Origin of the sequence: Methylobacterium sp. DB0501 (assembly GCF_011043735.1) — a bacterium.
Classification (GTDB): domain Bacteria; phylum Pseudomonadota; class Alphaproteobacteria; order Rhizobiales; family Beijerinckiaceae; genus Methylobacterium; species Methylobacterium alsaeris.
In genome coordinates this window covers 52,705-162,702 of record NZ_JAAKGV010000008.1, presented here as the reverse complement: position 1 = coordinate 162,702, position 109,998 = coordinate 52,705, and the positions used below count along the sequence as shown (strand labels likewise).

The following is a 109,998-nucleotide window of genomic DNA, read 5'->3' as shown; positions in this document are numbered from 1 at the left end:
TCGGGTCCCATGATGCGGAAGTTGCGGGCCTCCGCATTGAGGACCAGCGTCTCGCGCAGGTAGGCGCCGAGGGCGCGCGTCGCCTCGGCCGTGACGCGGCCCGGCGCCGGCACGTCGACCGCCAGCGGCGCCAGCTCCGGCAGGCGCAGCGGCCGCGACCCGTGCCCGTTGGCGTGCGGGTTGGCCGAGAGGCGCCGCGGTCCCTCCGGCGGCAGGGCCGCGAGGTCCGGTGCCGGGGCACCGTCCGCCGTGAACAGCTCCTCCGGCCGGTAGGAGCGCATCCAGCATTCCAGGATCGCGAGGTGCTCCGGGTTCTCGCGCACCGACGCGACCGGGACCTGATGCGACCGCCACGTTCCCTCGACGGGCTTGCCGTCGACCGTCCTCGGCCCGGTCCAGCCCTTCGGGCTGCGCAGCACGATCATCGGCCAGCGCGGGCGCCCCGTCGCGCCGCGCCGCGCCCGCTCCCGGATCGCCGCGATGGAATCGAAGACCGCCTCGAGGGCGCCCGCCATCGCCTGGTGCATCGGGCCGGGCTCGTGACCCTCGACGAAGACGGGGGCGTAGCCGTAGCCGACGAGCAGGCTCTCCAGTTCGTCCCGCTCCAGGCGGGCGAGCAGCGTCGGGTTGGCGATCTTGTAGCCGTTGAGGTGCAGGATCGGCAGGACCGTACCGTCGCGCAAGGGATCGAGGAACTTGTTCGAATGCCAGGAGGCGGCGAGCGGGCCGGTCTCCGCCTCGCCGTCGCCGACCACGCAGGCGACGGTCAGGCCCGGTGCGTCGAGGGCGGCCCCGAAGGCGTGGGCGAGCGCGTAGCCGAGTTCGCCGCCCTCGTGGATCGAGCCCGGCAGATCCGGCGAGGCGTGGCTCGGGATGCCGCCCGGAAACGAGAACTGCCGGAACAGGCGCGCCATCCCGTCGGCGTCGCGCGGCACGTCCGGATAGACCTCGCCGTAGGTGCCTTCGAGCCAGGCATTCGCGACGAGGCCGGGAGCGCCGTGGCCGGGGCCCCAGACCGCGATCATGTCGAGGTCGCGCTGGCGGATGACCCGGTTCAGGTGAGCGTAGATGAAGTTCAGACCCGGCGTGGTGCCCCAATGCCCGAGCAGCCGAGGCTTGACGTCCTGCGGGGCGAGCGGCCGGCGCAGCAGCGGGTTGTCCATCAGGTAGATCTGCCCGACCGACAGGTAGTTGGCGGCACGCCAGTAGGCGTCGATCTCGCCGAGGGCCTGCGGTCCGAGCGGACCGGGCACGAAGGCGAGGCCGGGCTCCCGGTTCCGCTCGCCGCCGGTCCGCGCCGCGCCCGTGTTCGTCTCCCGCATGTCGGCCTCCCGATACCGCAGATCCCGGGCGAGCCTGCCGGCGGAGCGGCCCGTCGGCCTTGAGGTGCATCAAGGCTCCGAGCGAGGGCACGCGGGAGACTGGTCCCGGCGGGGCGACACGCCCCGGCAGCGGAGACGGTCATGACGCTCACGTCCATCATGGTGTCCGTCGATCTCGGGGCGCCTTGCGCGGATCGCGTCCAGCTCGCGGCCGAGCTCGCCGCGTCTCACGCGGCACGGCTCGTCGGCGTCGCCGCCTGCCCGGTTCCCGTCGTCGTGCCGGCCCGCGACGGGATCGCGGCCGAGCGGCTCTACGACGCCGAGGAGGAGCGGGCCCGCGAGCGGCTGGACACCGCCCGGGCCCTGTTCGAGCGCGAGGCCGGCCCGGCCGCGAAGCGCGCCTGGTGCGCCGGCCTGGCCTCGCCCCTGGCCTATGCTGCCGAGCAGGCCCGCGCCGCGGACCTCGTGGTCGTCGGGCGGCACGGGCCCGGCGACGGGGATCCGGGCCCGATGGGCGTCGCCCCGGGTGCCCTGCTGATGGAGGCCGGCCGTCCCGTCCTGGTGGCGCCGCCGGGCCTGGAACGGCTCGCGCCCAAGCGGGTGGTCGTCGCCTGGAAGGACACGCGCGAGGCCCGCCGCGCCGTCCACGACGCCCTGCCGCTCCTCGTCGGCGCCGAGCGGGTCTGCGTCGTGGCGGTGGGGCCCGACGCCCATCACGGGGGAGCGGAGGCGACGGCGCGCTACCTGTCCGGGCACGGCCTCACCGCCACCACCCACCTGCTGCCGGGCCCGGTCCTGTCGGTGGCCGACGAGCTGCTGCGCTTCTGCGAGCGCGAGGGGGCTGACCTGCTGGCGACGGGCGCCTATGGCCACTCGCGCCTGCGCGAATGGGTGTTCGGCGGCGTCACCCGCGACCTCCTGCGCACGACACCCCTCTGCTGCCTGATGAGCCACTGATGCGCATCCGCCTCCCCCTCGCGGCGGGCGCCGCCGCGCTCCTGGCCCTGGCCGCGTCCCTGCCGGCGCGGGCCTGGGACCGGCAGGTCGAGCAGGGCCGGACGCTGGCGCGTGCCCACTGCGTCCGCTGCCACGCCGTCGGGCGCGCGGACGTCAGCGCGCTCTCCGCCGCGCCGCCGTTCCGCGAACTCCACACCCGCTACCCCGTCGAGGACCTGGCGGAGGCGCTGGCCGAGGGCATCCGCACCGGCCATCCGAGCATGCCCGAGTTCCGGTTCGACCCGGACCAGGCGCAATCCCTCATCGCCTACCTCAAGTCCCTCGAACCCAAGCCCCCCGATTCCAAGTCCTCCGAAACCAAGTCCTCCGAAACCAAGTCCTCCGAAACCAAGTCCCCCGAACCATAGCCGGAGGATCCTCCGATGTTCCTGCGCTGCCTCCTCGTCCCGACCGCTCCCGGCCTCGACCCGACCCGCCGGCTCGACGCCGCCCTGCGCCTCGGCCGGCGCCTGCACGCCCATATCGGCGTCGGCTTCATCGCTCCGGGTCCGGAGAACGTGCTCGCGGCCCTGGCCGGCACGGCGCCGGTCAGCAGCGTCACCGTCGCGGCGATCAAGGAGGGCATGCGCGCCGCCGCCGCCGAGGGCCGGGCGGCGCTCCAGGCCTGGTGCGCGCGCGAGGGCGTGCCGTTCATGCCCGAGGTCGAGCGTCTGGACGCCACCTTCGCCACCTGGACCGAGTGGTCCGGCGAGGTCGAGCGCGTGCTGACGCTGGCCGGCCGGGTCGCCGACCTCGTCGTCGTCGACCGGCCCGACCCCGCGCAGGCCTTCACCGGCCGCGCCCTCGACACCGCCCTGTTCTCGGTCGGGCGGCCCGCCCTGATGGTCGGGGAGGCGGTCCCGCACGATCTCCTGGAGCATGTGGTGATCGCCTGGAACGGCAGCCTGGAGGGGACGCGCCTGGTCGGCCAGTCGATCGCGCTCCTGCACGCGGCGAGCCGGGTCACCGTGGTGCAGGCGCGCACGGAGCGCGTCGAGGAGGCGAGGGCCGCGGACCTGTGCGCCTACCTGCGCTGGCACGGCATCGTGGCGCAGGCCCGCACCTTGGCGGTCGGGGAGGGCACGTCCGTGGGCGCCGCCATCCTCGATGCCGCCGAGAGCTGGGACGCCACCCTGCTGGCGATGGGCGCCTACACCCACAGCCGGGTGCGCGAGTTCCTGCTCGGCGGCGTCACGCGCCACGTGATCGAGACCGCGCGCATGCCGGTGCTGATGGCCCATTGATACCGACGGTCGTCGGAAACGACCTTCGGTTCCGGTCTCGAATGCTCGCCAGGCCCGAGGCCCCGGACGTCCGGGCTCGGCGCCGAAAATTCGAGACGGGTCGACGGCCCCGTCGATCTCGGGTCTGCCCGGGATCGCATCGATGCGCCGGCATCCTGGGCCGATGGCATGAGAGGCTTCCCGACCGGTGGCAGCAGCGTCGCGAGAGACGTTTCGATCCCGCTCGCGACCTCAGGATGGGGGTGCGGGTGGGACGAGGCATCGCGTCCAGCCGACAGGCTCCGGGTCGCACGACGACGGCGTCACGGGACCGGCGGCCGCGGGTCATCCGGGGGTCAGCGGGCGCAGAGATGCCGCTGGATCTCGCTCACCGTGGTCTTCGTCAGATCCTGGTCGATCTCCGCCACGACGACGCGCCGGAGCCGCTCGGGCAGGGCGAGGCGCAGGGCGGCGAGGATGCGCGGCGGGGCGACGACGACCAGGGCCGAGACCGGCCCGGCGACGCGCTCGAGCCCGGCCGCGACCTCGGCGGCGAAACGCTGCTCGGCCTGCTCGTGCCGGTCCGTCTGCTCGATGGCGCTGCGGCGCTCGTCGACCCGGACCCGAGGCGGCCGGTCGGTGCCCTGCTCGCGGGCCGGCGGGTTGGGCGGCGCCTCGATCGCGTGCCGGACCTGGAGGTCCGGGTTGAGCGGGTATCCCTCGTTGCGCAGCACCAGGGCCTTCCGGCCGTCGGCGACGAGGACGCATCCGCGATGCGGGATCAGGAGGGGAGGCTTCGCGATCATCCGGTCGCTCCCGCACATCTCTACAGCGACATCTCTGCCAACCTCGGGCTTCAGTGGCTCATCAGGCAGCAGACCGGGCTGCCGGCCATGAGGTCCCGGGTGACCCCGCCGAAGGCCCATTCGCGCAGGCGCGAATGGCCGTAGGCCCCCGCGACGACGAGGTCGGCGCCGTGCTCGGCGGCGGCGTCCGTGAGCGCCTCGGCGACCGTGGTGCCGGTCGCGTCCGGCGCCACGGCCTGCGTCGCGATGCCGTGGGCCCGCAGCAGATCGATGAGATCCTGCGGGTCGGCCGCCCCGAACCCGTCATCGACCGAGGCGATCACGACCTGGGAGGCCCGTGTCAGGAACGGCATGGCGTCCCTCACCGCCCTGCGGGCCTCGCGGGTGTACTTCCACCCGATCAGGACGCGCCTGGCCTCGAGGCGGTCGATGCCCGGCGGCACGATCAGGACCGGCCCTCCGAGCTGCATCGCGAGATCGCCCGGGTCGATCGCGAAGGATGACGACGCCTCCCGCCGGCCGACGACGACGAGGTCGGCCGCGGCCGCCTGCGCGAGCAGGAAGGGAAGCGAGGGGCCGAGATTCGATCGCCATTCGCCGCGCCGCCCCCGGCCGATCTCCGCCTCGAAGACCGCGTGCGCCCGCGTGAGGTCGTTCATGACGATCTCGCTCGCGGCCGCCAGCGCGTAGGTGCCCCCGAGCGTCGGGCCGACCGGGGGAACCCCGAAGGGCGGCTCGTCCGCCGCGACGCCGATCAGGCCGGCCCCGAACTCATCGGCGAGATGGCCGGCGAGGCGCAGGCGCTCGCGCGCCGCGGCCTTGAGGTCGACGGCCACCAGGATGCTGGCGAGTGTCATGCGGGCGCTCCGATCGATCTGCCCTGGGTCGCGGCTCGGGACGGCAGCCCGCCCGCACCGCGGCCCAGGCGCGGGGTTCAGGCGCGGGGTTCAGGCGCGGGGTTCAGGCGACGGTCAGCCGGTCCACGACGGCGCGGACGCCGGGGGCGGACCACGCCGCGCTCTCCGCCAGCTTGAGCTCGTGCCAGGCATGCACCTTGCCCTCGAGCGTCACCTGCGCATCCTTGACCGTCACCCGGATCGCGTCGGCTTCGACCTCGGCGCTGCGCTTGAGCGCCGCCTCGATCTTCCTGCGCACGTCGGCCGCGTCCGCGCGCGGGGTCACGTCGATCATGTTGACGATGCCGGCGACGCCCGTCAGCCGCTTCAGCGCGGCGCGCGCCTCCTCCTTCTGGTACTGCCACTCGACCTCGCCGGTCAGCGTCACCCAGCCGTCCTGCACCTTCACCTGCACGGCGTTCTTCGGCACGGTCACGGCCCAGTCGAGCATCTGCACCGCCCGGTGGGCCAAGTCCTCGTCGCGCGGCGGCGCGTCGCCGGCGAAACGGACCTTGATCTCCTCGACGACGCCGCGCACGCCGCGCACCTTGCGGGTGGCCTTCTCGGCGGCCACGCGCTCGGTGTAGCTCGCGACGTGCCCGCTGAGCGTGACGATGCCGTCCTCGACCGCGACGCCGATCCCGGCGGCGTCGATGCTCGGATCGAAATCGAGTTCGTCGATGACGTTCTGGCGGATCGTCCTGTCACTCATCAGTGCCTCCATGATCCCGTCCGGGTCGGGGCCGATCGAGATCCCGACACGGCCCGGGGTGAAGCTCGGCGGGGTTGCCTGGCGCAGCTCTGCCTTGCTCGTTGCTCTGCATCATTGCCGTCGCCGAACCGGCGACCGCGTCGGGGAACGATGCTGAGGCCCGGCAGGCGGCCGGACATTGATCCAGCGCAAGGGCGCCGCCGGCCGGCCGCCGGTCCGCCATCGGGCAGGCCGGCCCGTCCCGCCGCGCGCCCGGACCCGCACGGCAGGCGGCGACGGTCCGGATCATCTCGCCCGCCCCGAAGAGGCGGTCGAGGAGGGGCACGTCTTCGAAGGCCCGGGGGACCCGCGCCGTCCCGGCGATCAGGGCGAAGGGGATGCCGCGCCGCCGCAGCGCGCAGGCGAGCGGGAAGCCGGAGCCCCGGTTCAGGTCCGCGCTGACCACGGCGAAGTCGGGGGGCGCCGCATCCAGGCTCGCCAGGGCGTCGGCGCAGGTGCCGTAGGGGCCGCTGACCGCGCAGCCCGCATCGGCCAGCACGTCCTCCAGCCACAGGCCCGGCAGGGCCTGCGGCTCGGCCACCAGCACGACCGGCGCGGATGTCGTCGTCAGCATCGTCTGATCTCTCCTGGTCCGGGTTCCCTGCCCCCGTGCAGCCGCGCCCGGGATGGAGGGGCGGGCGCGCGTCGCGCGGGATCGAGACCTGCACGTTCGAGGAGGCGGGCGCCGCGAGGCTGCAGCCCCCCGTCTCAAACCCTCGCAGAGGCGGCGGCGTCCGACAGGATCCCGCGTGCCACCTTCAGGGCGGCGTCGAGGTCGTTGCGATCCGTGCCGTAACGCCGGCGCAGCGACTCGAGCCAGGGCGCGGATCCGTCATCCGCCGCCGGGATCTCGGAGAACGGCACGTGGTACATCCCGTCGAGCGCTTCGATTCCGTAGGCCGTCACGGCCCATTGCCGCCCCTGCCAGGTGACGGGTTCGCCGAGGTCGTGGTTCATCGCGGCCTCCTCATGCGGCCCGTTCGGTCACGACCGTGACCTCGCAACCGTCCGCCCGCAGACGCCAGTCGACGACGCCGGCGGTCTCGCAGAACAGGGTCTTGGCCATGGCGAGGGCCGAGACCGGACAGGGGGCGGTGACCACGGCCTGCTGCTGGACGACGCGGCGGTCGTGGCCGGTATCGTCCGAGACGAGCTTGTGGAAGGTCACGAGGTATTCGCGCAGCATCGTCCATCTCCGTCTGCCGGATGCGGGATCGTCGGCGCAGCCGGGAGCCGTGACCTTGATCCCGCGCAAGGTCGCGGCATGGTTCAAGGCTCCGCCGAGGGTGAGAAGGTGGCGGCCCGGCCCGGCTCCGCCGCCTCGCGGCCGCCTCGCCCCGGGGCCTTCCGCGCGGACCTCCTGCCGTGCAGCGGCCAGTAGCGCTCCATCGCCAGGTAGGTGAAGGAGGCGGACCATCCGATCAGCAGCAGGCCGTTGAGCGCCTCGACCCCGGTCAGGAGCCGGGCATGGCCGAGGGGGGCGTGATCGCCGTAGCCGAGCGAGGTGTAGGCGACGACGGAGACGAACAGGCAATCCTCGAAGGTCTCGACGGGCACGCCCGAGAACGCGCCGAGACCGAGCCGGAGCACCAGCAGCCAATAGGCGCCGGCATAGATCCAGACGGCCATCGTGTGCCCGACGAAGGCGGCAAGCACCACGACGATGATCCGCGTGCGGGGCGGCACCGGCAGCTCGGCGAGGTGCTCCGAGGTCAGCCGCAGGGTCTCGTAGAGCGCCAGGATGGTGACGGCGACGAGGACGACGCTGGCGCACAGCACGACGAGCATGGTTCGGCCCCTCTTGCGGAACGCCGCCGCACCGTCGGCGGCGCCGCGCGCCTCGTCCCGCCGTCTCCTTGTCGAGCGTCAGAGGACGACCCGGAAAAGCACCGTCACCAGGAGGGACGCGGCGACGGCGATGAGGAGCGCGTGGGCGCTCCCGATCGTCCGGTACCGGTACCCGTCCTCGACCGTCCCGGCGGCGTCCTGCATCGGCGGCGGCCGGACGCGGCCCCTCGGCACCGGCACCGTGCGCGGGCGCAGCGTTTGGGTTGGGTTCATGGCCGGCATCGTCGTCGCCTCCCGTGTTGGACACGGCGGCCATGGTGGCGAGACGGGCGGCGGCGGCCTTGATCCAGCGCAAACGGCGTTCGGCGAAGCGACGTCCGGTGAGCGCGAGGGCCACTGCGCTCCGGGTCCCGCAGCGCGCAGCCGGATCCCGACGTCGGTATCCCGGGATCAGTCCTGGACCGGACGGTCGCCGATCAGCTCGACGGCGGGCCCTGTTTCGGGCGGCGGATCCATCCGTCCGCGCACCACCGCGCCGCACAGGTTCACCAGGCAGACCAGCACCAGCCCGAGCACGAGGGTGACGTCGTCGGGTCGATGCCGGAAGGCACGGATGATCGCGCAGCCGGCCGTGAAGGCTGCCGCGAGAAGAAGGGTGAGAGGATCGGTCATCATGGCGACATGCAATGGGAGGAGGCCGTCCCGACGGTGCCGGGCGATCAGGTCGGATCGGCGCGCGACATCGTCCGCAGGCGCCAGAGCCCGGCGAGAGCCGCGACGATGAGGGCGAACCCGAAGCCGAGATGGGCCAGGAGGGGAAGGGGAGCGTGCCGGAACCCGAGCAGCCAAGGGGCGGCGCAGGTCCAGAGGCCGACGAGGGCGAGGCCGGACTCGCCGCGATCGGTGGTCCGCCTCAGGGAGAGTGCCGCCAGGGCGGCGGCAAGACCTGCGCACGCCCAGAGATTCAGGGTCGGACGCGCCTCCGCCAGGAAGCCGAGGAGCCAAGGGGTCGACGCCATCCCGGCCGCCAGCAGCATGGTCCAGACGACCAGGAAGATATCTTCCGCGGCATTGTCGGTGGCGTCCATGATACGCCGATCTGCTGCATGAAGGCAGTCTGCCGATCGTGAGACTGGGGCAGATGCTCGCGAACGTGTTGACATGCATCAATCGTGGAGGCGGTCGGGCTCCTCGTCGGGCCGGTCGAGGAATCCGGACGCGACTTCGGCCGGTCGGGCGGCCCGGCAGGGGGCGCGGCCCGGGCACGGGCAAGCCAAAGCGAGGTTCCGGTCGAGCCCGTCGGCAGCGCGATGCCGCCGAAACCCACTGATGCCTGGGGCGCGATGCACGGTGCGGCCGGGTATCGAGGATCGGGTGGCGCCCGTCTCGATGCATTCGATTGACAGCCGCTCCGAACGGGCGAAGCATCGCCGCGCTCGGAGCCGGAGCGGCGTCGCCCCGCAGGACAGGCGTTCCGCTCGTCCGGCCATCCGGCCGGGTCGCCGCAAGGAACACGATCTGAGGCGTGCAGGTCATGGTCACGCTCGCGGCCGATCCGCGCCGCTCGCTCTTCGCGAAATACTGCGTCGTGCTCTTCACGGCGGTGGCGCTGCCCCTGTTCGCGAATGCCGGCCTGGAGGCGTGGTTCGGCTACCGCGACCGGCGCGACCAGCTCCACGCGCTGCTCGGCCTGGAGGCGCGCGACGCCGCCTTGCGCATCCAGGGTTTCCTCGACACGATCCGCGAGCAGCTCGGCTGGATGGTGCAGCTGCCCTGGAACCCGGCCGCGGAGGAGCGCCAGCGGCTCGACGCCCTGCGCCTGCTGCGGCAGGTGCCGGCGATCGCGCAGCTCACCCTCGTCGACGGGGAGGGGCGCGAGCGCCTGCAGGTCTCCCGCGTCAGCCTCAACCGCGCCGGACCGGGCACCGACCGCGCGGGGGACCCGGCCGTGGCCGGGGCGCGGGCCGCCCGGGTCTGGTACGGGCCGGTGACCTATCATCGCGGCTCGGAGCCCTTCATGACGATGGCGGTGGCGGGCAACCGGGCCTCCGTCGGCGTGGCCCTGGCGGAGATCAACCTCAAGCTGATCCGGGACGTGATCTTCGGGATCCGCGTCGGCGAGACCGGGCAGGCCTACGTGCTCGACCGTCCCGGCCGGCTCGTCGCCCATCCCGACCTCAGCCTCGTCCTGCGCGGTGACGACGACCCGGCGGCCCGCGCCCTCACGACCCTGCGCGAGGTCGTGCGCGCCGCCGGCGGCGCTGCGCCGGGCCTGGACGCCGCCGGGCGCAGCGTGATCGCGGCGGCGGCGTCCATCCCGGGCGTCGACTGGACGGTGGTGGTGATGCAGCCGGCCGCGGAGGCGTTCGGGCCGATCGTGCGGGCGCTCCTGCGCACCGGCGCGCTGATCCTCCTCGGTCTCCTGTTCGCCGCTGCCCTCGCCTACGGGCTGGCCCGCCGCATGACCGGCCCGATCCGGCTGCTCGAGCACGGCACGGAGCGGATCGGCGCGGGGGATTTCGCGCACCGCATCGCCATCGCCTCGGCGGACGAGCTCGGCCGGCTCGCCGCGCGGTTCAACGTCATGGCGGGCGAACTGGCGCTGTCGCAGGAGCGCCAGGAGCGCATCGCGCGGCTGCGGCGCTTCCTCGCTCCCCAGGTCGCCGAGCTGGTCGAGAGCTCCGGCGACGACGGCGTTCTCCAGGGGCGGCGCGTCGAGGTCGCGGTGGTCTTCGGGGACCTGCGCGGCTTCACGGCCTTCTCGGCCGGCTCGCCGCCCGAGACGGTGATGGCGGTCCTGGGCGACACCTTCGAGGCCCTCGGCGGCGCGATCACCGCCCACGGCGCCACCCTGGTCACGTTCACGGGCGACGGCCTGATGGCCCTGGTGGGCGCGCCCGTGCCGGTTCCGGATCCGGGTCCGGCCGCGGTGCGGCTCGCGGTCGCCATGCAGGAGGCGGTCCGGCCGCTCGCCCGGGCCTGGGAGACCAGAGGCTTCCGCCTCGGCTTCGGGGTCGGCGCCGCGATGGGGCCGGCGACCGTCGGGCGGATCGGCTGCGAGGGACGCTCCGACTACACGGCGATCGGGCCGGTGGTGAACCTCGCCGCCCGGCTCTGCGCCACCGCGGCGGATGGGCAGATCCTGATCGATATCGGCCTCGCCGAGGCCGCGCGCGGGCACTGCGCCGTCACGCCGCTCGGCGCGCGGCCGCTGAAGGGCCTCGCCGGCGAGGTGCCGGTCTTCGGTGTCGCGCCGCCCCGGCTCACTCGATGACCGTGTCGGCGGAGCTGAGGAGCGCGGGCGGGACGGTCACGCCGAGGCCGGCGGCGGCCTTGAGGTTCACGAACAGCTCGACCTTCGTGACGAGCTGCACCGGCAGGTCGGCGGGCCGCTCGCCCCGGAGGATCCGGCCGGCATAGAGGCCGGCCAGCCGGTGCGTCTGCGTGAAGTCGCCGCCATAGCTCATCAGCCCGCCCGCCAGGGGGAAGTCCCGGGTCTGCGTGACCGCCGGCAGGGCGTAGCGGAGCGCGAGGTCGGCGAGCAGCCGGCTGCGCAGGGCGAAATAGGGATCGGAGGTGAAGACGAGCCCCCCGGGCCGCCGCGCGGCCGCGGCCGCGACGATCGGCTCGAAATCCGCCTCGCCGCCGACCGGCGAGGCGCGCAACTGCACGCCCAGGGTCTCGGCGGCCTCGTGCAGGGACCGCAGCTGCGCGGGCGCGGTCGGGCTCGCCGGATTGAACGCCACCGCGAAGGTCGTGGCGGCCGGGACGGCTTCGTGCAGGAATTCCAGCCGCTTGCGCGAGACCTCGACGCTCAGGCTGGACACGCCCGTGACGTTGCCGCGCGGGCGCGCGAGATCCTGGACGATCCCGAGCGCGACCGGGTCCCCGCCCATCTCGAAGACGACCGGGATCGTCGCGGTGGCGGCCATCGTGGCAGTGGCGGCCTTGGCGGCGAGCGCGACGGGTGCGCCACCGGGCGCGGCCAGGACCGCGACCCGGCGCTCGACCAGCTCCCGCGCGAGCCCGGGCAGCCGCTCGTAGTGCCCCTCGGCCCAGCGGAACGCGATCGCGACGTCGCGCCCCTCGACGAGCCCCGCCTCGGCCAGGCCCTCCCGGAAGGCGGCGAGCCGGCTGGCGAAGGGCTCGGGCGATTCGGGACCGAGATAGCCGATGACCGGCAGGGCCGGGCTCGGCTGCGCCCACGCCCGGCGCGGTGCGAGCAGGCCGCTACCGAGCCAGGCGAGAACCTCGCGCCGCCGCGTTCGCGGGGCGGCGCGTGGATCCCCGGCGCACCGGCGCAGCGTGGTCATCCCAGCTCGTCCGAGACATCTCGATACGGCTGCGACTATGAGGGCACGCGGCCGGCGCCGAATTCAGAATTGACACTCGCCCGGCCCCGATCCCTGGCCGCAGGCTCGCGACGTCCGGGGATCCGGCACCCGGGAGCACGCCATACGGCGTCCGATCGATGGCTTCGAAATCCGGACTTCGTATCACTCCTTCGCCAGCGCGTCGGCGAAGGCCGCGATCCGGTTGCGGGCGTAGGTCGGCAGGCCGGCGCTGATCGAGGTGCCGGTGTTGAACGAGGAATTGCCCGTCAGCACCTGGGCCGGCAGCAGGTTGCGCAGCACCGGCACCCGCTCGTACTCCTTCTTGCGGTCGAGCACGTCGGCCTTGATGCCGAGCGTCATGTAGGCGGTCACCACCGTCTTGTCCGGGTCGTTGGCTGCCGGTTGCAGCACCGCCAGGAACTTGCCGAAGCGCAGGATCTGGTTGACCCAGAAGATGTTCTGCTCCATCGCACCGGCCACTGGCGCCTCGATCTTGGTGAGCTGGACGAGCTTGGCCCCCTCGTCGGGCGGCAGCACCCGCAATTCGCTCTGGAACGAAACGAACTCGGCGATCTTCTTGCCCCCGTCCTCCAGCTTGTTGGCGAGCTTGACCCCGAGCGGCAGCTTGCCCTCGAGGTCGTAGCGCGACTCGATGCAGGTGGTGTCGGGCGCCTCGCACCACGGCCGGTCGGGCCGGCGGGCGAAGGCGGCGGCCGGGTCCTTGGTCGGGGTGGCGTCGGCGGGGCTCAGGGCCTTGTGCTTGATCGCCGGGTCCATCCGCGACACGAACGGGATCGTGGCGAAGCGCTTCAGGTCGATGCGGTCCGCACTCCTGGGCACGATGAACCGCGCCTCGGCGACGTAGACCTTCAGCGCCTCGTGCCGAGGCTTCGCCACGCCGTTGACGGTCTGGACGTAATCCGGCTCGGCGTAGGCCGGGTGAGGGGAGAGCAGGGCCTTCTGGGCCGGGCTGCGCTTGCCCCATTCGGTGAAGGGCACGAGCCCGCTCTCCGGGCTCGCCGGGTTGTCGCGGTGGTCGGTGAACGCGATGCTGTTCGGGGCGATCCCGGCCGGGTCGAGGCCGGTCACCGCCGGCACGTCCTTGGTGCGGTACTCGGCGAGAGCGGGGGAAACGGCGAGCGTCGAGGCCGCGAGGGTCGCGGCGAGCACGAGCGAGGTGAGGCGCGGGCGCGCCGTCAGGCTGTCACGCACGGAAAAGGTGTCCTGTCTCGAGGTCAGTAGGTCGGGTCGTCGCCGAACGGATAGTCCGGGTCGCGCCGGCGCGGCCGGCGGATGTATTCGTCGTCGTCGCCGAAGGGCGAGCGGCTGCGCGCACCCGGCCAGACCGGCTCGGGCGGCTGGACCGGCTGGGACCGGCGGGCATAGGGGCGCGGCTCCGGCCGGCCGAACAGCGATCCGAACGGGTCGAAGCGGTCGGCATCCGGCGCCGTGTCGGGGGCGGGCATGCCGGGATTCTCGCCCTCCAGGGCGTCGCCGTCCTGCTCGCTGTCGGGCCGCATGGCGTAGATCTGCTCCTGCGGCACCAGGCGGAAGCGGGTGTCGGCGAGGCGGCCGTCGACCGAGAGGCGGAAATGCTCCATCAAGCCGCCGCCCGCGACCCGGCTGCCGGAGCGCAGGTCGATCGGCGCGTCGGCGATCAGGCGCTTGGCCTCCGGGCTCGGGCCGGAGAGCGGCGTCTTGGCCACACCGTTGGCCCAGGCGGCCTGGAGCACCTGCGAGAAGATCGGCACCGAGAGGTGGCCGCCGGTCTGGCCGCGGCCCAGCGTCCGGCGCTTGCCGTCGGCATTGTCGTAGCCGACCCAGGCGACGATGGTGATCTCGTTGGTGAAGCCGGCGAACCAGGCGTCGTTCTCGTCCTCCGACGTGCCGGTCTTGCCGGCGACGTAGGGCGAGAAGCGCGCCAGGGCGGCGGCCGTGCCGCGCTGGGTCACGCCCTGGAGCAGGCTCTTCAACTGGTAGAACGCCACACGGTCGGCCGAGCCGATGCGGGCGAGCGGCCGGTCGGCATGCTGGTAGAGCACCTTGTCGCCCTGCGTCACGCTCTCGAGACCGTAGGGCGACGGCCGCTCGCCCTCGTTGGCGACAGCCGCGTAGAAGGTGGCGAGGTCGATCATCCGCACCGGCTGGGCGCCGAGCACGAAGGGATAGTAGCGCTCGCACTCGGCGTAGAGCTGGGCCTCCAGCGCGATGTCGCAGACCTTCGTCAGGCTCGCCGGCGCCTTCTCGGCGATGCCGCCCTTCAGGAGCTGGGCGGTGACGAGATTCTTCGAGTGTTCGAGGCCGCGGCGCAGGGTGGTGGGGCCGGAGCCGCCGCCCTCGTAGTTCTTCGGCGACCATGAATCGCCCACACCGCCGATCGGCGGCAGCGTGACGCGCGCGTCCATCACCAGGGTGTTGGGCTGGAGGCCGGCATTGAGCGCGGCGAGGTAGGTCAGGGGCTTCAACGTCGAGCCGGGCTGGCGCACGCTCTGGGTCACCCGGTTGAGCTGGCTCAACGGATAGGAGAAGCCGCCCGCCATGGCGAGGATGCGCCCGGTGCGGTTCTCCAGCACCAGCGCCGCGCCCTGGACCTGCGGCCGGATGCGCAACTCGGCCCGGGGGCCGCCCTTGGCTTCCGACAGCTTCACCCGCACCACGTCGTAGGGAGAGAGCCGCCCGCGGGCGGCGCCCGGGTTCAGGCTCGCCACCCGCCCGTCGGGCAAGCCGACCCGCGCGCCGCCCTGGCCACCGGTCGAGAGCACGATCGCGGCCGGCCAGTGCACGTCGTAGAGCGGCAGGCGCGCGGTCTCGAGCGCCCGCTGCCAGGCGGGCTTCGGGCCGGCGGGCTTGCCCGCCTTCGCCTGCTTCTGGCCCTTCTTCCCCTTCGGCGAGGGCTCGGGAGCGGGGACGGGCGCCGGCTCGGGCGCCGGGGCGGCGGCCTCGATGCGGCGCACGGCATCGGCGAGGTTCGCCTCGGGCCCCTCGTAGCGGGCACGGCCGGTCGAGGCCTCGTAGCGCGACAGGCTCTCCTGCAGGATGCCCTCGGTCGCCTCCTGGAGTCCGGCATTGAGGGTCGAGCGCACCGTGTAGGCGCCGGCGGTCAGCGAATCGAGGCCGGCGAGCGTGCGCGCCTCGCGGGTGAGATGGTCGACGAAGTGGAAGCCGGCATCCTGGCGCAGGCGCTCCAGCGGCGCGAGGCCCAGGGGAGCGGCCAGCGCCGCGTTCATCTCGGCTTCCGTGATCGCGCCCTCCTCCTTCATGCGGGTGAGGACGTAGGCGCGCCGCTCCCGCGCCCGGTCGGGGTAGCGGTCGGGATTGTAGAAGTTCGGGCCCTTCGGCATCCCGCCGAGGAGGGCCGCCTCGGCGATGGTCAGGTCCTTGACCGACTTGCCGAAATAGCTGCGCGCCGCCATCTCGACGCCGTAGGCGCTGCGGCCGAGATAGATGCCGTTGAGGTAGAGGCCGAGGATCTCGGGCTTCGTCATCACCCGCTCGGCCCGGGCCGCGACGATCATCTCGCGGATCTTGCGCTCGTAGGTGACGTCGTCGCCGACGGACAGGTTCTTCACCACCTGCTGGGTGATGGTCGAGCCGCCCTGCGGCCGGCCGGGCGAGGCGAGGTTGCCGATGAAGGCGCGGATCACCCCGCGCTCGTCGATGCCGTGATGGGTGAGGAAGCGCTTGTCCTCGGCCGCGATGAAGGCGTTCTGGACCAGGGCCGGGATCTCGCCGATCGGCACCGCGACGCGCCGGCCGTTCGGCTCGAAGGTCTCGGAGAAGCGCAGCCCTCGCCCGTCGAGGATCGTGGTCGCGCCGGGCAGCCGCAGGGTCTTGAGGGCGTTGGCGTCCGGCAGGTCGGCGACCGCCTTGTTGTAGAACTCGATCACGTCCTGCGCCACGAAGGGCGAGTTCGCCGGGTTCTCGCCCTTGCAGAACTGCTTGTAGCTCGTGTTGAGCTCGCCGATATCGAGGCCGTGCAGCAGCTTCGACTCGCCGGCGACCGCCTTCGGGTCATCCATCGCGGTCGAGATCAGGTCGTCGAGGTTGATGTCCTCGATGTCGAAGGCCTTGCGCATGTGGGCGCAGCCGTCGCGCAGGAGCTGCACCACCACGGGGGCGTCCTTCGCCGGATCGAACTGCGTCCGGATCGCCTCCGGGCGGGTGGTGACCTGGCTCAGCGTCAGGGCCGTGGCAAACAGCTTGATGAGGATCGCGTTCATCGATGACCAGAGGGCCGGAAGGCGCCCGAGGGAAGAGGCGCCCGGCGGCCTGAACGGAGCCTGGACAACGCGGCTGTTTTAAGGACGCGGCGGGGCCGCCGCGGAGGAGGGCGGGCTCTCCACAGCGTCACCGCGCAGGCGACGCAAGGCGAAGGCGACGAACACGCCGACGAGGCACAGGGCGAGGCCGAACCACGTGAAGGCATATTGCAGGTGATTGTTCGGTAGGTCGACCCGGAGCTGCCCGCCCTTCGGCCAGCCGCCGGGATTCGCCGTCGCGTCGGCCTCGATCAGGTAGGGGGCGACGTTCGCCAGCCCCTTGGCGGCGGCGATGCCCGGGACGTCGCGGTTGAACCACTCGCCGGTCTGCGGGTTCGGCGCCGGCACGAACATCGCCCGCACCTCGCTCTGGCGCAGCATGCCGGTAACGGTGGTCTCGCCCTCGACCTGGCCGGCGGCGCGGCGGGCCGGATCCTTCAGCTCGGTCGGCACGAAGCCGCGATTGACCAGCACGGTGCGGCCGTCGTCGAGCCGCAGCGGCGTCACGACGTAGTAGCCCTGGAGCGCCCGGCCCGGCGTGTCGCCCGGTGCCAGTCCGTGGACCAGGGTCTCCTTGTCGTTCTGCAACCGGCCGGCGGCACGCACCCGCTCGAACTCGTCGCGGGCCGGATCGAACGCATCGAAGGCCGGCAGCGGCGCCGGCGGGTCGATCCGCGAGCGGGCGACGATCCGGTCGATCAGCGCCTCCTTCCAGGCCTTGCGCTCGAGCTGCCACACGCCGAGCCCGATCAGGATGGCGAGGCAGACGAGGGTGGCGAGGGCGGGGGCCAGGAGGTCGCGCAGGGCCGCCCGCCGCTCCGGTGCGATGCTCACCGGAAACGCCCCTGCGCGGCCTTGTTGGAATATTGCAACGCCGCCATCATGCCCTTGAGCGGGCGGACCAGGAGCAGGCTCAGCACGATCGAGAGCGGCGCCCAGAGCGCGGCGTGGACCCACATCGGCGGCTCGTAGGCGAACTCCACCCACATCGCCAGCGCCACCACCACGATACCGACGATCGACATCACGAAGAAGGCCGGGCCGTCGGCCGAGTCGATGAAGCGGAAATCGAGGCCGCAGACCTCGCAGGACGGGCGGAAGCTGAGGAAGCCCTTGAACAGGTGCCCCTCGCCGCAGCGCGGGCAGCGGCCGCGCAGGCCCACGCTCGCCGGCGAGTCGACGGTGCGGTTGGTGTCCATGGGCTCAACTCCTGAACGCGGGGGTTCCAGCGCGATCTGGGGGGCGTCTCGTCATAAGAAAAGGGCGGCTTGCGCCGCCCTCTCGTGATCCTGATGCGGCGGCGCGGTCAGTGCGCGGCGGCGTGGCCGACGCCCGAGCCCCAGACGTAGATGGCGGCGAAGAGGAACAGCCACACCACGTCGACGAAGTGCCAGTACCAGGCCGCGAACTCGAAGCCGAGATGCTGGCGCGGGGTGAACTGGCCGAGATAGGCCCGGTACAGGCAGATCGCCAGGAAAATCGTGCCGATGATGACGTGGGCGCCGTGGAAGCCGGTCGCCATGAAGAAGGTCGCCGAGTAGATGCTGCCCGAGAAGCCGAAATGGGCGTGGCCGTACTCGTAGGCCTGGACGAAGGAGAACAGCACGCCGAGCGCGATGGTCAGCCAGAGGCCGTACTTCATGCCCTTGCGGTCGTTATTCAGCAGCGCGTGGTGCGCCCAGGTGATCGTGGTGCCCGAGGTGAGCAGGATCAGGGTGTTGAGCAGCGGCAGGTGCCAGGGATCGAACGCCTCGACGCCCTTCGGCGGCCACAGGCCCCCGGTGAACTCGACCCGCGACGCCTGGATCGGGTCGCCGGTATAGAGCGCCGCCTCGAAGTAGGCCCAGAACCAGGCGACGAAGAACATCACCTCGGAGGCGATGAACATGATCATGCCGTAGCGGTGCGACAGCTGCACCACCCGGGTGTGGTCGCCGGTATTGGCCTCGTGCGCGACGTCCCGCCACCAGCTGAGCATGGTGTAGAGCACGCCGATCACGCCGGCGAAGAAGACGTAGGGCCCGAGCGCCATGTTGGCGATCGTCAGGCTCTTCATCCACAGGACGGCGCCCGACGTCATCACGAAGCCGCTCATCGAGCCGACGAGCGGCCACGGGCTCGGATTGACGAGGTGGTAGTCGTGGTGCTTCCCGTGCGCCTCGGCCATCGTGTCGGGTCTCCTGCCTGGTCCTGGGACCGGTCGCGCCCCGCGCCGGCCGTGGATTTTAGGTTCGCGGGGCGGCTCGTTCCCGCGGCGCCGCGGCGTTTCCCGCCCCCGGCATTCCACGGTCACGCTTTAATGCCGCCCCGCCGGGGTTGTCACCTCGTCAATTCGCCTTGGTCCCCGCCGGCGTCGCGAGGGCCGCCTGCGGCTGGCCGTTCTTCGACGCGAAGTAGGTGTAGGATAGGGTCATCTCGGAGAGGTCGCGCGTGTTCGGGTCGTCCTTGATGCCGGGTTCGACGTAGAACACGACCGGGAAATCCATGGTCTCGCCGGGCTTGAGCGTCTGCTCGTTGAAGCAGAAGCACTGCACCTTGACGAAGTAGCCGCCGGTCAACCCCGGTTGGACGTTGAACGTCGCGATGCCGGTGCTCGGCACCGTGCCGGTATTGGTGACGCGGAAGAACACCGTCTGGGTCGCGCCGAGCTGGGCCTCGACCTGCGGCGTCTCCGCCACGAAGCGCCAGGGCAGGCCGGGCGCGACGTTGGTGTCGAAATGCACCACCATCTTGTCCTGGCTCACCGTACGGGAGGCGGCGCCGCGCAGCGGCGTACCGTCATAGCCGGTCGCCTTGCAGAACAGGTCGTAGAGCGGCACGAAGGCGAAGGCGAGCGCCGTCATGCCGACCACGATGCCCAGGCAGGCGAGCGCCGTATGGCGGGCCTTCTTCTGCATCCGAGTCCGTGGATCGGTCATGACGGGGTCGCCTCGCGGATCGTCACAGCGGCCGGTTGAGGACCTGGGGGCCGAGCTTGGCGATCGTCAGCACGTAGAAGATCAGGACCAGCGCGGCGAGCACCATCGCGATCGCGATGGAGCGCTTGCGCCGGCGCTGGATCTCGTCGGGGGTGAGTTGCTGGGGCACCGGACTCATCGCTGCATCACCGAGGGGAGGGCGGTTCAGCCGAGGACAGGCCGGAACAGCCCGAGGCCCTGTTCCGCCAGGAGGGCGGAGAAGAGCAGGAACAGGTAGAGGATCGAGAAGCCGAACAGGCTCATCGCCGCCTTGTTGGCCGCCTCGCCCTCGCGCCGGCGCAGCACCTGGACGCTGAGCGCCACCATGGCGAGCCCGCCGACGAGGCCGACGAGGCCGTAGATCATCCCGCCGAAGCCGAGGAAGACCGGGGCGAGGCCGAGCGGGGCCAGCAGCACCGAATAGGCGAGGATCTGGCGGCGGGTCGAATCGGGACCCGCCGTGTTCGGCATCATCGGGATGCCGGCGCGGGCGTATTCGCCGGCCTTGACCAGGGCGAGCGCCCAGAAATGCGGCGGCGTCCAGATGAAGATGATCAGGAACAGGACCGTGCCCTCGACCCCGATCGAGCCGGTGACCACCGCCTGGCCGATCATCGGCGGCAGGGCGCCGGCAGCGCCCCCGATCACGATGTTCTGCGCCGTCGAGCGCTTCAGCCACATCGAGTAGATCACGGCGTAGAACACGATGGTGAAGGCGAGCAGCCCCGCCGACAGCCAGTTCGCCGCGAGCCCGAGCACCAGCACCGAGCCGACCGAGAGCGTCAGGCCGAAGGACAGGGCCTCGCCCGGCTGGATCCGGCCGGCCGGGATCGGCCGGGTGCGGGTGCGGGTCATCACCGCGTCGACATCGGCGTCCCACCACATGTTGAGGCAGCCCGAGGCGCCGGCCCCGACCGCGATCATCAGGAGCGAGATCGCCCCGATCACCGGGTTCACGTGCGACGGCGTCACCGTCATCCCGACGAGCGCGGTGAAGATCACCAGGGCCATCACCCGGGGCTTCAGGAGCGCGAAGTAATCCGCGACCTCGCCGCCGGAGGTGGTCGCCTCGACGAAGGGACGGTCGGAGATCGCAGAATTCGACAGGGTGGTCATGCTGGGTGTCGCGGCCATCGTCTCGGGGTTTCGGGTGTCGCGCTCCTCGCCGGAACGCCCGCGCGGGCGCTCGGGGGAAGAGCGAGGACCGCCGTTCGGCGGTCCTCCGTCAGACCTGCTCCGGATTTCGGGGCCTGTCTGCTCGCTATGTTGGTCCGCCGCGGGATTTCGCGGCGAACCGGGTCTCGCGCTCAGTGGGCGTGGGACGGCTCGTCCACGATCACCGGCAGGGTCTCGTACTGGTGGAAGGGCGGGGGCGACGACAGGGTCCACTCGAGGGTGGTGGCACCCTCGCCCCACGGGTTGTCCGCGGCCCGCTCCTTGGAGCGGAAGGCGAGGACGACGCCGATCACGAACACGACCATGCCGAGGGCGAAGATGTGCCCGCCCATGGTGGCGACGTAGTGCCAGCCCGCGAAGGCCTCCGGATAGTCGGCATAGCGACGCGGCATGCCGGCGAGACCCAGGAAGTGCATCGGGAAGAACAGCACGTTGGCGCCGATGAAGGCGAGCCAGAAGTGCAGCTTGCCGGCCCACTCGGGGATGATGCGGCCGGTCATCTTCGGGAACCAGTAGTAGACGCCGGCGAAGATGATGAACACCGCGCCGAGCGACAGCACGTAGTGGAAGTGCGCGACGACGTAGTACGTGTCGTGCAGGTAGCGGTCGACGGCGGCGTTGGCCAGGATCACGCCGGTGACGCCGCCGACGGTGAACAGGAACACGAAGCCGACGGCCCAGTGCATGGCGGCGGTGAAGCGGATCGAGCCGCCCCACATCGTGGCGATCCAGGAGAAGATCTTCACGCCGGTGGGGACCGCGATCACCATCGTGGCGAACACGAAGTAGGACTGGGTCTGGAGGGTCAGGCCGACCGTGTACATGTGGTGGGCCCACACCACGAAGCCGACGACGCCGATCGCCACCATCGCGTAGGCCATCGCCAGGTAGCCGAAGACCGGCTTGCGCGAGAAGGTCGAGATGATGTGCGAGACGATGCCGAAGGCCGGCAGGATCATGATGTAGACTTCGGGGTGGCCGAAGAACCAGAACAGGTGCTGGTACAGGATCGGGTCACCGCCGCCAGCCGGGTCGAAGAAGGTCGTGCCGAAGTTGCGGTCGGTCAGCAGCATGGTGATCGCGCCGGCGAGAACCGGGAGCGACAGCAGCAGCAGGAAGGCGGTGACGAGCATCGACCAGGCGAACAGCGGCATCTTGTGCAGGGTCATCCCCGGCGCGCGCATGTTCAGGATGGTGGTAATGAAGTTGATGGCGCCGAGGATCGAACCGGCGCCCGACAGGTGCAGGGCGAAGATCGCGAAGTCGACGGCCGGGCCGGGATGGCCGGCGGTGGAGAGCGGCGGGTACACGGTCCAGCCGGTGCCGGCGCCGACCGCGCCCGGGGCGCCCTCGACGAACAGCGAGCAGACCAGGCTCATGAAGCCCGCGACCGTCAGCCAGAACGAGATGTTGTTCATGCGCGGGAACGCCATGTCCGGCGCGCCGATCATCAGCGGCACGAACCAGTTGCCGAACCCGCCGATCAGGGCCGGCATCACCATGAAGAACACCATGATGAGGCCGTGCCCGGTCACGAACACGTTGTAGGTCTGCGGGTTGGAGAAGTACTGCAGGCCGGGGGCCTCCATCTCCATCCGGATGCCGAAGGACAGGAACGCGCCGACGATGCCCGCCGAGAAGGCGAACAGCAGGTAGAGCGTGCCGATGTCCTTGTGGTTGGTCGAGTTGAACCAGCGCTGGAAGAACGGTGGCGTGTGGTCGTGGGCGTGGTCGTGCCCTGCCGCAACGGCTTGAGCCATGGGGTCAGCCTTCTTCGGGGAATGTCTCAGTCGGTCGGTCTGTCTGGGGGGCGGGGGGCGCGTGCCGCGCCGCCCCGCATCATGAAATCAGTCGGCGTTCGCGAAGCGGATTACTTCGCTGGCGCGAACGGCCTTATTGCGCTTGCGCGAACTTGGCGCCGCCGTCGGTGCGGGCGAACTTGGTCTTGGCCTCGGCGGTCCAGGCCTGGAAGGCCTGCTCGCTCACCACCTTCACGGTGATCGGCATGTAGGCGTGGCGCTGGCCGCACAGCTCGGAGCACTGGCCGTGATAGACGCCCTCGCGGTCGGCCTTGAACCAGAACTGGTTGAGGCGGCCGGGGATCGCGTCGATCTTGAAGCCGAAGGACGGCATCGCCCAGGAATGCATCACGTCGGCGGCGGTGACCTGGATCTTCACGATCTTGTTCACCGGCACCACCATCTCGTTGTCGGTGGCGAGGAGCTTGGGCTGGCCGGACTTCACCTGGTCCTCGCCCTCGAGCAGGTTGGCGTCGAACTTGAAGCCGCCGACGGATTCCGGGTACTCGTAGGACCAGTACCAGGCGTGGCCGATGACCTTGACCATCAGGTCGGCCTTCGGGTCCGAGAGCTGCGTGCGCAGCACCCGGAACGACGGGATCGCGATCGCCACCAGGATCAGCACCGGAACGATCGTCCAGGCGACCTCCAGCATCGTGTTGTGGGTGGTGCGCGACGGGGTCGGGTTCTTCGTCTCGTTGAACTTGACCACCACCGCGATCAGCAGGGCGAGCACGAACAGGACGACGACGAGCATGATCCAGTTCAGCAGGTGGTGGAAATTGTAGATTTCCGTCGCCACCGCGGTGACCGGCACCTGCAGGTCCATCTGCCACGGCACCGGCTGGCCCACGCCCGCCGCGTTCGCCACGGTGACGCTGCCGAGGAGCCCGGTCGTCGCCAGCGCCGCGGCGCCTCCCCAGAAGCCCCGGCCCGTCGACCGTTCTTGCGCCCTCGCCATCCCCATGGTGCCCTCGATGCTCCCCAACAGGCTGTCTGCCGGCAACGGCTGCCCGCGCGGCGGGAGCGCCGTCCTGTCTCGGCCGTCGATTGCCGGCCCGCCGCCCTGCGGCCGTAAGCCGGCCGAGACCCGGTCGGCGTCTCTCACCACACTGGCGCCGCAAGCGCAACGGCGTTGGCGTCGCATCGGCGGGTGGAATTCGCCTGTGGGCACTGGACATTCGTCGTGAGCCTCGAATGATTCCGCGTTGTCGGGCGCGATTGCGCGCTCCCTTCCGGGCAGTCCGACGGGCCTGTCGATCCTTCATGAGTCCTCGATGATCGAGCGCCTCGAATTCATCCTGGCGCTGGCCCGCGAGCAGCATTTCGGCCGCGCCGCCCAGGCCTGCGGGGTGTCGCAGCAGACCCTGTCGGCGGGGGTGAAGCAGCTCGAGGAGCGGCTGGGTGTGCTTCTCGTGCAACGCGGCTCGCGCTTCCAGGGGTTCACCCCGGAGGGCGAGCGGGTGCTCGAATGGGCGCGGCGCATCGTCGGCGACGCCCGCGCCATGCGCCAGGAGGTGGCGGCCCTGCGCCGCGGCCTCTCGGGCACGCTCCGGATGGCGGCGGTGCCGACCGCGACCCCGATGGTGGCGGCGCTCACCACGCCGTTCCGGGCCCGCCACCCGGCGGTGCGCTTCTCGGTGCAATCGGCGACCTCGCACGAGATCATCCGGCAGATCGCCAATCTCGAGCTCGATGCCGGCCTCACCTACATCGAGGACGAGCCCCTCGGCCGCGTCACCGCGCTGCCGCTCTACCGCGAGCACTACCGTCTGCTCACCGCCGCCGACGGGATCTATGGCGGGCGCGAGAGCGTGACCTGGGCCGAGGTCGGGCGCATCCCGCTCTGCCTGCTGACACCGGCGATGCAGAACCGGCGCATCATCGACCGTCACCTGCGCGCCGCCGGGGCCGAGCCGGCGCCGCTCCTCGAATCGAACTCGATGATCGTGCTCGTCACCCACGTCCGCACCGCCAAGTGGGCGAGCATCATGCCGGCGGCCCTCGCCGAGACCTTCCGCCTGACCGAGCGGGTGCGGGCGGTGCCGATCACCGATCCGGACGTGAGCCACATGATCGGGCTCGTCGTGCCCGAGCGCGACCCGATGACGCCGCTGGTCGCCGCCTTCCTGGCCGAGGCGCGGGTGATCGCACCCGACCTCGCGGCGGAGGTGGCAGCTCTCTGACGCAGGGAGAGGTCGGGCCGTCACTGTTGCGAGCGGTCCACCGTCGAACTTTCGTCGCAGGGCCGCGCGCTTGTTCGATCTTTCTCCCGCGAGCAGGCCGGTTTCAACAAAAATTCCTTGTCGTACCACCGAACCGCGCGATTGATCTGACGGCCCAGACCGAGGAGGGTGCAGCCTAGAACGATAACGATCTGGGCTGGAAAACATGCCGAGCCACGAAACTGGTCGAGGCGCGGGCCGGGAGCCCTGGGACGCCGTGCGGGCGGCGGGGATCATCGCCGAGCACGCCCATCGCGAGGGCGCCACGCTTCCGATCCTGCACGCGCTCCAGGAGACCTTCGGCTACGTCGACGGAGAGGCGGTACCGCTGATCGCCGACGCGCTGAACCTGTCGCGGGCCGAGGTCCACGGCTGCATCACCTTCTACCACGATTTCCGCAAGGAGCCGGCGGGGCGCCACACCGTGAAGCTGTGCCGGGCCGAGGCCTGCCAGGCGATGGGGGCCGATACGCTGCACGAGGACGTCCTGCGCCGCTACGACGTCGCCTGGCACGGCACGAGCCGCGACGGGCGGGTGACGGTGGAGCCGGTCTTCTGCCTCGGGCTGTGCGCCTGCGGCCCCGCCGCCCTGGTCGACGGCGAGCCGGTCGGCCGCCTCGACCTCGACACCCTGGCGGATGCCCTGACGGAGCGCGCCACGTGAGCATCACCCTCTACCTGCCCAAGGATGCCGCGAGCCTCGCTCTCGGCGCCGACCGCGTCGCGAAGGCGCTGATCCGCGCGGCCGAGGCCCGCGGCCTCGACATCACCCTCGTGCGGACCGGCTCCCGCGGCATGCTGTGGCTGGAGCCGCTCCTCGAGGTGGCGACGCCGGAGGGGCGCATCGCCTACGGGCCGGTGCGGCCGGGCGACGTCGAAGCGCTGCTCGATGCCGGGCTGGCGGAGGGCGGCGCCCATTCCCTGCGCATCGGCCGGCCCGAGGAGCATCCCTACCTCGCGCGCCAGCAGCGCCTGACCTTCGGCCGGTGCGGCATCGTCGATCCGGCCACGGTCGAGGCCTACCGGGCCCATGGCGGCTATCGCGGCCTCGAAGCGGCCCTGGCGGCCGGTCCCGCCGGGACCGTCGAGGCGGTGAAGGCCTCGGGCCTGCGCGGCCGCGGTGGCGCCGGCTTCCCGACCGGCATCAAGTGGAACACGGTGATGCTGGCGCAAGCGCCGCAGAAATACGTGGTCTGCAACGCCGACGAGGGTGATTCCGGCACCTTCGCCGACCGGATGCTGATGGAGGGCGATCCGCTCACGCTGATCGAGGGCATGACGATCGCTGCCGTCGCGGTCGGCGCCACGCGCGGCTACATCTATTGCCGCTCCGAGTACCCGCACGCCTTCGCGGCGCTCGAGACCGCCATCGCGGCGGCCGAGCGCGCCGGCACTCTCGGCGCGAACGTGCTGGGGTCGGGCCACGCCTTCCACCTCGAAGTGCGGCTCGGGGCCGGCGCCTATATCTGCGGCGAGGAGACCTCGCTGCTGGAAAGCCTGGAGGGCAAGCGCGGCCTCGTGCGGGCCAAGCCCCCGATCCCGGCGCTCAAGGGGCTGTTCGGGCAGCCGACGCTCGTCAACAACGTGCTCTCCTTCGCGGCGGTGCCGTGGATCATGGAGCACGGCGGCCCGGCTTACGCCGCCTACGGCATGGGCCGCTCGCTGGGCACCCTGCCGATCCAGCTCGCCGGCAACGTCGCGCGCGGCGGCCTGATCGAGACCGCCTTCGGCCTGACGTTGCGCGAGGTGATCGAGGATTTCGGCGGCGGCACCGCCTCCGGCCGGCCCCTGCGCGCGGTGCAGGTCGGCGGGCCGCTCGGGGCCTATTTCCCCGACACGCTCCTCGACACGCCGCTCGATTACGAGGCGTTCGCGGCCAAGAAGGGCCTTCTGGGTCACGGCGGAATCGTGGTGTTCGACGACACCGTCGATCTGGCCCGCCAGGCCCGCTTCGCCTTCGAGTTCTGTGCCGCCGAGTCGTGCGGCAAGTGCACGCCGTGCCGGATCGGCGCGGTGCGCGGCATGGAGACGATCGACAAGGTGCTCGCCGGCGAGTCGCCCCGCGAGAACCTCGCCCTCGTCACCGACCTCTGCGAGGTCATGACCGACGGTTCGCTCTGCGCCATGGGCGGGCTCACGCCCGTCCCGGTGATGAGCGCGCTCACCCATTTCCCGGAAGACTTCTCCGGCCGCGGCGCCAAGCTGCCGCTGGCGGCGGAGTGAGGAGGCATCCGATGGCCCTCATCAAGGAAATCGACTACGGCACCCCGATCCGCGTCTCCGACCAGACGGTGACGCTGACGATCGACGGACAGAGCGTGACGGTGCCCGCCGGCACTTCGGTGATGGCGGCGGCGATGCATGCCGGGACGCAGATCCCGAAGCTGTGCGCCACCGATTCGCTCGAGCCGTTCGGCTCCTGCCGCCTCTGCCTCGTCGAGATCGACGGGCGGCGCGGCACGCCGGCCTCCTGCACCACCCCAGCCGAGAACGGCATGGTGGTGCATACCCAGTCGGACAAGCTCGCGCGCCTGCGTAAAGGCGTGATGGAGCTCTACATCTCCGACCACCCCCTCGACTGCCTGACCTGCTCGGCCAACGGCGATTGCGAGTTGCAGACGCAGGCCGGCACGGTCGGCCTGCGCGAGGTGCGCTACGGCTATGACGGGGCGAACCACGTCTCGAAGAATTCCGAGCTTTACCTGCCGAAGGACGAGTCAAACCCGTACTTCGCCTACGACCCGTCGAAGTGCATCGTCTGCAATCGCTGCGTCCGGGCCTGCGAGGAGGTGCAGGGCACCTTCGCGCTGACCATCGCCGGCCGCGGCTTCGATTCGCGGGTGGCGGCCGGGCCGACCGACTTCTTCAACTCCGAGTGCGTCTCCTGCGGCGCCTGCGTGCAGGCCTGCCCGACGGCGACGCTCCAGGAGAAGTCGGTCATCGCCATGGGCCAGCCGGAGCATTCGGCGGTCACGACCTGCGCCTATTGCGGCGTCGGCTGCGCCTTCAAGGCCGAGATGCAGGGCGACCGGATCGTCCGCATGGTGCCCTACAAGGACGGCAAGGCCAACGAGGGCCATTCCTGCGTCAAGGGCCGCTTCGCCTACGGCTACGCCACCCACCAGGACCGCATCACCAAGCCGATGGTGCGCGACAAGATCACCGATCCCTGGCGCGAAGTGTCCTGGGAGGAGGCGATCCAGCACGCGGCCACCGCCTTCAAGCGCATCCAGGCCAAATACGGCAAGGATTCGATCGGCGGCATCACCTCGTCGCGCTGCACCAACGAGGAGGCCTACCTCGTCCAGAAGCTGGTCCGCGCCGGCTTCGGCAACAACAACGTCGATACCTGCGCCCGGGTCTGCCACTCGCCGACCGGCTACGGCCTGATGTCGACGCTGGGCACCTCGGCCGGCACCCAGGACTTCAAGTCGGTCGAGGATTCCGACGTGATCCTGGTGATCGGCGCCAACCCGACCGACGGCCACCCGGTCTTCGGCTCGCGGATGAAGAAGCGCCTGCGCCAGGGCGCCAAGCTGATCGTGATCGACCCGCGCCGGATCGACCTCGTCAAGTCGCCCCATATCCGGGCGACGCACCACCTGCCGGTCAAGCCCGGCGCCAACGTGGCGATGATCAACGCGCTCGCCCACGTCATCGTGACGGAGGGACTCGTCGACGAGGCTTACGTCCGCGAGCGCTGCGATCTCAAGGATTTCGAGATCTGGGCCCGCTTCATCGCCGACGAGCGCCATGCTCCGGAAGCGGTGCAGGAGCTGACCGGCTGCGACCCGGCCGAGGTGCGGGCGGCTGCCCGGCTCTACGCCAAGGGCGGAGCCGCGGCGATCTATTACGGGCTGGGCGTCACCGAGCACAGCCAGGGCTCGACCATGGTGATGGGCATGGCGAACATTGCCATGGCCACCGGCAATATCGGCAAGCCGGGTGCCGGCGTGAACCCGCTGCGGGGCCAGAACAACGTCCAGGGCTCCTGCGACATGGGCTCGTTCCCGCACGAGCTGACCGGCTACCGCCACGTCTCGGACGACGCCACCCGCGAGACCTTCGAGGCCCTGTGGGGCGCCGCCCTGTCGCCCGATCCCGGCCTGCGCATCACCAACATGCTGGACGAGGCCGTCGCCGGCACGTTCAAGGGCCTGTACATCCAGGGCGAGGACATCGCCCAGTCCGATCCCGACACGCACCACGTCACCGCCGGCCTGCGGGCGATGGAGTGCATCGTCATCCAGGACCTGTTCCTGAACGAGACGGCGAAATACGCCCACGTCTTCCTGCCGGGCGCCTCGTTCCTGGAGAAGGACGGCACCTTCACCAATGCCGAGCGGCGGATCAGCCGGGTGCGCCAGGTGATGGCGCCGATGGGCGGCTACGGCGACTGGGAGGGCACGATGCTGCTCTCCAACGCGCTCGGCTACCCGATGCACTACACGCATCCGTCCGAGATCATGGACGAGATCGCCCGGCTGACCCCGAGCTTCGCCGGCGTGTCCTACGCCAAGCTGGAGGAACTCGGCTCGATCCAGTGGCCCTGCAACGACAAGGCGCCGCAGGGCACGCCGATGATGCATGTGGACCGCTTCGTGCGGGGCCTCGGCCGGTTCATGCTCACCGAGTTCGTCGCTTCCGACGAGCGCACGACCCGCAAGTTCCCGCTGGTCCTGACCACCGGCCGGATCCTGTCGCAGTACAATGTCGGCGCGCAGACGCGGCGCACCGCCAACTCGCTGTGGCATCCGGAGGACGTACTGGAGATCCATCCCTTCGATGCCGAGAGCCGCGGCATCGTTGACGGCGACCTCGTCAGCCTGGAGAGCCGGTCGGGCGATATCGCCCTCAAGGCCCGGGTCACCGAGCGGATGCAGCCGGGGGTGGTCTACACCACCTTCCACCACGCCAAGACCGGCGCCAACGTCATCACCACCGATTATTCGGACTGGGCGACCAACTGCCCCGAGTACAAGGTGACGGCGGTGCAGGTTCGGCGTACCAACCGGCCCTCCGATTGGCAGGCCCGGTTCTATGAGGAAGACATCTCCCTCACCCGCATCGCCCAGACCCTCGATGCCGCCGAGTAGCGGCGTCGCGACGTGCCATCCCGCCCCGACCCTCACCGTCGCCTACGGGCGCGGGGAGGGGCGGGAGGGGGAGCGCTCGCTCGCCGTCGAGATGCCGGTGAACGTGATCTACGGCGACGTGCCCTACGCCGTCATGATGACGACGCCGGCGGACCTCGCCGACTTCGCCTACGGCTTCAGCCTGACGGAAGGGATCGTGGCGGGCGCGGACGAGATCCGCGGCGTGCGCGTCGAGACCGGGGAGGGGGGCATGCGCCTCGTCGTCGACCTGGTGCCGGGGCGCCTGCGCGAGCACCTCGCCCGCAAGCGGGCGTTGTCGGGCCGCACCGGCTGCGGCGTCTGCGGCATCGACGACCTGAAGGACATCCCGAAAGCCGAGCGGCGGGCCGCGCCGGGCGTCACGGTGTCCCTCTCGGCCGTCGAGCGCGCGGTGAGGGCACTCGACGACCTCCAGGTGCTCGGCCGCGAGACACGCGCGGTCCACGCCGCCGGTTGGGCCGGCCGCGACGGCCAGGTGCTGGCGGTGCGCGAGGACGTCGGGCGCCACAACGCCCTCGACAAGCTGATCGGCGCGCTCCTGCGCGCCGGCGCCCGACCCGAGGACGGGTTCCTCCTCATCACCAGCCGTTGCTCGTTCGAGATGGTCGAGAAGGCCGCGAGCTTCGGCGCCGCCGTGCTGGTGGCGATCTCGGCCCCGACCTCGCTCGCCGTCGAGCGCGCGGCCCTGCACGGCCTGACCCTCGCGGCGATCGCCCGCCACGACACCGTCACCCTGTTCACCGCGCCCGAGCGGCTGACCGTTCCGTGAGTTCCTTGCCGTGAGTGTTTCGCAATGAGCGCCGTCGATCCCCGCGAGAAGCTCGTCCGCATGGCGAACCAGATCGCCGCCTTCTTCCGCTCCTATCCGGAGGATGAGGCCGTCGCGGGCATCCACAAGCACATCGTGGCGTTCTGGACCCCGCGTATGCGCGACCAACTCGTCGCCTATTGCGGCGAGGCCGATCACGGCCTCGATCCGCTGGCCCTCACCGCCTTGCAGATCACCCCGAAGGCGCGCAGCCCGATTCCCGATGCGGTGACGCATCCGCACGAGCAGGGGTTGGGCGCGAGCGACGCGGGGTGAGACGAGGCGCGTCAGGCCGATGCCGCGCCATCGTCGAGGAAGCGGGCCAGGACGGAGTTGAAGGCCTCCGGCGCCTCCAGGAACGGGAAGTGCGCCCCGCCCTCGGCCTCCTCGACGATCACGAGTTCCGATCCGGCCACCTGGGCGTGGATCCATTCCTGCGAGCGTGGGTTCACGTGGCTGACGCGGCCACCGATCACGAGCGTGGGGCGGTCGATGCGGTGGAAGATGTCCCGCCAGTCGATCGCGCAGTGGTTGACGAACAGGGACGCGACGTCGTGCGGGTCGGCGCGCAGGTTCTCGGCGAGCATGAAAGCGCGCAACGCGCGCGGGATGCCCTTGGTGATCATTCCGTCGAGAAAAGCCTCCCGGGTGGCCGCGCCTTCCGGTCCCATGATCTGCGCCGCGATGGTCGTCATGGTCGCTGCGTCGAACAGGGCGCCCGCCTCGACGGCTTCCTCGTCCGTCATGCCGGGCTGGCGCATCACCGAGGCCGGCTCGTCCACGAAGACGAGGCGATCGAGGCGGGCGGTGCCGTAGAGGTCGATATAGGCCCACAGGACCGAGTTGCCCATCGAGGAGCCGAGGACGCTGGCCCGTGCGACCGCGGCGTGGTCCATCAGCTCGGCGAGGTCGACGGCGAAGCGATGGATGCGGTAGCCGCCCTCGGCCTTCGGTGAGGCGCCGTGGCCGCGGAAATCCAGCGCGATCACCCGGCGCGTCCGCGAGAATGTCTCGACCTGATGCCGGAACATCGCTGCTGACTGCGACCAGCCGTGCAGCAGGATCAGAACATCGCTCCCGTTCCCTCCGGCATCGATATAGTTCAGCACCGCGCCGTCCGAGGCGACGAAGGATCTGAGCATCGCGGCTCCCTCCCGGTGCCGCGCGGGTGGTTGAGGAATGGCGCCGCGTCGGCAGCCGAGCCTACCCTGAGGTCACCGGCAGATCCACTCCACGGCGGATGCCGTCACCGCAACTCCCCGGTGCCGTTCGGCAACCGGATCGCGAAGGTCGATCCCGCCTCGCCCGCATGGCTCTCGGCGGTCGCCCGTCCGCCATGCAGCTCGGCGATCCGCTTGACGATCGACAGCCCGAGTCCCGTCGAGCCCTCGCCGGCGGTGGGCTTGGCCGAGAGGCGCTGGAAGCGGCCGAACAGGCGGCCGATATCCTCCGGCGACAGGCCCGGCCCGTGGTCGTGCACGGCGTAGACCGTCTCGGACCCGTCCTGCTCCACCGTGACGACGATCTCGGCGCCGGCCGGCGAATACTTGATGGCGTTGGAGATCAGGTTGTCCATCGCCTCGCGCAGGCGCTCGGCGTCGCCGTGCAGCGTCAGCTGGCCGGGGATCTCGGAGCGCAGGCTCTGGCCCTTGGTCTCGGCCAAGGGCGCGTTGGCCTGCGAGACCTCCCGGGCGAGGCCCGCGAAATCGACCGGCTCGCGCCGGACCACGATGTCGAGGGCGTCGTTCATCGCATCGGCGATCAGCGTCTCGATCATGCCGGTGAGGCGGCGCGCGGTCTCGCGGATATGGCCGATCTGGGCGTGCATCGCTTCCGCCGGCTGCGGCCGCGCCTCGATCATGTCGCCCAGCATCTCGGCCCGGCCGAGGATCACGGCGAGCGGGTTCTTCAGGTCGTGGGCGACCGTGCCGAGGATCTCGGTCTTGAGCTGGTTGGCGCGGCGCAGGTCCGAGCGCTGCATGGCGAGCCGGCGATTGGCGCGCATCAATTCGCCGGTGCGCTCCACCACCCGCTGCTCCAGGCCGATATTCGCCCGCTGCAATTGCTCGTAGAGGATCACGTTGTCGAAGGCGACCGACAGGCGCGAGGTGAACAGGGCGATCAGCCCGCGGTCGGTCTCGGAGAGCGAGCGGTCCGCCTTCAGGAGGGCGACGATCTCGCTGCCGCTGGCGGTGTGGACGTAGAGCGTCGACCATTGCTCGCCGAAGGTGTGGCGCCGCTCGGCGAAGGCCTGGGCGACGATGCCCCGCACGTCCGCGTCGAGGGGCTCCTGCCCGTCCCCCCCGGCGAGGTGCTGGTAGCAGCCCGAGCCGGCGAGCACGCTGACCGCGTCCTGCGGGCCGGTATGGTCGCGCAGCACCAGGATGCCTTCGCAGGCGACGTTGAGGAGCGAGCCGACCTGGGTCAACACCCCTTCCGCCAGCCGCTGCATCGACTTGTAGTCGAGCAGCATCGGCGCGGCGTCGATGATGATCTCGAGCCCGCGCCGCGTCTCTGCCAAGCGCTTGAGCTGCTGATAGGCACGCAGGGCCGCGGTGAGGCTGGTGAACAGCTTGTCGGCGGTAAGCTCGGTCTTCGCCTTGTAGTCGTTGATGTCGTAATCGACGATGACACGCCGCTCCGGCGCCTGCCCGGGCTGGCCGGTGCGCAGGATGATGCGCACCGTATCGTCCTTCAATTCCCGCCGGACGAAGTCGACGAGCCGCAGGCCCGCATCGTCGGTCTCCATCACCACGTCGAGCAGGATCACCGCCATGCCGCCCCGGCGCGCCAGCAGGGTCCGGGCCTCCGCTGCCGAGTAGGCCGAGACCAGCTCGAGTCCGGCCCCGTCGAGGCTGTAACCGGCCAGTGCGAAGCGGGTGCCCTCGTGCACGGCGGGATCGTCGTCGACCACCATCACCGGCCAGGCGGCGGCGGGCATGCCCTCGCCGGGCTCGTCGTCCGGCAGGAAGAGGATGTCGTCGTCGCTCATCGACCGTCCGTCGGGGCCTCGCCGTCCCGGCGACCGCGGACCGTTCCGCAAGGCGTCGGGCCGCCATCCTGGCCGGGCGGGCCGGCCGGGACAAGGTCGCGACAGACGAAGTACCCCGCTTCCTTCGATTCCCCCCGTCGCGACCGATCGGCGGACGAGCTGCAACTTGGGAACGACCAGGAGGATGACGGCAGCGTCCGACATCGGACAGTCGCGACTTGTGCGCGGGAGCACATCGTCGCAGGCGAAGATCGTGGCGCAATGATCGTGCAACAGAAGCCGCCTACAAGCGCCGCGCTTGCAGAGACGCTTGTCGAGAATCTTGCAGCGAACGGAGGCACGCCATGCTTCACGTGGTCCCGGTACAAGTCGGCGCGACCGCCGCAACTCTGCCGGAGGACGCTCCCTCCTGGCGCCAGGATCTCGACGCGCTGAAGGCGCTGCTGCAGGATTCGCGCTCGCGCGGTCCGAGCATCGCCCAGATCGCCGCTCTGATCGAGGCCGAGGCGCCCGGCGCGCTCCCGGCCGAGTCGCGGGTCCGGATCGCCCAGCGGCTCGCCCATACCCTCGCGTGATGCCGGCGGCTCTGCCGGAACGAGGGAACGGATGTCGCGCGCCGCTGCCCGGCCCTGCGGCGACATCCGAGACGATACTTGCTACGACGCATCCTTGATACGACACGTGGACGCAGAGCATCCGGCACGGCATTGTCCGGTCGACGGCGCCGCGATGGCGGGGGCCGCTCCGGCACGGGGGGCGGACGAGGGGGGCGGACATGAAGGCGCGGCGCGGATCGCGGTGGGCGGCACGATGACGGGGCCGGTGCCGCACGTCGTCGTGGTGGACGACGAGCCCGATGCCCGCGCCATGGTGGGCGACTACCTGCGGATGCACGGTTTCGAGGTCAGCCTGTGCGACGGCGGCGGTGCCTTGCGCCGGCGGCTCGCCGAGGTCACGCCGGACCTGATCGTCCTCGACCTCAACATGCCGGAGGAGGATGGCTTATCGATCGTGCGCGACCTCAAGGGCCGTTCGACGATTTCCATCATCATGCTCACCGCCACCGCGAGCCCGATCGACCGGGTGGTCGGCCTCGAGCTCGGCGCCGACGATTACCTGCCCAAGCCCTGCGAGCTGCGCGAGCTCGTCGCCCGCATCCGCTCCGTCCTGCGCCGGGCGGCGCAGGCCCGCGGCCCCGCGCCCGGGCCGGCGCCGCCGGAGGCCGGCATCCGCTTCGGCCGGATGCTCGTCGACACCGAGACCCTGCGCCTGCGCGACGAGGCCGGCACCGAGCAGATCCTGACCCGCTCCGAATTCGCCCTGCTCAAGGCCTTCCTCGACAACCCCAAGCGCGTGCTGACCCGCGAGCGCCTGCTGGACCTGGCCGATGCCCGCGACCCGGAGGCGTTCGACCGGGCGATCGACGTGCGGATCAACCGCATCCGCAAGAAGGTCGAGCCAGATCCCGGCAACCCGCGCTTCATCAAGACCGTGCGCGGCATGGGATACGTGTTCCGTCCCGACGGCGATTGAACCCTGCCCCGCGCCCCGGGGGCTTGATGAACCGGGGCCGCCTCTCCACGCTATGGAGAGTGAATTCCGTCGCGCATCCGCGCGGCCGGTGGAGTTTCGTTCGCCAGCCGCCGCCGCCGAGGAGAAGGCCGTTGTCGTCCAGCCCCGCTCCCACCCATCCCGGCCCCGATCCGGTCGCCGGGACCGTCGATCCGGTCTGGCGGCGGTTGCGCCAGGAGGCCGAGGCCGTGATGCGCGACGAGCCGCGCCTGGCCTCGTTCCTGTTCGCCAGCGTCCTCAACCACGCCACCCTCGAATCGGCGGTGGCGCATCGGGTCGCCTCGCGGCTCGGCCATCCGGCGCTCACCGCCGACCTGATCGCCCAGAGCTTCGGCGAGGCGGTGGCCGACGATCCCGGCATCGGCCAGGCCTTCCGGGCCGATATCGGGGCGGTGATCGACCGCGACCCGGCCGCCGGCCGGGCGATCGAGCCGGTCCTGTACTTCAAGGGTTTCCACGCCATCCAGGCGCACCGCCTCGGCCACTGGCTGTGGACGCGCGGCCGGCGCGACCTCGCGCTCTACCTCCAGAGCCGCTCCTCCGAGGTGTTCCAGACCGATATCCACCCGGCGGCGCGGATCGGCCGCGGCATCTTCCTCGACCACGCCACCGGCCTCGTCGTCGGCTCGACGGCGGTGATCGAGGACGAGGTCTCGATGCTGCACGACGTCACCCTCGGCGGGACCGGCAAGCATGGCGGCGACCGCCACCCGAAGATCCGCCAGGGCGTGATGATCGGCGCCGGCGCCAAGATCCTCGGCAACATCGAGGTCGGGGCCCGCGCCCGGGTCGCCGCCGGCTCGGTGGTGCTGCAGGCGGTGCCGCCCTGCACCACGGTGGTGGGCGTGCCGGCCCGGGTGGTCGGCTCGGCCGGCTGCTCCGATCCGGCCCGGGCCATGGACCAGTTCATCCACCTGATGGACGGGATCTGAGGCCCCGGGATCTGAGGCCCATCGCCCCGAGGCCGCTGTGCCGCAGCCGACTTTACCGAAGCCGACTTTGCTCAAGCCGCCTTGCCGGCCCGGCCCCGCCGTGGCAAGGCGGGGGCCTCAAAGCCGCCCCTGGAGAGCCCCCGCGGCACGCCCGGCGGGGGAGGGGCGTCGTCGCATCCCGTGCCCGCGGCGCGGGGTCCTCGTTGAAAGCGGCACGCGCCCGCGCCGGATCGCTCCGGAGCCGGGCACCGCCAAGCGCGTGAAGAGGCCAGCGTGAACAAGACCGAGATGACGAAGGTGGAAGGCTACCTTCGCCGCACTTTCGCGAACCACAACATCCGGCTCGTCGCCCGTCCCAAGAAGACGGACTCGGCCGAGGTCTATATCGGCGAGGAATTCCTCGGGGTTCTGTCGGTCGACGACGAGGACGGCGACCGCTCGTTCAACTTCTCGATGGCGATCCTCGATACCGATCTCGACGAGTAGCCGGTCTACGGGCTGGGTGCGAACAGCCGCTCCAGCCCGGCGAGGCCGGCATTCCAGGCCGGCAGCCGCTCGGCCGAGAAGCGCAGGCGGAGCGAGAGCGTGCCGATCCTCACCTCGCTCTGGCAGGCGGCATCCGGCTCGGGGATGCGGCCCGTGGCGCAGCGCGCCGCGAACCGTCGTCCCTCGCCCTCCGCCAGATACAGGTCTTCGCCCTCGAACGGCGTGCCGGCCCGGAAGCGCCGGCGCATCAGGCCCTCGGGCAGCGGCTGCGCCTCGGCGGTGAGGAAGCGGGCGTAGCGCCGGACCGGGGTCAACGGCGCCTCGGTCTCGGGCGCGCGGGTGGCGGTTACCCGCATCAGGCCGGGCAGGACGGTGCCGGTCAGCTCGGTCCAGGGAATCGCCAAGTCTATCCTGTTGCCGGAGTCTATCCTGTTGCGAGCGTCGACCCGGTCGGGCGAGGCCTCGGCGGCGCCGGGCCGCACGATCCAGGCCGCCGGCAGGACCAGGGGCTGGGCGGTGAGGGCGCTGACCACCACCGGGCCCGACGGCACCGGCGGGCGGGCGAGCCAGGTGGCGACGAGCCCCGTCAGGCCGAGCGAGCCGGCGAGCCCGAGCGCCGCCGCCAGCATCAGGCGCCGGTCGGCCGGCTGGAACGCCGGCCCGGGCGGTGTCACGTCCGGCAGACCCGACGGATTTTTGGTCGGAAATCCGGCGGCATAGGGAGGGGCGTGCGGCCGGCCGATCCGGACCGAGCGCAGGACATCCCGTTCCAGTTGCGCCGCGCTGGCGCTCAGTGCAGGCCCCATGGCGCCCGCCTCCGATTCGTTCGATGCAATGCCCGAGAACGGGCATGTCCCGAACGTTCGGCTCCGACCGTTAACGGCTCCTTACCAGATCGCCGGGAGGCGACGGATTTGCCAGGGATTTGCGTTGGATCGCTCCCGCGCCGGCCCACGCCGCAGAGGGGAAGTCCCGCAATGGCACCGGCTGCAAAGATCTGTGGATAACGAAAAATTAACCATAATCAAAAATCGCGACTGGCGCAGGGTGGGACAGCCGCGGCCCCAGGAGTTTAATCTCCCATGAACCTCTCGCATTCCGCCCTCGAACATCTGCAGACGCTGGTCCTCGGCCTCGCCTTCGCCGGGCTCCTGGCGAGCGCCTTCGAATGGGCGACGGCGCGGCGCGCGAGCTTCGGCCTCCTGTCGGGCGGCGGGCTTCTGGCGCTGGTCTCCCTGCCGCTCCTGGCTTTCGGGGCGCCGTTCATCATCCTGCGCAACACCGTGCGCGGCCGGCGCATCGAGGGGCGGCCGATCCCGTTCGTGATGCTGGCGACCATCCTCGCCTGCGGCTGGAGCCTGGTCTCGGGCCGGGTGGTGCTCGACCTGGCCCATCTGGTCTCGGGGGCGTGAGGCTCGACGCCTCCCGGATCATTCTGACGGCCCTCACAGTCTCCGCGACATTCCGGGTCCGCGACGCGGAGCCCTGACTGTCGCGGAGGTCGGCATGTCCCGTCGATCCATCGACAGAGCCAATCACCCGCTCACGGCGCCGGCAGCGGCGCCCGCGCCTCCTGCTCCACCGCCTCCTGCCGCCAGGTCGAGGGCTGGTCCGACGACCCCGTGCCCAGCGGGCACTGCACCATCACGCTGTCGGCCCAGCGTCCGTAACGGTAGGCGACGGCCGGCAGGTGGCCGACCCTGGTGAAGCCGCAGGCCTCGTGCAGGCGCAAGCTGGCCTCGTTCTCGGCGTCGATGTAGCCGATCATCTGGCGGTAGCCGCCCGCCGCGCAGGCCTCGATCAGGGCCGGCAGCAGGCGCCGGCCGATGCCGGCATGCAGGTGGCCGGCATGAACGTAGATCGAGTGCTTGAGCGTGTAGCGGTAGGCCGGCCGCTTGCGGAACGGCACGGCGTAGGCGTAGCCGGCCACCATTCCGTGGCGCTCGGCCACGAGATGGGGCAGGCGCTTCGAGCGCATGTTCTTGCGCCGGCGCTTGAGGTCGTCCGGCCGGAGCCGGTCTTCCTCGAAGTCGCCGGTATCGCCGACGCCGTGGCGGATGTGGTGCTCGTAGATCTCGATCATCGCCGCCACGTCGGCATCCGTCGACGGGCGGATCACGATCCCGGGCTGCGTGAGCACGGAATCCATCAGCGCCCCTCCCGCAGCACGTAGGTGTAGAAGCGGATGCGCCCGTCGGGCTCGACCTGGCGGTAGACGCCCTGGATCTCGGCCTCGAAGCCCGGGAACAGGTTGGCGGCGGCCTCGAACATCTTGAAGTAGTCGAGCATGGGCTTTGCCCGCTCGTCCAGCCGCTCGCCCGGCAGCACCGTGCCGATGCCGGGCGGATAGACCAGCATCAGGGTGGTGGCGACGCGCCCCTCGGCCTCGGCGATCGGCACGAAGTCGACGTTGTTGCGGGTCAGCATCTGCGCGGCGGCCTTCGGCGGCATCACCATCTCGGGCAGGTGCTCGGGCATGAACTGCTTGCGCTGGAGGCCCGATGTGCCGGCCTGGCGGTGGAAGGCGTGGTAATCGGCGCAGAGGTCGCGCAGGCGCACGCCGCCGTAGCGCTGCGGCCGGCGCCGGACGAATTCCGGCATCGCCTCTTCGAGCTGCACGTTGTCGTCGTGCAGGCGCTTGAAGGCGACCAGACCCGAGATCAGCGTGCCGGCCTTCGAGGATTCGACGCCCGGCGTCAGCAGGAAGAGCAGCGAGTTGAGGTCGTTCTTCTCCGGGACGATGCGGTTCTCGCGCAGGTACTGGGCGACGATCGGGGCCGGCACGCCGTGCTCGGTGTACTCGCCCGTCCGCCGGTCGAAGCCGGGGGTCAGCACCGTGAGCTTGTTCGGGTCGGTCATGGCGTAGCCCGGCGCCACGTGGGTGAAGCCGTGCCAGCCGGCCCCGGGCTTCAGCTCCCAGTGACGGGGGTTGGAGGCGAGCTCGTCGGTCGGCAGGCTCTCCCACGGCACCTCCGTCCCGCCTGTCGTCGTCGCCAGGTCGGGCACGAAGGGATCGAAGAACCAGCGGCGCTTCGGGTCGCGCTCGTTCTCCTCGAACTCCTTGCGGATCGCCCGCACCTTCTTGCGCCACTCGATGCCGAGCCGGATCGTGTCGTCCCACAGGATCATGCCGGAGCGCCCCTTCATCATCTGGGCGCCGACGTCGAGGGAGGCGAAGAGGGGGTAGAACGGCGAGGTCGAGGCGTGGACGAGGAAGCTCTCGTTGAGGCGCCGGTGCTCCACCCGGCGGGTCTGGCCGCGGATATGGCCGTCCTTGGTGTGGATCTGCGACGCCTGGGAGAAGCTCGCGAGCTGCTTGTGGGTCGATTGCGTGGCGATGATGCCGGGCGAGGTCTCGTCGAGTCCCGTCAGCCCCATGGCGTAGCGGCCCTGGAACAGGGGATGGAACTTCATGAAGCCGGCCCAGGCCTCGTCGAACAGGATGTAGTCGCAAAGGTGGCCGATCCTGGCGACGATCTCGCGGGCGTCGTAGATCGTGCCGTCATAGGTGCATTGCTCAATGACGGCGACGCGGAACGGGCGCTCGCGGCGCCATGCCTCCTTGTCCTTGACCAGCGGGTTGTCGCGGATCTTCTGGCGGATCTTGTCCTCGTCCAGGGCCTCGTGGAAGATCGGGCCGATCAGCCCGTAGGCGTTGCGGTCGGTCTCCAGGAAGATCGGGATGCCGCCGCCGAGGAACAGCGCGCCGTGATGCGCCGCCTTGTGGTTGTTGCGGTCGAACAGCACCAGGTCGTCCTCGGCGACGAGGGATGACAGCACGATCTTGTTCGAGGCCGAGGTGCCGTTGAGCACGAAGTAGGTCTTTTCGGCCCCGAAGATCTGGGCCGCCTCCTTCTGCGCCTTGAGGGCCGGGCCCTCGTGGGTCAGCAGGTCACCGAGATCGAGGACCGAGTTGTCGAGGTCATCGCGAAAGATCGCCTCGCCGAGATGCTCGACGAAGATGCGGCCGATCGGCGAACGGTTGTAGAAGATGCCGCCATTGTGGCCCGGGCAGGTCCAGAGCTGGTTGCCCTTCTCGGCGTAGTCGACGAGCGCGCCGAAGAACGGGGTCTTCAGGGTCTCGGCATATTGGGTCACGCGGCTGACGAGGCCGCGGGCGATGAATTCGGGGGTTTCTTCCGCGAGGAAGATGTAGCCGTCGATGAAGTCGAGCAGCTCGACCGGGATGTCCTCCAGGCGCTTGCGCCGGACCATGATGACGATCGGCATCTCGAGGCCGCGCTTGCGCATCATGTCGATGAGCGCCGCCGCCTTGCCGTCGAGGCCGCGCTTGCCCCAGTCGACCACCAGGCAGCCGACCGCCGCGTCGGTCTGCACCGCGATCGCCGCGTCCTCGACCCGCCGCGCCCGCACCACCTCGAAGCCGCGATGCTCGACCGCAGCCACGATCTGGTTGACCCGCGCGCCCTCCAGGTCGTCCGGGTCGAAGGCCGGCGTGCACATCAGCACGGTGAAGCGGCGGTGGAAATCCATCGGGCGGGGCTCCTGTCCCTTGCGGAATGGCCTGCGTGTCGGATGCTCTCATGACGATCCGATGACAGGCGCCGACGATTCAGCCGCCCCGCACGAGGTCCGCGAGGGCGCCACTCAGGGCGGCGTAGCCGTGCGCGTTCAGATGGAGCCGGTCGGCGTCGAGGCCAGGGGTGGGATCGGGACCGAGTGCCGCGTCGCCGTCGAGGAGCCGCAGGGCTCGGGCCCGCGCGAGGTCGGCGATGGCGGCGTTGAGCGCGAGGCGGTCGGCCTCGCTGCGCCCGGGCGGGCTCTCGCGCCACGGCACGGTGGCGAGCAGAATCACCGGCGGCGCCCAGGCAGCCCGCAGTTCCGTCACGAGGGCGTCGAGGCCGGCGGCGATCGTCCCGGGGGCGTCGCCATCCGCGAAGCTGTTGGTACCGACCATCAGGAGCGCGAGGCGGGGCCGGATCGCGAAGGCGGCCATCGCGGCGAGGCGCCAGCGGGTGGTCTGCACCCGGTCGCCGGGCAGGCCGAGATTGAGCGCGACGAGGCCGGTCGCGGCCGAAAGATCGGTCTCGTGCCAGCCGGCGACGAGCGAATCGCCGAGCGCCACCGCCTCCGGCGTGAAGCCGGCGGCGAGGCGGCCCAGGAGGGCGCGGTGGCGCTTGAGGCCGGAGGCCTTGGCCGGTGGGGCAGGGAGGCGGGCCCGGCTCACCGGGCGGTGGCCCGCCGCAGCCCCAGCCGTTCCAGCACCTGGCGGCCGATCAGCGGCGTGTAGTGCAGGTTGTCGAGCCAGGCGGGGGTCGAGCCCCTGGCGGGGTCGAACGGGTAGGGCGCCCCGAGGCCGGTGAGGTCGAGGACCGGCCGCCCGCGGGCGGCGCAGGCCCGCATCACCGCCGCGCGCCAGCGCTCGAAGTCGCCGGTCAGGTCGAGGTCGGCGAGCACCCGCCTCTGCGCATCGCTCACCGGCGAGAGGTAGACGGCCAGGTCGACGCCCGAGAGCCGGTCGAGGGCGAGGTCGAGGCCCGCCAGGGTCTCGGGCCGGAACGGCGCGGTGGTGCGCCGGCGCGTGGCGTCGTTCTCGAGGGTCAGGGCCGCCGGCAGGGGCGGGGTGATGCGATAGCCCTCCCGGGTCCAGGCGCCCGGATCGTCGCCGCCCTCGACCGCGGAAAGCCAGCTGTCGGCGAGCGCGTAGCGGCCGAGCACGCTGCCCATCAGCGCGGCGAGCCGGCCGCTCGGGGTCGCCAGCGCCTCGTCGAGATGCACCGGCACGCTCGGGCGCGAGAACATGTAGTAGTCGAGCCCCAGCGTCGCCCGGGCCGGCGCCCGCGAGGCCACCACCGCGGCGATCATCGGCAGTTCCGTGGCGATGATCGCCGAGATGCCGGCATTGAAGACGCGGGCCGGGGCCACGGCGGTGACGTCGGCGGGATCGAGGCCATGATAGACCGTCGAACTGCCGATCAGGGCGAGGTCGTAGCGGCGCGTCAGGGCCTGCAGCACCTTCGCCCGGCGGGTCTGGCGGTCGAGGAGGCGGCTGTTGCCCCCGGTCGCCTGCCGCCAGGGCGGGTCGTCGCGAAAGATCCAGTAGGCGTCGAACCCGATCACCCGGCCCGCCACCCCGGCGACGAGGACGGCGAGGAAGGCCGCCGTCAGGGCGAGGTAGCGGCGGGACGCGGCCTCAGAAGCGGGCATAGATGAAGGCCTGGTTGGCGTCGTTGCCGACCTGGAGCAGGATCGCCGCGAGCACCAGGGCGGTCGCCGCGGCGGCCCAGGCCCGCGGCACCAGGCGCTCCACCGCCTCGCGGGCGGTGGGGCCGAGGATCGCCAGGGCGGCGGCGCCGGCGGCGAGGGGCCAGAATCCTGCGGAGGAGCCCGCCGCGTCGGTGCCGAGGCCGAGAAGGCCGCGATAGACCGCGAGCGCGGTGGCGAAATCCGGCGCCCGGAACAGCACCCAGGCGAGGCAGACGAAGGCGAGCGTCACGAGGAGGCCCGCCGCCTCCGGCAGGGAGAGGCCGGCCCGGCGCCAGAGCACGTGCAGACCGAGCGCGATTCCGTGCGCCGCCCCCCAGGCGACGAAGGTCAGCCCCGCCCCGTGCCACAGCCCGCCGAGCGCCATGGTGGCGAACAGGGCCAGGAGCTGGCGCGCCAGCCCGTGCCGGCTGCCGCCGAACGGGATGTAGAGGTAGTCGCGCAGGAAGAGCGACAGGGTGATGTGCCAGCGCCGCCAGAAATCCTGGATCGACGCCGCCCGGTACGGCGCCCGGAAGTTGTCCGGCAGGACGATGCCGAACAGGAGCGCGAGGCCGAGCGCCATGTCGGTATAGCCCGAGAAGTCGAAATAGAGCTGGAGCGCGTAGCCGATCGTCGCCTGAAGCGCGGCCGCGCCATCCGGCTGCCCGCCCGCGGCCGCGGCGGCCCAGACCGGATCGACGAAGCTGCCGAGCCCGTCGCCGAGGAACACCTTCTTGGCGAGGCCGACGGTCAGCAGCATCAGCCCGCGGGCGGAGCGGTCGGCGCAAGGCCGCTCCGGCCCCCGCAGCTGGCCCAGGATCTCGGCCGGCCGCACGAGGGGACCGGCGATCACCCGGGGGAAGAAGGCGACGTAGACCGCGTATTCGGCGAGTGTCATCCGCTCGGCGAGGCCGCGCCGCAGGTCGACCAGGTAGGCGACGTGCTGGAAGGTGAAGAACGAGATGCCGAGCGGCAGCGCCAGCGACACCCGCGGCACCTCCGCGCCCGTGACCGCGTCGACGAGCCCGGCGAAGAAGCCGAGATACTTGAACAGGCCGAGAAGCCCGAGATCGAGGACGATCGCGGCCGCGAGGGCGCTCCCGCGGCCGCTGCGGCGCCAGACCTCGCCGGCGAGCCAGTTGAGCGTCACGGAGCCCGCGAGCAGCGGCACGAAACGCCAGTCCCACCAGCCGTAGAAGACGAAGGACAGGCCGGCGAGCCAGACGACGCGCGATTGCGGCCGCCGGGCGACGCAGAGCGCGTGCAGCCCGAGTGCCGCCGGCAGGAACAGCAGCAGGAACGGCAGGGAGTTGAAGGGCATGGCGGCACTCGCCGGTCGGGCCTCGGGGTTAGTGCAAGTCCGGGGCCGGGGGAAGGGCGGCGGAGCGAATTTGGCGCCGTGATCCGTCGTCGCCTGAGCGCTTTGCGTTCATTTCGCCGCGCGTGATGCCGCGATGCGATCTTGATCTCAGAGTTGGCTGTCGATGAGCCCCGGGCGGCGCAAGGCTTGGGCGAATCTCCGGGGCCCGCATGAAGCCGTTGCGCGACGGGAAGCTTGCGCCATTATCAAAAGCATCTGTGGGAAATTCAGGGCTGACGTCGCGACGGTGGGTTGAAACCGTAGCCAGATGCCCGATATCTGGCCTATGCCCGTCTACCGGGTGCGTGAATTAGGATGATTATCCGTGTCGCAAGAAGATCTGGTCCAGGAGGTCGATTTCGTCGCCCTCGCCGCCGACGTCGTATCCGCCTACGTCGCCAACAACTCCGTTCCCGCCGCCGACCTGGCCGCCCTGATCGGAACCGTGCACAGCGCGTTCGTCTCCCTCGGCCAGCCGGCCGTCAAGGAGGCCGAGAAGCCGGTGCCGCTGATGCCTATCAAGAAGACGGTGACCCCGGACTACCTGATCAGCCTCGAGGACGGGAAGCAGTACAAGTCGCTGAAGCGCCACCTGTCGACCCGCGGGCTCACCCCCGAGGAGTATCGCCGCAAGTGGGGCCTGCCGCACGACTACCCGATGGTCGCCGCCAACTACGCCGCCCAGCGCTCCGAACTCGCCAAGAGCATCGGGCTGGGCCGGGGCCGCAACGTCGCTGCGGCGGCCAAGCGCGCGACCTCCGACGCGGTGGTGAAGGCGCCGGCCGAGACGAGCGGCGCCAAGCGCGGCCGCCCGCGCAAGGCGTGAGTCGCGGCCGCCCGCGCAAGGCCTGAGGCCTTCGGGAATCGCCGCCGGGCCGGTTGGTCCGGGGCGTTCTGGAACGATCGCATGACGATCAGGTGCGGCGCAGCCGGCGGGGGCCGGCCGCCGCGCTCAGATCAACTCGCCGTGCCAGGCCGTGAAGCCGAGCGGCGTCGTCTCGCCCAAGGGGCCGCGCCGCTCGGCCCGGGCGCGCAGGCTGCGCCGGTACTCTCCGAGCCGCACGCCGTATGTCCCCTCGGTCCAGGGGCGCTGCGGCCGGGTGAGGTCGAACGGTGCGGCGCTGCCGGCCTCGACCCGACGGACCGCATCCGGCACCTCCAGCATCATGCTGCCGTCGAGCACGAGGTGGAGGGTGATATGGTCGAAGCCGTCGCGGGCCACCCGGCGGGGGCTGCGCCCATGCGCCACTCCGGCGAGGCGACGGTCTGAGATCAGCATCCGCGGCAGCCGGTGAGCGACGCCTTCGGTCCGCAGGGGACGCCCAACCGCTCCACGTCGGTACCGCCGCTGCAGACCGCGCGACAGGCCTCGAAGGCGGCGTCGGCGAGGGGGCGGTCGAGGGTGATCGTGTCCATGGCTCCCGCGAGCCCGTCAGCGCCCGGCGCACGCGTGCTTTTCCCCGGCGGCCAATGTTACTTGAGGCGTCATGGTTCCCTGCAATGGCATGACGTGGCGCGGCCGGAGCAGAAGGGCAACGAGATCCGTCGCGCAGGCACCGACGCTGGTCGCCAGCAGCGCCTCGCCGAGGCAGGCTTCGCGGAAGACCCGGTCGGCTGGAGCATTTTCCGACGAAGTGGATATCGGTTCGTTTCAGAGAATGCGGCAAAATCAGAGATCGAGAGCGGCGTTTCTTGCAACGCGCACTGTACACGACACAGCGGGCTTGCCAGCATGGCCGGGCTGCGCTCTTGTCGCGGCGGGTGGCGCGGGCCGAGGGCACGCCGGGCGCGCCGCGGCCTTGGCGCCGAGCCCCCCGAGTGCCGCGCCCACAGGCCCATGCGCCGCGCGGGCCCCCATCTCCGGAGCCTTCCATGGATCAAGCCAAGCTCGCGGCCCTGCGGGCCCGCTACCTCGACGCGACCGGCGGCGACATCGACGATCCGGATTTCGCGAAGGCGGCCAAGCAGCAATTCAGCGAGAGCGACCGGCGCAAGTGGCCCTTCGCCGATCCGGCGACCTTCCTCGACCTACCGTTCCGCCCGGACGTCGCGACGCTGCCGGATTTCGGCGGCCTCGACGTGGCGCTGATCGGCGTGCCGATGGATCTCGGGGTCACCAACCGGGCCGGTGCCCGCCTCGGCCCGCGGGCGGTGCGGGCGGTCGAGCGGATCGGCCCCTACGAGCACGTGCTGCGGATGACGCCGGCGGCGGAACTGACGGCGGCCGATATCGGCGACGTGCCGTTCCGCAGCCGCTTCTCCCTCGAGAGCTGCCACGAGGACATCGAGGAATTCTTCTCCGCCGTGGTCAAGGCCGGCGTGGTGCCGCTGGCAGTGGGCGGCGACCACTCGATCAGCCGTGCGACCCTGCGGGCGGTGGGCGCGTCGCGCCCGGTCGGCATGATCCACATCGACGCCCATTGCGACACCGGCGGCGTCTACGAGGGCTCGAAGTTCCATCATGGCGGCCCGTTCCGCCAGGCGGTGCTCGACGGTGTGCTCGATCCCGCACGCACGATCCAGATCGGCATCCGCGGCGGCGCCGAGTACCTATGGGAGTTCTCCTATGTCTCCGGCATGACGGTGATCCACGCCGAGGAGGTGCCGCGGCTCGGGCTTCCCGCGGTGATCGCCCGGGCCCGCGAGGTGGCGGGCGAGGGCCCGACCTACGTCTCCTTCGATGTCGACAGCCTCGATCCCGGCTTCGCCCCCGGCACGGGCACGCCGGAGATGGGCGGGCTCACCCCCCGCGAGGTGCTGGACCTGCTGCGCGGGCTCGCCGGCCTGAACGTGGTCGGCGGCGACGTCGTCGAGGTGGCGCCGCAATACGATCCCACCAGCAACACGGCGCAATGCGCCGCGCAGGTGCTGTTCGAGCTCATGTGCCTGGTGGCGGCGGGGCGGCGCGGGTAAGGCGCCGCCCTCCAATCCCAACGGTCCGGTGCCTCAGCATCCCGGGCCGTCGGCATGAGGCCGCGCTCTGCCGTGGCCTCACCCCCCGGCCACGCCCTGCGCCTCGACATAGACCGCGTAGAGCGACTGGCTCGCCGCCATGAACAGCCGGTTGCGGTGGCGGCCGCCGAAGCAGAGGTTGGCGCAGCGCTCCGGCAGGCGGATGCGGCCGATCAGGATTCCCTCCGGGTTGTAGACCATCACCCCGTCGAGGGCGTCGTCGCCCATGCCCCAGCCGCACCAGAGATTGCCGTCGGTGTCGCAGCGGAAGCCGTCCGGCGTGCCGGGGCCGGCATCGATGTGGACACGCCGGTTCGTCAGGCGCCCGTCCGCGACGTCGAAGGCGAGGATGCGGCGGTTCGGCTGCGCCCGCGACTCGACGAGGTAGAGGATCGACTCGTCGGGCGAGAAGCACAGGCCGTTCGGCCCGGCGAGGTCGGTCGCTGCGGCCTCCAGCACGCCGGTGACGGGATCGAGGCGGTAGACGTTCTGGGGCAGCTCGGGTTCGGCCCGCACGCCCTCGTAATTGCCGAGGATGCCGAAGGGCGGATCGGTGAACCAGACCGCGCCGTCGCGAGCCACCACCACGTCGTTCGGCGAGTTGAGGCGCTTGCCCTGATAGGAATCGGCCAGCACCGTGATGCTGCCGTCATAGTCTGTGCGCGTCACCCGCCGTCCGCCATGCTCGCAGGTGACGAGGCGGCCCTGCCGGTCGCGGGTGTTGCCGTTGGCGAAGTTCGACGGCTTGCGGAAGGCCGAGACCGCGCCGGTCTCCTCGTCGAAGCGCAGGATGCGGTTGTTGGGGATGTCGCTCCACAGCAGGTAGCGTCCGTCGCCGAACCAGACCGGGCCTTCGCTCCAGCGGCAGCCGGTGGCGAGGCGCTCGACCCCGGCGCTGAACACCCTGTAGCGGGCGAAGGACGGGTCGATGACCTCGATGGCGGGGTCGGGATACCGGATCGTCGGCGTCCACACGGGCGATGTCCTCCTGGCTCGTCTCGACGGGCGGCGGACCTTCGCCGCCCGCGCCGCGGGAGGCAAGCCGCGTCGTCGCGCGATCGGCCATCGACCCCCGATCGGCCCTTGAACCCGATTCCGTCCTCGACCCCAATTCCGGCCTTGACCCCGATTCTGTCCTTGACCCTATGCCGACGCATCACGACGACGGGGTGCGACGCGCCCGCCCGGGCGCCGCCAACGAGGACGGGGAGGGACGCATGAGCGAGGCCGCGGGAATCAGGGTCGCCCTGTCGGGGGCGGGCGGGCAGATCGGGGCGGTGCTGCGGCCGCGGCTGCTCGCGGCCGGCCACACCTTGCGCTCCGGCGGGGGCCCGACGGCGCTGACGCCGCTCTCCGACGCCGAGACCGTGACGACCGGCGACCTGCGCGACGCCGAGGCCGTCGACCGGCTGCTCCAAGGCACCGACGTCCTGGTCCACATGGCCGGCACCAGCGTCGAGAAGCCCTTGCCGGAGGTGATCGAGAACAACCTCGTTGCCCTGCGGGCGGTGTACGAGGGCGCGCGCCGCCACGGTCTGCGCCGGGTGGTGTTCGCCAGCTCCAACCACGCCTTCGGCATGCATGCGGTGGACGACCGGCTCGCGATCGAAGCACCTTTCCGGCCGGACGGGTTCTACGGCCTGAGCAAGGCCTGGGGCGAGCTGATGGGCCGGATGTACTGGGACCGGCACGGCATCGAGGGCGTGGCCCTGCGCATCGGCAGTGCCCTGCCGCGCCCGACCGAGTTCCGCCACCTCTCGACCTGGCTCGGCCACGACGACCTCGGCCAGCTCGTGTTGCGCAGCATCGCGGCGCCGATCCCCGGCTACGTCGCGGTGTGGGGCGCCTCGAACAACCCGCGCAGCTACTGGGACAACCAGGCGGCGGCGGCGGTGATCGGCTACCGGCCGACCCAGTCGGCAGAGGATTGGGCCGAGGAGATCCTGGCCCAGGAGAACCCCCTCGACCCGATCGCCCGCACCCTCCAGGGCGGCAGCTTCACGACGATCGACTACACGCCGCAGGCCGAGCGGCCGAATCGGGGCGGGTAACCTCCCCGAACAGTCCCCCATGGAACTCGGGCTTGCCCGAGTTCCCCACCGGCACGCTCGAATCGGGCTTGCCCGAGTTCCCCACCGGCATGTTCGACTCGGGCTTGCCCGAGTTCCGCCGAGGGCGGGTTTCCCGCGCTGCCACGATCGGCCGCCTACATCCCCATCCGCTCTGCCCCCGGCTCCGGCAGCCCGAGGAGCCGGGCCAGATCCGGCGCCGCCCCGCCCGCCAGCAGGTCGGCCAGGGTGTAGCGGTCGAGCACCGCCAGGAAGGCGGCCAGCGCCTCGGCCAGGGCGACACGCAGGCGGCAGGCCGGGGTGATGGCGCAGGCGCCGTCGCCGAAGCACGCGACCAGGGCCAGGTCTTCCTCCGTCTGCCGCACCACCGCGCCGACCACGATCCTGTCCGGCGCCACCGCGAGGCGCAGGCCGCCGCCGCGGCCGCGGATCGTGCGTACCAGGCCGAGCCGACCGAGCTGATGCACCACCTTCGTCAGGTGGTTCTCGGAGATCCCGTAGGCCCGGGCGATCTCGCCGATCGAACTCTGCCGCGGCTCGCCGGTGCCGAGATCCTGCGCGCCGAGATACAGCAGCGTGCGCAGGGCGTAGTCGGTGTATCGCGTCAGGCGCATGGGAGCCGAGCCCGCCTCATAACCTGTAAAGCCTATGCACCTTCAGGCCGCCGTTTTAAAAGATGCATATTGAATGCACCTTTGATCGCAACGAACCGTCGAGCCGCGCCATGCCGTCCCCGCTGAGCCCCGCCACCACCGCCCTCGTCAAGGCCACGATCCCCGCCCTGGAGGCGCACGGCCTCGCGATCACCCGCCGGATGTACGAGCGCCTGTTCACCGATCCGGCGATCCGCGACCTGTTCAACCAGTCACATCACGGCGAGACCGGCTCCCAGCCGAAAGCCCTGGCCGCCGCGGTGCTGGCCTATGCCCGCCACATCGACGATCTCGACGCCCTCGCCGGCGCGGTCGAGCGCATCGCCCAGAAGCACGTCACCCTGGCGATCCTGCCGGAGCATTACCGCGCCGTCGCCGAGGCGCTGCTCGGGGCGATCCGCGACGTGCTGGCCGAGGCCGCCACGCCCGAGATCTGCGCCGCCTGGGGCGAGGCCTACTGGTTCCTGGCCGACATCCTGATCGCCCGCGAGGCCGCGCTCTACCGCGACCATGCGGGCCGGCCCGGCGGCTGGACCGGCTGGCGCGAGTTCCGGATCGAGAGCGTGCGCCCGGAGAGCGCGACGATCCGCTCCTTCATGCTCGTCCCGGTCGATGGCGGGCCGGTGCTGCGCCACGTACCCGGGCAGTATCTCGGGCTGCGGTTCGACCTGCCCGGTCACGGCGTACTGGTGCGCAACTACTCGGTCTCCTGCGCGCCGAACGACCGGGCCTACCGCATCACGGTGAAGCGCGAGGCGGCACCGGGCCGCCCGGCCGGGACCGTCTCGTCCTGGCTGCACGACGAGGCGGGCCCCGGCACCGTGCTGAAGGCCGCGGCGCCCGCCGGCGATTTCGTGCTCGACCGGGCGGCGACCGCCCCGGTGGTGCTGGTGAGCGGCGGCGTCGGCCTCACCCCGATGATGAGCATGCTGGAGACGATCCGGGCCGAGACGCCGGAGCGGCCGACCTGGTACGTGCACGGTGCCCTGTGCGGCCGCGTCCACGCCATGGCCGGGCACGCGCGAAGCCTCGCCGCCGCCTGCCCGGCGATCCGCCTCCATACCGTCTACGAGGTGCCCGAGGCCGAGGACCGGCTCGGGATCGATCACGACGCGGTCGGCCGGATCACCGCCGACTGGCTCGTCGCCCACACCCCGGCGGTGGACGCGACCTATTACCTCTGCGGTCCCAAGTCCTTCCTCGCCAGCCTCGTCCACGGCCTCGCCCGTCTCGGCGTACCGGCCGAGCGGATCCGCCACGAGTTCTTCGGGCCGGCGGACGAGCTGCCGGAGGAAGCGCCGCGCGTGGCGGCGTGAGGGGAAGCGGGGAAAAGCCGTCACCGTGGCCGCCATCCCGCCACTGCCGACCTCAGGGCGAGGCGGCGGATGGGATGACCGTGGTTCGGCCCGTGCCGAGATGTGGGCAAGCCCGGCCCGGCCCCCTGGGGGGATTGATCGGCGCGCGTCGCGATCGCCATCATCGTCCCGGGCCGCGCCGCTGGCGTGAGCGCCCGGAACGGCGCCGGTGCCGGTTTGCGACAGGCGGCGCCCGATCTCCGCCTCGGTTTCAACGATCGGCGGCGAGAGAGCCGAGACAGCCTGGACGACCTCATGCCGAACCACTGGCTCATCGCCGCCGCCTTCGCCGGCCTCCTCGTGCCGCTCTCCGCCGCGACGGCCCAGGACCGGCCGACCTCCGCACCCCTGCACCTCGTCCTCGCCACCGCAACGCCGGGCGGCGGTTTCCCGGCCTATGGCGAGGCGCTGGCGGCGGCGATCCGGGAGGTGAGCCCGGACATCACCCTGGAGCTGCGCGCCAGCAAGGGCTCGACCGAGAACCTGATCCTCCTGCGCGAGGGCAAGGTCGATCTCGGCCTCGTCCAGGGCGAATACGCCTACGAGGCCCTGGCGGGGCAGGGGGTGGGCAAGGGGGCGGAGCAGCCGATCGCCGTGGTCGCCCCGGTCTACGCGGCGCCGGGCCTGTTCGTGGTCCGGGCCGACAGCCCGGTGCGCCGCATCGACGATTTGCGCGGGCGGCCGGTGGCCCTCGGCACGCGCGCCTCCGGTCTCACTGCCATGGGCCGGACGGTCCTGCGGGGCGCGGGCCTCGACCCCGAGCACGACATCCGGCCGATCCTCCTCGACCATGCCGGCGACGGCCCGGCGATGGTGGCGGACGGGCGGGCCGCCGCCCTGTTCGGGGGCGGCACCGGCTGGCCGGGTTTCCGGGCCGTCGCCGAGGCGCCGGGGGGCGCCCGCTTCCTCGGGCCTTCCGCGGCCGCGATCGACGCGATCCTGGCGGCGAGCCCCTCCCTGCGGCGCATGACCGTCCCGGCCAAAACCTTCCCGGGCCAGGACGAAGCGGTCGAGACCGTGGGGTCGTGGAGCCTTACGCTCGGCAAGCCCGGTCTCGACCCGGCAGCGGTCGCCCGCCTCGTCGCGGCGATCGACAGGGCCAAGCCGGCGCTGGCGCGGCGCCTGCCGCACGAGCGGCCGAGCGACCCGCGCGACCTCGACGCGGCCGTTCCGGCCGCGTGGCTGCACCCGGCCACGGCGGCGTTCCTGCGCGGCCGGTAGCCCGACGGTGTGCCGCCGCGGCCACAGGCGTCGGTAACACTATTACATTGCGTTTCCGGTCTGTTGCTCTCCGTAGGGCAACCTGCCATGGATGGAACTGCCAAGGTGCCCCGGGCGCGAGCCCGGGGCGAAGAGGGAATCCGGTGCGCTCGACCGAGCGAAGCCGGGGCTGCCCCCGCAACTGTGAGCGGAGAGCTCCCGCCGCCGGCGGCCACTGGTGCCCTGCACCGGGAAGGCCAGGCGGGAGCGACGATCCGCGAGCCAGGAGACCTGCCTTGGCCCGCGCCCCGACGGGCGCGGTCACATCCCGCGGGCGGTGCGGCCCGGGGGAGCGCTCGGGCTGCCGCGCGATCCGCGCGGCGCGCCCTGCCGCTCGCCCGGACCGTGCCCTGCGGCAACCTCGAGTGTGTGTCGTGAATCGCCGTCCGCCGCTCCGCAGCAACCGTTCCACCGGCCTCCGCCGCAATGCCGTCGCGGCGACCGCCCTGGCCCTCGGCCTCGGCGCTCCCGCGGCCTCGGCGGAGGAGGCCATCGCCCTCGACGAGGTCGTGGTCGAGGGCCCCCGGAACCCGGCGCCCGGTCTCCCGACGTTCCCGACGACGGCCGCCGGCACGATCGGGCTGATCGGCCCGACCCCGGGCTTCCGGGCCGACCGTGCGGTGAGCAGCACGAAGACCGATACGCCCCAGCGCGACGTGCCGCAGGCCGTCACCGTCGCCCCGCGCGAGGTCATCACCGATCTTGCCGCCACCCGGGTCGACCGTGTGCTGACCTACACGCCCGGCGTGGCGCAGCAGAACAATTTCGGCGGCCTGACCATCTTCAGCTACGCCATCCGCGGCGTGACCACCTCCGAGATCTACAAGAACGGCTTTCCGCTCAACCGTGGCTTCCCGCCGCCGCCCGACACCCAGAACGTCGAGCGGATCGAGGTGCTGAAGGGGCCCGGCGGCGGCCTGTTCGGCCGCAGCGATCCGGGCGGCCTCGTCAACATCATCACCAAGCAGCCGACGCGGGAGCGCTTCGTCGAGATGGGCGGGCTGTGGGGCTCGTTCGAGGAGTTCCGCGGCACGGTCGATTCCGGCGGCGCCCTCAACGACGAGGGCACGCTGCTCTACCGCTTCAACATCGCCGCCGGGCGCCAGAACAGCTTTCGCGATTTCGTCGACGGCGACCGGCTGTTCGTCGCACCGGTCGTGAGCTGGCAGATCACGCCGGACACGAAAGTCACCGTCGAGACCGAGTTCCTGCGTAACCGCACGGTGTTCGACCGCGGCGTCATCGCGATCAACAACCGGCTCGGGGCCTTGCCGATCTCGCGCTTCCTCGGCGAGCCGGGCCAGAGCATTCATCAGTCGAGCGATTCGATGCAGATCCGCGTCGACCACCGCTTCGACGCCGACTGGCAGCTGCGGCTCGCGACCTACCTCAACTCCAACTCGCTCGTCGGCGAGGCGGTGGAGGTGCGGCGCCTGGCGGCCGACAACCGCACGGTCCTGCGCGACCGCAACTTCCGCAATTACACCGCCGACGTGGCGATCGGCCAGGCCGAGCTGGTCGGGCGCTTCGACACCGCCGGGATCGGCCATACCCTGCTGCTGGGCTTCGAGCGCGAGAGCACCGACGGCCGCTACCAGCAGATCCGCTCCCGCTTCCAGCAGAACCCGTATCCCCTCGACGTCTACAATCCGGTCTACGGCCGGCCGGCGCCTCCTTTCGCGTTCCAGACCAACGGCTTCGAGCGGGTGACCAACACCGCGCTCTACGCCCAGGACCAGATCGCGCTCTCGCCCGAATGGAAGGCGCTGGTCGGCACGCGCTTCGACTTCTTCGAGCAGTCGTTCAAGGAACGGACCACCGGCCGTCAGACCGACCAGACCGACTTCGCCGCGACGCCGCGGGCCGGGCTCGTCTATCAGCCGCTGCCGCAGCTCGCGCTCTACGCCAATGTCGGAACCAGCTTCCGACCCAATATCGGGCCCGACGCCGCCGCATCGTCGTCAGGCAACCCGTTCGCGCCGGAGACCGGGCTCGGCTACGAGGTCGGCACCAGGCTCGACCTGTTCGGGGGGGCTTTGAGCCTCACCGGTGCCGCCTTCCGGGTCGAGAGGCAGAACGTGCTCACGCCGGATCCCAACAACACCGCCGTCTCGATCGCCGCCGGCGCGGTGCGCAGCCAGGGCGTCGAGTTCACGGCGGCCGGCCAGCTCTCGCCGGAGGTCAAGATCCTGGCCGGCTACGTCTTCGCCGATGCCGTCGTCACCAAGGACAACGTGCTGCCGGTCGGCGCGCCGCTGATCAACGTGCCGCGCCACAGCGGCAGCCTGCTCGCCGTCCACGAGGCGCAGGAGGGCCCCTGGAAGGGCTTCGGGATCGGCGGCGGCGTGCGCGCCGTGGGCGAGCGGGCGGGCGACGCCAATGGCGGCGCCTTCCGGCTTCCGGGCTACATCGCCGTCGATGCGCTCGCCTATTACCGCTGGGAGAATTTCCGGTTCGGCCTCAACGTCGAGAACGTCTTCGACACCACCTATTACGCCTCGTCGCTGAGCACCCTGCGGGTCTTCCCCGGTTCCCCGCGCCGGTTCACCGGCACCCTGTCGGTGCGGTTCTGATGCCGAGTGCCGTCCGCCAAGACGACAGCCTCCAGGACGAAAGCGGCCAAGACGAACGCCGCAAGGACGAGGGGCGCAAGGGCGATGCCGGCCGCGACGCGGCGGCGGCCCGTGCCCGGCGCTACCGCCAGGCCCTCGCCCCGGTCCTGGCCGCCATCACCGGGGAGGCGGGCGCGACGCCGGAGGGCATCGCCGCGTCGCTGACCCGCCGGGGCGTGCCGAAGCCCCGGGGCGGCCGGGTCTGGACCCCGCCGGACGTGCGCCGGCTGCTCTCGCGGCTCGCCGTGGAGACGACGTCGTGACGCTGTCGAATCCCGCCCGACCCGCTGCCCGCATCGGCTCGATCGATGCCTTGCGCGGCTTCGTCATGCTGCTGATGCTCGTGGATCACGTCCGCGAGTTCTTCTACCTGCACGCCCAGGTCCGCGACCCGATCGACCTTGCGGTCACCGGCCAGGCCCTCGCGGCGACGCGGCTGACGGCGCATCTCTGCGCGCCGGTCTTCCTCCTGCTCACCGGCCTCTCGGCCTGCCTCTATGCGGGCAAGCACGGGCGAGGTGCGGCGTCGCGCTTCCTTCTCACCCGCGGGCTGTTCCTGATTCTGCTCGAACTGACCCTGGTGAACCTCGCCTGGACCGGCACGCTCCTGCCGCCGGTCCTCTACCTGCAGGTGATCTGGGCGATCGGCCTCGCGATGATCGTCCTCGCCGGGCTGATCCTCTTGCCCCGTCCCGCCCTGGCGGCTTTCGCCCTCATCATCATGCTGGGCCACAACTGCCTCGACGGGATCGCGCTGGCGCCCGACCAGGCCGGCTACACCCTGTGGTCGATCCTGCACCAGCGCGGCTTCCTCGGCCTGCCCTGGGGCGTCGCCCGCACCTCCTATCCGGTGCTGCCCTGGATCGGCGTCGCGGCGGCGGGCTACGCGCTCGGGCCGTGGTTCGCGCTGGATCGTCGCGAGCGCCGCCGCCGGCTCCTCCCCCTCGGCGCGGCGGCGCTCGCCGGATTCCTGGCCTTACGCGGGCTCAACGGCTACGGCGATCCGACGCCGTGGCAGCTCGGCGCGACGCTCGGGGGGACGGTCCTGTCGTTCCTCAACGTCACCAAGTATCCGCCCTCGGCCGACTTCCTGCTCCTCACCCTGGGGCTCGGGCTCTGGCTCCTCGCCCTGTTCGAGGCGCTGCCGGCCACCCGCCTCGGCTGGCTGCGGGTGTTCGGCGGCGCGCCGTTGTTCTTCTACCTGCTGCATCTCTGGCTGCTGCGCGGGCTCTACGACCTCATGCTCGCCCTCGGACTCGGACTCGGCAGTTCGGGCCGGGTCGAGGCCGGCGGGCCGGCGCAGCTCTGGCTGATCGCGGCCCTCCTCAGCGTACCGCTCTACGGGGCGTGCCGGTGGATGGTGGGGTTGAAGCGCAGGGCGAAGCATCCGGTGCTGAGCTACCTGTAGGATGGCAGACCGGCTCGTTGGTGACGTTCGCACGCCGATGGGCTTCATCCCCTCCCGTCATTCCGGGGCCGCGCAGCGGAGCCCGGAATCGAGAACCGCGGATGCTTCAGGGCAAAGCAGTCAGCGTTCCGCTTTGTCTGTCATCACCTGCGGTTCTGGATCCCGGGCTTCCCGCCTTCGGCGAGCCCTTGGGGTGACCCTGTATGGTGGATGTCGGACGTGCGGAGTCTTCGCGCCGGGACCGCCCGATCTACTGGCGCACCGACAAATTCAGCGACACGATGTGATCCATCCCGACCCGCGCAGCCGGCGCGTTCACCGTCTGGTTGATGTAGCCGATCTCGAGCGTCGATCGGCCGGCGAGCGGCAGCGACAGCCCGACGAAGGTGCGCACGCGGTCGAACCCGGCCCGTGCGCCCCAATCGGTGTCGTTGAGCGCCACGAAGGCCTCGGTCCAGGCGACCGCGGCGATGCCGTCCTTCGCCTCGGTCAGCGGCAGGGAGGCGCGCAGCATCTGGCGCAGGCGAAAGCCCGTGTCGCGCCCGTTGGTCTGGAAGCGCTGCTCGAATCGCGTGCGGGACGACAGCGCCACGCGGTCGAAGGTGCCGATCTCCCAGCCGAGCTGCTGGAAGCTGCGGTCCTCCGAGAAGGAGCGCGCCCCGGCGGGGGTGTTCTCCACCCGCGCATAGCCCTGGTAGAGGGTGACGGCCTCGCCGATCTTCCAGCCGACGGCAGGCCGCACGATGAGCTGGTCGAGCCGCGAGATGCCGTCGCCGAAGCGCGGCTGCACCTCGGCGAAATAGGCGAACGAACCGATGCCGCCGAAAGTTGTGGCATTGATCCAGAGCTGCGCGTCGTGCTCGACCTGCGCCGTTGCCGGCAGGACCGAGGCCGCGAGCCAGACGGCCGACAGCAGGGAAAGCGGGCGTCCGGCCGGAACCATGCAGCATCCATCGGGAACGGCGCCGCGACGGGCGGACCGGTCGCGCGCATCATTCCCTTGAGGAAGCGGGCCGTCGAGTCCCTCGAAGGCCGGCAGGCGGAAGGTCCTGCCGCTGTGGCGCCCCGGTCACGGCAGGGCGGCGGCCCCGCGCCCGGAGGCTCAGCGCAGGGCGACGATCTCGCTCTCGCGGACCGCGCGCTCGCCCTTGATCGACTTGATGCGATAGGCGGCCTCGCCGGTGCGGTCCTCCGGCATCAGCCGCACCACCTCGAACACGTCGATGTCGCTCGCCAGCGCATCGGCCGATCCGGACCGGACCATCTGGACCTGCTGGTGGACCTTGAACTTGTGCAACATCGAACGATCCTATGCGGGAGTGAAGAACGGCGCGTCGAATCGAACGACTTCCGATCGATTGCTCGGCGATTGCTGCGTCATCGCGTTCGCTACGCGGAAGTCGGCTTCGCTCAAGCGTGCGAAGCGTCCGGCTCCACCGCGCGGGCTGGTGATACGAAGTTCGGAACGGGATATCGTCCGGACTTCGTATCAGCCGCGCTGGCGGGCCTTGCGCGCCGCGTAGCGGGCATCGCGCGCGGCCTTCTGGTCGGCGAGCCGGGTCTCGGCGGCCTGCACGGCTTCGGCCGCGCGCTCCGTCGCCTCGGCGGCGGCGATCTCGTCCTGGCGGGCCTGTTCGGCCTTCGCTTCGGACTCTCGTGCAAGCCGCACGGCTTCCTGCGCGGCCCGCTCGGCCTCGCGCTCGGCGAGCCGGACGGTCCGCGCCGCGGCGACGGCCTCGCGTTCGGCGCGCCGGGCGAGGAGGGCCGGATCGTTCGTGGTGTCGCGGGCCTGGAACCGGCCCAGCATGGCCTGGCGGGCGGCCGCGGCGGAGCCAAGCCGGTCGCCGAGGGGGGCTTCCTTGAACTTGCCCATCCGATCAGACCCGGTTCAGGGCGAGCGAGCGGACCGGGCGCGCGAACCGGTCCGCGAGGTGCCAATGCAGCTCACGGATCGAGTGATAGCGGTAGGTGCGGTCGATCAGATGGCTGACATCGCGGTGCTGGTCGTCGACCTGCTGCCAGATCTTGGCGACCTGGAATGTCGGCGGCTCGACCGCCGGTGTAGAGGGAGAAGACTGCGAACTGAAAGTAAAATTCACTCAAATCATCCATTGGAGAAAAACCTGCGCGCCCGGCACGGAACGAGGCTTGCGCAGGGCAGGAGATGCGGATGATCACACCCGCATCTCGATATCGTCAGCTTACGCGGCGCGCAGATCGCCAGCGGACTGCTTGCCGCTGCGGCGATCGGTTTCCATCTCATAGGAAACCTTCTGGCCTTCGGCCAGGGTCTGCATGCCGGCCCGCTCGACGGCGGAGATATGCACGAACACGTCCTTGCCGCCGTCATCCGGCTGAATGAACCCGAAGCCCTTCTGGACGTTGAACCACTTCACGGTACCGATGCTCATCGTCGTATCCATCGTCTGCAAGCGTCTGCGAGAGCTCGGCGCGCGGTTCGCGGTGCCGAGGCTCGATTCAATCGACAAAATTGGAGAGAGTGGCAGAGCATGCGCCGGCATGAACGCGGCGGAGAGGCTCGGTAATCAGGCCAAAAATCGATCTGTCATCTATATAGCGAAAGATCTTCAACCGCAAGCGAAGCCGCAAGATATCTCGATAATATTTTTCGAGCGTCCGATTGATCGCCGAAAAGCTGCCGCCGCACAAACTGCCCTCGCCACGTCGGATACCGGCCTGAGACGTGCCGGGTAAGACGCTGGCCGGCATCCACAATCCAGGCTCGGGCGAAGGCCGCCCGGGTGCGAGGGGAGGGGGCCCGTTCAGGTCCGGTTCGGCGAGACCGCCGGGCTCTCACGGCGCTGTCGGCGCCACCGCTTCCCCGGCCGCCGCCCGGCAATCCGCCACCGTCGCCCGCGCCGTCTCGATGGCGATCGACACCGCCGCGAGCGTCCGGGCATCGAGCTCGCGCCGGCGGATGTCGCGCACCACCTCGATGGCGAGCTTGTCGATCTCGACCGACAGGGCGGCGATGGCGGCCGGGTCGCCCAGGGCCCGCGCCTGGTCGGTGATCTCGAGCAGGCGGTCGGTCACCTCGTCGAGGCGTTCGCGGCGCAGGCTCGCCAGGCGCTGGCGCAGCCAGGCCAGAGCCGAGGCGAGGCCGCCGGCCAGCGCCGCGAGCAGGTAGAGCGTGTCGCCGTAGCGCTCGACGAAGCCGTGCTGCTCGCGCTCGAAATAGTCGATCGCGCCGGGATGGATCGGGATGCGGGCGCTCGTCGCCGCGACCGTGGTGTCGTAGGCCGGGGCCTGGACGTATTCCGCCGCGTCGGTCTCCTCGGCGGCGGCGGTGCGCAGCTCGAACAGGTGCTGGGTCACGTCGGCGGCGACGGCGCGGCTGAGCGAGGTGCGGGCCATCAGCCGGTACGAGGCGCCGACCGTCTTGACGTCGTCGGCCGGCAGCTTGGGCCGCCCGCCGAACAGCCCGGCCGGGACCGTGACCGCCTGGAGCCGGGGGAAGCGCTCGATCACCGCATCGCTGTCCGGCACGTCGACGAGGTCGAGCTTGCCGTTGCGGCTGATCCCCCGCACCGATTCGACCAGAGCCCGCGCTTTCGGGGCCGAGGCCGCGATGATGCTGACGAAGGCGTCGATGCGCTTGTCGCGGATCGCCGCCGCCGCGTCCGACCCGTCGATGGCGACGAGGCGCACCGTGTTGCCCGGCAGTGCCGCCGGGGCCATGCCGGCCGGGACGCCTGGGCCTGTCGGCACCGTCTCCGGCGCGTCGAGCTTGAGGTCGTAATAGGCCAGGATGTTCTTGAGCAGCCAGAAGTCGGCGCTGCGATGGGCCGCGATGCCGAGGCGTCTGCCGGCGAGCTTCGGGAAGCTCGTGATGCCGGAGGCATCGGGCGAGACGATCAGCATCGCCTGGTCGCGCAGGATGGCGAGCGTCAGGCCGTTCTTCGGCAGGAGCACGTCGGGCCGCACCACCGCGAGGTCGGCGCGGCCGTCCTGGAGCGCGGCGGCGCTCTCGCGCACGTCGTCGAAGGACAGGATCTTGAGGCGGATGTTCTCGCGCCCGGCCTCGAGGGCGTCGGCATAGGCCTTGATGAGGGCGGGCTCGGTGCCGTCCCGGGGTGCCACCGCGATGGTGAGCGTCGTCGCCTGGCTGAAATAGAGTGCGGCCCCGATCGCGGCGGCGAGCCCCGCCACGATCACAGCCGCGAAGGTCTCGCGCCGCAGGACCCAGTCCGGGAGGGCGGGCATCGGGGGCATCCCGGTCAGAACACCGAGATCAGCACGATCCCGCCGACCATCAGGGCGGCGCCGAGGAGCCGCGGCGGGCCGGCCTTGACCTGGCGCATGCCGAGCCAGCCGAAATGGTCGAGGGCCACCGAGGTCAGGAGGTTGGCGGTGATCAGGAGGCCGTTGAGGGCGCCGGCCCCGACCTTGTCGACGAAGAGCAGGCCCGCGAACACCGCGACCGCCCCGGTGAGGCCGGCGAGCGGCATCCACCAGCGGATGCCGGCCAGATCCTCGCGGGTCGGCAGCGGCGTGGGCTTGAGCAGAGTCATCAGTGCGAAGGCGAAGACCACGGGCACGAAGGACACCGTCGCGGCGAGCCACGGATTGACCAGCGCCCCCCGCAGCTGGGAGTTCCACACCACGCCGATCGCCATCAGGGCACCGGCGACCAGGATGAACGGGTAGAGCAGCTTGCCGCCGACGCCGTGGCTCTCGCCCCCGTCCTTGTTGCCCGCCGTTTTGGCGATGAACACCACGCCCGCCGCCATCAGGAGCCCGCCGAGCCAGGGCAGCGGCTTGAAGCCGGCGGCCTGGAGCCCGAACAGGCCGAACGCGTCGAGGGCCAGCGAGGTGATGATGTTGGCCGTCAGCGTCAGGCCGTTGAAGGGGCCTGCCCCGACCTTGTCGATGAAGGCGAGCCCGCCGAACACCGCGACCGCGCCGGCCAGCCCCCCGAGCGGCGCGTACCAGGGCATTTTGCCCAAGGTCTCGAGGCTCGGCAGCGGCGTCGGCATCACCAGGAACAGCGTGACGAAGACGAACACGATCGGCAGGAACGACACCGTGGCGGCGAGCCACGGGTTGACCATCCGGCCGCGCAACTGCGCGTTCATCGCGTTGCCGAGGGCCTGCAGCACACCGGCCACCAGGATGAAGGGATAGAGGAGCGCGGCGATCGACACGGGGCAAGCCTTCCGTTCGGGGGGAGTCGACGAGGTGTCAGACGAGAAGGAGCCCTGCGAGCGCCAGCGCGAGGGCCGGCGGCATCACCAGCGCGCCGAGCTTGAGGAAGCTCCAGAAGCTCACGTCCTGGCCCTCGCGCCGGATGGCGGTGAGCCACAGGATGGTGGCCAGCGATCCGGTGACGGAGAGGTTCGGCCCGAGATCGACGCCGATCAGCACCGCGCCCGCCACCTTCTCGGGCACGTGGGCGGCCTGCACCGCGGCACCGGCGATCAGGCCGGCCGGCAGGTTGTTGACGAGGTTGCAGGCAAAGGCGATCAGCGCGCCGGCACCCCAGGCGGTCTGGTCGGGGGCGGCGGTGGCGGCCTGCTTCAGGGCGTCGGCGATCATCGCCAGCACGCCGGTCTTCTCCAGCGCCTCGACCAAGACGAACAGGCCGGCGACGAGCGGCAGCACGCTCCAGGACACGTCCTTGACGACGTCCACGGCGCCGCTGCCGCGACGGAGCGCCAGCACGATCAACGTGGTCGCGAGCCCTGCGACGAAGGTCGGCAGGCCGAGATCGCGCCCCAGCGCCGAGGCGCCGATCAGCACCGCACCCGTCGCCACGATGCCGAGGCCCGCGACGATCCCGGTGCGGGACAGGGACGCCGTCTCGACATCGGTGGCGACCCTCTGCTGCCGCAGGGTCCCGTTCTGGGTCAGGCGCAGCACCAGATAGGTCGTCCCGATGGCCAGCACCGACGGCAGGCCGAACAGGGCGAGCCACCGGGTCAGCGGCGGCATGTGTTCGGCGAAGACCACGAGGTTGGCCGGGTTCGAGATCGGCAGCACGAACGAGGCTGCATTGGCGATGAAGGCGCAGATGAACAGGTACGGCAGGGGGTTCTCGACCTTGGCGGCGCGGGTCGCGGCGTAGACCGCCGGCGTCAGCACCACCGCGCAGGCGTCGTTCGACAGGAACACCGTGACGACGGTGCCGACGAGGTAGACCAGGGTGAAGAGCCGCGTCGCCGAGCCCTTGGCGGTGCGCACCGCGATGCCGGCGAGCCAGTCGAACAGACCCTCCTTCCGGGCCACCTCCGACATCAGCATCATGCCGACGAGGAACAGGTAGACGTCGGTCCCCTTGAGCACGCCCTCCCAGGCGGTGCCGGCTGGGAGCAGGCCGAGGAGCACCAGCGCGAGGGCGCCCGCCACCGCCCAGATCGCCTCCGGCCAGGAGAATGGGCGCACGATCACGCCGAGGGTGGCGAGGGCGGCGATCGCCCAGGTCGCGAGGTTGGGGCTGAGCGTCAGCGCGGCCATGGGGGGAGAAGTCCTGTCGTCACGGTAGAGGGGTGGAGAAGGGGGGCGGTTGCGCGGGAGGATCGTTCGACCCTCCGCGTCAAACCGGGTCCGCGCAGCGGAGCCCGGATCAACGCGGAGGGTGACAGTCATGCGACTTCCGATTGATTGCTTCGCAATGCGGAAGGTCGCTTCGCTCAAGCGCCGCGCGGGCTGGTGATACGAAGTCCGGAAGGGATCGTCCGGACTTCGTATCGGGGATGTCGTCAACCGGTTCCGGAGCCCCGATGAGCCCCACGCTCACCATTGCCGCCCGTTGCGGTTCGGCCCGAGCTGCGTCCCCAGGAGGCCCCGCGCCTCCCAGGCGCCGAGCGCGTCGGCGTCGCTGCCGATGCCGCGGGAGGTCGGCAGGCCGTCCGGATCGTGCGCCGGCTCGATGACGTCGGTATCCTCGGTCCCCGCGCCGATCGCCCGCACGGCGATCGTCCGGGCACCCGCCGGCCACGCCACCGCGGCCTCGTGGCCGCGTGCGCCCTCAGGCCGGGCCATCGGCTGCCACGGCCCGTCGTCGATGCGGAACGCGACCGCCTCCGCCGGCCCCAGCACCAGGGCGCGCAGGGTGAAATGCTCGCCGACGATGTGGCCGGAATCGTGGGCGAGGCGTCGGTCGGCGGGCGCGGTGATGAGGACGAACGGCCAGGGCCGCGCCAGCTCCTTGAAGCGCCAGCTCACCACGCCCCCGTCGAGGGCGGCGACCGCGTAGCCGACCGGGCCCTCCTCGATCTGGCCGGTGGAGCGGGTCGCCGCGTAGACGGTGCGGCCGTCATTGGCGAGTTCGTTGTAGTGGGTATGGCCCATCTCGACGAGCCGCACCGGCCCGCGATGGATGAGGTCGGCGACGCGGGCCGCCTCGCCCTCGCCCTTCAGGTCGGCGGGGTAGCTGTGCATGAACAGGGCGACGTCCCGGGACGCCGCCTGTTCAAGCTCCGCGGCGAGCCAGGCGACCTGGTCCGCGCCGAGCCGGAAATCCGGCCCGCCGGAGCCGGGGCCGCACATGTCGAGGAACAGGCAGCGCACGCCCCGGACGTCGACGGCGTAGGGCAGGCGGGGCACGTGCAACCCGGCATAGAACGCGTCGAGGCTCCCGCCCTCCATGTCGTGGTCGCCGGTGATCACGTGGACGGGCAGGCGGAGCCGGTCCAGGCCTGCCCGCACCAGGGCGTATTGCTCGGGAAGGCCTTGATCGGCGTTGTCCCCGGGCACGAAGACGAAGTCGAGGCCGTCGGCTTCGTTCAGCTGGGCGACGATCGACGAGAAGTCGCGGGCATTCCCGGCCCCACCGTCCGTCAGGTGCAGGTCGCCGATATGGGCGAAGGCGAGGAGGGCGGCCATGGTCCCGGCCCTCAGGCGGTTGCCAGGGCCGGGCGGCCGGTCGGGTCGGACGGCGTGCCGGCCTGGGTCGGCACGAAGCCGCGGGTCTCGGGCATCACCGTCAGGTAGAGGGCGAAGCCGATTCCGGCGATCGCCGCGAGCGTCAGGAACGCCGCCGAGTAGCCGGCCGAGACGATGATGAGGCCGGCGAGCGTCGCGCTCAAGCTCGCGCCGAGCCCCTGCGCGGTCGCGACCGCGCCCTGGCTCACGTTGAACCGCCCGGTGCCGCGGGTGAGGTCGGCCACCACGATCGGGAACAGCGCGCCGTAGACGCCGGCTCCGACGCCGTCGAGGAGTTGCACCGCCACGAGGTAGAACGGGTTGTTCGAGAAGGTGTAGAGCACGCCGCGCAAGGCGAGCACGCCGAAGGCGGCCAGGAAGATCGGCTTGCGGCCGATCGCATCGGCCTTGTGGCCGACGAACATCGCCACCGGCACCATCACGCATTGCGCCGCCACTATGCAGATCGCGATCAGCGAGGTCGCGTTGTCCTTGCCAGACAGGTGGGTGAGGAGCTGGCCGACCGAGGTCAGCATCGCGGCGTTGGAGAGATGGAAGATCGCCGCCAGCAGCGCGAACAGCATCAGGTACTTGTTCTGCAGCAGCGCGGTCAGGCCGGAGGGCTGCTCCTCGCAAGACTCGTCCTCGGCGCAGTCGAGGCCGCGGGCGAGGTCGTTGTCGATCGCCTCGGACGGCACCATCAGCATCGCGCCGATCGAGAGCGCGGCGAGGATGCCCATCAGCCAGAACACCACGATCGGCCCGAACAGGTAGGCCAGCCCCCCGGCGAGCGCAGCCGAGACGGCGTTGCCGGCATGGTTGAAGCCCTCGTTGCGGCCGATGCGCTTGGAGAAGAGCTTCGGGCCGACCACCCCGAGGGTGATGGCCGCGAGCGCCGGCGGGAAGATCGCCCCGGCGATGCCGGCGACCGACTGGGTCGCGGCCACGGCGTAGAAGTTCGAGATGAAGGGCAGCGTCAGGCAGCTCAGGGTCACGGCGAGGGCCGCCGCGATCACGATGGCACGCTTGTGCCGCGAGCGGTCGATCAGCGCGCCGGCGGGCGTCTGGGCGATCAGGCCGGCGATGCCGGCGATCGTCATGATCATGCCCGTGGTGGCTTCGTTCCAGCCCTGGTCGGGACCGCGCACGGCGATGAGGTAGATGGCGAGGTACGGCCCGAGGCCGTCGCGCACGTCGGCCAGGGTGAAGTTGAGCGCGTGGAGACCTCTCAGCGCCCGGGTGGACGGCCGCTTGTCGGGGGCGCCGGACGCAGAGGCAGTGACGGAGGGTGCCGTGCTCACCGTGATATCTCCCTTGGGGAAGGACCGGCCGATCCGCAGCCGAGAACCGGCCAGATTGCAGAAAGTTGCGACGCAACCGGGATTATTTACGTGCAACGACCGTTCAGGGCCTGCGCGGCGGCGGAGCCCCGGGCGGGGGTGGGGGAGCGATGCCGGGACCGGGCGGCGGCGGGGGAGCACCTCCCGGCGGGGGCGGGGGCGGGGGCGGGGCGTCGGGGCCGCCGGGCGGGCCGGCCTCGACCCGAGGGCCGGGCGGACGCGGCGGGCGCCCGCCGACCTCGACCAGGCTGTCCGGGCTCGTCCCGAGGGCGCGCAGCTCCACCACGGTCCCGAGCGGGCTCTTCGTCCGGGCGCCGCGGAAGCTGACCGCTTGGCCCGCCCGCAGGGTCGCGCCGAGGCGCGCCGCCTCGTGCGGCGGCAGCCGCAGAACCGTACCGTCGTCGAGGAGGGCGCCGTTCAGCTCGCCCCGGCGCCCGTGCAGGAGGGCGGCGATGCGGCCGCTCAGTACCGTATCCTCCGCCACCGGCTCCGGCGGGCCGAGGGTGACGAGCGTCGCGCCCGTCGCCTCGTTGCGGATCGAGGCGCCGTCGACGAGGGGGAGCGCGCGGGCGCGCATGCCGCGCACCGATACGGCGTCGCCCGGCCGGACGGTGAAGACCAGGGCGGCGGACAGCCGCGGCGGCAGCTTCACCTCGGTCCCGTCGGTGAGGATCAGGCCGTCGACGTCGCCGCGAGGGGTGAGCGTATATTGCTTCACCGTGCCCCTGGTCTCCGGCAGGGTGGCGGGATCCCAGATCGATGTCTCCTGCGCCGCGGCCGGACCGGCGGCCAGGATCGCCACCGCGAGGCCTGCCGCGCGGAGGCGGTGCTTGCCCGTCTGCATGAGTGTCGCTCGTCAGCACCGGCGGACGGCCGGCCCGGGCAGCCTCTGTCAACTCCCGTGCCAACGATCAAGCCTTTGCGAAACCTCGACAACCCTGCGGCAGGAACGAGGTCAGGCGTCGGGATTCCGGACATCCTCCGTCGGGATTTCGGACGACTCGGATTCGTGCAGGCGATAGCGCTCGATCTTGGCGTAGAGGAGCTGGCGCTGGATCCCGAGGCTCTTCGCCGCCCGGGCGCGGTTGCCGCCGCTGTCGCGCAGGGCCCGGCGGATCATCGCCTCCTCCAGCCGCGCCACCGCGCCCGGCAGATCGTCGCCGAGCCAGTCCGGCAGCGCGGACTCGGCCGCCGGCGCGGCGTCGCCGGCGAGGCCGAGATCCGCCGGGCCGATGGCCGGGCCGCGGGCGAGCAGGGCCGCCCGCTCGATGACGTTGCGCAGCTCGCGGACGTTGCCGGGCCAGGGATGGCGCATCAGGGCGGCGGCGGCCTCCGGCGTCAGGCGCTTCGGGCCGGCGCCGCTCGCGGCGAGAAAATGCTCGGCGAGCGCCAGGATGTCGGCCAGGCGCTCGCGCAGGGGCGGCAGGGCGATCGGCACGACGTTGAGGCGGTAGAACAGGTCCTGGCGGAATCCCCCCTCCGCGACGAGGCGCGGCAGGTCGCGGTGGGTCGCGGCCACCACCCGGACGGTGACCGGCACGGGCCGGCCGCCGACCGGCGTCACCACCCGCTCCTGGAGCGCCCGCAGGATCTTGGCCTGCATCGCGGGCGGCATGTCGCCGATCTCGTCGAGGAACAGCGTGCCGCCTTCCGCCTCCCGGAAGGCGCCTGGACGGTCCTGGGTCGCCCCCGTGAAGGCGCCGCGCAGGTGGCCGAACAGCTCGCTCTCGAGGAGGTCGGCGGGAATCGCCGCGCAATTCACCGGCACGAACGGCCCGGTCCGCCGGCGGCCATGGGCGTGCAGCGCGCGGGCGGCGATCTCCTTGCCGGTGCCGGTCTCGCCCTGGAGCAGCACGGTGGCGTCGCTGTCGGCGGCGAGCCCCACCGCCTTCTGCACCCGGCGCATCGCCTCGCTGGTGCCGATCAGGCAGGAGGCGCCCGGGGGCGCGGGCGCCGCCGCGATCGCGGCCGGGCGGGCCAGCATGCCGGCCAGCAGCCCGGCGAGTTCCGCCCGGCCGACCGGCTTCGTCAGGTGGTCGTAGGCGCCGAGCCGCATCGCCTCGATGGTGTTCTCGGCGCTGGCAAACGCCGTCAGCACCGCCACCGGCGGCGCCTCCGCCCGCGCCCGCAGGCGTTGCAGCACCGCCATCCCGTCGAGGTCGCCGGGCATGCGCAGGTCGAGGAGCACCGCGGCGATGGCGGGATCGGCGGCCACGCGCTCCAGCGCCTCGCGGCCGGAGGCGGCCAGCACCGGCCGATGGCCGAGGTCGCTCACCGTCTCGGCCAATCCCTCGCGCAGGGCCGGCTCGTCGTCGACGATCAGGATGTGGGCGACGGGCGCCATGGCAGATCGAGCTCGAAGGTCGCGCCGGGCCTCGGATGATCTGGACCCGGATCATCCGGACTCGAACCGCCTGGACCCGAGCCCTCGGGAGGTGGGGCGGTAAGGCGTGCCTGTCCACCATGGGCGCGGGCGATCTCGCGCACGATCGCGAGACCCAGGCCGGTCCCGTCCGGGCGGGCGGTGACGAAGGGCTCGAACAGCCGCGCCCGCAGGGCTTCGGGCACGCCGGGCCCTTCGTCGCTGACCCGGATCCGCAGGCGGTCTCCCTCGTGGGCGCCCGAGAGCCGCACGAGGCCGCCGGCCGGGCTGTGCTGGATTGCGTTGAGCAGCAGGTTGTCGAGGGCCCGGCGGATCTGCCCGTCGTCGAGGCAGGGACGCCCGGAGGGCGCGTCGCCGACCGCGATCCGCACGCCCTGCGCCCGGGCGAGGTCGTCGTGAAGATGGGCGCACTCGGCGAGCATCCCGGCGAGGTCGGTCGGGGCGAGGGCCGGTGCCCGGGGCTGGGTCAGGCTGAGGAGGTCGCGCAGCAGCCGGTCTAGGCGCGAGACCTGATCCAGGACGAGGTCGAGGGCGGCCCGGGGCCGAGCCGGGTCGGCGCTCGCCAGCGCGTTCTCGGCCTTGAGCCGCATCGCCGCCAGCGGATTGCGGATCTCGTGGGCGATGCCGGCCGCCAACTGGCCCAGAGCCGCCAGGCGCTCGGCCTCCGCGGCGCGGCGGCGGGCGGCGGCGAGGCGGACATCCGCGGCGTTCAGCGCCTCGACCAGCCGGTCGAGCTCGGCGAGGCCGGTCCGATCGAGGTGGAGGAGGTCGTTGCCCTCCGGGTCGCGCCCGAGCTGCCCTTCGAGCCGGGCGATCCGCCGGCCGAGCACCAGGAGCAACCGCCCGAGCAGCAGGGCCGACCCGAGCACGGTGGCGGCCAGGAAGCCGAACCCGGCCAGCAGCTGGCCGTAGGCCCGGCCCTGGTCGGTGTAGACCCGCGCCATGGTCCAGGCCGTCGCGCCGTGAACCGGGCCGCGCAGCGGGCAGCCCTGCACCACCAGCGTCTGGGTCCGGGCGACGCGGCGCGCCGCCACCGGCCGGTCGGCGCTCAGGCTCTCGGCGTTGATGCGGCGGATCGTGTCGAACTCGGCCGCCGGCAGGTCGGTCTTCGGCCCCGTGCCCTCGTAGGTCGGGAAGGCGTAGGCCGCCGCCCCCCCGGACGCGGTCCAGATCCCGCCTTCGATCCCCGGATGGCTGGCGAGCGCCGTCACCACCACGTCGGTGAGCTGCCGCGCCAGGGCCTCGTCGACCTCCGCGACGCTGCCGCCCCAGCCGGCGCTGAAGAACGCGAACCGGTCGCCGATCTCGCGGCAGGCGCGGGCGACCTGGATCTCGGCCTGGGCGACCTGCACGGCGGCGGACTGGGTGTAGAACTCGTAGAGCAGGTAGGCGGTCGCCGCGGCCGAGGCGAGGAGCAGGAACCAGAGGGCGAGAAGCGAGGCGCGGAGGGAGTGGAGGCGGGGGGCCATGGCGCTGACGGCGAGGGTGTCCTGAGCGGCGTGGAGGTTTCTCCCATGGGGGCGGTGAGAGGCGCAAATCGGCGGGCGATCGGGACGTTTCCTCGTGCCGTGAAGCGGGATCGTGGAGAACCGCGAACGGCGCAGGCGCCTCCTCTCCCCGCGGTCGCAGGGCTCGAGCGGCGGCGCTGCGCGTCATGGGTCCGGCGACTCTCCCGGCGGGCCTCCGCGACCGGGCAGCTGCCGCGGGGCCGCTGCTGGGGCGGACGCATCGGCATGGATCAGCGCCTCCAGCCGCCGGCAGGCGACGTCGAAGTAACCGGGATCGTGCCCGAGTCCATGAACGGACCGAGGATCGGCCCGTCCATGATGGAGAGCAGTCCATCCATCAGGGCGACGGGCTTGGCCGCCATGTGCAGCTTCGCCCGCGGCACCGGCACGGAGAAGCAGCCCGGCGCGGTGGCCCCCGCCATCGGCCGCGGCCCGTTCGAGCCCCAGACGACGTACTCGTCCTGCCCCGGTAGCGGCCGAGCACCGGCCGCACCGCCTGGGTCTTGTCCCAGGGCACGATACCCCGCCAGACCCAGCCCGCCACCTGGACGGAATCGGTGGTGACCGGCAGCTGGCGCCAGTCGCAGAAGGCGCCGAACAGCCCGCCCGGCACCACCGCCGCGCGGGCCCGGGCCATCCACAGGGCCGACCAGGCAAGGAAGCTGCGCTGGTCGCGCGTGTCGCCGGGCGAAGTCGCGGTGCAGGTGGCGGTGCTCGCTCTGCTGGTGCTTCTGGCTCGGCGGCCGCGCCCGCTCGCCAGCGGTGGTGCCGCCGCTCGAATAGGGCGGGTCGCACAACACCGCGCCGAGGGTGCCGGGCGCGGCTTCGGCCAGGGCCGCCGGCACGTCGAGGGCGTCGGCCCGGATCAGCGTCGCCGATCCGATCCTGACCACCTCGCGAAAGCCGGAGAGCGCGTCCCCGCACCGGCCGGGGAGAGCCGATGCGGGGAGCCGGTGCGCGTCGGGAGCGGACGCACGCAGGATTGGCCGCTCCGTGGCGGCCTTGGAATGGTGTTGAGGCATGACCTAGCGCTATGGTCCTGCCGCCGCAGCGCGCGGTGGCGGGGTGACCGGTTGTCCGGCCGGCAAAGGGTCATGCGTGGGCACCAACCACGCGGTTCGGGGTGGGGCAAACACCCTGGCTCCCGCCTCCCTTCGGAGCAGGATCAGTTTAGGGGCTCGGATGCGCCTCGGCGAGGCATGCGGCCCCTGCGTCAGCATCCACGCCGATCTTCTGCCGATCGAGCGCCGCCCGCACCCACCCCATCTCCTCGTCGAGCGCCCGCGCTTCCCAGCCCTCGAAGCTGTCGGCATCGTCGAGCGCGGTCCGCGCGGCGGCGAGCTGCGCGAGGCGGGCCTCGAGGGCGGCGGTGGGGTTCTCAGCCATTTACGCAGGTCCAGGTGCGAGGGCCGCCGGTGCAGGCCACCCGCTCGCGCAGGCGGCCGCGGCTGAGGGAGGCGCCAACCGTCCGGGCGGTCTGGCCGCTGCCGGGGCCCCGGCGACCGTGCGCGTCGAGGGCATCGTGCTGGCGCAGGCACAGGCAGGGCAGGGTGCGCCGGCGCAGCACGCCGGCGGGATCGCCGGCGCACACCAGCTCGCCCGCACAGCAGACGTCATGGATCGGCGGGCCCTTCGTTCGCGCGCTCGGTGATGATCGCCGCATGGGTGCCGGGGCAGAGCACGTGCCGCTCCTGCCCCGACCAGCGAAACAGGTATTCCGACAGATCGCGATACTTCGGGTTGTCGAGCAGGTAGCCGACCCGCGCCTGGTGCCAGCGCCCGCCGCGCGGGCCGGGCACGCCATCGGCATTGAGCCCGGCGGCGATCGCGGCCTGCGGCAGCCCGCGGGCCCGCTCGCGAAAGATCCGCCGGATGATCCGGGCCTGCGCTGGGTCGACCTGGAGCTGTCCCTCGCCGTCGCGCCGGTAGCCGAACGGCACCCGCCCGCCGGCATACCCGCCCCGGCCGGCCTTGGCGGCGCGCCCGCCGGCGGTGCGGTCGCGGATGGCGTAGCGCTCCGACTCGGCCATGCCGGCGAGGATGGCGAAGAGGGTGCGGCCCATCGGGGTCGCGGTGTCGATCGGCTCGGTGACGGAGCGGATCACCACGCCGTAGCGCTCGGCCAACTCGGACACGGTGGTGACCGCGTAGCGGATCTCGCGGGCGAGCCGGTCGAAGCGGTAGACCAGCAGCACCGCGAAGGCCCGGGCCTCGGCGAGCGCCAGGACCTCGCCGAAGCCCGGCCGCTCGGAGGGCCGCGTGGCGCCCGAGACACCCGGATCGGCGATGACCGCGACCAGGTCGTAGCCCTGCGACAGGGCGAAGGCGCGGACCGCCTTGTCCTGCCCCTCGAGGCCGTGGCCGCTCGTCGCCTGCTCCTCGGTCGAGACCCGGGCATAGGCCACCGCCCGTATGGTGGTCTCGGCCTGCGCCGCGGCCGCGGCCTTGCTACGCGCACGCAGCCGGCCGACGCGCCGGGAGCCGACCGACGCCAACAAGCCTCTGATAATGTTGATTTTTATCGGATATCAGAATTGTGGCGCAGCGCTACAAACCGATACTCTTGAGAATACGTTATTTAGCCTTACCGCGGCGCCCGAAACGGCGCTCCACCGGCACCAACCGGCCATCCGTCATGAACACGCCGAGGCGTAGTTCGGTCCGGTCGGACCGCGGCGCCAGCACCCGGCCGACGGCGCCGAGCAGCTCGTGCTCCCGCGCCGCCCGCCGCAGGTCGCTCACCAGGGCATCCTTGTCGACGTGGAAGCGCTCGGGATCGCGGTGGCATGGCGCCAGGCGCTCCAGGCGATCGGTGAAGGTGGAGAGCTGAAGCGCCTCCACAGCGTGGTCCAGCACCGCAGCCCTCCGGGTTCCTGAAACGAAAAACGCCCGCCGGCGGTCAGCCTGCGGGCGCATCTCTTCAAGCCTGGCAAGTATGGCGGCTTCACTGCGGCAGTGCAAGCCCTGCGCTGCTCGGTCCGGCCATGCCAGCGCAACGCGAGAAGCCGCCTGGGGCATTGAGGAGGCCGTCGACCGGTCGGGCCGGCGCGCCCGGATGCGCAACTCCGGGAACGAGTTCAGCATAGGCTCATTGCTCGCAGACTCCGCGGTCGCCGCATCCATTTGCTGCGCACATCGGCTCATGCAACTTATAGGCTGCAGTTGCCGGTGCGAGAACTAGGCGTCAGACTAGATCGCACGGCCTAGCGAAGCAGTAGCAAGTCAGGCATCGCACACACGCCTGGCGCGAGCGCCATAAACGCGTCGTTCGCCGATCAATGTTAGAAACATTGGAAAAAAACTATTTGTTAGCTCTGAAATGGTCGGCTCCGCCAATCACAAATCTGATCGAGGGCGTGCGCGGCGCATCGATCGGCCATTTACGCGCCATCCCGCTCCCATGCAGCTTTCGATCAAGACCACCCTCGCCGGGTTATTCACCAGCGTGGCCCTCATCGCCGGCGCACAAGGAGCACTGTCGATCTTCGAGCTGGGGACCGTTCGCAACAGCGTCGTCGAGGTCTCGACGAACTGGCTGCCGTCGGTCGTCGCCATCAACGAGATGCGCGCGCAAGTGGATCAGGTACGCCTCAAGCAGTACCGCCTTGTCTCCGCAGCACAAGACCCACGATTTCTTGCAGAACATTTGCGTCAATACGAATCGAGCCTGGAGCACCTCGCGCAGGCCCGCACCCGCTACGAACCGTTGATCGCTTCCGAGGACGAGCGGGCGATATACAACGAATTTTCGTCGGGATGGAACAAGTACAAGCTAGCAAGCGACAATATCAAGAATTTGATCATTGTCGGGAAGAACGACGAAGCGCTCGTGGATTTGATCGGGCATGAACATCTGGCGCTCTACGACGCCGTGAGCGCGGCGCTGGATCGCGACGTGAAGCTGAATAACCACGGCGCGCAGCAAGACGCGAACGAGAGCGTGGTCGCCGCACGCAAGGCTACGATCACGGCTTGGATCGCGATCATCCTGTCCCTGGCCGCGAGCTTCGGCGCCACCTTGTACGGGATGCGGCGCATCTCGGCCCCACTCGGCCGCATCACCCGCATGATGGGAACCCTCGCGACCGGAGACACGACGATGGACGTTCCCTTCAAGGCCCGCCAGGACGAGATCGGCGCCATGGCTGCCGCCGTTCAGGTGTTCAAGGACAACCTGATCCGCACGCGGCGGCTCGAGGAGGAAACCGCCCTGGCCCGGGCCTCGGCCGAGGAGCAGCGGCGGGCCGGCATGCGCCAGATGGCGGATGCCTTCGAGCAGGCTGTCGGGGGCATCGTCGGCATGGTCTCCGCCTCGGCGACCGAGCTGCAGGCGACCGCCCAGACCATGACCGCGACCGCCACGCAGACCGCCGCCCAATCCACCGCCGTCGCGGCAGCCGCCGAGGAGGCGTCATCGAATGTCGGCACGGTGGCGGCGGCGGCGGAAGAGCTGGGAAACTCGGTGCAGGAGATCGGCCGGCAGGTTGACGGCTCGGCCCGGCTCGCCCAGGCCGCCGTTGCGGAAGCCGGGCAGACCGCCCATCAGGTGCATGCCTTGACCGAGGCGACGACCCGCATCGGCGGCGTCGTGGGGCTGATCTCCTCGATCGCCGCCCAGACCAACCTGCTGGCCCTCAACGCCACCATCGAGGCCGCCCGCGCCGGCGTGGCGGGACGGGGCTTCGCGGTGGTCGCCGCCGAGGTGAAGGAACTCGCCGGCCAGACCGCGAAGGCGACGGAGGAGATCACGACTCAGATCGCGGCGATCCAGGCCTCCACCGGTCAGGCGGCCGGCGCAATCAGCCACATCACCGCGCGGATCGAGGAAATCGCGAGCGTCGCGACCTCGATCGCCGCGGCGGTGGAGGAGCAGGGCGCCGCAACCCGGGAGATCGTCCGCAACGTCTCCCAGGCGGCCGCCGGCACCGGCGAGGTCACCGGCAACATCACCGGGGTGGCTGGCGCCGCGGAGGAGACGGGCGCAGCGGCGAGCCAGGTCCTCACCTCGGCCTCGGAATTGTCGCGCCAGTCCGAGCGCCTCTCGGCCGAGGTCACGCGCTTCCTCGCCACCGTGCGGGCAGCCTGACCCGCGCCAGGCTTCGCGGCGAAGGACCCTGGCGCCCTCACCGTGAAGACGAGGCGCGGTCCATCGGCCGAGAGGCGAGGGTGCACAGGCCTCGCACATACCAGGGCCGCAAACGTCGGGCAGCCCCACCGCCGGTGCGCCTGCCCGCTCTCGGCAGCCCGCCGCGCGGTCGATCCAGTCCGGCCCGACCGCCGCCGCGACCCCGCCTGCGCGCGAGCGCCACTCGCAGCACGAGCCCTTGTGGCCGGGCCGGACGCGGTCAATCGGCCTGTGTGGGGGCCGTCCGGATGAAGGTCAGCACCTCGTTCAGGGGCAGCGATCCGGGATAATCGGGGAAGGCGAGGGCAACGGGTGCGCCGAGGGCGGCCATGATGTCCCGCAAGCCGTCGACCCAGGCATCAGCCTCGGCCTGGGTCGCGAAACCCGCGCGGACCATTGTCTTGTTCGGATCAATGGTCACCGTGACGGAAAATCGCCCGTCCGGCATGTCAAAGATTTGATAGGTCACGCGGCGGGCCATTCGGTAGCCCTAACGCAAAAATCAAATCCTGGAAAGGCGATGTAACGGAGATTCACTTCGGGATAATCTGGCAAAGGAGCCCGTAATCCTCTCGCGAGGTCATTGCCGCTCGGTCGCGACTCGCGCCGTCAAGCCTGCCGCGTCCGGTCGCTACCGCCGCCGCGAGCCCCGCTTGCGGGCCAGCGTCGCCTGCGCCTGTCCCTCCGCCGCCCGCTGCTTCCAGGCCGGCTGCCACCGCAGCGCCCCGTCCGGATCGGCGCCCACCGCGCAGGCGCGGGCTCCCGGCACCAGGCACCCCGCCCCATCCGTGGCCTCGCCCGGCGCGGCCGGCGCTGCGGCTGAGCCGACGAGCCGGCCCGTCTCGCGCCCTGGCCCGATTGCCGCGCCAGCCAGTCCGCCGCCCCATCCTCGAGGAGATCGCGAAACCGCTGCGCCACCCCGGCCACCGCCGCCCGCCCGTCGCCGCGGCCGAGCCCGCGGGCGATACCGGCGAAATCCCGCCCCTCGGCCAGGACCCGTTTCTGCCATCAGTCGCGGAAATCGAGGGCCTGCGCTCGGGTCACTTCCTCCAGCGGCCGGTCGCCGATGACGTCGACGAGGTTGGCGATGGCCCGCAGCTTCGGATTGCGCCACTTGCGCAGCTGGTCCGGCGAGAGGTCGCGGTTGGCGGCGGCCGAGAGGCGCTCGAACTCGGCAAACAGCGTCGAGAGCCGCAGCGGGGCCGGCGCCTCGCCCCCGAGCACGGCCGCAACGGCGGCGGCCTCGGCAGTGCGGGGCTGGGCCATGATGGTGCGGATGCGTGCGAGCAGCTCGTCGTCCGGCAGCTCGGCGAGGCTCGGCGCCAGGCGGTAATCGAAGCCGAAGCCGCGGGCCCGCTTGCGCGCCGCGTCGTACCGCTCCTGCGCATCCTGCGACTGGCCGGCGAGCAGCCCGTGCCAATAGGTCTCGAGGTCGGCGTTGAGCGCATCGACCACCTACCGCGCCTTGGCGCCCCGCGGATCGTCGGCGACGCGGACCTTCGTGGTCTGGCGCATGATCACGCGCCGCACTTGGTCAGATAATCCGCCATCCCGCTGCGCCACGTTACACAGAGCGTTGCGCAGGATGATACACGCTAACCCATGGTCAGGGCAACGCGAACCGTCAAATTGTGAGGGATTTCAGATGCTTGCCAGCCAAGGGGCTGGCGGAGAGAGAGGGATTCGAACCCTCGATACGGTTGCCCGTATACACGCGTTCCAGGCGTGCGCCTTCAACCACTCGGCCACCTCTCCGGGCCAGACCTGCGGGGCGCCGGGGCGCCCGTGCGGGTCGGTGCCGTCCTCTAGCGGGGCGCGGGCCGCGGCGCAAGCGTGAGATCGTGTGCGGGATCGCGGAAGCGGTGAAATCTCACCGGTGCGGCGACGGCGGCGCTGCAACCGGCATGGGGTATCGGTCGTTTCGATCAACGGCCGGCGCAGGGGCGCCGGTCGGCCGGGACCGGCCGCCCGATCATCTGTGGCCGTCCGACCGCGCCGCTCCCGTGCGGGTCCCGGGCGGGCCCGACCGTCAAGGACAGGCGACGTGGACAACGACACCGTAAAGGCCAAGGACGATGTCAGGGACGAGCGGCCCGTGATCCTGGTGGTCGAGGACGAGGCGCTGACGATCATGGATCTCAGCGACGTGCTCGACGCCGCCGGCTTCGAGGCGCTGCAATCGGCCTCCGCCGAGCGGGCGCTGGGGCTGCTCACCGGGCGGGCCGACATCGTGGCGCTGATCACGGATGTCGAGCTGTCCGGCAAGACCGACGGCTTCGATCTCGCCCGCTCGGCGGCGCAGATGCGGCCCGACCTGCCGATCGTCGTCGTGTCCGGCCGCAGCAAGCCCGATCCGGACCGGATGCCGTCCCATGCCCGCTTCGTCGCCCGGCCGTGCCGCGGTGACGACATCCTGGAGGTCCTCAGGACCTTGATGAAGCGGTAGGGCGAGGGCCCTCGGATACCGGGCCGAAGGGCGGCTCCTGCGGGTCGGGCTCGGCGAGCCAGACCTCGACCGGGGCGCAGGCCGGCCCGAAATCGAGGATCAGGTTGCGTAGGCGGCGGGCCGGACCGCCCGGCACCCCGGGCATCTCGACCGACTCGCCGACGGCGCGCAGGACACCCTCGATCCTGCGTCGTCCCAGGGTCAGGCTGACGGGCGTCCCGCTGCACGTGTCCACGCTTCCTCTCCTCTCACTGTCAACCGGATAACGCCCCGCAGCGAGGCCTGGTCCATCCGGGACGCGATCAGGGTTACGGCCTGGTCACCGACGTGCACGACCTGCGGGCCTACACTTGCCGGTTGCGCGACGGCGTGACGGCTCGGTCAGCCGCCGGCCTTGAGGGCGCGCAGGCGCCGCGCCCCCGTCTCGGCCGGACTTCCGGACGGTGCGAGGCGACGCTCCAGGGCCTCGAACTGGCGGCTCTGCGCGCGTAGGAGATGCCGCAACGCCGCGATGCTGGCCTGAAGGTCGCGGGCATCGCCGAGCGGATCGGGGGGAAGGCGGGGTGTCGTCGCGTGAGTCGGCATGCGCCGCATGAGGCGACGACATGCTTAACCGGACGTAAAAATCCCCGCCGCGCGGAGCGCGGCGGGGCCGGTCGGGCGACGGGGGCGCTCAGCTGCCCGAGCGGTCGCGCAAAGCCGGGATGAACAGGTCCTGCCAGGTCGCCGGCTTGGTCTTCATGATGCCCGCCCGGTTCATGAAGGTCACGAACTCCATGATGCCGTGCGGCGTCGCCGAGAACCGGCTGTCCGGGTCCTCGATGATCTGAACCACCTCCTGCGGGCTCACCTTCACCTTGGAGGCGCGGGAGAAGATTTCGGCGGTCTCGGTCTTATTATTTTTGATGAACTCGTTCGACTCGTCGAGGGCGGCCAGGAAGGCCTGGGTCATCTTCGGGTTCGTCTCGGTGAAGCGCTTGAGCGCGAACACCACGTTGAGGGTGATGTCGCCGAAGATCTGCGAGGCCTTGAGGATCGTGCGCACCTTCGGGTCGGCGCGCTCGACCTGGGTGAAGGGCGGCGAGGCGAAGTGGGCGACGATCTCGGTCTTGCCCGAGAGCAGGGCCGCGACCGCCTCCGGGTGCGGCAGGCCGACGGTGCTCGAATCGAGCTTGGTGTAGTTCTCCGGCCCGAACTGCTTGGCCACCGCCATCTGCAGCACGACCGCGGCGAGCGAGGTCTTGATGCCTGGGATCGCGATCTTGTCCTTCGGGGTGAAGTCGGCCAGCGACTTGATCTCGGGCTTGATCACGTTGAGGTCGAGGGCGGTCGCGGAGAGGCCGGAGACGCCGATCACCTCGGTCTTCGGGCTGCCGCGGCCCTTCGACCAGAGGGCGAGGAAGCCCGGGGCGCCGGTGCCGGCGATGTCCAGCGAGCCGGCGATCATCGCGTCGTTGATGACGTTGCCGCCGTCCAGGGTGAGCCAGGTCACCTTGACGTCGCCGAGGCCCGCTTTGGCGGCCTGGGCCTCCAGGAACTTCTTCTCCTGCATCACGAAGAGCGGCAGGTAGAGGGCGCCGTAGCCCTTCGAGATGCGAACCTCGGACACCTCGGCGCGGGCGGCGCCGAGGTTCAGGGAGAGAGCGAGGGCGGCACCGGCCGCGAGGCCGAGGAGCTTGCGTGTGAACATGGGGTTTCCTCCGGGATTGTCGTTGTGCGCGCCTCCGGAGCGTCGCCGCTCCGAAGGGCAGGGCCGTTCGTTTCTCTTAGTGCTGCATGCCCCAGCGGCGGATCGTCTTCTTCTCGATGTTGGCGAAGATCACGTTCTCGACGAAGAGGCCGATCATGATGACGGTGAACAGGCCGGCAAAGACGTTGGTGGTCTCGAGGGCGTTGCGGTTCTCGAAGATGTACCAGCCGAGGCCGCCCGAGCCCGAGGAGACGCCGAAGACGAGTTCCGCGGCGATGAGCGTGCGCCAGGCGAAGGCCCAGCCGACCTTCAGGCCGGTGAGGATCGAGGGGAAGGCCGCCGGGATCAGGATCGCCCGGACCAAGCTCAGGTTGCGCAGGCCGTAATTCAGGCCGACCATCTTGAGGGTGTTCGAGACCGAGCGGAAACCGGCATGGGTGTTGAGCGCGATCGCCCACAACACCGAGTGGACGAGGACGAACACCACGCTGCCCTGGCCGAGGCCGAACCAGATCAGGGCCAGCGGCAGCAGCGCGATGGCCGGCAGCGGGTTGAACATCGCGGTCAGCGTCTCAAGCAGGTCGGTGCCGATCCGCGAGCCGATGGCGAGCGTGGTGAGCAACGCCGCCAGCACGATGCCGATGCCGTAGCCGATGGCGAGCGTCTGGAGCGAGATCAGCGCCTTGGCGGGAATCTCGCCGCTCAGGATCGCCGAGGCGAAGGCCTCGACGGTCGCCGAGAAGGTCGGGAACAGGAGCGGGTTGTCGAGCCAGCGGCCGTAGGCTTCCCAGATCACCGCGAGGGCGGCGAGGACGACGGCCTTGCGCAGCCAGCTCTGGCGGTAGGCGAGCTCCGCGAAGGACAGGCGCTGCTCGACGCTGATCGCGCCGGCGGCGGAGGTCTCGCGGACGATCTCGGGCCTTTGGGCTATGGGTGTGCTGAGGGGGGCGAGGGTGGCGGTCACGGCGTATCTCCCGGAATTTCTCGTTGTCAGGCGAACAGCATGTCGTTGATGCGGGTCTCGAGGGCGCCCTGCGCCGCGGTGCCGAGCTCCGAGGCCGGCAGGCTGTTCAGCTCCGCCTTGACCTGGCCCGGATGGGGCGAGAGCAGCAGGATGCGGGTGCCGACCTTGATCGCCTCCTCGATCGAGTGGGTGACGAACAGCACCGTGAAGCGGGTGTCCTCCCACAGGCGCAAAAGCTCGTCCTGCATCTTGCGGCGGGTCAGCGCGTCGAGGGCGGCGAAGGGCTCGTCCATCAGCAGGATGTCGGGCTCCATCGCCATGCCGCGGGCGATCGCCACGCGCTGCTTCATGCCGCCCGACAGCATGTGGGGGAAGGAATCGGCGAACTTCGCCAGCCCCACCTTCTCGATGTAGGACATCGCCCGGTCCATCGCTTCCGCGCCGGTGGCGCGGCCGCTCGCCGTGAGGGCGAAGGCGACGTTCTGCTTGACGGTCTTCCAGGGCAGGAGCTGGTCGAATTCCTGGAACACCATCATCCGGTCGGGGCCGGGCTCGGTGACCTTGCGGCCCTTGAGCTTGATCTCGCCCTCGACGGGGGTCATGTAGCCGCCGATCGCCTTGAGCAGGGTGGACTTGCCGCAGCCCGACGGCCCGAGCAGAATGTAGCGGTCGCCCGGCATCACCTCGAAATCGACCCGGTAGGTCGCGGTGACCAGATGATCGGTCGTCTTGTACTGGAGCGTGACACCCTGGACCTGGAGCAGCGGCTCGGGAATGATGGTCGGGCGTGCGTTCATGGCGTTATCCTCCCGGTTTTCGTCGCTTGCGGAGCGAAGTTTCCCCTGAGGGTGCTTGGCCCGCCGTTGGACGTTGGGTAGCCTTCGAACCTGTCGCCAACCTGACAGATATTGCCGCCCGGCGGCCGAGGAGGAACTTTCGTGCGTATCCTGCTCGTCGAGGACACCCGGGACGTCGGCGAGGCCATCGCCGCCCGCCTGCGCGGGCTCGGCCACGCCGTCGATTGGGAGGTGGACGGCGCGGAGGGCGACGCGCTGCTCGCCGTCCAGGCCTACGACCTCGTGATCCTCGACGTGAACCTGCCCGGCCTCGACGGGTTCGCCATCCTCAAGCGCCTGCGCGCCCGGCGCGGACCGGTGCCGGTGCTGGTCCTCACCGCCCGCTCCGAGGTCGACGACCGGGTCGGCGCGCTCGATCTCGGGGCCGACGACTACCTGGTGAAGCCGTTCGACTTCCGCGAGCTGGAGGCGCGGGTGCGCGCGCTCCTGCGCCGCAACAGCGGGCATGCCGACAACGCGCTGACCCTCGGCAACCTGCGCCTCGACCGGGAGGCGCGCAGCGCCAGCGTGGCGGGAGAAGTCCTCGACCTGACGCGGCGCGAATGGACCCTGATGGAGATCCTGGCGGCGCGGCCCGGCCGCATCTTCGCCAAGGGCGAATTGCTGGAGCGGGTCTTCGCCTTCGAGGAGGAATCGAGCGAGAACGCCGTCGAGCAGATCGTGGCGCGGTTGCGCCGCAAGCTCGGCGCCGCCGGAGCCCAGGCCGAGATCCGCACCCTGCGCGGGCTCGGCTACCAGGTGGTGTGTCAGGAATCATGAAGTGCCAGAATCGTGACGTGTCAGGAATCGCGAACCCGCCGCCATGATCCCGCGCGCCCCCTCGGCCCTGGCCTCCTCGCTCTTTGCCCGTCTCGTGGCGGTGCTGGCCGTCGTCCTCGCCGCCGGCGCGGGGCTGCTCCTCGTCGCCGCCTGGGCCTCGGCGCGGCTTGCGGCGGACGAGGCCTATGACCGGCTCCTCGTCGGGGCGGCGTTGCAGATCGCCGAGTCCATCGCCAGCGACGGGCGCGAGATCTCGGTCGATCCGCCCTTCTCGGCCTTCGAGACCTTGGGGCTCAGCCCCCGCGACCGGATCTTCTACAAGGTGCTCGACCCCGCCGACCGGCTGCTGACGGGCGACGCCGACCTCGCGGTGCCGGTCGACCGGGCGCGGCTCGCCGCCGGGCCGGTTCTCCTCGACGCGGAGCATCGCGGCCAGGCGGTGCGGGCGGTGGTGGCGGGGCGCTACGTGCCGGACGCCGCGAAGGCGGGATTCGCCGCCGTGGTGGTGGCCCAGACCCGGGAGGCGCGGGGCCAGCTCGCCCGCGCCCTCACCGTGAAGGCGAGCCTGATGGTGCTGGCGATGAGCGCGCTGGCCCTCGGCGCCGTCGCGGTGGCGGTGCGGGCGGCCTTGCGGCCCCTGCGGGCCATCGAGGGCGTGCTGGCGGCCCGCGGGCCCAACGACCTCCAGCCCCTCGGCCTCGCCGCGCCGCAGGAGATCCACCTTCTCGTCACCTCGATCGACCATTTCATGGGCCGGCTCTCGGGGCACGTCGCGGTGATGAAGCGCTTCATCGCCGACGCCGCGCACCAGATCCGCACGCCGCTGACCGCGCTCGCCGCCCAGCTCGACCTCCTGTCGAGCGAAACCGACGAGGGGCGCCGCCGCGACCAGATCGACCGCCTGCGCCGGCGCACCGCCGAGCTCGGCCATCTCACCAACCAGCTCCTCAACCACGCCATGGTGATCCACCGCGCCCGCTCGGCGGCGTTCAGCCCGGTCGACGTGGCGGGGCTCGCCCGCCGTACCCTGATCGACGCCCTGCAGCAGGCCGGCGGCCGGTCGGTCGATGCCGGCTACGAGGGGCCGGACGGAGCCGTGACGATCCCCGGCGACGCCATCGCCCTGCGCGAGGCCCTGGCGAACCTGATCCACAACGCCTTCAAGCACGGTGCCCGCTCGCGGCTCACGGTCCGGCTCGGGCACGAACGCGGCCGGGTGCTGCTGGCGGTGGAGGATGACGGGCCGGGCATCCCGGCCGCCGACTGGGCCCGGGTGCGCGAGCCGTTCCAGGCCGCGACCGGCGGCGGCGTCGGCTCCGGCCTCGGCCTCTCGATCGCCGCCGAGGTCGCGGCGGCCCATGGCGGCGAGCTGCGCTTCGAGAGCCACTCCGAGAAGGGCTTCTGCGTGATCCTGTCCCTGCCGGACGAGGCCGCGTCGTGATCCGGCGCGCCATCCTCCTGCTCGCCCTGCTGCTCGCGCGCCCGGCGCTGGCCGAGGAGACGATGCGTTTCCCGGCGAGCGAGCACGAGCGCAGCACGCTGACGATCCGCGCCGCCGCCGACACCGACGCGATGGCGCCGCTGATCCGCGACTACCAGCTGCTCTACCCGGACGTGACGGTGGTCTATCACGAATACATCACCGCCGACCTGTTCAGCGGCCTCAAGGCGGCCTGCGCCGCCGGGCGGGCCTCCGACGACTACGCCGCCGACGTGGTGATCTCGTCCTCGGTCGACCACCTCATCAAGCTTGCCAATGACGGCTGCGCCCGGTCCCACCGTTCGATCGAGACCGGCCGCCTGCCCGACTGGGCGGCCTGGCGCAACGAGGTGTTCGGCTTCACCACCGAGCCGGCGGTGATCGCCTACCGTCCAGACCTGGTGCCGCGGGAGGACCTGCCGCGCAGCCGGGTCGAGCTCGTCGACCTCCTGCGGCGCAAGCCCGACGCCTATGCCGGGCGGATCGGCTCCTACGACATCACCCTGTCGGGCATCGGCTACCTGTTCGCGGTCTACGATGCCCGCGCGGCGGCCACCTATGGCCGCCTCGTCGAGGCGTTCGGGCGGGCGAACCTTCAGGTCCGGTGCTGCACCGCCGACCTGATCGCCGACCTCGAGGCGGGACGGATCACGATCGGCTACAACCTGCTCGGCTCCTACGTCTACGGCGCGATGCGGCGCGGCGCCCGCCTCGGCGTGGTGGTGCCGCAGGATTACACCCTGGTCCTTACCCGCGCCGCGCTGGTGCCGGTCACCGCCCGGGCGGTCGGGGACGCCTTCGCGTTCCTCGACTATCTCCTGTCGGAGCGCGGGCAGCGCGTCTCGCGCGAGCAGGGCTTCTTCTTCGACCGCAGCGGCCCGCTGCCGCCGGGCGTCGACGGGCCGCCGAGCCTGTCGGCGGCCGGCATCTTCCGGCCGATCACCGTCGGGCCGGTGCTGCTCGCCGTGCAGGACCGCGCCAAGCGCGCCCGTTTCCTCGCCGAGTGGCGCCAGTCGATCGGGCCGCAGGCCAAGGAGCCGAGGCAAGGGGCAGGGCGGCGGGCGGAGGAGCCGTGAGGCTGCCGCAACCCATCCCGGCTCCGCGCCGTTGACGGGAGGGAGACCCCGATCGTCACGAGGTGAAGACCGCCATGAAGGGATCGCCCTACAGCCTGTGGCTCTCCGCCGCCAACCGGGCCGCCGGCTTCTGGATGGGCCATGCCGCGAACGCGGTGCGGCGCCAGCAACGCGCGGCGGTGACCGAGATGACCAAGGCCGCGACGGTCAAGCCGAAGGCGAAAGGCCGGCGGCGGACCAAGCGGCGCACCGCCTGATCCGACCTCTTCGCGCGGCCCGCGAATCGCCCTAAGCTCCCCCGCCGTGAGCCGTCCCGCACGAGAACGGGCCGGCCTCGGAGGAGTCAGCGATGCATGAGGCGGTGCGCATCACGGTGCGGCCCGACGGCCGCTACACGCTCTATCGCGGCGAGACGCCGCTGATCTTCGGCCTGACCCGCGAGATGGCCTTCAGCCTCGCGGAGAGCTGCGGCGTCGTCATCGAGCGGACCTACAGCATCAGCTGAGCCGGGATGCTTCCGTCCCGTCGCGGGCCCCGGCGGGGCGGGGCCAGAGCAGGCCGATGGCCAGGGAGGCCGCCGCGCCGCACGCGCAACCGACGACCTTCACCAGGAAATCGGCGACGCGGCCGTGCCGGGTCGGTTCGAGCAGCTGCAGCGCTTCCAGGAGGCCGGCGGCCCCGATCGTCAGCGCCAGGATCTGCCAGCGGTGGCGCGGATAGCCGAGGCTCAGCAGGAAGGCGAGCGCCGCGAAGGCGGAGAACCGCTCGATCGAGACCGGCATCGTGCTGACCGGCCGGTAACCGATCGGCGCGACGGTCGCCACCGTGACGGCGGCCAGGATCAGCCAGCCGAGTATGCGGGACACGCGGGACAGGGCTGGGGGCATGGGAGAGGGGACCCGTGCGGACCGGACGGTCCGGGCAGTCGGAACGACGCCGATGGCGGTGCCAGATCGCGGGCCGAGTCGCAATCCCGATGCCGGTGATTCGGGGCCGTCGCGGATGGGCTGCGGCACCGTGCCGTCAGACCAGGGCCGGCGCCACCAGCGCGCCCGCGGCAGCCCCGCTGCCCTCCGCGAACACCACCCGGCCCCCGTCGAGGCGGGCGCGGCCGCTCGCCACCAGGGCGAGCGCCGCCGGGTAGAGCCGGTGCTCCTGCACCAGCACCCGGGCGCTGAGACGGTCCTCGTCGTCCTCCGGCAGCACCGGCACCACGGCCTGGGCGACGATCGGGCCGGCATCGAGCTCCGGCACGACGAAATGCACCGTGCAGCCATGGACGCGCACGCCGGCCGCCAGCGCCTGGGCGTGGGTGTGGGTGCCGCGGAACAGCGGCAGCAGGGAGGGGTGGATGTTGAGCATCCGGCCGGCCCAGGCCTCGACGAACCAGGGCGTCAGCACCCGCATGAAGCCGGCCAGGACCAGGAACTCGACGCCGTGACGGCGCAACGCCTCATCGAGCGCGCGCTCGAAGGAGGCCCGGTCCGGATGGGCGCGGTGGTCGACCGCCTCGGTGGCGAGCCCGGCCTCCGCCGCGCGGACGAGGCCGGCCGCGTCCGGCCGGTTCGAGGCGACCAGCACGATCTCGGCCGGGTAGTCCGGCGCCTGCGCGGCCTCCAGCAGCGACACCATGTTGGAGCCGCGGCCGGAGATCAGGATCCCGATCCTGGCGCGCGGCGCCGCGAGCTCGGGGCGCCGGCTCATAGGGCGAGGCGCCCAGACGTGGTGACGGGGCTCTCGCCCCGTTTCGTGATCTGCCCGAGGCGGACCGGCGCCTCGCCGGCAGTCCGGAGCGCCTCGGTCACCGCCTCCGCTCGGGCCGGATCGACGACGACCACCATGCCGATGCCGCAATTGAAGGTGCGCAGCATCTCGGCCTCGGCGACGTTGCCCTGGCGGGCGAGCCAGCCGAAGACCGGGGGCACGACGATCGCGTCGAGGTCGAGCGCGATGCCGACGCCGTCCGGCAGCACGCGGGGCAGGTTGTCGGGGAAGCCGCCGCCGGTGATGTGGGCGAGCGCCTTGATGGCGCCGGGCCCGGTGGCCCTCAGGGCCGCGAGCAGCGGCTTGACGTAGATGCGGGTCGGCTCGAGCAGCGCCTCGCCGAGGCTCTGGACCGGCGCGAACGGCGCCGGCGCGTCGTAGCCGAGGCCGGAGGCCGCCACGATCCGGCGCACCAGCGAGAACCCGTTCGAGTGCACGCCCGACGAGGGCAGGCCCAGCACCACGTCGCCGGGCGCGATGCCCGCCACCGGCAGGAGCGCGCCGCGCTCGGCCGCTCCCACGGCGAAGCCGGCGAGGTCGTAGTCCGACCCGTCGTAGAGGCCCGGCATCTCGGCGGTCTCGCCGCCGATCAGCGCGCAGCCGGCCTGGCGGCAGCCCTCGGCGATGCCCCGCACGATGTCGGCGCCGACCCCCGGCACGAGCTTGCCGGTGGCGTAGTAGTCGAGGAAGAACAGGGGCTCCGCGCCCTGGACGATGATGTCGTTGACGCACATCGCCACGAGGTCGATGCCGATCGTCGCGTGCCGCCCGGTCTCGATCGCGATCTTGACCTTGGTGCCGACGCCGTCGTTGGCCGCGACCAGGATCGGGTCCTTGAAGCCCGCCGCCTTCAGGTCGAACAGACCGCCGAACCCGCCGATCTCCGCGTCCGCTCCCGGCCGGCGGGTCGCCCGCACCAGGGGCTTGATCGCCTCGACCATGGCGTTGCCGGCATCGATGTCGACGCCCGCCTCCGCGTAGGTCATCCCGTTCTGGCGCTCGCCCGTCGTCATCCCTCGACCCTTCGCCTCGATCCCTGATAGTCCGCGACCGCTCTTAGCCGCTCTTGCCCGCGACCGCGAGTCGGGGCAGCCCGGGACGTATGATGCCGCCGAAGCCCCTCCGGAGATCCTTGCCGAAATCCTTGCCGAAATCGCTGCCGAACCTGGTCACCGCCGGGCGCCTCGCCCTGGTGCCGGTCGTCGTGTGGACGATCGCCCGGGAGGCCTGGGAGCCCGCCTTCCTGCTCTTCGCCGTCGCCGGGCTCTCCGACGGCATCGACGGGTTCCTGGCCCGCCGCTACGCCCTGACGAGCCGCCTCGGCGCGATCCTCGATCCGCTCGCCGACAAGGCCCTGATGCTCGCCGTCCTGGTGAGCCTGACGTTCGCCGGGATCCTGCCGGCCTGGTTCCCCGCCCTGCTGGTCTCCCGCGACACCCTCACGGTGCTGGCCGCCGGCCTCGCCCGGCTCGCCGGCCGCCCGCTGGAGACCCCGCCGCTCGCCGTCGGCAAGCTCAATACCGCCTGCCAGATCGCCTTCCTGGCCTGGCTCCTCGGCAGCCGGGCCCTCGGGATCGCGGCGGAGGGCATCGAGGCCGTCGCGATGCCGGCTCTGGCCGGGCTGTCGGTCGCCTCGGCGGTGGTGCAGGGCCTGGCGGGGTGGCGGGCGGGACGGTCGGCTGGGGTGTGAGCGGAGCCTCGCCGGTCCACGAGCGCTCCGCGTCCCGGATCCGCTTCCGCTCTCGCGGCAATCGTCCGGGAAAGGGGAGCCTCCCGAGAAATGCCGGCTCGGCGATGGGCCGTCGTCGTTTTCGGGAATGCCGCGATCCGGCGCCGTCGGGGTCGCCCGGCTTTACCGCACGCTCCGCTTCGACTCCCGCCGCGTCCGGGTCATCCGCGTCGCGGTGTGGAAGTCGTCGGGCTTGGTGCGGACCCAGGCGAGGAAGCGGGCGATCTCCGGCTCGGCCCGCAGGCTGGCGACGTCGCTGAGGCGGCGGGCCAGTTCCGCCTCGCTGTGGCGGGCGTGGATCGCCGAATGGCAGATCTGGTGCAGTTGCACGGTCTCGCCGTGGATGCCGCCCTTCAGCTTCGGCGTCAGGTGGTGGCGGCTCTGGCGGGCGCCGGGCGGGATCCGCCGCTCGCAGAGCGGGCAGATCACATCGGCACGGGCGCCGATGCCATGCGTGGAGGGGTCGTCGTCGCGCCAGCGCCGCTCTCGGCGTCCCAAGTCAGGCTCCTGAAGGGAAGCATCGTCCTGTCTTGCCTATCTGGGTCGCGGTCCCGGGGCGGTTCAAGGCCGGGGGCCGGGATGCCGCAGCGTCCTGCGACGCGCGATTGACAAACCCCGCCCGCCGCCGGACATTCGTCCCGTGACCGAGGGGAGCCCCGCCGACGGGGGCTGAGATTGGACGAGCGTGCGTCCTGACCCTTGAACCTGATCCGGTTCGTACCGGCGGAGGGACGGGAACCTGCCATGACCGACGTGACCCGTGCGTCCTCGCGCCCCGAGGCCGGATCGTCTCCCCGGGAGAGATCCATGAACGCACCCGCCTTCCCCCAAGGACTGCCCCAGAGCGTCACCACCGGGCCGATCACCGGCTCGGCCAAGGTCTATGCCGCGCCGAAGGACCGCCCGGACCTGCGCGTGCCCTATCGGTCGATCGCCCTGACCGATCCGGGCGAGGCGCCGGTGCGGGTCTACGATCCCTCCGGTCCCTATACCGAAGGGCAAGCGCGCATCGACCTCGCCGCCGGCTTAGCCCAGATCCGCGCCGGCTGGATCGAGGGACGGGGCTATCCCGCCGTTGCCCCCCGGCTGGTGCGGCCGGAGGATAACGGGTTCGCCGCTGAGGACAGGCTGGTGGCGCCGTGCCCGGCGGAGCGCATCGTGCGGCGGGGAGAGCCCGGCCGGATGGTGACGCAGCTCGAATTCGCCCGGGCCGGGATCGTCACCGACGAGATGATCTACGTGGCGCACCGCGAGAACCTGTGCCGCGAGGCGATGCTGGCGGGGGCCGAGGCTGGAATCGCCGACGGCGAGAGTTTCGGAGCCGCGATCCCGCCCGTCATCACCCCCGACTTCGTGCGCGAGGAGGTGGCGCGGGGCCGGGCGATCATACCGGCCAACATCAACCACACCGAGCTGGAGCCGATGGCGATCGGCCGCAACTTCCTCGTCAAGATCAACGCCAATATCGGCAACTCGGCGGTGACCTCCTCGGCCGCCGACGAGGTCGAGAAGATGGTGTGGGCGATCCGCTGGGGCGCCGACACGGTGATGGACCTCTCGACGGGGCGCAACATCCACAACATCCGCGGCTGGATCCTGCGCAACGCGCCGGTGCCGATCGGCACGGTGCCGATCTACCAGGCGCTGGAGAAGGTCGGCGGCGATCCGCTCAAGCTCGACTGGGAGGTGTTCAAGGACACGCTGATCGAGCAGGCCGAGCAGGGGGTGGATTACTTCACCATCCATGCGGGCGTGCGCCTTGCCCACGTGCCGCTGACGGCGCGGCGGGTCACCGGCATCGTCTCCCGCGGCGGCTCGATCATGGCGCGCTGGTGCCTCGCCGGGCACCGGGAATCGTTCCTCTACGAGCGGTTCGACGAGATCTGCGACATCTGCCGGGCCTACGACGTGTCGTTCTCGCTCGGCGACGGCCTGCGCCCCGGCTCGATCGCGGATGCCAACGACGCCGCGCAATTCGCCGAGCTGGAGACCCTTGGGGAACTCACCAGGATCGCCTGGGACAAGGGCTGCCAGGTGATGATCGAGGGCCCCGGCCATGTGCCGATGCACAAGATCAAGGTCAACATGGAGAAGCAGCTCGCCGAGTGCGGCGAGGCGCCGTTCTACACGCTGGGCCCGCTCACCACCGACGTGGCGCCGGGCTACGATCACATCACGTCGGGAATCGGCGCGGCGATGATCGGCTGGTACGGCACGGCGATGCTCTGCTACGTCACCCCGAAGGAGCATCTCGGCCTGCCGAACCGCGACGACGTGAAGACCGGCGTCATCACCTACAAGATCGCCGCCCACGCCGCCGACCTCGCCAAGGGCCACCCGGCGGCACAGTTGCGGGACGACGCCCTGTCGCGGGCCCGGTTCGACTTCCGCTGGGAGGACCAGTTCAACCTCTCCCTCGACCCCGACACCGCCCGGGCCTACCACGACGAGACCCTGCCGAAGGACGCCCACAAGGTCGCGCATTTCTGCTCGATGTGCGGCCCGAAATTCTGCTCGATGAAGATCACCCAGGACCTGCGCGCCGACGTGCTGGCGATGGAGGCCGCGGGCCGGGTGGTCGCGGAAGCCACACCGTTGAGCGAAGCGGAGCGGGAAGCCGGCATGGCCCAAAAATCGGCGGAATTCTTGGGCGAGGGCGGGAGGCTGTACGTCGAACCCGGCGAGTAGGAAGACGATCCATGCCGATGCAGGCCCCCGCCACCCCGCCCGGGCCTGCCCCGTCCCCTGTGCCGGGCTCTTCCGTGCCGGGAGGCAAGCGTCCCGGCTCGATCGTGCGCCGCCTGGTCGTCTTCGGCCTCGGCCTGGCGGTGCCGATCCTGATCTTCGGCAGCGTGGCGCTGTGGCAATTCGCCGGCGCCGCCCGCGAGCGCCTGGAGGCGGAGGCGCTCGGTCGCGCCCGGATCGAGGCGGCGGCGGTCGATCGCGAGGTCGCCAACCTGATCGCCACCCTGGAGGCCCTGGGCCTCGCCAACTCGCTCCAGCGCGGCGACGTCACGGCGTTCCGGGGGCAGGCGGAGGAATTGCTGCGCCGCAGCGGCCTGCCGGCGATCCTGCGCGATCCGGACGGACAGCGTCTGATCGACCTCGGCGACGCGCCGATCCCCGAGCGCCTCGACTCCGCGGATGCGAGCGCGCTCAGCGGCCGCGCGGCGGTCTCGGGCGTGATCGACGGGCATTTCCGGGTCACGGTGCCGGTGATGCGCCGGGGCGGCGACGCCGTGCTCTACCTCCTGTCCTTCTCCCTGCCGACGGAGCGGCTGCGCGACGTGCTCGCCTCCGGCGGGGTGCCGAAGGACTGGGTGATGAGCGTGATCGACCGCGACCACCGGGTCCTGACCCGCACCCGGTCGCCGGAGCGGTTCACCGGCGCGCAGGCGCCCGACGAGTTGCGCGCCGCCACCAGGCCGGAGGGGAGCTGGCGCGGCACCTCGCTCGAGGGCGAGCCGTTCTTCGTCGCCTATGCGCGGGCCGGTGTGCCGGATTGGCGCGTCGCCGTCGGGGTGCCGGAGGAAGCGCTGGCGGCCCCCGTCCGGGCCTCCCTGGTCTGGTTCGCCGGGCTCGGCATCATGCTGGCGGCCATCGCCGCGCTCCTGGCGCTGGCCTTCGCCCGCAGCATCGCGGCGCCGCTCCAGGCCCTGCGCGACCAGGCGGTGGCCCTCGGCCTCGGCCGCGCGGCGCCGGCGCTGACCGGGGTGCCGGCGGAGGTCGCGGCGGTGAGCGCCGAGATCGCCGGCGCAGCGCAACGCCAGCGCGAGCGGACGGCCGAGCGTGCGCGGGCCGCCTCGGCCCTGCGCGCCGAGACTCAGCGCCTGGAGGTGCTGAACCGCCTCGGCACGGCCCTGTCGAGCGAGCTCGACCGCCAGCGCCTGGGCGACGCGGTGGTGGAGGCCGCCACGCACCTGACCGGGGCGGCCTACGGCGCCCTGTTCGAGCGGGTGCCGGAGAGCCCGGACGGGCCGGAGCACTGGCGGCTCCTCAGCCTCACCGGCGGCCCGCGCGAGGCCTTCACCCGCTTCGGCCTGCCGCGGGCGACGACCCTGTTCAGCGAGACCTTCGCGGCCGGCGGGGTGGTCCTGAGCGAGGACGTGACGACGGATCCGCGCTACGGCAGCCATGGCGGCATGCCGAAGGGCCACCTGCCGGTGCGCAGCTACCTCGCCGTGCCGGTGGTCTCGGGGGAGGGCGTGACCCTCGGCGCGCTGCTGTTCGGCCATCCCGAGCCGCACCGCTTCGGCCCCCGCGAGGCCACCCTGATCGAGGGACTGGCCGGCCAGGCGGCGGTGGCGATGGACAATGCCCGCCTGTTCGCCTCGGTGCGGCGCGAGCAGAGCCGGTTCGAGGCCGCCGTCCAGGCGGTGCGCGGCGTGCTGTGGACCAACGATTGCGAGGGCCGGATGCACGGCGAGCAGCCGGCCTGGGCGGCGCTCACCGGCCAGACGCCCGAGCAATATGCGGGTTACGGCTGGGCCGAGGCGGTGCATCCGGAGGACCGCGCCGGCTCGGTCGCGAGCTGGAACGAGGCGGTGGCCGAGCGCCGGCGCTTCACCTACGAGCACCGGGTGCGCCGCCACGACGGGGTCTTTCGCACCTTCGCGATCCAGGCGGTGCCGGTGCTCGATCCCGACGGCACGATCCGCGAATGGGTCGGCGTGCATTCCGACATCACCGAGCAGCGCGCGGCGGAGGCGGCGTTGCGCGAATCGAACGAGGAGATCCAGCGTTACGCCTACATCGTCAGCCACGACCTGCGGGCGCCGCTCGTCAACATCATGGGCTTCACCAGCGAGATCGAGGCGAGCCAGGACGACATCCGGACCGCCCTGGCGGGCCGGCCGGGGGCCGAGCGGATCGACGCCGACCTCGCCGAATCGGTGGGCTTCATCAAGGCGGCGATCACCAAGATGGACGGGCTGATCAACGCCATCCTGAAGCTGTCGCGGGAAGGGCGGCGCAACTTCCAGCCCGAGCCCCTGGCGATGACCGCCCTGGTGCAGGGGCTGGCCGATGCGCAGCGCCATCAGGCGGACACGGTCGGCGCCGTCATCACGATCGGCGACCTGCCGGACCTCGTCGCCGACCGGGTGGCGGTGGAGCAGATCTTCGGCAACCTGATCGACAACGCGATCAAGTACCTGGCGAAGGACCGGCTGGGCCGCATCGCGGTGACGGGCTCGGTCTCGGACGGTCTCGCGACCATCCGGGTGAGCGACAACGGCCGCGGCATCGATGCCCGCGACCACGCCCGGGTGTTCGAGCTGTTCCGCCGTTCCGGCGTCCAGGACCGGCCGGGGGAGGGGATCGGGCTCGCGCATGTCCGCACCTTGGTGCGGGCGCTCGGCGGCCGGATCGACCTCGCCTCGGAGTTCGGGGCCGGCACCACCTTCGCGGTGACGCTGCCGCTCCGGCAGGCCTGAGAGGCGGTGCAACGGCAGGTTAACGTGACCGGCATGTTTTCTACGCCAGCCGCGTGTCCACGGCCACGAAAAATGGTCTAGAGAGTGTGTGACGGGAGCATGTCTCCCGCGGTCGGCGCAGGTGCGCGAGCGAGGAAGAGGCGTCCCGGTCCGTCCGGATCCGCGCCACGGGGAGTTGTCAGGTGCCGGCCGTACACATCGTGATGATCGAGGACGACGAGGGCCATGCCCGGCTGATCGAGCGGAACATCCGCCGCGCCGGGGTGAACAACGTCATCGAGTCCTTCCGGGACGGGACCTCGGCGCTCGCCGCCCTGTTCGGCCCCGACGGCAGCGGCGAGATCAATGCCGGCCGGCCGCTCCTGATCCTGCTCGACCTCAACCTGCCGGACATGACCGGCATCGACATCCTGCAGAAGGTCAAGTCGAACCCGCACCTGCGGCGCTCGCCGGTGGTGATCCTGACCACCACCGACGACCAGCGCGAGATCCAGCGCTGCTACGATCTCGGCTGCAACGTCTACATCACCAAGCCGGTGAACTACGAGGGTTTCGCCAACGCGATCCGCCAGCTCGGCTTGTTCTTCTCGGTGATGCAGGTTCCGGAGAGCGCCTGACCGTGCCCGGCCCGGTCCGCCTGCTCTACATCGACGACGATCCCGGGCTGGCGCGGCTCGTCACCCGCACGCTGGCGGGCCGCAGCTGCGAGGTGGTGCACGCCGCGGACGGCGAGGCGGGCCTCGCCCTGATCGCGTCGGAGCGCTTCGACGTGGTCGCCCTCGACCACCACATGCCCAACGAGACCGGGCTCGAGATCCTGCCGCGCATCCGCGCGCTGCCGGAGGCGCCGCCGGTGATCTACGTCACCGGCTCGGAGGACAGCCGCGTCGCCGTGGCCGCCTTGAAGGCCGGCGCCGTCGACTACGTCTGGAAGGACCTGCAGGGCCACTTCCGGGAATTGCTCGCCGAGGCGGTGGCGACCGCCGTGCTCCAGGACCGCACCCGGCGCGAGAAGGAGCGGGCCGAGGCCGAGGTGCGCGAGGCCCGCGACCGGGCCGAGCTGCTCCTGCGCGAGGTCAACCACCGGGTGGCGAACAGCCTCGCCCTGGTGGCGGCTCTGGTGCGGATGCAGGCCAACACCGTCACCGACGCCTCCGCCCGCGCCGCCCTTGAGGAGACCCAGACCCGCATCACCGCGATCGCCGGCATCCACCGGCGCCTCTACACCTCCGACGACGTGCGGGTGGTGGCGGTCGACGCCTATCTGGCGACCCTGGTGGAGGACCTCGACGGGGCGATGAACGCCACCGGTCAGCGCCACCGCATCCTGCTCGACGCCGTGCCGGTCGAGGTGGCGACCGACAAGGCGGTCTCGCTCGGGGTGATCGTCACCGAACTCGTCACCAACGCCTACAAATACGCCTATCCGGAGGGCGTCACCGGCGAGATCCGCATCACCGCGCGGCGGGACGGCGACACGCTGCGCCTCACGGTCGCCGATGACGGCGTCGGCTGGCAGGGCGCCGGCACGCCGCGCGGCACGGGTCTCGGCTCGCGCATCGTTCGGGCGATGGCGTCGAACCTGCGGGCACAGATCGACTACGCCCAGGCCGAGCGCGGCACGGCGGCGAGCATCGACATCGCGCTGTAAGTCGTTTTCGCAGATCGGCGTGGTGCGGCGCGATCATTCTGCGCCCGATCGTGATCGTGAGCGACGTCTTCGCCCGGATGCTCCAGCCTTGTAGCGAGCACCCCGACCCTTCCGCCTTCTGCGGGGAGGGCGGCCCCTGCGTCGGCGGTGGGCGGGAGAGAGGCCGCGCAAGGCCGCTCCATTTGGCGCCTGTCATGAAGCGCGCGACCTCTCCGAAAACGGCGTCCCCCACACCTTGCCGCGATGCCGAGCAAGTCCGGCATCGCCTGGAGAGGGGACCCCGCGCTTGATGCTAAAAGTCTATTTGCGGGACAGTTCTGCACCGAGGGGGAGGGATGGCGGCGCACCGCCCGACATTCACCTCGCAACCCCTTCTAAAATCCCGCCATCCCCGAAATTTCGCGCGATTGATGAATCCGCCGAAACCCCACCTTAACACAACCTTCATCCGCCAGCCCGGCGTTAACACCCGGGTAGGACTCGGAGGAGCTAGCTAAGCACGAACAGGTCACGCGAAAGGATTTGGCAGTGATCGGGACCAGCAGCCTTTCCGCGGCGCTTCCGCCGGCCGCGGTCGAGCCGACGACGCGCAGCAATACCGGCCGGCCTCCCCGGCCCAGCGCCGACCCGCCCCTCGATCCGGCGGTGACCCTCGACTTGAGCCCCGCGGCGAGGGCGATGCCCGCCCCACGGCCGAACGCCGCCGAGGTCGCCGACAAGGCGCAGTACCAGCGCGACCTCGACAGCAATCAGATCGTGTTCCAGGTCGTCGGTCCGGACGGATCGGTCGTCGAGCAGCTTCCCTCCGAGGCCACGTTGCGGGCGCGGACTTATGCCCGCGAGGCGGAAGCCGCCCGGTCGACCGAGATCGGCACGGCGGTGGCGCGCTCGGCCTGACCGGGAGGGGCGGGCTCGATCCGGGGGATCGAGTCCGATCCAGGGGATCGGCCGGTTGGCCGAGCATCATCGCCGCGTCATCTCCTGTACGTTCGTGGTCCGTGAGCCGTCAGGCGCACGCCGACGCGCCTGACGGCGCCATTGGAGCCGGACGCCATGGAGACGACGCCCTCCCTCGATGCCGCGATCTACGCCGATCTGCGTCAAGCCGTCGGCGACCAGGCGCTGCCGGTCCTGCTCGGGCGCTTCAAGGCGCAGCTGCAGGACTGGTCGGTGAGCGGGGAGATGGCGACGCTCGGCGCCGCGGCGCACGGCGTCATCGCCTCGTCTGGGCTGATCGGCTTCACCCGCCTGTCGCGCCTCTGCGCCGCCCTGGAGACCGCCTGCACCGCCGGCGATCTCGACACGGTCCGGGCGCTCGCCGCCAGGGTATCGGACGAGAAGGCCTTCGCCGAAGCCGAGGTCGCCCGGCTGATCGCGGCGGGCTGACGCCTCGTATCCACGGAACCGAGCGTCGTGTTCCGGCGACCGCCGGTATCACGCCACCCGCCGCGTGTCGGTCCAGGTCGCGCCGCCGGCGAGGCGATAGTCGACGGTCTCCGAGAGCCGTCCGGTCGGCACGATACGGACCGCCTCCGGTCGGGAAAGCTCGTCGCAGCGGCTCAACGCCTCGTCGATGTCGAGGGGGGCGGGCATCTCGCCGCCGAGGCGGCGCCACCATTGCACGGCCTTCTCGCGGGCGAAGCCCGAGGCCTCCAGATCGAGGCGCACGGTCATCGCGTCCTCGTCGCCCTCCAGCGCCACCGCCAGCACGTCGGGGCCGCGCACCCGCCCCTCGCGGGTGAAGCGCCAGCCGGCGACCGGCCACCAGCGCGCGTGGGCCTCGCGCACCACCGCGACGGTGCCGGCGGAGAGGACCGCGGTCTCGTCGTCGGCCACCGCCTCGTGCGGCATCTCGGCCGCGTCCTCCTCCGGCTCGACCCAGCAGGCCTCGCAGGTGCTGGCATTGAGCGCGATCAGCGCGCCGCAACCCGGGCAGGGCTTGGCCCGCGGGCCGCCGGACTCGCCGAGGAGCCGCGCCCGCGCCACGGCATTGGCCGAGAGCACGTCGATCGGCCCGTGGCGGCGCACGAGGCCGGCATAGTCGAGGACGAGGGCGTCGGTCTTGCCCTTGGCCAGGCGCAGGCCCCGGCCGACCTGCTGCACGTAGAGGCCGGTGCTCTGGGTCGGGCGCAGCAGCGCGATCAGGTCGACCTCCGGCACGTTGAAACCGGTCGCCAGCACGCCGACCGAGGTGAGGCAGCGCAGGCGCCCGGCCCGGAAGTCGCGCACGATGCGGTCGCGCTCGCGCTTGCCCGTCTCGCCCGAGATCGATTCGCAGGAGAAGCCTTCCGCCCGGATCGCGTCGCGGACGGCGTCGGCATGCTTTACCCCGGCGCAGAAGGCGAGCCAGGCCCGGCGCCCGGCGCCGAACGCCACCATCTCGGCCACCGCCGCCTTGGTGATGACGTCGCGGTTCACCGCCGCCTCGAGCGCCCCCGGCACGTAGTCGCCGGCCCGCAGCGGCACGCCGCTGACGTCGAGGGTCGTCGCCGTCGCCTTCGAGACCAGGAGCGAGAGGTAGCCCTCACGGATCAGGTCGCCGACCTGCGCCTCGTACACGATGGCGTCGAAGACCCGGCCCTTGCCCTCGTCGAGGCGCCCGCTGTCGAGGCGGTAGGGCGTGGCGGTGAGCCCGACGAGGCGCATGTCGGGGGAGCGCGCCCGCACCGCGTCGAGGAAGCGGCCGTAGCGGGTCTCGGCGTCGCGGGGGATCAGGTGGGCCTCGTCGATCACCACGAGGTCGAAGCCGCCGGTCGCCTCGACGCGGTTCCACACCGACTGGATGCCGCAGAACAGGATCGGCCGCGTCTCCTCCCGCCGCCCGAGCCCGGCCGAGACGATGCCGGCCGGAGCCTCCGGCCACAGGCCCAGGAGTTCGGCGTGGTTCTGGGCGATCAGCTCGCGGGTATGGGTGACGACGGCGATCCGGGCCTGCGGATGGCGGGCCATCGTCTCCCGCACCAGGGTGGCGATGACGAGGCTCTTGCCGGCCCCGGTCGGCAGCACGATCAGGCCGCTGCGGCCGCCGCGCGCCCAATCGGCCTGGAGCGCGTCGAGGCTCGCGCGCTGGTAGGGACGAAGCAGCATCGCGCCGCCATAGCCGGAGAACGCGCGGGCATCCAGGCTTGACAGCGGCGGGAGGTACTCAACTCCGATGAGCGAATCGAAAGAATTCAACGTCGGAGGCATGGATGCCCCTTCTCCCCGCGCACGGGGAGAGGGGAAAACCCACGCCCCGTTCTACTCCGCCGCCTGCAGCCATTCCGCCTGCTGCGGCGCCTCGTCCACCACCTCGTCGGTATGGACCTCGAACTTGGCGAGCCAGGCCGGGCCGAAGCTCGTCGAGATCGCGACGTCGGTGGCATCGCGGCCCCGCGCCATGACGATGCGGCCGATCCGCGGCGTGTTGTGGCGGGCGTCGAACGTGTACCAGCGCCCACCCAGATAGACCTCGAACCAGGCCGAGAAATCCATCGGGTCGGGCACCGCCGGGACGCCGATATCGCCGAGATAGCCGGTGCAGTAGCGCGCCGGGATGTTCATGCAGCGGCAGAAGGTGATGGCAAGATGGGCGAAGTCGCGGCAGACGCCCTCGCGCTGGTTGAAGCCGTCGAGGGCCGAGCGGGTGGAGTCGGCGCGCTGGTAGTCGAAGCGGATGTGGTTGTGGACGTAGTCGACGATGGCCTGCACCCGCGCCCAGCCTTCCGGCGTATTACCGAAGAGCTGCCAGGCAGTGTTCGACAGCTTGTCGGTGTCACAATAGCGGCTGGCGAGCAGGAACGGCAGCACGTCGTCGGGCAGATCCTGGACCGGGTGCTGGATCGCGTCGGGGGCGAATTCGTCCACCTGACCGCTGTCCTGGACCAGGAAGTCGGCCGAGAAGGTAATGCGCCCGCCGGGCGCCGTCACGCGGGTGCAGAGGTTGCCGAAGGAATCGACGAACCGGTGCGCGGGGACCGGCGGGTCGATGGTCATGGTGTCGGGCGTGATCAGGTCGTGCGCCCGGGACGGATGCACGTTGAGCATCAGGACCATGGCGGTCGGGCCGGGCGTGTCGAAGGCGATCGAGTAGCCGGTGCGGATCTTCATCGTAACGTCCACGCAGATCAAAAAACGTGGTGTCTCAATCCTTGGGCTGCGCCGTTGTTCCGAGTTCTCGGACAGGTTGACGCACGATTCGCGCCCAAATGTTGTGCAGACGCCGCACCACTCCGGAAGCGTCTGCTTCCTGACATTGCGTCAGTCGCCGAAGACCGTGTCGACGAGGAGCTTCAGGTTCAGGCCCACGATCACCGCGGCGATGCTCCAGGACAGCACCGTGAGCCAGGCCGGGATGACGAAGACGCCCATCTTGCGCCTGTCCGAGACGAAGCTGACGAGGGGGATGACCGCGAAGGGCAGCTGCATCGACAGGACGACCTGGCTCAGCACCAGGAGCCGCGCCGTCCCCGCGTCGCCGTAGAGCCCGGTGACGATCACCACCGGCACGATGGCGATGCCCCGGGTGAGAAGGCGTCGCGCCCAGTCCGGCAGGCGCAGGCGCAGGAAGCCTTCCATCACGATCTGGCCGGCCAGCGTCGCGGTGACCGTGGAATTGAGGCCCGAGGCCAGGAGCGCCAGCGCGAACAGGGTCGAGGCGAGGCCGATGCCGAGCAGCGGCGAGAGCAGGGCATGCGCCTCCTCGATCTCCTGCACGCCGGTATGGCCGCCGCCGTGGAAGACCTTGGCTGCCATGATGAGGATCGCCGCGTTGACGAAGAGCGCCAGCGTGAGTGCGATGGTCGAATCGGCGACCGCGAAGCGCACTGCGCTCCGCTTGCCGGCCTCGTCGCGCGGATAGGCCCGGGTCTGCACGATCGAGGAATGCAGGTAGAGATTGTGCGGCATCACCGTGGCGCCGATGATGCCGATGGCGAGGTAGAGCGCGGCCGGGTTGGTGACGATCTGGGTCGAGGGCACGAAGCCGCCGAGCACCTCGCGGATCGGCGGCGCCGCCATGACGATCTGAATCGCGAAACAGGCGAAGATGATGGTGAGGAGCGCGATCACGAAGGCTTCGAGCGCCCGGAAGCCGCGGCGCATCAGCAGCAGGATCAGCAGCACGTCGAGCCCGGTCAGCACGGCGCCGACGACGAGCGGCAGCCCGAACAGGAGCTTCAGGGCGATGGCGGTGCCGATCACCTCGGCGAGGTCGCAGGCGATGATCGCCGCCTCGCAGGCGAGCCAGAGCACGATCCCGACCGGGCGCGGATAGGCGTCGCGGCAGGCTTGCGCCAGGTCGCGGCCGGTGGCGATGCCGAGCCGCGCGGCCAGCGCCTGGAGCACCACCGCCATCAGGTTCGAGAGCAGGATGACGGCGAGCAGGGTGTAGCCGAACTGCGCGCCCCCGGCGATGTCGGTGGCCCAGTTGCCCGGGTCCATGTAGCCGACCGAGACCATGTAGCCCGGCCCCAGGAAGGCAAGCAGCCGCCGCGGCCAAGAGCCGGTGGCGCGCACCGGCACGCTCGCGTTCATCGCTCCGAGGCTCGGCTCCGCCGCACCGGCGCCTCCCGCCCACCCGTCCCGCATCCGCCCATGCTCCGTCGCCCCCGGCCGATCCGGGCTGTCGTCATATAGCCACTGCTATATTGATGTGAGAAGGCTGAATTCCAGGGCGATCAGTCGCGACGATCGCGAAAGAAGCCGCGCAGCAGGAGGGCCGCCTCGCTCTCGCGCAACCCCCCGTAGACATCGGGGGCGTGGTGGCAGGTCGGCTGGTTGAAGAAGCGCGGCCCGTGCTCGACGGCGCCGCCCTTCGGATCGGCGGCCGAGAAGTAGAGCCGGCGGATGCGCGCGAAGCTGATCGCGCCGGCGCACATCGCGCAGGGCTCCAGGGTGACGTAGAGATCGCAGCCGGTCAGGCGCTCGTCGCCGATGGCCGCGCAGGCGGCGCGGATCGCCAGGATCTCGGCATGCGCCGTCGGGTCGCGGTCGGCCCGGGGGCGGTTGCCGGCGACCGACAGCACGGCGCCGTCCCGCACCACCACGGCGCCCACCGGCACCTCGCCGCGGGACGCCGCCTCGCGCGCGGCGTCGAAGGCGAGGCCGAGCGGATCCGGGTGCGAGGCCCCGGTCGGCGAAACGGCCCCGCTTGCCGACAGCCCCCCCCTTGCAAAATCGCGCATCGGTTCCACTCGCTTCGCCACACCCCGTCTGGTATCAGGCGCGCATGAACGACATCAACGACGACGAGACCGGGGCGCCGCAGCAGCGTCACGGACGGGACGAGGCATCCGCGGGCTCCCCCGAGAAGCAGGCTCCGGCCAAACGCGGCGCGGCCGCCAAGCCGGCCGAGGCGGAGCCGGAGCGCATCGCCAAGGCGATCGCCCGGGCGGGCATCGCCTCGCGGCGCGACGCCGAGGCGATGATCCTGGAGGGCCGGGTGACCCTGAACGGCCAGCGCCTCGACTCGCCGGCGATGAACGTGACCCCCGACGACCGCATCACGATCGACGGCGAGCCGCTGCCGACCCGCGAGCGCACCCGCCTGTGGCTGTTCCACAAGCCCCGCGGCGTCGTCACTACCGCCCGCGACCCGGAAGGGCGCCAGACGGTGTTCGACGTGCTGCCCGAGGACCTGCCCCGCGTGGTGGCGGTCGGCCGCCTCGACATCAACACCGAGGGGCTGCTGCTCCTCACCAACGATGGCGGGCTCGCCAAGGTCATCGCCCATCCGGAAACCGGCTGGCTGCGCCGCTACCGCGTGCGCGCCTTCGGCGACGTCGATCAGGCGATGCTCGACGGGCTTCGCAAGGGCGTGACCATCGACGGGATGGAGTACGGCCCCATCGAGGCGACGATCGACCGGGCGCAGGGCGACAACGTCTGGCTGACGCTCGGCCTGCGCGAGGGCAAGAACCGCGAGGTCAAGCGCATCCTCGAGCATCTCGGTCTGTCGGTGAACCGGCTGATCCGGCTGTCCTTCGGGCCGTTCCAGCTCGGCGACCTCGAGGTCGGGCTGGTGGAGGAAATCCGCACCCGGGTGCTGAAGGACCAGCTCGGCCACAGCCTCGCCGAGCAGGCCGGCGTCGATTTCATCAGCCCGGTCCGCGAGCCGATCGCGGCGTTCGGCTCGCCGAAGGCCGCCGCCCGCAAGGCAGCGCAGGAAGCCGGTCTGCAGAACGCCCCCCGCGGGCGCGACCCGGCCCGGCCGCAATTCGGCAAGCCGCCCGGTGCACCGGCGGCCCGCCGCGGCCCGCTGCCCCCGCCGCGCACGGCCTGGCGCGACTCCGAAGCCGAGGCGGCGGGCGACCTGCCGAATCGCGGCCGGGTGCATCGCCGCGGCGACAGCCCGCAGGAGATCCGCGCCGCCATGGCGGACGCGCCGCGCAAGCGCGTCGGCGCCATCGCCAGCGGCGACCGCCGGGTGCTGGTCGAGCGCCTGGTGCCCCAGCCGCAGGAGGAGGCGGCGCCGCACCGGCGCACCAAGTTCCGCGACGCTGACGGCGCTCCGGATCGCGCTCCCCGCGGCGACGACCGCCCGATGCGGCGTGACCGGGACGGCGATGCCCCGCAGCGCGGCCCGCGCGGTGGCGGCAATTTCAGCGGGGCCAAAGCCGGCCTCGGCGACGACGGTGGGCGCGGCCGCGGCTTCGGCCGGTCCGGCGGACGCCCCGAGGGCGGCGCCGGCCGCTCGTTCGAAGGCCGCTCCGGCGGCGGCCGGTCCTTCGGGGCCGGCGGCGGTGAAAGCCGCGCCTTCGACAAGCGCGGTGAGGGCCGCTCCTTCGGTAGCGAGGGCCGTGGCCCCGGCGGCCGCGGCGAAGGCCGCGGCTTCGGCGGCAAGGGCGGCGACGGCCGCCCCTTCGGCGGCAAGGGCGGCGACGGCCGCTCGTTCGGCGGCAAGGGTGGCGAGGGCCGCGGGCCCGGCGGCCGGGGTGGTGAGGGCCGCTCGTTCGGGGCCAAGCCGGGCGGCGGCAAGTCGTTCGAGGGCAAGTCGTTCGGCGGAAAGTCGTTCGGCGGAAAGCCGGGGGGTAAGTCCTTCGGCAAGCCCGGCGGCGGATCCTTCGCCGGCAAGGGCGAGGGTCGTCCGGGCGGCGGCGGCAGACCCGGGGCGAAGTCCTTCGGCAAGCCGGGCGGCGGCTTCCGCTCCGGCGGGGCCGGCGGCGCGAAGCCGGGCGGGCGTCCGGGTGGTCGTCCCGGCGGCGGCCGGCCGCGCGGCTGAGCCTGACCGATGCGGATCGTCGGCGGTGCCTTGCGCGGTCGCAATCTCGCCGGACCGCGCAGCGACGCGATCCGGCCGACCTCGGACCGGCTGCGCGAGGCGATGTTCAACGTCCTCACCCACGCCTATGACGACCCGGTCGAGGGTGCCCGCGTCCTCGACCTGTTCGCCGGCACCGGGGCACTTGCCTGCGAGGCCCTGTCCCGCGGCGCCGCCTTCGCGCTTCTCGTCGACGAGGGGGCGGAGGCGCGCGGGGTGATCCGGACCAACCTCGACACCCTCGGGCTCGGCGGCGTGACACGGCTGTTTCGCCGCGACGCCACGCGCCTCGGCGCCGCGCCGCCCGGCGATCCGTTCGGCCTCGTCTTCTGCGATCCGCCCTATGGCCGCGACCTGGCGCCGAAGGCGCTGATGGCGGCCGGGGAGGGCGGCTGGCTCGAGGACGGCGCCCTCGCGGTGGTGGAGGAGGCGGCCTCCGCCGTCCTCGACGCGCCGGACGGCTTCACCGAGCTCGAACGCCGGACCTACGGCGACACCCAGGTGGCGTTCTGGCGCTTCACCTCGGCCTGACCGCCCCCGACTTCATCGTCTCCGGCCCGGTCATCTCGTCGAGCGCGCCCGCGAAGCTGGAGGCGGCGACCCCGACGCCGCTCGCCGACCGGTAGGCATTGCCCACCCGCACGCCCTGCGTCACCGCGGTGTGGATCCCGACCAGCGCGGCACCGCCATCGGCATCGAGCACTAGCACGGGCGCGCCGGATTCCCCCGACATCGACTCGCACAAGTCGCTGAGCATCCCAGCCGCCGGGGCGTCGATGCGGGCGGCGCAGCCGCGGTGGATCACCGGCAGGTAGGGCCGGTCGGCCGCGTAGCCGGCGAGCGCCACCGCGGCACCTGGGCGGCCCCCCGGCAGGTCGGCATTCGGCAGGACGAGCCACGGCACGGGCTTCAACGCCATCGGCTGGCGCAAGGTGAGGACCACCCAGTCCCGCCCGATCATCTCGGGCGCGATGCGGTCCCGGCCCGGCCGTGCGGCCGACCGCAGGTCGATGCCGGGAGCGAGGCGGAACGCCTCCACCTCGGCAGTGCCGGTGTTCAGATCACGGGCCTGGCCGGCGACGAAGTGGATCTGGTGCGGCTTGACCCAGGTGTCGAGGCGCGCGTCGAACAGGCAATGGGCGGCGGTCAGCACATGGCGCGGCCCGACCAGGGTGCCGGTGCAGTGGCTGCGATGGGCCGGCCCCTGCACGACATTGACCCGCCCGATCGCCGTGAATGGCCAGGCCGTCGGCTCCATCGGCACGCGCTTGTCGGGCTGCGGGCCGTGCGGCGGCGCCTGCGCCGAGGCCGGCCCCGGCACGATCGGCCCGAACGCCAGCGCGCAGGCGGCGAGCGTCCGGATCGCTTCGCGCTTCCACGGCAGGATCATCGTCGGCCTACGTCAACCGGTGCCCTGCTGCGCAATCTACCGGGCTGGACCCCGTGTTCAAGCCGGTGCAACGGAGACGGCGGGGCGAGAGGAGCGGCCGAGCGGGCGGGGTCCGGAGCATCGTCCCACGGCTCACGCCGTCGCGGCTCCTCCGATCGGAGAGGGCGGGGCCGACGCGGTCATAAATTATTCACCTTTGGCGCGAAGCCCGGAACTGGCAGGCTCCCGTCGAGGTTAATCCGCCGAGTACCAGTACAGCTTTCCTACACGTCACCGTCGCACTTCACTGGAGAGGCTTCATGCCGCTGCACCAGACCCTGCCTGCTGCGCGGCTGCGCGCCATCGTCCTGACGGTCACCTCGGGTTGCCTGCTGATCGCCTCGGGGGCCGGGGCGCGGGCGGCGGACGGCGACGGCCTCGACTTCCTCCGGCAGATCTTCTCGCCGCCGCAACAGACCTACGCTCCGGCGCCGGTGGCGCAGCCCTACGCCGTCCAGCCCTACGACGCGCCCATGCGCCGCCGCGTGAGCCGGCGCAACCGCTTGGCCGTGCAGGCCAAGGCTCTGCGCGGCCGGACCCGCTACGTCGCACTGCCGAAAGCCGACGCGAAGGTGGAGAAGGAGATCAAGCCCCTCGCCGTGACCGTGTCGCCGCTGAAATCCCTCGATGCCCGCACCGCGCTAATGCGCGATCCGACCCTGCGGCCCGGGGACATCGTGATCATGCCGGAGGGGCCGCGGGTTTTCCACGGCGAGAGCGGCAGCGAGACGCACAAGATGAGCGATTTCCAGGACGTGAACCGTCCGGGTGTCGTCGCGAGCAAGACCCGCAAGGAGCTGCTCGCCATGACGGCGCCGATCGGCGCCTTGCCGGCCGATGCCGCCCGCCGGATGATGGCGCAGTACCAGAAGGCAGCCCCGGCCGTCGTGTCGACGCCGCGCGTCGAGGCGACCCTAGCCCGGGTGGTGTACCCGGCGCGCTGACGGGTGTCTTGGCCCTCGACCCGCCCTGCGGCAACGAAGGTGTGATTGACCGAACCTGAGACGCGGCGGCATGCGGCTGCGCTTGCTAGGATGGGGTGGGCCGCAGGCAAGCGGCCTGCCGCGTCGAGTTCTCCGCATGTCGATCCTGAACCGGTTCTGGAAGTTCGCGCCGTCCCGCGGCAGGCGCCTGCGGCTTCCCGAGCCCCGCTCCCCGGCCGCCGCCCTCATCGCGTGCGTGACCGGGGCTCTGCTGCTCGGTCCCGGACCGGTATACGCCGCGGAGGGCGCGGTGCTGGTAGCCCAGTGCAAGAGCCTGCTGCGCGGCGCCAAGGTGCGCGGCGATCAGGTCGAGTTCCGTCAGGATCCCGAGACCGTCGGCTGCTGGGCGTTCATGGCCGCGGTGCAGGATCTCGCCGGGGTCGCCGATTCCCCCAATCAGCCGCCGATCCTCGGCGCCTGCCTGCCCGCTGACGGCAACAGGCTGCAACTCGTCCGGGCGGTCGTGGCTTATGGCGGCGCCCATCCCCCGGCCCTGCGCGAGAATGCCGGCGTCCTGGCCCTGCTGGCCCTGCGCGACGCCTTCCCGTGCCGGAAGGGATGATCCGCCGCACGAGCGGGTGGTCTAGCCGAAGAATCCGGGGTCGTGCGCCGGGTCGAGCGCGGCCACGCAGCTTGCAAGCCCCGTCGACAAGGCATGTCGATCCCGGGCCATCATCGCTCTCGCATCGCCCGCGCGTGAAAAAGGTTCCCGGCAATATTTCTCGTGGCTCCGCTTGCACGGACCGATGCCGCTCATACTCTGACTGAGTAGGGGAGGTCAGGCGCCGGAATCGTACCGCGTCCCGCCTCGCATCCCGTCGATCGGAGGATGAGCATGGCCAAGGCCGACAGGCACAACATGGGTCCCGGCGCGCAGGGCAAGGGCTCCGGCACCGGCGCGATGACCGAGCTGCCCGAGGGCATCCTCGAAGAGAACATGGTGCTGAGCAACCGCGACAAGTCCCAGCACAGCACGGAACGCGGCCTCGACAGCAAGTTCGTCCAGACCGAGCAGTATCATGACCACGCCGCCAACCGGCGCAACTTCGACCAGACGATGCCCGACCGGAGCGGGCAGAATACCAGCGGCGGCGAGGCACCGGCGACCACGGAGTCGGGTGACGACAGCGCGCGGCGCAGCCAGCAGAAGTAGCGACGTCCCGGCATGGCCGAAGGAGCCCTCGTCCCACCGGGACGGGGGCTTTTTCGTCTTAACGACGACGGGCTTCGCCATCGACGCGTCGATGCACGGGCGTCCGGCGCATCACCGCCGACACCCGTCCGGCCGAGCCTCGCGCGTTCGAACGAGTCCGTTCGACCGCGCTGCGGTAATTACGGATTGCTGCGCAGGCCGCTCGCCAGTTCGCGGTTGATCCGGATCAGGGCTGTCAGCTTGTCGGCACTCGGCGCAATCATCGCGTCGAGGGTGCGGGTGAAGACGAAGGCGCCGAGGCGGGCCATCGAGGTCTTCAGTTCCTCGGGCAGCGGCGCATCGGGCTCGGTCGCCGCCGAGGCGAGGAGCGTCCAGACCTTGCGGTTGAAGCCGAGCGCGTCGTTCAGCGTGATGTGCTCGGCCTCCCAATTGTCCTGGATCGTCTGCAGGCGGGCCGCCGCCTTGATCAGCACCGCTGCCTCCGCCTCGCGGGGCGTCAACGCCACATGGGCCGTTCTCGCGTAGGCGTTCGCCGCGTAGCTCATCGTCTGCCTCTCCGCGGGCCGCTGGAACGGCCCCGGGGCAGGTCTGCCATCGATTTGTTAAGCTTGAGTTGTGAAACAGGCCGGGCGCCGCGGCACCGGATCCACCCCGGAGCCCGGAGGACCCGCCCTCAAACCGCTACGATGTCGGCGCAAGGACCGGCCGCTATGCTGAACTTCCTCCTCGGCGCCGTCGCGGGCGCATTGATGGCCGCCGTCGCGACGGTCGCGGCCCTGCGCAATCCGGACGTGCAGGTGAGGATGGGCCTCGTGCGGCCGGAGCCGGTGACGATCCAGACGCGGCGGCCGGATCCGGTCTGCCCGCCCCCGGCGGTCCGCACCCGTTGTCAGTCGTCGTCGCAGGCCGGAAGCCCGCAGGTCGGCCAGCCGGACATGCTGTTCGCCCGGCGCCGGTTCTGGTCGGTGGCGCCGTAGCGCTCCGCCCGACGTCAGACGCTGCTGAGGAGCAGCATCACCACGGTCGTCGCCGCGGTCGAACCGAGGAAGCCGCAGAGCGCCGCCGTGAAGGAATGGGCGCCGGCGGTCGGGGCGGAGAGGCGGGACTCGGTCGAGGTCTGGGTGGCGCTGGTGAGGTTGGCGCTGGTCATGGCGAAGCATCCGATCTGGCGCGCCGAGTCACGGCACCGCCCGGTGAGAGTGATGAGTTAATCGTCGGTGAAACGGTGTGCGCTACGGCACGCGCTCAGTCGCAGCGGAAGAACCGCTTCTCCTGGCGCACCGAGCGCAGGGCGCTCTTGAGATCGACCGAGGCGACGCCGAGGCCGCAATCGTCGAGCGTATCGCGGGCATCCTCGTAGCGGTCCTCGGCATCGCCGAGGTTGTCGCAGACCCGATCACGGTCGCCGATGCGGGCATCCTGGCGTGCCTGGAAGCGCAGGGCCCCGGCTTCGTCGATCTTGCGCTGAGCCCCGATGCAGGCCGGCTGCGCGAGGGCAGGACCGGCGAGGAGCAGGATTGCGGCGGCGACGGGCCAGCCGAGCGGGAGACGACGCGGTGTGGTCATCGCTGAACTCTTGAACTGATTTGGGGTCTGAAGCTGCGGCGATCCGCCTCATGGATGAGGCCCAATGCCGAGCTTGCCGATTGTGTCCGAGGAACGTCGGGAGCGCCCGGAGGGTTCCGCGCAAAACTGCCGAGATGCTCGCCAGGACCCGGCCGGACGGGGAGATCCGAAGGCCGTTCAACCCGCGGCGCGGTGGTTCAGCCGGCGCCGCCTTGATTCACTCCTCGGCGCCTTGCTTCAGCTCGCGGCGCCTTCTTCAGCTTGCGGCGCGTGGGCGCCTGGTCGAGCGGATCGTCTCCAGGGTCACCGGGCGGAACTCCCAGGCATCGACGCCGACATCGTATTGCCGGGTCGCCGGCTTCAGCTTGCCGTGGGAATGGCCGTGCAGGTTCAGGACGCCGCGCCCCATCCGGTTCCAGGTCCGGAAGGCGTAGTGGCACAGCACGAGATGCTGCCCGTCGACGTCGATCTCGGCGTAATGCGCGGTACTCTCCCAGCCCGGCGCCGACAGGGTCGCCGGCCCGTCGTTGTTGCCGACAATCAGGTGCTTGTGGCCGTTGAGACCCGCGAGCAGGGCCCGGACCCGCTCCGGCGGCGGCCCGAGGGCGAAGTCGCCGAGGTGCCAGACCGTGTCGCCGGGTTCCACCACGGCGTTCCAGGCCTCGACGAGGGCGGCGTCGTGCGTGGCGAGGTCGGGGAAGGGTCGGCGGTCGATCCGCAGGACCCGCGGATCGCCGAAATGGGTGTCGCTGGTGAAATAGGTGGTCATGCGGCGCCCCCGATCAGCCCTCCGGAAGTCGCGGGGCGCGGCAGGGTTCCAGGGACACGCGTCCGGCAGCGATGTCGGGGGCAGGGACGCCGGATGGATGCCCAGGCGACCAGACCTCTCCGCCATCCTGCAGCGAGCCCGGTGACGGGACGGATGACGGGGAGGGTGTCATACGAAATGCGACCGATTGCTTCGTGATGCAGATTTCGGCTTCGCTCAGACGCCGCGCGGGCTGGCGATTCGAAGTCCGGAAGGGATCGTCCGGACCTCGAATCGGTCCATCTGGCGAGACGCCCGCCCCGGCCCCGTCAGTTGAACCGCACCGGCAAGGTGAAGCTCTGCTGCGCTCCCGTGAACTCGGACGGCGCCGGCGGCAGGCTGCCGGAGGCGGCGGCCACGGCCGCGGCGTCGAGGCTGCCGTTGCCGCTGCTATGAGCGAGCGAGGCGCCGAGCACCCGGCCGGACCGGGACACGGTGAAGCGGACCGTCGCGGTGCCGCTCGCCCCGCCGACGCTGCGGGCCCGGCTCTGGATCACCCCACGTACCATCGCGCCCCAGGCGCGGGCGGCGTTGGCGCTCGCGGCAGCAGAGGCGCCGCCCTGGTTCATCTGTGAGGCCGAGGCCGCGGCGCGGCGCTGGCGGGCCGCTTCCATCCGGCGCTCCTCCGCCCGCTGCGCCTCGCGCTTCTCGTCGCGGGTCGGCTTCGGCGGCGGCTTCTTCGCCTCGACGGGCTTGGGCTTCTCGACCGGCTTCGGCTTCTCCACCGGCTTGTGCCGGACGACCGGCTTCGGCACGGGAACGGGCTTGGGTTCCTGCACGGGCTTGGCCACCACGGCGGCGGGCGCCTCGGCGTTGGTCGAGGTGACGACCTGCTCCTCGGGCTCCTGCATCGCCTCGGTGACCGGCTCGGGCGGCGTCTCCGTCGGCACGGTTTCGGCCGGGGCCTGCTCGACCCGGGTCTCCTGCGGCGCCTCCTCGACCTTCGTATCCGGCGGCGTCTCGACCGGGACGGTGTCGGCCGGTGGCTCGGTCGTCGGCACTGTCTTCGGCTCAACCACGTCGGCAGGGGTCGGCGTGGTCTCGACGTCCTGCGCCTCGTTCGGCACGTCGACCGCGGCGAGATCGGGCGCGAGATCGATGGTGATCTCGTTCTCGCCGGGTGGAGTCGGCGCGGCCCGCCAGTAGGTGAGGGCGAAGAGGCCGCCGGCATGGAGCGCCAGTGCCACCAGGAAGGCAAGGCCGAGGCCCGCCCCCGGCTCGCGCGGCTCCGGTGCGTCGGTCGTCACGGTCTGGCTCATCGGGTTACCGCGGCGCCGCCGGGGCGGAAGCCGGGGCAGGAGCGGTCGCTGCGGGGGCCGCGCCGCCGGGGGGGGCGTTGGCGATCAGCGAGACCTTGGCGAAGCCGGCCTGGCCGACGAGGCCCATGACCTCCATC

116 protein-coding genes, 1 tRNA gene, 2 pseudogenes and 2 riboswitches (2 of these 121 cut by a window edge) are annotated in these 109,998 nt (G+C 71.4%); of the genes and pseudogenes, 43 read left to right on the top strand and 76 right to left on the bottom strand.

The genetic code is table 11. From position 1 onward, the window contains the following. On the bottom strand, positions 1-1,322 hold the 5' portion of the coding sequence (locus G4G93_RS13885; protein WP_165084990.1) for a phosphoketolase. 1,279 nt of this gene lie to the left of the window's left edge; only the first 1,322 of its 2,601 coding nucleotides appear in the window; it begins with the start codon at positions 1,320-1,322; its stop codon lies beyond the left edge, outside the window. A gap of 141 nt (positions 1,323-1,463) precedes the next feature. Between G4G93_RS13885 and G4G93_RS13880 the strand changes: the two genes are divergently transcribed. The 3 genes and pseudogenes from G4G93_RS13880 (at position 1,464) to G4G93_RS13870 (ending at position 3,562) form a co-directional block, all read left to right on the top strand. Beyond that, positions 1,464-2,279 carry a universal stress protein gene (locus G4G93_RS13880; protein WP_165084989.1) on the top strand — a complete coding sequence of 272 codons (816 nt, stop codon included), beginning with the start codon at positions 1,464-1,466 and terminating at the stop codon, positions 2,277-2,279. Next, positions 2,279-2,605 (top strand): annotated as a pseudogene (locus G4G93_RS13875) (c-type cytochrome); the annotation flags it as partial. The gene G4G93_RS13880 and the pseudogene G4G93_RS13875, both read left to right, overlap by 1 nt. 96 nt (positions 2,606-2,701) lie before the next feature. Continuing rightward, positions 2,702-3,562, top strand: coding sequence for a universal stress protein (locus tag G4G93_RS13870; protein ID WP_165084987.1), 861 nt, complete (start codon positions 2,702-2,704; stop codon positions 3,560-3,562). Between the two features lie 335 nt (positions 3,563-3,897). On the opposite strand, the gene G4G93_RS13865 is transcribed toward G4G93_RS13870, so the two are convergent. The 10 genes and pseudogenes from G4G93_RS13865 to G4G93_RS13830 all read right to left on the bottom strand — a co-directional run bounded on the left by G4G93_RS13865 (position 3,898) and on the right by G4G93_RS13830 (position 8,870). Then, positions 3,898-4,347: a host attachment protein gene (locus G4G93_RS13865; protein WP_165084986.1), complete on the bottom strand. Its 450-nt coding sequence runs from the start codon at positions 4,345-4,347 to the stop codon at positions 3,898-3,900. Between the two features lie 50 nt (positions 4,348-4,397). Further along, positions 4,398-5,204, bottom strand: a complete 807-nt coding sequence (locus tag G4G93_RS13860; RefSeq protein ID WP_165084985.1) for a universal stress protein — start codon at positions 5,202-5,204, stop codon at positions 4,398-4,400. Positions 5,205-5,307: 103 nt separating this feature from the next. Next, positions 5,308-5,955, bottom strand: coding sequence for a BON domain-containing protein (locus tag G4G93_RS13855; protein WP_165084984.1), 648 nt, complete (start codon positions 5,953-5,955; stop codon positions 5,308-5,310). Between the two features lie 157 nt (positions 5,956-6,112). Beyond that, a pseudogene (locus G4G93_RS13850) lies at positions 6,113-6,568 on the bottom strand (hypothetical protein); the annotation flags it as partial. A gap of 134 nt (positions 6,569-6,702) precedes the next feature. Beyond that, positions 6,703-6,951, bottom strand: a complete 249-nt coding sequence (locus tag G4G93_RS35940; RefSeq protein WP_246736753.1) for a hypothetical protein — start codon at positions 6,949-6,951, stop codon at positions 6,703-6,705. Between the two features lie 10 nt (positions 6,952-6,961). Next, positions 6,962-7,177, bottom strand: a complete 216-nt coding sequence (locus G4G93_RS35935; protein WP_246736774.1) for a hypothetical protein — start codon at positions 7,175-7,177, stop codon at positions 6,962-6,964. Between the two features lie 86 nt (positions 7,178-7,263). Then, a complete protein-coding gene (locus G4G93_RS35930; protein ID WP_246736752.1) occupies positions 7,264-7,782 on the bottom strand; it encodes an ion channel in 519 nt (172 codons plus the stop codon). A 78-nt stretch (positions 7,783-7,860) separates the two neighbouring features. After that, positions 7,861-8,055: a hypothetical protein gene (locus G4G93_RS13840; protein ID WP_165084983.1), complete on the bottom strand. Its 195-nt coding sequence runs from the start codon at positions 8,053-8,055 to the stop codon at positions 7,861-7,863. A 177-nt stretch (positions 8,056-8,232) separates the two neighbouring features. Next, positions 8,233-8,457: a hypothetical protein gene (locus tag G4G93_RS13835; protein WP_165084982.1), complete on the bottom strand. Its 225-nt coding sequence runs from the start codon at positions 8,455-8,457 to the stop codon at positions 8,233-8,235. Positions 8,458-8,501: 44 nt separating this feature from the next. Next, positions 8,502-8,870 carry a hypothetical protein gene (locus G4G93_RS13830; RefSeq protein WP_165084981.1) on the bottom strand — a complete coding sequence of 123 codons (369 nt, stop codon included), beginning with the start codon at positions 8,868-8,870 and terminating at the stop codon, positions 8,502-8,504. 446 nt (positions 8,871-9,316) lie between these two features. On the opposite strand from G4G93_RS13830, the gene G4G93_RS13825 reads away from it, so the two are divergent. Continuing rightward, entirely contained in the window at positions 9,317-11,056 is a 1,740-nt protein-coding gene (locus G4G93_RS13825) for a cache domain-containing protein (protein WP_165085082.1), read from the top strand. Here the strand turns inward: G4G93_RS13825 and G4G93_RS13820 are convergent. From G4G93_RS13820 to coxB, 11 genes are all read right to left on the bottom strand, one after another. Further along, positions 11,046-12,095 carry an ABC transporter substrate-binding protein gene (locus G4G93_RS13820; RefSeq protein WP_165084980.1) on the bottom strand — a complete coding sequence of 350 codons (1,050 nt, stop codon included), beginning with the start codon at positions 12,093-12,095 and terminating at the stop codon, positions 11,046-11,048. The two genes, G4G93_RS13825 and G4G93_RS13820, sit on opposite strands and share 11 nt — an antisense overlap. Before the next feature lie 183 nt (positions 12,096-12,278). Continuing rightward, a complete protein-coding gene (locus G4G93_RS13815; RefSeq protein WP_165084979.1) occupies positions 12,279-13,328 on the bottom strand; it encodes a hypothetical protein in 1,050 nt (349 codons plus the stop codon). Between the two features lie 23 nt (positions 13,329-13,351). Next, the gene (locus tag G4G93_RS13810) at positions 13,352-16,336 is read right to left on the bottom strand and encodes a penicillin-binding protein 1A (protein WP_165084978.1); all 2,985 of its coding nucleotides are present in this window, start codon (positions 16,334-16,336) and stop codon (positions 13,352-13,354) included. A gap of 78 nt (positions 16,337-16,414) precedes the next feature. Further along, on the bottom strand, positions 16,415-17,209 hold the full coding sequence (locus G4G93_RS13805; RefSeq protein WP_165084977.1) for an SURF1 family protein: 795 nt from the start codon (positions 17,207-17,209) through the stop codon (positions 16,415-16,417). Next, positions 17,206-17,574, bottom strand: coding sequence for a DUF983 domain-containing protein (locus tag G4G93_RS13800; protein WP_165084976.1), 369 nt, complete (start codon positions 17,572-17,574; stop codon positions 17,206-17,208). Before G4G93_RS13800 ends, G4G93_RS13805 begins: the two co-directional genes overlap by 4 nt. Positions 17,575-17,681: 107 nt before the next feature. Beyond that, positions 17,682-18,542, bottom strand: coding sequence for a cytochrome c oxidase subunit 3 (locus G4G93_RS13795; RefSeq protein ID WP_165084975.1), 861 nt, complete (start codon positions 18,540-18,542; stop codon positions 17,682-17,684). Positions 18,543-18,702: 160 nt separating this feature from the next. Next, entirely contained in the window at positions 18,703-19,293 is a 591-nt protein-coding gene (locus G4G93_RS13790) for a cytochrome c oxidase assembly protein (RefSeq protein ID WP_165084974.1), read from the bottom strand. 22 nt (positions 19,294-19,315) lie between these two features. Next, entirely contained in the window at positions 19,316-19,462 is a 147-nt protein-coding gene (locus tag G4G93_RS13785) for a hypothetical protein (protein ID WP_165084845.1), read from the bottom strand. A 35-nt stretch (positions 19,463-19,497) separates the two neighbouring features. Beyond that, entirely contained in the window at positions 19,498-20,448 is a 951-nt protein-coding gene (locus tag G4G93_RS13780; protein WP_165085081.1) for a heme o synthase, read from the bottom strand. A gap of 191 nt (positions 20,449-20,639) precedes the next feature. After that, positions 20,640-22,268, bottom strand: a complete 1,629-nt coding sequence (ctaD, locus tag G4G93_RS13775; RefSeq protein ID WP_165084973.1) for a cytochrome c oxidase subunit I — start codon at positions 22,266-22,268, stop codon at positions 20,640-20,642. A 133-nt stretch (positions 22,269-22,401) separates the two neighbouring features. Then, a complete protein-coding gene (gene coxB / locus G4G93_RS13770) occupies positions 22,402-23,274 on the bottom strand; it encodes a cytochrome c oxidase subunit II (protein WP_165085080.1) in 873 nt (290 codons plus the stop codon). Positions 23,275-23,584: 310 nt separating this feature from the next. Between coxB and G4G93_RS13765 the strand changes: the two genes are divergently transcribed. The 6 genes from G4G93_RS13765 (at position 23,585) to G4G93_RS13740 (ending at position 30,751) form a co-directional block, all read left to right on the top strand. Beyond that, on the top strand, positions 23,585-24,493 hold the full coding sequence (locus G4G93_RS13765; protein WP_165084972.1) for a LysR family transcriptional regulator: 909 nt from the start codon (positions 23,585-23,587) through the stop codon (positions 24,491-24,493). Positions 24,494-24,698: 205 nt separating this feature from the next. Continuing rightward, complete coding sequence (locus G4G93_RS13760) at positions 24,699-25,196, top strand: formate dehydrogenase subunit gamma (RefSeq protein WP_165084971.1); 498 nt, start codon at positions 24,699-24,701, stop codon at positions 25,194-25,196. Continuing rightward, a complete protein-coding gene (locus tag G4G93_RS13755; protein WP_165084970.1) occupies positions 25,193-26,755 on the top strand; it encodes an NADH-quinone oxidoreductase subunit NuoF in 1,563 nt (520 codons plus the stop codon). The genes G4G93_RS13760 and G4G93_RS13755 overlap by 4 nt, the downstream gene beginning before the upstream one ends. Positions 26,756-26,766: 11 nt before the next feature. Continuing rightward, positions 26,767-29,628, top strand: a complete 2,862-nt coding sequence (gene fdhF / locus G4G93_RS13750) for a formate dehydrogenase subunit alpha (RefSeq protein ID WP_165084969.1) — start codon at positions 26,767-26,769, stop codon at positions 29,626-29,628. After that, positions 29,615-30,436: a formate dehydrogenase accessory sulfurtransferase FdhD gene (fdhD, locus tag G4G93_RS13745; protein WP_246736751.1), complete on the top strand. Its 822-nt coding sequence runs from the start codon at positions 29,615-29,617 to the stop codon at positions 30,434-30,436. Before fdhF ends, fdhD begins: the two co-directional genes overlap by 14 nt. Positions 30,437-30,460: 24 nt before the next feature. Continuing rightward, positions 30,461-30,751: a formate dehydrogenase subunit delta gene (locus G4G93_RS13740; protein ID WP_165084967.1), complete on the top strand. Its 291-nt coding sequence runs from the start codon at positions 30,461-30,463 to the stop codon at positions 30,749-30,751. Positions 30,752-30,762: 11 nt separating this feature from the next. On the opposite strand, the gene G4G93_RS13735 is transcribed toward G4G93_RS13740, so the two are convergent. Beyond that, a complete protein-coding gene (locus tag G4G93_RS13735; protein WP_165084966.1) occupies positions 30,763-31,617 on the bottom strand; it encodes an alpha/beta fold hydrolase in 855 nt (284 codons plus the stop codon). Positions 31,618-31,721: 104 nt separating this feature from the next. Beyond that, positions 31,722-33,467 (bottom strand): DUF3369 domain-containing protein, encoded by a 1,746-nt coding sequence (locus tag G4G93_RS13730; RefSeq protein WP_165084965.1) that lies wholly within the window; start codon positions 33,465-33,467, stop codon positions 31,722-31,724. A 344-nt stretch (positions 33,468-33,811) separates the two neighbouring features. Between G4G93_RS13730 and G4G93_RS13725 the strand changes: the two genes are divergently transcribed. From G4G93_RS13725 to G4G93_RS13710, 4 genes are all read left to right on the top strand, one after another. Next, complete coding sequence (locus tag G4G93_RS13725; RefSeq protein ID WP_165084964.1) at positions 33,812-34,042, top strand: hypothetical protein; 231 nt, start codon at positions 33,812-33,814, stop codon at positions 34,040-34,042. A 235-nt stretch (positions 34,043-34,277) separates the two neighbouring features. Then, the gene (locus tag G4G93_RS13720; protein ID WP_165085079.1) at positions 34,278-35,000 is read left to right on the top strand and encodes a response regulator; all 723 of its coding nucleotides are present in this window, start codon (positions 34,278-34,280) and stop codon (positions 34,998-35,000) included. 131 nt (positions 35,001-35,131) lie between these two features. After that, positions 35,132-35,971, top strand: coding sequence for a serine O-acetyltransferase (gene cysE / locus G4G93_RS13715; RefSeq protein ID WP_165084963.1), 840 nt, complete (start codon positions 35,132-35,134; stop codon positions 35,969-35,971). A gap of 288 nt (positions 35,972-36,259) precedes the next feature. Beyond that, the gene (locus G4G93_RS13710; protein WP_206289771.1) at positions 36,260-36,457 is read left to right on the top strand and encodes a DUF3126 family protein; all 198 of its coding nucleotides are present in this window, start codon (positions 36,260-36,262) and stop codon (positions 36,455-36,457) included. A 5-nt stretch (positions 36,458-36,462) separates the two neighbouring features. Here the strand turns inward: G4G93_RS13710 and G4G93_RS13705 are convergent, their stop codons facing one another. After that, a complete protein-coding gene (locus G4G93_RS13705) occupies positions 36,463-37,263 on the bottom strand; it encodes a hypothetical protein (RefSeq protein WP_165084961.1) in 801 nt (266 codons plus the stop codon). Between the two features lie 276 nt (positions 37,264-37,539). Between G4G93_RS13705 and G4G93_RS13700 the strand changes: the two genes are divergently transcribed. Next, positions 37,540-37,869, top strand: coding sequence for a DUF6949 family protein (locus G4G93_RS13700; protein WP_165084960.1), 330 nt, complete (start codon positions 37,540-37,542; stop codon positions 37,867-37,869). A gap of 131 nt (positions 37,870-38,000) precedes the next feature. On the opposite strand, the gene G4G93_RS13695 is transcribed toward G4G93_RS13700, so the two are convergent. From G4G93_RS13695 to G4G93_RS13675, 5 genes are all read right to left on the bottom strand, one after another. After that, positions 38,001-38,606 carry a GNAT family N-acetyltransferase gene (locus G4G93_RS13695; RefSeq protein WP_165084959.1) on the bottom strand — a complete coding sequence of 202 codons (606 nt, stop codon included), beginning with the start codon at positions 38,604-38,606 and terminating at the stop codon, positions 38,001-38,003. Then, on the bottom strand, positions 38,606-40,951 hold the full coding sequence (locus G4G93_RS13690; protein ID WP_165084958.1) for an Orn/Lys/Arg decarboxylase N-terminal domain-containing protein: 2,346 nt from the start codon (positions 40,949-40,951) through the stop codon (positions 38,606-38,608). Before G4G93_RS13690 ends, G4G93_RS13695 begins: the two co-directional genes overlap by 1 nt. 79 nt (positions 40,952-41,030) lie before the next feature. Continuing rightward, positions 41,031-41,645 (bottom strand): GDSL-type esterase/lipase family protein, encoded by a 615-nt coding sequence (locus tag G4G93_RS13685; RefSeq protein ID WP_165084957.1) that lies wholly within the window; start codon positions 41,643-41,645, stop codon positions 41,031-41,033. After that, on the bottom strand, positions 41,642-42,625 hold the full coding sequence (locus G4G93_RS13680) for a hypothetical protein (protein WP_165084956.1): 984 nt from the start codon (positions 42,623-42,625) through the stop codon (positions 41,642-41,644). The genes G4G93_RS13685 and G4G93_RS13680 overlap by 4 nt, the downstream gene beginning before the upstream one ends. Then, positions 42,612-43,985, bottom strand: coding sequence for an MBOAT family protein (locus G4G93_RS13675; protein ID WP_165084955.1), 1,374 nt, complete (start codon positions 43,983-43,985; stop codon positions 42,612-42,614). Before G4G93_RS13675 ends, G4G93_RS13680 begins: the two co-directional genes overlap by 14 nt. Before the next feature lie 364 nt (positions 43,986-44,349). Between G4G93_RS13675 and G4G93_RS13670 the strand changes: the two genes are divergently transcribed. Next, positions 44,350-44,850: a MucR family transcriptional regulator gene (locus tag G4G93_RS13670; protein WP_165084954.1), complete on the top strand. Its 501-nt coding sequence runs from the start codon at positions 44,350-44,352 to the stop codon at positions 44,848-44,850. 126 nt (positions 44,851-44,976) lie between these two features. Here G4G93_RS13670 and G4G93_RS13665 read toward each other — a convergent pair whose 3' ends face one another. After that, a complete protein-coding gene (locus tag G4G93_RS13665) occupies positions 44,977-45,303 on the bottom strand; it encodes a hypothetical protein (RefSeq protein ID WP_165084953.1) in 327 nt (108 codons plus the stop codon). A gap of 593 nt (positions 45,304-45,896) precedes the next feature. Here G4G93_RS13665 and speB point away from each other — a divergent pair. Then, positions 45,897-46,937 carry an agmatinase gene (gene speB, locus G4G93_RS13660; RefSeq protein WP_165084952.1) on the top strand — a complete coding sequence of 347 codons (1,041 nt, stop codon included), beginning with the start codon at positions 45,897-45,899 and terminating at the stop codon, positions 46,935-46,937. Positions 46,938-47,015: 78 nt separating this feature from the next. Here speB and G4G93_RS13655 read toward each other — a convergent pair whose 3' ends face one another. Beyond that, positions 47,016-47,951, bottom strand: a complete 936-nt coding sequence (locus tag G4G93_RS13655) for an SMP-30/gluconolactonase/LRE family protein (protein ID WP_165084951.1) — start codon at positions 47,949-47,951, stop codon at positions 47,016-47,018. A gap of 242 nt (positions 47,952-48,193) precedes the next feature. On the opposite strand from G4G93_RS13655, the gene G4G93_RS13650 reads away from it, so the two are divergent. Then, positions 48,194-49,027, top strand: coding sequence for an NAD(P)-dependent oxidoreductase (locus G4G93_RS13650; protein ID WP_165084950.1), 834 nt, complete (start codon positions 48,194-48,196; stop codon positions 49,025-49,027). 155 nt (positions 49,028-49,182) lie between these two features. Here the strand turns inward: G4G93_RS13650 and G4G93_RS13645 are convergent, their stop codons facing one another. Beyond that, a complete protein-coding gene (locus G4G93_RS13645) occupies positions 49,183-49,659 on the bottom strand; it encodes an Rrf2 family transcriptional regulator (RefSeq protein WP_165084949.1) in 477 nt (158 codons plus the stop codon). Between the two features lie 110 nt (positions 49,660-49,769). Between G4G93_RS13645 and hmpA the strand changes: the two genes are divergently transcribed. The 5 genes from hmpA to G4G93_RS13620 all read left to right on the top strand — a co-directional run bounded on the left by hmpA (position 49,770) and on the right by G4G93_RS13620 (position 56,333). Further along, positions 49,770-51,014, top strand: coding sequence for an NO-inducible flavohemoprotein (gene hmpA / locus G4G93_RS13640; RefSeq protein WP_165084948.1), 1,245 nt, complete (start codon positions 49,770-49,772; stop codon positions 51,012-51,014). Between the two features lie 294 nt (positions 51,015-51,308). Beyond that, positions 51,309-52,274: a TAXI family TRAP transporter solute-binding subunit gene (locus tag G4G93_RS13635; RefSeq protein ID WP_165084947.1), complete on the top strand. Its 966-nt coding sequence runs from the start codon at positions 51,309-51,311 to the stop codon at positions 52,272-52,274. Between the two features lie 86 nt (positions 52,275-52,360). After that, positions 52,361-52,567: riboswitch (cobalamin riboswitch) on the top strand. A gap of 120 nt (positions 52,568-52,687) precedes the next feature. Next, positions 52,688-54,886 (top strand): TonB-dependent siderophore receptor, encoded by a 2,199-nt coding sequence (locus G4G93_RS13630; RefSeq protein WP_395411194.1) that lies wholly within the window; start codon positions 52,688-52,690, stop codon positions 54,884-54,886. Then, positions 54,886-55,188 carry a hypothetical protein gene (locus G4G93_RS13625; protein WP_206289752.1) on the top strand — a complete coding sequence of 101 codons (303 nt, stop codon included), beginning with the start codon at positions 54,886-54,888 and terminating at the stop codon, positions 55,186-55,188. The genes G4G93_RS13630 and G4G93_RS13625 overlap by 1 nt, the downstream gene beginning before the upstream one ends. Beyond that, positions 55,185-56,333 carry a heparan-alpha-glucosaminide N-acetyltransferase domain-containing protein gene (locus G4G93_RS13620; RefSeq protein ID WP_312891977.1) on the top strand — a complete coding sequence of 383 codons (1,149 nt, stop codon included), beginning with the start codon at positions 55,185-55,187 and terminating at the stop codon, positions 56,331-56,333. Before G4G93_RS13625 ends, G4G93_RS13620 begins: the two co-directional genes overlap by 4 nt. A 250-nt stretch (positions 56,334-56,583) precedes the next feature. On the opposite strand, the gene G4G93_RS13615 is transcribed toward G4G93_RS13620, so the two are convergent. The 19 genes from G4G93_RS13615 to G4G93_RS13525 all read right to left on the bottom strand — a co-directional run bounded on the left by G4G93_RS13615 (position 56,584) and on the right by G4G93_RS13525 (position 72,304). Further along, complete coding sequence (locus tag G4G93_RS13615) at positions 56,584-57,276, bottom strand: DUF2490 domain-containing protein (RefSeq protein WP_165084946.1); 693 nt, start codon at positions 57,274-57,276, stop codon at positions 56,584-56,586. Between the two features lie 159 nt (positions 57,277-57,435). Next, on the bottom strand, positions 57,436-57,633 hold the full coding sequence (locus G4G93_RS13610) for a hypothetical protein (protein WP_165084945.1): 198 nt from the start codon (positions 57,631-57,633) through the stop codon (positions 57,436-57,438). A gap of 189 nt (positions 57,634-57,822) precedes the next feature. After that, positions 57,823-58,206 carry a DUF6481 family protein gene (locus G4G93_RS13605; RefSeq protein ID WP_206289751.1) on the bottom strand — a complete coding sequence of 128 codons (384 nt, stop codon included), beginning with the start codon at positions 58,204-58,206 and terminating at the stop codon, positions 57,823-57,825. A gap of 4 nt (positions 58,207-58,210) precedes the next feature. Next, positions 58,211-58,432: a hypothetical protein gene (locus G4G93_RS13600; RefSeq protein ID WP_165084944.1), complete on the bottom strand. Its 222-nt coding sequence runs from the start codon at positions 58,430-58,432 to the stop codon at positions 58,211-58,213. Between the two features lie 102 nt (positions 58,433-58,534). Continuing rightward, positions 58,535-58,744: a cold-shock protein gene (locus G4G93_RS13595; protein WP_139034007.1), complete on the bottom strand. Its 210-nt coding sequence runs from the start codon at positions 58,742-58,744 to the stop codon at positions 58,535-58,537. 67 nt (positions 58,745-58,811) lie between these two features. Beyond that, positions 58,812-59,063 carry a hypothetical protein gene (locus G4G93_RS13590; protein ID WP_165084943.1) on the bottom strand — a complete coding sequence of 84 codons (252 nt, stop codon included), beginning with the start codon at positions 59,061-59,063 and terminating at the stop codon, positions 58,812-58,814. Positions 59,064-59,147: 84 nt separating this feature from the next. After that, positions 59,148-60,557 (bottom strand): TAXI family TRAP transporter solute-binding subunit, encoded by a 1,410-nt coding sequence (locus G4G93_RS13585; RefSeq protein ID WP_165084942.1) that lies wholly within the window; start codon positions 60,555-60,557, stop codon positions 59,148-59,150. Between the two features lie 14 nt (positions 60,558-60,571). Continuing rightward, positions 60,572-61,498 carry a DMT family transporter gene (locus G4G93_RS13580; protein WP_312891976.1) on the bottom strand — a complete coding sequence of 309 codons (927 nt, stop codon included), beginning with the start codon at positions 61,496-61,498 and terminating at the stop codon, positions 60,572-60,574. Between the two features lie 37 nt (positions 61,499-61,535). After that, the gene (locus tag G4G93_RS13575) at positions 61,536-62,807 is read right to left on the bottom strand and encodes an arsenic transporter (RefSeq protein ID WP_165084941.1); all 1,272 of its coding nucleotides are present in this window, start codon (positions 62,805-62,807) and stop codon (positions 61,536-61,538) included. Between the two features lie 279 nt (positions 62,808-63,086). Beyond that, positions 63,087-64,178 carry a metallophosphoesterase gene (locus G4G93_RS13570; RefSeq protein ID WP_165084940.1) on the bottom strand — a complete coding sequence of 364 codons (1,092 nt, stop codon included), beginning with the start codon at positions 64,176-64,178 and terminating at the stop codon, positions 63,087-63,089. 11 nt (positions 64,179-64,189) lie between these two features. After that, positions 64,190-65,518 (bottom strand): MFS transporter, encoded by a 1,329-nt coding sequence (locus G4G93_RS13565; RefSeq protein ID WP_165084939.1) that lies wholly within the window; start codon positions 65,516-65,518, stop codon positions 64,190-64,192. Positions 65,519-65,621: 103 nt separating this feature from the next. Further along, positions 65,622-66,401, bottom strand: a complete 780-nt coding sequence (locus tag G4G93_RS13560; protein ID WP_165084938.1) for a hypothetical protein — start codon at positions 66,399-66,401, stop codon at positions 65,622-65,624. A 111-nt stretch (positions 66,402-66,512) separates the two neighbouring features. Then, the gene (locus G4G93_RS13555) at positions 66,513-67,901 is read right to left on the bottom strand and encodes a sigma-54 dependent transcriptional regulator (protein ID WP_165084937.1); all 1,389 of its coding nucleotides are present in this window, start codon (positions 67,899-67,901) and stop codon (positions 66,513-66,515) included. After that, positions 67,877-69,409 (bottom strand): PAS domain-containing sensor histidine kinase, encoded by a 1,533-nt coding sequence (locus G4G93_RS13550; RefSeq protein ID WP_165084936.1) that lies wholly within the window; start codon positions 69,407-69,409, stop codon positions 67,877-67,879. The genes G4G93_RS13555 and G4G93_RS13550 overlap by 25 nt, the downstream gene beginning before the upstream one ends. A 269-nt stretch (positions 69,410-69,678) precedes the next feature. Next, on the bottom strand, positions 69,679-70,341 hold the full coding sequence (locus G4G93_RS13545) for a hypothetical protein (RefSeq protein ID WP_206289750.1): 663 nt from the start codon (positions 70,339-70,341) through the stop codon (positions 69,679-69,681). Positions 70,342-70,618: 277 nt separating this feature from the next. Next, a complete protein-coding gene (locus G4G93_RS13540) occupies positions 70,619-70,834 on the bottom strand; it encodes a hypothetical protein (protein ID WP_165084935.1) in 216 nt (71 codons plus the stop codon). Continuing rightward, the gene (locus G4G93_RS13535; RefSeq protein ID WP_165084934.1) at positions 70,827-71,039 is read right to left on the bottom strand and encodes a hypothetical protein; all 213 of its coding nucleotides are present in this window, start codon (positions 71,037-71,039) and stop codon (positions 70,827-70,829) included. The genes G4G93_RS13540 and G4G93_RS13535 overlap by 8 nt, the downstream gene beginning before the upstream one ends. A 22-nt stretch (positions 71,040-71,061) precedes the next feature. After that, positions 71,062-71,943: a recombinase family protein gene (locus G4G93_RS13530; RefSeq protein WP_165084933.1), complete on the bottom strand. Its 882-nt coding sequence runs from the start codon at positions 71,941-71,943 to the stop codon at positions 71,062-71,064. A gap of 79 nt (positions 71,944-72,022) precedes the next feature. Beyond that, positions 72,023-72,304, bottom strand: a complete 282-nt coding sequence (locus G4G93_RS13525) for a hypothetical protein (protein ID WP_165084932.1) — start codon at positions 72,302-72,304, stop codon at positions 72,023-72,025. A 544-nt stretch (positions 72,305-72,848) separates the two neighbouring features. Here G4G93_RS13525 and G4G93_RS13520 point away from each other — a divergent pair. Beyond that, positions 72,849-74,534 carry a methyl-accepting chemotaxis protein gene (locus G4G93_RS13520; RefSeq protein ID WP_165084931.1) on the top strand — a complete coding sequence of 562 codons (1,686 nt, stop codon included), beginning with the start codon at positions 72,849-72,851 and terminating at the stop codon, positions 74,532-74,534. Positions 74,535-74,793: 259 nt separating this feature from the next. On the opposite strand, the gene G4G93_RS13515 is transcribed toward G4G93_RS13520, so the two are convergent. The 4 genes from G4G93_RS13515 to G4G93_RS13500 form a co-directional block, all read right to left on the bottom strand. Continuing rightward, complete coding sequence (locus G4G93_RS13515; protein ID WP_165084930.1) at positions 74,794-75,054, bottom strand: hypothetical protein; 261 nt, start codon at positions 75,052-75,054, stop codon at positions 74,794-74,796. 150 nt (positions 75,055-75,204) lie between these two features. Next, positions 75,205-75,342: a hypothetical protein gene (locus tag G4G93_RS13510; RefSeq protein WP_165084929.1), complete on the bottom strand. Its 138-nt coding sequence runs from the start codon at positions 75,340-75,342 to the stop codon at positions 75,205-75,207. A gap of 239 nt (positions 75,343-75,581) precedes the next feature. Beyond that, a complete protein-coding gene (locus G4G93_RS13505; protein ID WP_165084928.1) occupies positions 75,582-76,028 on the bottom strand; it encodes a hypothetical protein in 447 nt (148 codons plus the stop codon). Between the two features lie 210 nt (positions 76,029-76,238). Continuing rightward, positions 76,239-76,328 (bottom strand) — tRNA-Ser (locus G4G93_RS13500). 289 nt (positions 76,329-76,617) lie between these two features. Between G4G93_RS13500 and G4G93_RS13495 the strand changes: the two genes are divergently transcribed. Further along, entirely contained in the window at positions 76,618-77,019 is a 402-nt protein-coding gene (locus G4G93_RS13495; protein WP_312891975.1) for a response regulator, read from the top strand. Here G4G93_RS13495 and G4G93_RS13490 read toward each other — a convergent pair. The 5 genes from G4G93_RS13490 to G4G93_RS13470 all read right to left on the bottom strand — a co-directional run bounded on the left by G4G93_RS13490 (position 76,997) and on the right by G4G93_RS13470 (position 80,470). Further along, the gene (locus tag G4G93_RS13490; protein ID WP_206289749.1) at positions 76,997-77,254 is read right to left on the bottom strand and encodes a hypothetical protein; all 258 of its coding nucleotides are present in this window, start codon (positions 77,252-77,254) and stop codon (positions 76,997-76,999) included. The genes G4G93_RS13495 and G4G93_RS13490 overlap by 23 nt on opposite strands. A 146-nt stretch (positions 77,255-77,400) precedes the next feature. Beyond that, a complete protein-coding gene (locus G4G93_RS13485; protein WP_165084926.1) occupies positions 77,401-77,604 on the bottom strand; it encodes a hypothetical protein in 204 nt (67 codons plus the stop codon). Positions 77,605-77,692: 88 nt separating this feature from the next. Further along, positions 77,693-78,709: an ABC transporter substrate-binding protein gene (locus tag G4G93_RS13480; RefSeq protein ID WP_165084925.1), complete on the bottom strand. Its 1,017-nt coding sequence runs from the start codon at positions 78,707-78,709 to the stop codon at positions 77,693-77,695. Positions 78,710-78,785: 76 nt separating this feature from the next. Continuing rightward, the gene (locus tag G4G93_RS13475) at positions 78,786-79,640 is read right to left on the bottom strand and encodes an ABC transporter permease (protein WP_395413677.1); all 855 of its coding nucleotides are present in this window, start codon (positions 79,638-79,640) and stop codon (positions 78,786-78,788) included. Positions 79,641-79,699: 59 nt separating this feature from the next. Beyond that, entirely contained in the window at positions 79,700-80,470 is a 771-nt protein-coding gene (locus G4G93_RS13470; RefSeq protein ID WP_165084923.1) for an ABC transporter ATP-binding protein, read from the bottom strand. A gap of 141 nt (positions 80,471-80,611) precedes the next feature. Here G4G93_RS13470 and G4G93_RS13465 point away from each other — a divergent pair, with 141 nt between their 5' ends. From G4G93_RS13465 to G4G93_RS13445, 5 genes are all read left to right on the top strand, one after another. Beyond that, positions 80,612-81,289 carry a response regulator transcription factor gene (locus G4G93_RS13465; RefSeq protein ID WP_165084922.1) on the top strand — a complete coding sequence of 226 codons (678 nt, stop codon included), beginning with the start codon at positions 80,612-80,614 and terminating at the stop codon, positions 81,287-81,289. Positions 81,290-81,332: 43 nt separating this feature from the next. Then, positions 81,333-82,730, top strand: a complete 1,398-nt coding sequence (locus tag G4G93_RS13460) for a sensor histidine kinase (RefSeq protein WP_165084921.1) — start codon at positions 81,333-81,335, stop codon at positions 82,728-82,730. Then, entirely contained in the window at positions 82,727-83,845 is a 1,119-nt protein-coding gene (locus tag G4G93_RS13455) for an ABC transporter substrate-binding protein (protein WP_312891973.1), read from the top strand. Before G4G93_RS13460 ends, G4G93_RS13455 begins: the two co-directional genes overlap by 4 nt. Positions 83,846-83,919: 74 nt before the next feature. Continuing rightward, positions 83,920-84,102, top strand: a complete 183-nt coding sequence (locus G4G93_RS13450; RefSeq protein WP_165084920.1) for a hypothetical protein — start codon at positions 83,920-83,922, stop codon at positions 84,100-84,102. 92 nt (positions 84,103-84,194) lie between these two features. After that, positions 84,195-84,350 carry a hypothetical protein gene (locus G4G93_RS13445; RefSeq protein ID WP_165084919.1) on the top strand — a complete coding sequence of 52 codons (156 nt, stop codon included), beginning with the start codon at positions 84,195-84,197 and terminating at the stop codon, positions 84,348-84,350. Here the strand turns inward: G4G93_RS13445 and G4G93_RS13440 are convergent. The 3 genes from G4G93_RS13440 to purM all read right to left on the bottom strand — a co-directional run bounded on the left by G4G93_RS13440 (position 84,343) and on the right by purM (position 86,622). Beyond that, the gene (locus tag G4G93_RS13440; protein ID WP_206289747.1) at positions 84,343-84,732 is read right to left on the bottom strand and encodes a VanZ family protein; all 390 of its coding nucleotides are present in this window, start codon (positions 84,730-84,732) and stop codon (positions 84,343-84,345) included. The two genes, G4G93_RS13445 and G4G93_RS13440, sit on opposite strands and share 8 nt — an antisense overlap. A 136-nt stretch (positions 84,733-84,868) precedes the next feature. Further along, entirely contained in the window at positions 84,869-85,549 is a 681-nt protein-coding gene (gene purN, locus G4G93_RS13435; protein ID WP_165084918.1) for a phosphoribosylglycinamide formyltransferase, read from the bottom strand. Next, positions 85,546-86,622 carry a phosphoribosylformylglycinamidine cyclo-ligase gene (purM, locus tag G4G93_RS13430; protein WP_165084917.1) on the bottom strand — a complete coding sequence of 359 codons (1,077 nt, stop codon included), beginning with the start codon at positions 86,620-86,622 and terminating at the stop codon, positions 85,546-85,548. The genes purN and purM overlap by 4 nt, the downstream gene beginning before the upstream one ends. 119 nt (positions 86,623-86,741) lie before the next feature. Here purM and G4G93_RS13425 point away from each other — a divergent pair, with 119 nt between their 5' ends. After that, the gene (locus G4G93_RS13425) at positions 86,742-87,299 is read left to right on the top strand and encodes a CDP-alcohol phosphatidyltransferase family protein (RefSeq protein ID WP_246736750.1); all 558 of its coding nucleotides are present in this window, start codon (positions 86,742-86,744) and stop codon (positions 87,297-87,299) included. A 162-nt stretch (positions 87,300-87,461) separates the two neighbouring features. On the opposite strand, the gene G4G93_RS13420 is transcribed toward G4G93_RS13425, so the two are convergent. Further along, positions 87,462-87,836, bottom strand: a complete 375-nt coding sequence (locus G4G93_RS13420) for a restriction endonuclease (protein WP_165084915.1) — start codon at positions 87,834-87,836, stop codon at positions 87,462-87,464. A gap of 139 nt (positions 87,837-87,975) precedes the next feature. Beyond that, positions 87,976-88,087: riboswitch (TPP riboswitch) on the top strand. Positions 88,088-88,145: 58 nt separating this feature from the next. Here G4G93_RS13420 and thiC point away from each other — a divergent pair. The 6 genes from thiC (at position 88,146) to G4G93_RS13390 (ending at position 95,810) form a co-directional block, all read left to right on the top strand. Then, positions 88,146-90,026, top strand: a complete 1,881-nt coding sequence (thiC, locus tag G4G93_RS13415; protein WP_165084914.1) for a phosphomethylpyrimidine synthase ThiC — start codon at positions 88,146-88,148, stop codon at positions 90,024-90,026. 11 nt (positions 90,027-90,037) lie between these two features. Beyond that, positions 90,038-92,773, top strand: a complete 2,736-nt coding sequence (locus tag G4G93_RS13410) for an ATP-binding protein (RefSeq protein ID WP_246736749.1) — start codon at positions 90,038-90,040, stop codon at positions 92,771-92,773. A gap of 203 nt (positions 92,774-92,976) precedes the next feature. Next, complete coding sequence (locus G4G93_RS13405) at positions 92,977-93,390, top strand: response regulator (protein WP_064503883.1); 414 nt, start codon at positions 92,977-92,979, stop codon at positions 93,388-93,390. Between the two features lie 2 nt (positions 93,391-93,392). Beyond that, positions 93,393-94,424 carry a response regulator gene (locus G4G93_RS13400; RefSeq protein ID WP_312891971.1) on the top strand — a complete coding sequence of 344 codons (1,032 nt, stop codon included), beginning with the start codon at positions 93,393-93,395 and terminating at the stop codon, positions 94,422-94,424. Between the two features lie 528 nt (positions 94,425-94,952). Beyond that, positions 94,953-95,321, top strand: coding sequence for a hypothetical protein (locus tag G4G93_RS13395; protein ID WP_165084913.1), 369 nt, complete (start codon positions 94,953-94,955; stop codon positions 95,319-95,321). 156 nt (positions 95,322-95,477) lie between these two features. Beyond that, a complete protein-coding gene (locus tag G4G93_RS13390) occupies positions 95,478-95,810 on the top strand; it encodes an Hpt domain-containing protein (protein WP_165084912.1) in 333 nt (110 codons plus the stop codon). Between the two features lie 48 nt (positions 95,811-95,858). Here G4G93_RS13390 and G4G93_RS13385 read toward each other — a convergent pair whose 3' ends face one another. From G4G93_RS13385 to G4G93_RS13370, 4 genes are all read right to left on the bottom strand, one after another. Then, positions 95,859-97,511, bottom strand: coding sequence for a DEAD/DEAH box helicase (locus G4G93_RS13385; protein WP_165085071.1), 1,653 nt, complete (start codon positions 97,509-97,511; stop codon positions 95,859-95,861). A 153-nt stretch (positions 97,512-97,664) separates the two neighbouring features. Further along, positions 97,665-98,513: a transglutaminase-like domain-containing protein gene (locus G4G93_RS13380; RefSeq protein ID WP_165084911.1), complete on the bottom strand. Its 849-nt coding sequence runs from the start codon at positions 98,511-98,513 to the stop codon at positions 97,665-97,667. A 150-nt stretch (positions 98,514-98,663) separates the two neighbouring features. Next, positions 98,664-99,992, bottom strand: coding sequence for an Nramp family divalent metal transporter (locus tag G4G93_RS13375; RefSeq protein WP_165084910.1), 1,329 nt, complete (start codon positions 99,990-99,992; stop codon positions 98,664-98,666). A gap of 89 nt (positions 99,993-100,081) precedes the next feature. Then, entirely contained in the window at positions 100,082-100,588 is a 507-nt protein-coding gene (locus tag G4G93_RS13370; protein WP_165084909.1) for a nucleoside deaminase, read from the bottom strand. A gap of 44 nt (positions 100,589-100,632) precedes the next feature. On the opposite strand from G4G93_RS13370, the gene G4G93_RS13365 reads away from it, so the two are divergent. Next, a complete protein-coding gene (locus G4G93_RS13365) occupies positions 100,633-102,624 on the top strand; it encodes a pseudouridine synthase (protein WP_165084908.1) in 1,992 nt (663 codons plus the stop codon). A 9-nt stretch (positions 102,625-102,633) separates the two neighbouring features. Continuing rightward, positions 102,634-103,194 (top strand): 16S rRNA (guanine(966)-N(2))-methyltransferase RsmD, encoded by a 561-nt coding sequence (gene rsmD / locus G4G93_RS13360; protein ID WP_165084907.1) that lies wholly within the window; start codon positions 102,634-102,636, stop codon positions 103,192-103,194. Here rsmD and G4G93_RS13355 read toward each other — a convergent pair. Beyond that, positions 103,181-104,053: a serine protease gene (locus G4G93_RS13355; RefSeq protein WP_165084906.1), complete on the bottom strand. Its 873-nt coding sequence runs from the start codon at positions 104,051-104,053 to the stop codon at positions 103,181-103,183. The two genes, rsmD and G4G93_RS13355, sit on opposite strands and share 14 nt — an antisense overlap. Positions 104,054-104,352: 299 nt before the next feature. Here G4G93_RS13355 and G4G93_RS13350 point away from each other — a divergent pair, with 299 nt between their 5' ends. The 3 genes from G4G93_RS13350 to G4G93_RS13340 all read left to right on the top strand — a co-directional run bounded on the left by G4G93_RS13350 (position 104,353) and on the right by G4G93_RS13340 (position 106,228). Then, positions 104,353-105,036 (top strand): hypothetical protein, encoded by a 684-nt coding sequence (locus G4G93_RS13350; protein WP_165084905.1) that lies wholly within the window; start codon positions 104,353-104,355, stop codon positions 105,034-105,036. A gap of 136 nt (positions 105,037-105,172) precedes the next feature. Continuing rightward, entirely contained in the window at positions 105,173-105,637 is a 465-nt protein-coding gene (locus tag G4G93_RS13345) for a Rap1a/Tai family immunity protein (protein WP_246736747.1), read from the top strand. A 273-nt stretch (positions 105,638-105,910) separates the two neighbouring features. Further along, positions 105,911-106,228, top strand: coding sequence for a hypothetical protein (locus G4G93_RS13340; protein ID WP_165084904.1), 318 nt, complete (start codon positions 105,911-105,913; stop codon positions 106,226-106,228). Between the two features lie 179 nt (positions 106,229-106,407). Here G4G93_RS13340 and flaF read toward each other — a convergent pair whose 3' ends face one another. After that, a complete protein-coding gene (gene flaF, locus G4G93_RS13335; RefSeq protein WP_165084903.1) occupies positions 106,408-106,773 on the bottom strand; it encodes a flagellar biosynthesis regulator FlaF in 366 nt (121 codons plus the stop codon). Between the two features lie 165 nt (positions 106,774-106,938). Between flaF and G4G93_RS13330 the strand changes: the two genes are divergently transcribed. Next, entirely contained in the window at positions 106,939-107,205 is a 267-nt protein-coding gene (locus G4G93_RS13330) for a hypothetical protein (protein ID WP_165084902.1), read from the top strand. 14 nt (positions 107,206-107,219) lie between these two features. Here the strand turns inward: G4G93_RS13330 and G4G93_RS13325 are convergent, their stop codons facing one another. The 5 genes from G4G93_RS13325 to tolR form a co-directional block, all read right to left on the bottom strand. Then, on the bottom strand, positions 107,220-107,378 hold the full coding sequence (locus G4G93_RS13325; protein WP_165084901.1) for a hypothetical protein: 159 nt from the start codon (positions 107,376-107,378) through the stop codon (positions 107,220-107,222). Positions 107,379-107,473: 95 nt separating this feature from the next. Beyond that, positions 107,474-107,794: a hypothetical protein gene (locus G4G93_RS13320; RefSeq protein WP_165084900.1), complete on the bottom strand. Its 321-nt coding sequence runs from the start codon at positions 107,792-107,794 to the stop codon at positions 107,474-107,476. Between the two features lie 256 nt (positions 107,795-108,050). Next, a complete protein-coding gene (locus G4G93_RS13315; protein ID WP_165084899.1) occupies positions 108,051-108,563 on the bottom strand; it encodes a metallophosphoesterase family protein in 513 nt (170 codons plus the stop codon). 308 nt (positions 108,564-108,871) lie between these two features. Further along, a complete protein-coding gene (locus G4G93_RS13310) occupies positions 108,872-109,861 on the bottom strand; it encodes an energy transducer TonB (protein WP_165084898.1) in 990 nt (329 codons plus the stop codon). A gap of 4 nt (positions 109,862-109,865) precedes the next feature. Continuing rightward, on the bottom strand, positions 109,866-109,998 hold the final stretch of the coding sequence (gene tolR / locus G4G93_RS13305; protein ID WP_165084897.1) for a protein TolR. 362 nt of this gene lie beyond the right edge of the window; the window shows 133 of its 495 coding nt (coding positions 363-495); the start codon falls outside the window, past its right edge; the stop codon is at positions 109,866-109,868.

What these genes read in the sequence shown, in the direction of transcription:
- G4G93_RS13880 (WP_165084989.1), top strand. Translation starts at nt 1,464, where the DNA reads ATGACGCTCACGTCCATCATGGTGTCCGTCGATCTCGGGGCGCCTTGC.
- G4G93_RS13870 (WP_165084987.1), top strand. Translation starts at nt 2,702, where the DNA reads ATGTTCCTGCGCTGCCTCCTCGTCCCGACCGCTCCCGGCCTCGACCCG.
- G4G93_RS13865 (WP_165084986.1), bottom strand. Translation starts at nt 4,347, where the DNA reads ATGATCGCGAAGCCTCCCCTCCTGATCCCGCATCGCGGATGCGTCCTC.
- G4G93_RS13860 (WP_165084985.1), bottom strand. Translation starts at nt 5,204, where the DNA reads ATGACACTCGCCAGCATCCTGGTGGCCGTCGACCTCAAGGCCGCGGCG.
- G4G93_RS13855 (WP_165084984.1), bottom strand. Translation starts at nt 5,955, where the DNA reads ATGAGTGACAGGACGATCCGCCAGAACGTCATCGACGAACTCGATTTC.
- G4G93_RS35940 (WP_246736753.1), bottom strand. Translation starts at nt 6,951, where the DNA reads ATGAACCACGACCTCGGCGAACCCGTCACCTGGCAGGGGCGGCAATGG.
- G4G93_RS35930 (WP_246736752.1), bottom strand. Translation starts at nt 7,782, where the DNA reads ATGCTCGTCGTGCTGTGCGCCAGCGTCGTCCTCGTCGCCGTCACCATC.
- G4G93_RS13840 (WP_165084983.1), bottom strand. Translation starts at nt 8,055, where the DNA reads ATGAACCCAACCCAAACGCTGCGCCCGCGCACGGTGCCGGTGCCGAGG.
- G4G93_RS13835 (WP_165084982.1), bottom strand. Translation starts at nt 8,457, where the DNA reads ATGATGACCGATCCTCTCACCCTTCTTCTCGCGGCAGCCTTCACGGCC.
- G4G93_RS13830 (WP_165084981.1), bottom strand. Translation starts at nt 8,870, where the DNA reads ATGGACGCCACCGACAATGCCGCGGAAGATATCTTCCTGGTCGTCTGG.
- G4G93_RS13825 (WP_165085082.1), top strand. Translation starts at nt 9,317, where the DNA reads ATGGTCACGCTCGCGGCCGATCCGCGCCGCTCGCTCTTCGCGAAATAC.
- G4G93_RS13820 (WP_165084980.1), bottom strand. Translation starts at nt 12,095, where the DNA reads ATGACCACGCTGCGCCGGTGCGCCGGGGATCCACGCGCCGCCCCGCGA.
- G4G93_RS13810 (WP_165084978.1), bottom strand. Translation starts at nt 16,336, where the DNA reads ATGAACGCGATCCTCATCAAGCTGTTTGCCACGGCCCTGACGCTGAGC.
- G4G93_RS13800 (WP_165084976.1), bottom strand. Translation starts at nt 17,574, where the DNA reads ATGGACACCAACCGCACCGTCGACTCGCCGGCGAGCGTGGGCCTGCGC.
- G4G93_RS13795 (WP_165084975.1), bottom strand. Translation starts at nt 18,542, where the DNA reads ATGGCCGAGGCGCACGGGAAGCACCACGACTACCACCTCGTCAATCCG.
- G4G93_RS13790 (WP_165084974.1), bottom strand. Translation starts at nt 19,293, where the DNA reads ATGACCGATCCACGGACTCGGATGCAGAAGAAGGCCCGCCATACGGCG.
- G4G93_RS13780 (WP_165085081.1), bottom strand. Translation starts at nt 20,448, where the DNA reads ATGACCACCCTGTCGAATTCTGCGATCTCCGACCGTCCCTTCGTCGAG.
- ctaD (WP_165084973.1), bottom strand. Translation starts at nt 22,268, where the DNA reads ATGGCTCAAGCCGTTGCGGCAGGGCACGACCACGCCCACGACCACACG.
- coxB (WP_165085080.1), bottom strand. Translation starts at nt 23,274, where the DNA reads ATGGGGATGGCGAGGGCGCAAGAACGGTCGACGGGCCGGGGCTTCTGG.
- G4G93_RS13765 (WP_165084972.1), top strand. Translation starts at nt 23,585, where the DNA reads ATGATCGAGCGCCTCGAATTCATCCTGGCGCTGGCCCGCGAGCAGCAT.
- G4G93_RS13760 (WP_165084971.1), top strand. Translation starts at nt 24,699, where the DNA reads ATGCCGAGCCACGAAACTGGTCGAGGCGCGGGCCGGGAGCCCTGGGAC.
- fdhF (WP_165084969.1), top strand. Translation starts at nt 26,767, where the DNA reads ATGGCCCTCATCAAGGAAATCGACTACGGCACCCCGATCCGCGTCTCC.
- fdhD (WP_246736751.1), top strand. Translation starts at nt 29,615, where the DNA reads ATGCCGCCGAGTAGCGGCGTCGCGACGTGCCATCCCGCCCCGACCCTC.
- G4G93_RS13740 (WP_165084967.1), top strand. Translation starts at nt 30,461, where the DNA reads ATGAGCGCCGTCGATCCCCGCGAGAAGCTCGTCCGCATGGCGAACCAG.
- G4G93_RS13735 (WP_165084966.1), bottom strand. Translation starts at nt 31,617, where the DNA reads ATGCTCAGATCCTTCGTCGCCTCGGACGGCGCGGTGCTGAACTATATC.
- G4G93_RS13730 (WP_165084965.1), bottom strand. Translation starts at nt 33,467, where the DNA reads ATGAGCGACGACGACATCCTCTTCCTGCCGGACGACGAGCCCGGCGAG.
- G4G93_RS13725 (WP_165084964.1), top strand. Translation starts at nt 33,812, where the DNA reads ATGCTTCACGTGGTCCCGGTACAAGTCGGCGCGACCGCCGCAACTCTG.
- G4G93_RS13720 (WP_165085079.1), top strand. Translation starts at nt 34,278, where the DNA reads ATGACGGGGCCGGTGCCGCACGTCGTCGTGGTGGACGACGAGCCCGAT.
- G4G93_RS13710 (WP_206289771.1), top strand. Translation starts at nt 36,260, where the DNA reads ATGACGAAGGTGGAAGGCTACCTTCGCCGCACTTTCGCGAACCACAAC.
- G4G93_RS13705 (WP_165084961.1), bottom strand. Translation starts at nt 37,263, where the DNA reads ATGGGGCCTGCACTGAGCGCCAGCGCGGCGCAACTGGAACGGGATGTC.
- G4G93_RS13700 (WP_165084960.1), top strand. Translation starts at nt 37,540, where the DNA reads ATGAACCTCTCGCATTCCGCCCTCGAACATCTGCAGACGCTGGTCCTC.
- G4G93_RS13695 (WP_165084959.1), bottom strand. Translation starts at nt 38,606, where the DNA reads ATGGATTCCGTGCTCACGCAGCCCGGGATCGTGATCCGCCCGTCGACG.
- G4G93_RS13690 (WP_165084958.1), bottom strand. Translation starts at nt 40,951, where the DNA reads ATGGATTTCCACCGCCGCTTCACCGTGCTGATGTGCACGCCGGCCTTC.
- G4G93_RS13680 (WP_165084956.1), bottom strand. Translation starts at nt 42,625, where the DNA reads ATGCCCGCTTCTGAGGCCGCGTCCCGCCGCTACCTCGCCCTGACGGCG.
- G4G93_RS13675 (WP_165084955.1), bottom strand. Translation starts at nt 43,985, where the DNA reads ATGCCCTTCAACTCCCTGCCGTTCCTGCTGCTGTTCCTGCCGGCGGCA.
- G4G93_RS13665 (WP_165084953.1), bottom strand. Translation starts at nt 45,303, where the DNA reads ATGCTGATCTCAGACCGTCGCCTCGCCGGAGTGGCGCATGGGCGCAGC.
- speB (WP_165084952.1), top strand. Translation starts at nt 45,897, where the DNA reads ATGGATCAAGCCAAGCTCGCGGCCCTGCGGGCCCGCTACCTCGACGCG.
- G4G93_RS13650 (WP_165084950.1), top strand. Translation starts at nt 48,194, where the DNA reads ATGAGCGAGGCCGCGGGAATCAGGGTCGCCCTGTCGGGGGCGGGCGGG.
- G4G93_RS13645 (WP_165084949.1), bottom strand. Translation starts at nt 49,659, where the DNA reads ATGCGCCTGACGCGATACACCGACTACGCCCTGCGCACGCTGCTGTAT.
- hmpA (WP_165084948.1), top strand. Translation starts at nt 49,770, where the DNA reads ATGCCGTCCCCGCTGAGCCCCGCCACCACCGCCCTCGTCAAGGCCACG.
- G4G93_RS13635 (WP_165084947.1), top strand. Translation starts at nt 51,309, where the DNA reads ATGCCGAACCACTGGCTCATCGCCGCCGCCTTCGCCGGCCTCCTCGTG.
- G4G93_RS13625 (WP_206289752.1), top strand. Translation starts at nt 54,886, where the DNA reads ATGCCGAGTGCCGTCCGCCAAGACGACAGCCTCCAGGACGAAAGCGGC.
- G4G93_RS13615 (WP_165084946.1), bottom strand. Translation starts at nt 57,276, where the DNA reads ATGGTTCCGGCCGGACGCCCGCTTTCCCTGCTGTCGGCCGTCTGGCTC.
- G4G93_RS13610 (WP_165084945.1), bottom strand. Translation starts at nt 57,633, where the DNA reads ATGTTGCACAAGTTCAAGGTCCACCAGCAGGTCCAGATGGTCCGGTCC.
- G4G93_RS13605 (WP_206289751.1), bottom strand. Translation starts at nt 58,206, where the DNA reads ATGGGCAAGTTCAAGGAAGCCCCCCTCGGCGACCGGCTTGGCTCCGCC.
- G4G93_RS13595 (WP_139034007.1), bottom strand. Translation starts at nt 58,744, where the DNA reads ATGAGCATCGGTACCGTGAAGTGGTTCAACGTCCAGAAGGGCTTCGGG.
- G4G93_RS13590 (WP_165084943.1), bottom strand. Translation starts at nt 59,063, where the DNA reads ATGCCGGCCAGCGTCTTACCCGGCACGTCTCAGGCCGGTATCCGACGT.
- G4G93_RS13585 (WP_165084942.1), bottom strand. Translation starts at nt 60,557, where the DNA reads ATGCCCGCCCTCCCGGACTGGGTCCTGCGGCGCGAGACCTTCGCGGCT.
- G4G93_RS13575 (WP_165084941.1), bottom strand. Translation starts at nt 62,807, where the DNA reads ATGGCCGCGCTGACGCTCAGCCCCAACCTCGCGACCTGGGCGATCGCC.
- G4G93_RS13570 (WP_165084940.1), bottom strand. Translation starts at nt 64,178, where the DNA reads ATGGCCGCCCTCCTCGCCTTCGCCCATATCGGCGACCTGCACCTGACG.
- G4G93_RS13560 (WP_165084938.1), bottom strand. Translation starts at nt 66,401, where the DNA reads ATGCAGACGGGCAAGCACCGCCTCCGCGCGGCAGGCCTCGCGGTGGCG.
- G4G93_RS13555 (WP_165084937.1), bottom strand. Translation starts at nt 67,901, where the DNA reads ATGGCGCCCGTCGCCCACATCCTGATCGTCGACGACGAGCCGGCCCTG.
- G4G93_RS13550 (WP_165084936.1), bottom strand. Translation starts at nt 69,409, where the DNA reads ATGGCCCCCCGCCTCCACTCCCTCCGCGCCTCGCTTCTCGCCCTCTGG.
- G4G93_RS13540 (WP_165084935.1), bottom strand. Translation starts at nt 70,834, where the DNA reads ATGGCTGAGAACCCCACCGCCGCCCTCGAGGCCCGCCTCGCGCAGCTC.
- G4G93_RS13520 (WP_165084931.1), top strand. Translation starts at nt 72,849, where the DNA reads ATGCAGCTTTCGATCAAGACCACCCTCGCCGGGTTATTCACCAGCGTG.
- G4G93_RS13515 (WP_165084930.1), bottom strand. Translation starts at nt 75,054, where the DNA reads ATGGCCCGCCGCGTGACCTATCAAATCTTTGACATGCCGGACGGGCGA.
- G4G93_RS13485 (WP_165084926.1), bottom strand. Translation starts at nt 77,604, where the DNA reads ATGCCGACTCACGCGACGACACCCCGCCTTCCCCCCGATCCGCTCGGC.
- G4G93_RS13480 (WP_165084925.1), bottom strand. Translation starts at nt 78,709, where the DNA reads ATGTTCACACGCAAGCTCCTCGGCCTCGCGGCCGGTGCCGCCCTCGCT.
- G4G93_RS13470 (WP_165084923.1), bottom strand. Translation starts at nt 80,470, where the DNA reads ATGAACGCACGCCCGACCATCATTCCCGAGCCGCTGCTCCAGGTCCAG.
- G4G93_RS13460 (WP_165084921.1), top strand. Translation starts at nt 81,333, where the DNA reads ATGATCCCGCGCGCCCCCTCGGCCCTGGCCTCCTCGCTCTTTGCCCGT.
- G4G93_RS13450 (WP_165084920.1), top strand. Translation starts at nt 83,920, where the DNA reads ATGAAGGGATCGCCCTACAGCCTGTGGCTCTCCGCCGCCAACCGGGCC.
- G4G93_RS13445 (WP_165084919.1), top strand. Translation starts at nt 84,195, where the DNA reads ATGCATGAGGCGGTGCGCATCACGGTGCGGCCCGACGGCCGCTACACG.
- G4G93_RS13440 (WP_206289747.1), bottom strand. Translation starts at nt 84,732, where the DNA reads ATGCCCCCAGCCCTGTCCCGCGTGTCCCGCATACTCGGCTGGCTGATC.
- purN (WP_165084918.1), bottom strand. Translation starts at nt 85,549, where the DNA reads ATGAGCCGGCGCCCCGAGCTCGCGGCGCCGCGCGCCAGGATCGGGATC.
- purM (WP_165084917.1), bottom strand. Translation starts at nt 86,622, where the DNA reads ATGACGACGGGCGAGCGCCAGAACGGGATGACCTACGCGGAGGCGGGC.
- thiC (WP_165084914.1), top strand. Translation starts at nt 88,146, where the DNA reads ATGAACGCACCCGCCTTCCCCCAAGGACTGCCCCAGAGCGTCACCACC.
- G4G93_RS13410 (WP_246736749.1), top strand. Translation starts at nt 90,038, where the DNA reads ATGCCGATGCAGGCCCCCGCCACCCCGCCCGGGCCTGCCCCGTCCCCT.
- G4G93_RS13405 (WP_064503883.1), top strand. Translation starts at nt 92,977, where the DNA reads ATGATCGAGGACGACGAGGGCCATGCCCGGCTGATCGAGCGGAACATC.
- G4G93_RS13390 (WP_165084912.1), top strand. Translation starts at nt 95,478, where the DNA reads ATGGAGACGACGCCCTCCCTCGATGCCGCGATCTACGCCGATCTGCGT.
- G4G93_RS13385 (WP_165085071.1), bottom strand. Translation starts at nt 97,511, where the DNA reads ATGCTGCTTCGTCCCTACCAGCGCGCGAGCCTCGACGCGCTCCAGGCC.
- G4G93_RS13380 (WP_165084911.1), bottom strand. Translation starts at nt 98,513, where the DNA reads ATGAAGATCCGCACCGGCTACTCGATCGCCTTCGACACGCCCGGCCCG.
- G4G93_RS13375 (WP_165084910.1), bottom strand. Translation starts at nt 99,992, where the DNA reads ATGCGGGACGGGTGGGCGGGAGGCGCCGGTGCGGCGGAGCCGAGCCTC.
- G4G93_RS13370 (WP_165084909.1), bottom strand. Translation starts at nt 100,588, where the DNA reads ATGCGCGATTTTGCAAGGGGGGGGCTGTCGGCAAGCGGGGCCGTTTCG.
- G4G93_RS13365 (WP_165084908.1), top strand. Translation starts at nt 100,633, where the DNA reads ATGAACGACATCAACGACGACGAGACCGGGGCGCCGCAGCAGCGTCAC.
- rsmD (WP_165084907.1), top strand. Translation starts at nt 102,634, where the DNA reads ATGCGGATCGTCGGCGGTGCCTTGCGCGGTCGCAATCTCGCCGGACCG.
- G4G93_RS13355 (WP_165084906.1), bottom strand. Translation starts at nt 104,053, where the DNA reads ATGATCCTGCCGTGGAAGCGCGAAGCGATCCGGACGCTCGCCGCCTGC.
- G4G93_RS13350 (WP_165084905.1), top strand. Translation starts at nt 104,353, where the DNA reads ATGCCGCTGCACCAGACCCTGCCTGCTGCGCGGCTGCGCGCCATCGTC.
- G4G93_RS13345 (WP_246736747.1), top strand. Translation starts at nt 105,173, where the DNA reads ATGTCGATCCTGAACCGGTTCTGGAAGTTCGCGCCGTCCCGCGGCAGG.
- G4G93_RS13340 (WP_165084904.1), top strand. Translation starts at nt 105,911, where the DNA reads ATGGCCAAGGCCGACAGGCACAACATGGGTCCCGGCGCGCAGGGCAAG.
- flaF (WP_165084903.1), bottom strand. Translation starts at nt 106,773, where the DNA reads ATGAGCTACGCGGCGAACGCCTACGCGAGAACGGCCCATGTGGCGTTG.
- G4G93_RS13330 (WP_165084902.1), top strand. Translation starts at nt 106,939, where the DNA reads ATGCTGAACTTCCTCCTCGGCGCCGTCGCGGGCGCATTGATGGCCGCC.
- G4G93_RS13325 (WP_165084901.1), bottom strand. Translation starts at nt 107,378, where the DNA reads ATGACCAGCGCCAACCTCACCAGCGCCACCCAGACCTCGACCGAGTCC.
- G4G93_RS13320 (WP_165084900.1), bottom strand. Translation starts at nt 107,794, where the DNA reads ATGACCACACCGCGTCGTCTCCCGCTCGGCTGGCCCGTCGCCGCCGCA.
- G4G93_RS13315 (WP_165084899.1), bottom strand. Translation starts at nt 108,563, where the DNA reads ATGACCACCTATTTCACCAGCGACACCCATTTCGGCGATCCGCGGGTC.
- G4G93_RS13310 (WP_165084898.1), bottom strand. Translation starts at nt 109,861, where the DNA reads ATGAGCCAGACCGTGACGACCGACGCACCGGAGCCGCGCGAGCCGGGG.